Source organism: Mesorhizobium sp. LHD-90, assembly GCF_030929505.1.
GTDB lineage: Bacteria > Pseudomonadota > Alphaproteobacteria > Rhizobiales > Rhizobiaceae > Kumtagia.
The window spans coordinates 172,327-287,046 of record NZ_JAVFVV010000006.1; the positions used below are offsets into that span (position 1 = coordinate 172,327).

At 64.5% G+C, this 114,720-nt stretch carries 103 protein-coding genes, 2 tRNA genes, 1 pseudogene and 1 riboswitch (2 of these 107 cut by a window edge); of the genes and pseudogenes, 70 read left to right on the top strand and 36 right to left on the bottom strand.

All coding sequences use genetic code 11. The annotated features are described in order from the left end of the window. From RB623_RS10255 to RB623_RS10285, 7 genes are all read right to left on the bottom strand, one after another. Nucleotides 1-543 carry the 5' portion of a precorrin-2 C(20)-methyltransferase gene (locus tag RB623_RS10255; RefSeq protein ID WP_308056695.1) on the bottom strand. Its footprint begins 225 nt before the window's first position, so only the first 543 of its 768 coding nucleotides appear in the window; its start codon is at nt 541-543; the stop codon falls past the left edge of the window. Continuing rightward, the gene (locus RB623_RS10260; RefSeq protein WP_308056696.1) at nt 540-1,172 is read right to left on the bottom strand and encodes a precorrin-8X methylmutase; all 633 of its coding nucleotides are present in this window, start codon (nt 1,170-1,172) and stop codon (nt 540-542) included. Before RB623_RS10260 ends, RB623_RS10255 begins: the two co-directional genes overlap by 4 nt. Further along, nucleotides 1,169-2,614, bottom strand: a complete 1,446-nt coding sequence (gene cobG / locus RB623_RS10265; protein ID WP_308056697.1) for a precorrin-3B synthase — start codon at nt 2,612-2,614, stop codon at nt 1,169-1,171. Before cobG ends, RB623_RS10260 begins: the two co-directional genes overlap by 4 nt. 44 nt (nt 2,615-2,658) lie before the next feature. After that, on the bottom strand, nt 2,659-6,270 hold the full coding sequence (locus tag RB623_RS10270) for a cobaltochelatase subunit CobN (protein ID WP_308056698.1): 3,612 nt from the start codon (nt 6,268-6,270) through the stop codon (nt 2,659-2,661). 68 nt (nt 6,271-6,338) lie between these two features. Next, nucleotides 6,339-7,376, bottom strand: coding sequence for a cobalamin biosynthesis protein CobW (gene cobW / locus RB623_RS10275; RefSeq protein WP_308056699.1), 1,038 nt, complete (start codon nt 7,374-7,376; stop codon nt 6,339-6,341). Continuing rightward, complete coding sequence (locus RB623_RS10280; protein WP_308056700.1) at nt 7,373-7,792, bottom strand: DUF1636 family protein; 420 nt, start codon at nt 7,790-7,792, stop codon at nt 7,373-7,375. The genes cobW and RB623_RS10280 overlap by 4 nt, the downstream gene beginning before the upstream one ends. Nucleotides 7,793-7,826: 34 nt before the next feature. Then, nucleotides 7,827-8,031: riboswitch (cobalamin riboswitch) on the bottom strand. Beyond that, nucleotides 8,026-9,267 carry a winged helix-turn-helix domain-containing protein gene (locus tag RB623_RS10285; protein ID WP_308056701.1) on the bottom strand — a complete coding sequence of 414 codons (1,242 nt, stop codon included), beginning with the start codon at nt 9,265-9,267 and terminating at the stop codon, nt 8,026-8,028. Its footprint overlaps the riboswitch before it by 6 nt. Nucleotides 9,268-9,541: 274 nt before the next feature. Between RB623_RS10285 and RB623_RS10290 the strand changes: the two genes are divergently transcribed. The 27 genes from RB623_RS10290 to RB623_RS10420 all read left to right on the top strand — a co-directional run bounded on the left by RB623_RS10290 (nt 9,542) and on the right by RB623_RS10420 (nt 36,094). Beyond that, complete coding sequence (locus tag RB623_RS10290) at nt 9,542-9,907, top strand: NADH-quinone oxidoreductase subunit A (RefSeq protein WP_308056702.1); 366 nt, start codon at nt 9,542-9,544, stop codon at nt 9,905-9,907. Further along, on the top strand, nt 9,898-10,479 hold the full coding sequence (locus RB623_RS10295) for an NADH-quinone oxidoreductase subunit B (protein WP_308056703.1): 582 nt from the start codon (nt 9,898-9,900) through the stop codon (nt 10,477-10,479). Before RB623_RS10290 ends, RB623_RS10295 begins: the two co-directional genes overlap by 10 nt. Nucleotides 10,480-10,484: 5 nt before the next feature. Beyond that, on the top strand, nt 10,485-11,090 hold the full coding sequence (locus tag RB623_RS10300) for an NADH-quinone oxidoreductase subunit C (protein ID WP_308056704.1): 606 nt from the start codon (nt 10,485-10,487) through the stop codon (nt 11,088-11,090). An 8-nt stretch (nt 11,091-11,098) separates the two neighbouring features. Beyond that, the gene (locus RB623_RS10305; protein WP_308056705.1) at nt 11,099-12,289 is read left to right on the top strand and encodes an NADH-quinone oxidoreductase subunit D; all 1,191 of its coding nucleotides are present in this window, start codon (nt 11,099-11,101) and stop codon (nt 12,287-12,289) included. Between the two features lie 19 nt (nt 12,290-12,308). Next, nucleotides 12,309-12,884 carry a Uma2 family endonuclease gene (locus tag RB623_RS10310; protein WP_308056706.1) on the top strand — a complete coding sequence of 192 codons (576 nt, stop codon included), beginning with the start codon at nt 12,309-12,311 and terminating at the stop codon, nt 12,882-12,884. Between the two features lie 305 nt (nt 12,885-13,189). Next, entirely contained in the window at nt 13,190-14,170 is a 981-nt protein-coding gene (locus RB623_RS10315; protein WP_308056707.1) for an FkbM family methyltransferase, read from the top strand. A 310-nt stretch (nt 14,171-14,480) separates the two neighbouring features. Next, nucleotides 14,481-15,737 carry an NADH-quinone oxidoreductase subunit E gene (locus tag RB623_RS10320; RefSeq protein ID WP_308056708.1) on the top strand — a complete coding sequence of 419 codons (1,257 nt, stop codon included), beginning with the start codon at nt 14,481-14,483 and terminating at the stop codon, nt 15,735-15,737. Nucleotides 15,738-15,747: 10 nt separating this feature from the next. Then, nucleotides 15,748-17,052 carry an NADH-quinone oxidoreductase subunit NuoF gene (nuoF, locus tag RB623_RS10325; protein ID WP_308056709.1) on the top strand — a complete coding sequence of 435 codons (1,305 nt, stop codon included), beginning with the start codon at nt 15,748-15,750 and terminating at the stop codon, nt 17,050-17,052. 117 nt (nt 17,053-17,169) lie between these two features. Beyond that, nucleotides 17,170-17,790, top strand: a complete 621-nt coding sequence (locus RB623_RS10330) for an NADH-ubiquinone dehydrogenase (RefSeq protein WP_308056710.1) — start codon at nt 17,170-17,172, stop codon at nt 17,788-17,790. Between the two features lie 14 nt (nt 17,791-17,804). Beyond that, nucleotides 17,805-18,116, top strand: a complete 312-nt coding sequence (locus RB623_RS10335; protein WP_308056711.1) for a pentapeptide repeat-containing protein — start codon at nt 17,805-17,807, stop codon at nt 18,114-18,116. Then, nucleotides 18,116-20,200 carry an NADH-quinone oxidoreductase subunit NuoG gene (gene nuoG, locus RB623_RS10340; RefSeq protein WP_308056712.1) on the top strand — a complete coding sequence of 695 codons (2,085 nt, stop codon included), beginning with the start codon at nt 18,116-18,118 and terminating at the stop codon, nt 20,198-20,200. Before RB623_RS10335 ends, nuoG begins: the two co-directional genes overlap by 1 nt. Nucleotides 20,201-20,209: 9 nt before the next feature. Continuing rightward, nucleotides 20,210-21,253 carry an NADH-quinone oxidoreductase subunit NuoH gene (nuoH, locus tag RB623_RS10345; RefSeq protein ID WP_308056713.1) on the top strand — a complete coding sequence of 348 codons (1,044 nt, stop codon included), beginning with the start codon at nt 20,210-20,212 and terminating at the stop codon, nt 21,251-21,253. After that, nucleotides 21,253-21,444: a hypothetical protein gene (locus tag RB623_RS10350; protein ID WP_308056714.1), complete on the top strand. Its 192-nt coding sequence runs from the start codon at nt 21,253-21,255 to the stop codon at nt 21,442-21,444. Before nuoH ends, RB623_RS10350 begins: the two co-directional genes overlap by 1 nt. A 4-nt stretch (nt 21,445-21,448) precedes the next feature. Beyond that, the gene (gene nuoI, locus RB623_RS10355; protein ID WP_308056715.1) at nt 21,449-21,940 is read left to right on the top strand and encodes an NADH-quinone oxidoreductase subunit NuoI; all 492 of its coding nucleotides are present in this window, start codon (nt 21,449-21,451) and stop codon (nt 21,938-21,940) included. A gap of 235 nt (nt 21,941-22,175) precedes the next feature. Further along, nucleotides 22,176-22,796, top strand: a complete 621-nt coding sequence (locus RB623_RS10360) for an NADH-quinone oxidoreductase subunit J (protein ID WP_308056716.1) — start codon at nt 22,176-22,178, stop codon at nt 22,794-22,796. 2 nt (nt 22,797-22,798) lie between these two features. Beyond that, entirely contained in the window at nt 22,799-23,062 is a 264-nt protein-coding gene (locus RB623_RS10365) for a hypothetical protein (protein ID WP_308056717.1), read from the top strand. A 2-nt stretch (nt 23,063-23,064) separates the two neighbouring features. After that, nucleotides 23,065-23,373 carry an NADH-quinone oxidoreductase subunit NuoK gene (nuoK, locus tag RB623_RS10370; RefSeq protein WP_308056718.1) on the top strand — a complete coding sequence of 103 codons (309 nt, stop codon included), beginning with the start codon at nt 23,065-23,067 and terminating at the stop codon, nt 23,371-23,373. A 10-nt stretch (nt 23,374-23,383) separates the two neighbouring features. After that, nucleotides 23,384-25,570 carry an NADH-quinone oxidoreductase subunit L gene (nuoL, locus tag RB623_RS10375; protein WP_308056864.1) on the top strand — a complete coding sequence of 729 codons (2,187 nt, stop codon included), beginning with the start codon at nt 23,384-23,386 and terminating at the stop codon, nt 25,568-25,570. Beyond that, nucleotides 25,570-27,105 carry an NADH-quinone oxidoreductase subunit M gene (locus RB623_RS10380; RefSeq protein ID WP_308056719.1) on the top strand — a complete coding sequence of 512 codons (1,536 nt, stop codon included), beginning with the start codon at nt 25,570-25,572 and terminating at the stop codon, nt 27,103-27,105. The genes nuoL and RB623_RS10380 overlap by 1 nt, the downstream gene beginning before the upstream one ends. Nucleotides 27,106-27,118: 13 nt before the next feature. Further along, the gene (gene nuoN, locus RB623_RS10385) at nt 27,119-28,555 is read left to right on the top strand and encodes an NADH-quinone oxidoreductase subunit NuoN (protein ID WP_308056720.1); all 1,437 of its coding nucleotides are present in this window, start codon (nt 27,119-27,121) and stop codon (nt 28,553-28,555) included. A gap of 4 nt (nt 28,556-28,559) precedes the next feature. Further along, entirely contained in the window at nt 28,560-29,387 is an 828-nt protein-coding gene (locus RB623_RS10390; RefSeq protein ID WP_308056721.1) for a biotin--[acetyl-CoA-carboxylase] ligase, read from the top strand. A gap of 226 nt (nt 29,388-29,613) precedes the next feature. Continuing rightward, nucleotides 29,614-31,284 carry a ribonuclease J gene (locus tag RB623_RS10395; RefSeq protein ID WP_308056722.1) on the top strand — a complete coding sequence of 557 codons (1,671 nt, stop codon included), beginning with the start codon at nt 29,614-29,616 and terminating at the stop codon, nt 31,282-31,284. 117 nt (nt 31,285-31,401) lie between these two features. Next, nucleotides 31,402-31,806 carry a methylmalonyl-CoA epimerase gene (gene mce, locus RB623_RS10400; protein ID WP_308056723.1) on the top strand — a complete coding sequence of 135 codons (405 nt, stop codon included), beginning with the start codon at nt 31,402-31,404 and terminating at the stop codon, nt 31,804-31,806. Between the two features lie 22 nt (nt 31,807-31,828). Beyond that, nucleotides 31,829-32,098, top strand: coding sequence for a DUF1467 family protein (locus tag RB623_RS10405; protein WP_308056724.1), 270 nt, complete (start codon nt 31,829-31,831; stop codon nt 32,096-32,098). 700 nt (nt 32,099-32,798) lie between these two features. Continuing rightward, nucleotides 32,799-34,130 carry a proline--tRNA ligase gene (gene proS / locus RB623_RS10410; RefSeq protein ID WP_308056725.1) on the top strand — a complete coding sequence of 444 codons (1,332 nt, stop codon included), beginning with the start codon at nt 32,799-32,801 and terminating at the stop codon, nt 34,128-34,130. Further along, nucleotides 34,127-35,413 carry a lipoprotein-releasing ABC transporter permease subunit gene (locus RB623_RS10415; RefSeq protein WP_308056726.1) on the top strand — a complete coding sequence of 429 codons (1,287 nt, stop codon included), beginning with the start codon at nt 34,127-34,129 and terminating at the stop codon, nt 35,411-35,413. The genes proS and RB623_RS10415 overlap by 4 nt, the downstream gene beginning before the upstream one ends. Further along, entirely contained in the window at nt 35,414-36,094 is a 681-nt protein-coding gene (locus tag RB623_RS10420; RefSeq protein ID WP_308056727.1) for an ABC transporter ATP-binding protein, read from the top strand. It begins immediately after the preceding gene. A gap of 177 nt (nt 36,095-36,271) precedes the next feature. Here RB623_RS10420 and RB623_RS10425 read toward each other — a convergent pair whose 3' ends face one another. Together RB623_RS10425 and RB623_RS10430 are read right to left on the bottom strand one after the other, a co-directional pair. Beyond that, nucleotides 36,272-36,544: a CopG family antitoxin gene (locus tag RB623_RS10425; protein WP_308056728.1), complete on the bottom strand. Its 273-nt coding sequence runs from the start codon at nt 36,542-36,544 to the stop codon at nt 36,272-36,274. A 2-nt stretch (nt 36,545-36,546) separates the two neighbouring features. Then, on the bottom strand, nt 36,547-36,816 hold the full coding sequence (locus RB623_RS10430; RefSeq protein ID WP_308056729.1) for a toxin: 270 nt from the start codon (nt 36,814-36,816) through the stop codon (nt 36,547-36,549). 526 nt (nt 36,817-37,342) lie between these two features. Here RB623_RS10430 and RB623_RS10435 point away from each other — a divergent pair. Both RB623_RS10435 and RB623_RS10440 read left to right on the top strand, forming a co-directional pair. Next, a complete protein-coding gene (locus tag RB623_RS10435; protein WP_308056730.1) occupies nt 37,343-38,179 on the top strand; it encodes a hypothetical protein in 837 nt (278 codons plus the stop codon). Nucleotides 38,180-38,593: 414 nt separating this feature from the next. Further along, the gene (locus RB623_RS10440) at nt 38,594-39,553 is read left to right on the top strand and encodes a phytochelatin synthase family protein (RefSeq protein WP_308056731.1); all 960 of its coding nucleotides are present in this window, start codon (nt 38,594-38,596) and stop codon (nt 39,551-39,553) included. A gap of 227 nt (nt 39,554-39,780) precedes the next feature. Here RB623_RS10440 and lipB read toward each other — a convergent pair whose 3' ends face one another. Both lipB and RB623_RS10450 read right to left on the bottom strand, forming a co-directional pair. Further along, nucleotides 39,781-40,518 carry a lipoyl(octanoyl) transferase LipB gene (gene lipB / locus RB623_RS10445; protein WP_308056732.1) on the bottom strand — a complete coding sequence of 246 codons (738 nt, stop codon included), beginning with the start codon at nt 40,516-40,518 and terminating at the stop codon, nt 39,781-39,783. Nucleotides 40,519-40,661: 143 nt separating this feature from the next. Beyond that, nucleotides 40,662-40,746: transfer RNA gene (locus tag RB623_RS10450), tRNA-Leu, on the bottom strand. Nucleotides 40,747-40,982: 236 nt separating this feature from the next. On the opposite strand from RB623_RS10450, the gene mgtE reads away from it, so the two are divergent. The 3 genes from mgtE (at nt 40,983) to RB623_RS10465 (ending at nt 44,031) form a co-directional block, all read left to right on the top strand. After that, on the top strand, nt 40,983-42,401 hold the full coding sequence (mgtE, locus tag RB623_RS10455) for a magnesium transporter (protein ID WP_308056865.1): 1,419 nt from the start codon (nt 40,983-40,985) through the stop codon (nt 42,399-42,401). Nucleotides 42,402-42,453: 52 nt separating this feature from the next. Then, the gene (locus RB623_RS10460) at nt 42,454-43,521 is read left to right on the top strand and encodes a hypothetical protein (protein ID WP_308056733.1); all 1,068 of its coding nucleotides are present in this window, start codon (nt 42,454-42,456) and stop codon (nt 43,519-43,521) included. 123 nt (nt 43,522-43,644) lie between these two features. Beyond that, a complete protein-coding gene (locus RB623_RS10465; protein ID WP_308056734.1) occupies nt 43,645-44,031 on the top strand; it encodes a MerR family DNA-binding transcriptional regulator in 387 nt (128 codons plus the stop codon). A 99-nt stretch (nt 44,032-44,130) separates the two neighbouring features. Here RB623_RS10465 and RB623_RS10470 read toward each other — a convergent pair whose 3' ends face one another. The 3 genes from RB623_RS10470 to RB623_RS10480 all read right to left on the bottom strand — a co-directional run bounded on the left by RB623_RS10470 (nt 44,131) and on the right by RB623_RS10480 (nt 46,480). Further along, nucleotides 44,131-44,835: a transporter substrate-binding domain-containing protein gene (locus tag RB623_RS10470; RefSeq protein WP_308056735.1), complete on the bottom strand. Its 705-nt coding sequence runs from the start codon at nt 44,833-44,835 to the stop codon at nt 44,131-44,133. Nucleotides 44,836-44,996: 161 nt separating this feature from the next. Further along, nucleotides 44,997-46,244, bottom strand: a complete 1,248-nt coding sequence (locus RB623_RS10475) for a cytochrome P450 (protein ID WP_308056736.1) — start codon at nt 46,242-46,244, stop codon at nt 44,997-44,999. 8 nt (nt 46,245-46,252) lie between these two features. After that, the gene (locus RB623_RS10480; protein ID WP_308056737.1) at nt 46,253-46,480 is read right to left on the bottom strand and encodes a hypothetical protein; all 228 of its coding nucleotides are present in this window, start codon (nt 46,478-46,480) and stop codon (nt 46,253-46,255) included. On the opposite strand from RB623_RS10480, the gene RB623_RS10485 reads away from it, so the two are divergent. Further along, the gene (locus tag RB623_RS10485; RefSeq protein WP_308056738.1) at nt 46,470-47,573 is read left to right on the top strand and encodes an FAD-dependent oxidoreductase; all 1,104 of its coding nucleotides are present in this window, start codon (nt 46,470-46,472) and stop codon (nt 47,571-47,573) included. The genes RB623_RS10480 and RB623_RS10485 overlap by 11 nt on opposite strands. Before the next feature lie 201 nt (nt 47,574-47,774). After that, complete coding sequence (locus RB623_RS10490; RefSeq protein ID WP_308056739.1) at nt 47,775-47,948, top strand: hypothetical protein; 174 nt, start codon at nt 47,775-47,777, stop codon at nt 47,946-47,948. Between the two features lie 106 nt (nt 47,949-48,054). Here the strand turns inward: RB623_RS10490 and RB623_RS10495 are convergent, their stop codons facing one another. Beyond that, a complete protein-coding gene (locus RB623_RS10495) occupies nt 48,055-48,642 on the bottom strand; it encodes a hypothetical protein (RefSeq protein WP_308056740.1) in 588 nt (195 codons plus the stop codon). Nucleotides 48,643-48,860: 218 nt separating this feature from the next. On the opposite strand from RB623_RS10495, the gene clpP reads away from it, so the two are divergent. Next, nucleotides 48,861-49,493 (top strand): ATP-dependent Clp endopeptidase proteolytic subunit ClpP, encoded by a 633-nt coding sequence (gene clpP, locus RB623_RS10500; RefSeq protein WP_308056741.1) that lies wholly within the window; start codon nt 48,861-48,863, stop codon nt 49,491-49,493. Nucleotides 49,494-49,789: 296 nt separating this feature from the next. After that, nucleotides 49,790-51,061: an ATP-dependent Clp protease ATP-binding subunit ClpX gene (gene clpX, locus RB623_RS10505; protein ID WP_308056742.1), complete on the top strand. Its 1,272-nt coding sequence runs from the start codon at nt 49,790-49,792 to the stop codon at nt 51,059-51,061. A 94-nt stretch (nt 51,062-51,155) separates the two neighbouring features. Here clpX and RB623_RS10510 read toward each other — a convergent pair whose 3' ends face one another. Together RB623_RS10510 and RB623_RS10515 are read right to left on the bottom strand one after the other, a co-directional pair. Further along, on the bottom strand, nt 51,156-52,607 hold the full coding sequence (locus tag RB623_RS10510) for an NAD(P)/FAD-dependent oxidoreductase (RefSeq protein WP_308056743.1): 1,452 nt from the start codon (nt 52,605-52,607) through the stop codon (nt 51,156-51,158). A 49-nt stretch (nt 52,608-52,656) separates the two neighbouring features. After that, nucleotides 52,657-53,031: a hypothetical protein gene (locus tag RB623_RS10515; protein ID WP_308056744.1), complete on the bottom strand. Its 375-nt coding sequence runs from the start codon at nt 53,029-53,031 to the stop codon at nt 52,657-52,659. Between the two features lie 187 nt (nt 53,032-53,218). On the opposite strand from RB623_RS10515, the gene RB623_RS10520 reads away from it, so the two are divergent. Continuing rightward, nucleotides 53,219-54,685 (top strand): calcium-binding protein, encoded by a 1,467-nt coding sequence (locus RB623_RS10520; protein ID WP_308056745.1) that lies wholly within the window; start codon nt 53,219-53,221, stop codon nt 54,683-54,685. A gap of 26 nt (nt 54,686-54,711) precedes the next feature. On the opposite strand, the gene RB623_RS10525 is transcribed toward RB623_RS10520, so the two are convergent. Next, nucleotides 54,712-56,025, bottom strand: a complete 1,314-nt coding sequence (locus RB623_RS10525) for a DUF1513 domain-containing protein (protein WP_308056746.1) — start codon at nt 56,023-56,025, stop codon at nt 54,712-54,714. Between the two features lie 326 nt (nt 56,026-56,351). On the opposite strand from RB623_RS10525, the gene lon reads away from it, so the two are divergent. From lon to RB623_RS10545, 4 genes are all read left to right on the top strand, one after another. Next, complete coding sequence (lon, locus tag RB623_RS10530) at nt 56,352-58,766, top strand: endopeptidase La (protein WP_308056747.1); 2,415 nt, start codon at nt 56,352-56,354, stop codon at nt 58,764-58,766. A 202-nt stretch (nt 58,767-58,968) separates the two neighbouring features. Continuing rightward, the gene (gene hupB, locus RB623_RS10535; protein WP_308056748.1) at nt 58,969-59,241 is read left to right on the top strand and encodes a DNA-binding protein HupB; all 273 of its coding nucleotides are present in this window, start codon (nt 58,969-58,971) and stop codon (nt 59,239-59,241) included. A gap of 258 nt (nt 59,242-59,499) precedes the next feature. Beyond that, on the top strand, nt 59,500-59,994 hold the full coding sequence (locus tag RB623_RS10540) for a hypothetical protein (RefSeq protein WP_308056749.1): 495 nt from the start codon (nt 59,500-59,502) through the stop codon (nt 59,992-59,994). 11 nt (nt 59,995-60,005) lie between these two features. Further along, the gene (locus tag RB623_RS10545; protein ID WP_308056750.1) at nt 60,006-60,818 is read left to right on the top strand and encodes a tetratricopeptide repeat protein; all 813 of its coding nucleotides are present in this window, start codon (nt 60,006-60,008) and stop codon (nt 60,816-60,818) included. Nucleotides 60,819-60,825: 7 nt separating this feature from the next. On the opposite strand, the gene xth is transcribed toward RB623_RS10545, so the two are convergent. After that, a complete protein-coding gene (gene xth, locus RB623_RS10550; RefSeq protein WP_308056751.1) occupies nt 60,826-61,608 on the bottom strand; it encodes an exodeoxyribonuclease III in 783 nt (260 codons plus the stop codon). A 222-nt stretch (nt 61,609-61,830) separates the two neighbouring features. After that, nucleotides 61,831-62,739, bottom strand: coding sequence for an EamA family transporter (locus RB623_RS10555; RefSeq protein ID WP_308056752.1), 909 nt, complete (start codon nt 62,737-62,739; stop codon nt 61,831-61,833). A 272-nt stretch (nt 62,740-63,011) separates the two neighbouring features. On the opposite strand from RB623_RS10555, the gene parC reads away from it, so the two are divergent. From parC to RB623_RS10585, 6 genes are all read left to right on the top strand, one after another. Next, a complete protein-coding gene (gene parC, locus RB623_RS10560; RefSeq protein WP_308056753.1) occupies nt 63,012-65,267 on the top strand; it encodes a DNA topoisomerase IV subunit A in 2,256 nt (751 codons plus the stop codon). A gap of 16 nt (nt 65,268-65,283) precedes the next feature. Then, nucleotides 65,284-65,553, top strand: coding sequence for a hypothetical protein (locus tag RB623_RS10565; protein ID WP_308056754.1), 270 nt, complete (start codon nt 65,284-65,286; stop codon nt 65,551-65,553). 248 nt (nt 65,554-65,801) lie between these two features. Further along, nucleotides 65,802-66,467, top strand: a complete 666-nt coding sequence (locus RB623_RS10570; protein WP_308056755.1) for a TetR/AcrR family transcriptional regulator — start codon at nt 65,802-65,804, stop codon at nt 66,465-66,467. A 35-nt stretch (nt 66,468-66,502) separates the two neighbouring features. Then, complete coding sequence (locus tag RB623_RS10575; RefSeq protein ID WP_308056756.1) at nt 66,503-67,711, top strand: efflux RND transporter periplasmic adaptor subunit; 1,209 nt, start codon at nt 66,503-66,505, stop codon at nt 67,709-67,711. Further along, nucleotides 67,708-70,851, top strand: a complete 3,144-nt coding sequence (locus RB623_RS10580) for an efflux RND transporter permease subunit (RefSeq protein WP_308056757.1) — start codon at nt 67,708-67,710, stop codon at nt 70,849-70,851. The genes RB623_RS10575 and RB623_RS10580 overlap by 4 nt, the downstream gene beginning before the upstream one ends. Before the next feature lie 378 nt (nt 70,852-71,229). Beyond that, on the top strand, nt 71,230-72,396 hold the full coding sequence (locus tag RB623_RS10585; protein ID WP_308056866.1) for an AI-2E family transporter: 1,167 nt from the start codon (nt 71,230-71,232) through the stop codon (nt 72,394-72,396). Between the two features lie 4 nt (nt 72,397-72,400). Here the strand turns inward: RB623_RS10585 and RB623_RS10590 are convergent, their stop codons facing one another. Continuing rightward, nucleotides 72,401-72,859 (bottom strand): Lrp/AsnC family transcriptional regulator, encoded by a 459-nt coding sequence (locus tag RB623_RS10590; RefSeq protein WP_308056758.1) that lies wholly within the window; start codon nt 72,857-72,859, stop codon nt 72,401-72,403. Between the two features lie 166 nt (nt 72,860-73,025). Here RB623_RS10590 and phhA point away from each other — a divergent pair, with 166 nt between their 5' ends. Both phhA and RB623_RS10600 read left to right on the top strand, forming a co-directional pair. After that, nucleotides 73,026-73,931, top strand: coding sequence for a phenylalanine 4-monooxygenase (gene phhA, locus RB623_RS10595; RefSeq protein WP_308056759.1), 906 nt, complete (start codon nt 73,026-73,028; stop codon nt 73,929-73,931). Then, nucleotides 73,924-74,622, top strand: a complete 699-nt coding sequence (locus tag RB623_RS10600) for an SDR family NAD(P)-dependent oxidoreductase (protein ID WP_308056760.1) — start codon at nt 73,924-73,926, stop codon at nt 74,620-74,622. The genes phhA and RB623_RS10600 overlap by 8 nt, the downstream gene beginning before the upstream one ends. Before the next feature lie 184 nt (nt 74,623-74,806). Here RB623_RS10600 and RB623_RS10605 read toward each other — a convergent pair whose 3' ends face one another. From RB623_RS10605 to RB623_RS10615, 3 genes are all read right to left on the bottom strand, one after another. After that, the gene (locus RB623_RS10605; protein WP_308056761.1) at nt 74,807-75,706 is read right to left on the bottom strand and encodes a DMT family transporter; all 900 of its coding nucleotides are present in this window, start codon (nt 75,704-75,706) and stop codon (nt 74,807-74,809) included. Nucleotides 75,707-75,753: 47 nt separating this feature from the next. Continuing rightward, nucleotides 75,754-76,509 (bottom strand): arginyltransferase, encoded by a 756-nt coding sequence (locus RB623_RS10610; protein WP_308056762.1) that lies wholly within the window; start codon nt 76,507-76,509, stop codon nt 75,754-75,756. A gap of 205 nt (nt 76,510-76,714) precedes the next feature. Then, on the bottom strand, nt 76,715-77,185 hold the full coding sequence (locus tag RB623_RS10615) for an RDD family protein (RefSeq protein ID WP_308056763.1): 471 nt from the start codon (nt 77,183-77,185) through the stop codon (nt 76,715-76,717). A 259-nt stretch (nt 77,186-77,444) separates the two neighbouring features. Between RB623_RS10615 and sthA the strand changes: the two genes are divergently transcribed. Then, a complete protein-coding gene (gene sthA, locus RB623_RS10620) occupies nt 77,445-78,839 on the top strand; it encodes a Si-specific NAD(P)(+) transhydrogenase (protein WP_308056764.1) in 1,395 nt (464 codons plus the stop codon). 72 nt (nt 78,840-78,911) lie between these two features. Next, nucleotides 78,912-79,748 carry an N-acetylmuramoyl-L-alanine amidase gene (locus RB623_RS10625; protein ID WP_308056765.1) on the top strand — a complete coding sequence of 279 codons (837 nt, stop codon included), beginning with the start codon at nt 78,912-78,914 and terminating at the stop codon, nt 79,746-79,748. Between the two features lie 32 nt (nt 79,749-79,780). Here the strand turns inward: RB623_RS10625 and RB623_RS10630 are convergent, their stop codons facing one another. The 3 genes from RB623_RS10630 to RB623_RS10640 form a co-directional block, all read right to left on the bottom strand. Further along, nucleotides 79,781-81,640, bottom strand: a complete 1,860-nt coding sequence (locus RB623_RS10630) for an adenylate/guanylate cyclase domain-containing protein (RefSeq protein WP_308056766.1) — start codon at nt 81,638-81,640, stop codon at nt 79,781-79,783. A gap of 7 nt (nt 81,641-81,647) precedes the next feature. Further along, nucleotides 81,648-82,178, bottom strand: a complete 531-nt coding sequence (locus tag RB623_RS10635) for a FecR domain-containing protein (RefSeq protein WP_308056767.1) — start codon at nt 82,176-82,178, stop codon at nt 81,648-81,650. Nucleotides 82,179-82,274: 96 nt separating this feature from the next. Beyond that, entirely contained in the window at nt 82,275-83,336 is a 1,062-nt protein-coding gene (locus tag RB623_RS10640) for a LacI family DNA-binding transcriptional regulator (protein WP_308056768.1), read from the bottom strand. Between the two features lie 338 nt (nt 83,337-83,674). On the opposite strand from RB623_RS10640, the gene RB623_RS10645 reads away from it, so the two are divergent. From RB623_RS10645 to glpK, 12 genes are all read left to right on the top strand, one after another. Then, entirely contained in the window at nt 83,675-83,821 is a 147-nt protein-coding gene (locus RB623_RS10645; protein WP_308056769.1) for a hypothetical protein, read from the top strand. 663 nt (nt 83,822-84,484) lie between these two features. Continuing rightward, nucleotides 84,485-86,398: an ABC transporter ATP-binding protein/permease gene (locus RB623_RS10650; RefSeq protein WP_308056770.1), complete on the top strand. Its 1,914-nt coding sequence runs from the start codon at nt 84,485-84,487 to the stop codon at nt 86,396-86,398. Between the two features lie 535 nt (nt 86,399-86,933). After that, on the top strand, nt 86,934-87,713 hold the full coding sequence (locus RB623_RS10655; RefSeq protein WP_308056771.1) for a DeoR/GlpR family DNA-binding transcription regulator: 780 nt from the start codon (nt 86,934-86,936) through the stop codon (nt 87,711-87,713). A 117-nt stretch (nt 87,714-87,830) separates the two neighbouring features. Beyond that, entirely contained in the window at nt 87,831-89,354 is a 1,524-nt protein-coding gene (glpD, locus tag RB623_RS10660; RefSeq protein ID WP_308056772.1) for a glycerol-3-phosphate dehydrogenase, read from the top strand. Nucleotides 89,355-89,379: 25 nt separating this feature from the next. Beyond that, nucleotides 89,380-90,459, top strand: a complete 1,080-nt coding sequence (locus tag RB623_RS10665; RefSeq protein WP_308056773.1) for an ABC transporter ATP-binding protein — start codon at nt 89,380-89,382, stop codon at nt 90,457-90,459. 10 nt (nt 90,460-90,469) lie between these two features. Then, complete coding sequence (locus tag RB623_RS10670; RefSeq protein ID WP_308056774.1) at nt 90,470-91,540, top strand: ABC transporter ATP-binding protein; 1,071 nt, start codon at nt 90,470-90,472, stop codon at nt 91,538-91,540. Continuing rightward, nucleotides 91,540-92,406 (top strand): sugar ABC transporter permease, encoded by an 867-nt coding sequence (locus RB623_RS10675; protein ID WP_308056775.1) that lies wholly within the window; start codon nt 91,540-91,542, stop codon nt 92,404-92,406. The genes RB623_RS10670 and RB623_RS10675 overlap by 1 nt, the downstream gene beginning before the upstream one ends. Nucleotides 92,407-92,509: 103 nt before the next feature. After that, nucleotides 92,510-93,328 carry a carbohydrate ABC transporter permease gene (locus tag RB623_RS10680; RefSeq protein ID WP_308056867.1) on the top strand — a complete coding sequence of 273 codons (819 nt, stop codon included), beginning with the start codon at nt 92,510-92,512 and terminating at the stop codon, nt 93,326-93,328. Nucleotides 93,329-93,506: 178 nt separating this feature from the next. Continuing rightward, complete coding sequence (locus tag RB623_RS10685; RefSeq protein WP_308056776.1) at nt 93,507-93,914, top strand: DUF2160 domain-containing protein; 408 nt, start codon at nt 93,507-93,509, stop codon at nt 93,912-93,914. 75 nt (nt 93,915-93,989) lie between these two features. Then, a complete protein-coding gene (locus RB623_RS10690; protein ID WP_308056777.1) occupies nt 93,990-95,714 on the top strand; it encodes an ABC transporter substrate-binding protein in 1,725 nt (574 codons plus the stop codon). 90 nt (nt 95,715-95,804) lie between these two features. Beyond that, nucleotides 95,805-96,233: a hypothetical protein gene (locus tag RB623_RS10695; RefSeq protein ID WP_308056778.1), complete on the top strand. Its 429-nt coding sequence runs from the start codon at nt 95,805-95,807 to the stop codon at nt 96,231-96,233. A gap of 78 nt (nt 96,234-96,311) precedes the next feature. Beyond that, nucleotides 96,312-97,805: a glycerol kinase GlpK gene (glpK, locus tag RB623_RS10700; RefSeq protein WP_308056779.1), complete on the top strand. Its 1,494-nt coding sequence runs from the start codon at nt 96,312-96,314 to the stop codon at nt 97,803-97,805. 74 nt (nt 97,806-97,879) lie between these two features. Here the strand turns inward: glpK and RB623_RS10705 are convergent, their stop codons facing one another. Continuing rightward, entirely contained in the window at nt 97,880-98,425 is a 546-nt protein-coding gene (locus RB623_RS10705; protein ID WP_308056780.1) for a BA14K family protein, read from the bottom strand. Between the two features lie 208 nt (nt 98,426-98,633). Next, nucleotides 98,634-98,906: pseudogene (locus RB623_RS10710) on the bottom strand (BA14K family protein); the annotation flags it as partial. A gap of 648 nt (nt 98,907-99,554) precedes the next feature. On the opposite strand from RB623_RS10710, the gene RB623_RS10715 reads away from it, so the two are divergent. Then, on the top strand, nt 99,555-100,136 hold the full coding sequence (locus RB623_RS10715; RefSeq protein ID WP_308056781.1) for an NUDIX domain-containing protein: 582 nt from the start codon (nt 99,555-99,557) through the stop codon (nt 100,134-100,136). 21 nt (nt 100,137-100,157) lie between these two features. Next, nucleotides 100,158-101,630 carry an SGNH/GDSL hydrolase family protein gene (locus RB623_RS10720; protein ID WP_308056782.1) on the top strand — a complete coding sequence of 491 codons (1,473 nt, stop codon included), beginning with the start codon at nt 100,158-100,160 and terminating at the stop codon, nt 101,628-101,630. Nucleotides 101,631-101,927: 297 nt separating this feature from the next. Here RB623_RS10720 and RB623_RS10725 read toward each other — a convergent pair whose 3' ends face one another. The 6 genes from RB623_RS10725 to RB623_RS10750 form a co-directional block, all read right to left on the bottom strand. Then, on the bottom strand, nt 101,928-102,779 hold the full coding sequence (locus tag RB623_RS10725; RefSeq protein WP_308056783.1) for a MaoC family dehydratase N-terminal domain-containing protein: 852 nt from the start codon (nt 102,777-102,779) through the stop codon (nt 101,928-101,930). Between the two features lie 377 nt (nt 102,780-103,156). Then, nucleotides 103,157-104,317 carry an acyl-CoA dehydrogenase family protein gene (locus tag RB623_RS10730; RefSeq protein WP_308056784.1) on the bottom strand — a complete coding sequence of 387 codons (1,161 nt, stop codon included), beginning with the start codon at nt 104,315-104,317 and terminating at the stop codon, nt 103,157-103,159. Next, nucleotides 104,314-105,471, bottom strand: coding sequence for a CaiB/BaiF CoA-transferase family protein (locus tag RB623_RS10735; protein WP_308056785.1), 1,158 nt, complete (start codon nt 105,469-105,471; stop codon nt 104,314-104,316). Before RB623_RS10735 ends, RB623_RS10730 begins: the two co-directional genes overlap by 4 nt. Nucleotides 105,472-105,920: 449 nt before the next feature. After that, nucleotides 105,921-106,877, bottom strand: coding sequence for a LysR substrate-binding domain-containing protein (locus RB623_RS10740; protein ID WP_308056868.1), 957 nt, complete (start codon nt 106,875-106,877; stop codon nt 105,921-105,923). A gap of 252 nt (nt 106,878-107,129) precedes the next feature. Then, nucleotides 107,130-107,315, bottom strand: a complete 186-nt coding sequence (locus RB623_RS10745) for a hypothetical protein (RefSeq protein WP_308056786.1) — start codon at nt 107,313-107,315, stop codon at nt 107,130-107,132. A gap of 197 nt (nt 107,316-107,512) precedes the next feature. Then, nucleotides 107,513-107,588, bottom strand: a tRNA-Lys gene (locus tag RB623_RS10750). Nucleotides 107,589-107,782: 194 nt separating this feature from the next. Here RB623_RS10750 and RB623_RS10755 point away from each other — a divergent pair. From RB623_RS10755 to RB623_RS10775, 5 genes are all read left to right on the top strand, one after another. Next, nucleotides 107,783-108,526 (top strand): cytochrome c biogenesis CcdA family protein, encoded by a 744-nt coding sequence (locus RB623_RS10755; RefSeq protein WP_308056787.1) that lies wholly within the window; start codon nt 107,783-107,785, stop codon nt 108,524-108,526. A gap of 182 nt (nt 108,527-108,708) precedes the next feature. After that, nucleotides 108,709-110,064, top strand: coding sequence for a bifunctional UDP-N-acetylglucosamine diphosphorylase/glucosamine-1-phosphate N-acetyltransferase GlmU (glmU, locus tag RB623_RS10760; protein WP_308056788.1), 1,356 nt, complete (start codon nt 108,709-108,711; stop codon nt 110,062-110,064). A gap of 147 nt (nt 110,065-110,211) precedes the next feature. Then, complete coding sequence (gene glmS, locus RB623_RS10765) at nt 110,212-112,035, top strand: glutamine--fructose-6-phosphate transaminase (isomerizing) (protein WP_308056789.1); 1,824 nt, start codon at nt 110,212-110,214, stop codon at nt 112,033-112,035. A 104-nt stretch (nt 112,036-112,139) separates the two neighbouring features. Continuing rightward, nucleotides 112,140-112,868: a DUF502 domain-containing protein gene (locus RB623_RS10770; protein ID WP_308056790.1), complete on the top strand. Its 729-nt coding sequence runs from the start codon at nt 112,140-112,142 to the stop codon at nt 112,866-112,868. Between the two features lie 13 nt (nt 112,869-112,881). Next, the gene (locus RB623_RS10775) at nt 112,882-113,823 is read left to right on the top strand and encodes a CatB-related O-acetyltransferase (RefSeq protein WP_308056791.1); all 942 of its coding nucleotides are present in this window, start codon (nt 112,882-112,884) and stop codon (nt 113,821-113,823) included. Between the two features lie 401 nt (nt 113,824-114,224). Here the strand turns inward: RB623_RS10775 and recG are convergent, their stop codons facing one another. Then, nucleotides 114,225-114,720, bottom strand: the 3' end of a protein-coding gene (gene recG / locus RB623_RS10780; RefSeq protein WP_308056792.1) for an ATP-dependent DNA helicase RecG. It continues 1,613 nt past the right edge of the window; 496 of the gene's 2,109 nt are visible here — the last part of the coding sequence; its start codon lies beyond the right edge, outside the window; its stop codon occupies nt 114,225-114,227.

Sequence of the window (114,720 nt, forward strand, 5' to 3'; positions counted from 1 at the left end):
CGCAGCGTCGGTGTCGTTGAGCCGGCGCGCCAGCTCGAACTCGCTCATAGTGCCCGGAAGCACGGTGAGCACGTCGTCGCCCTGGACGATAGGCTGGCCGGTGGCCGACCAGCAGCCGGACATGGCGGTGACGCCTGGCACGACCTCGGTGGGATAAAGATGCGCCAGGCGCACATGCAGGTGCATGTAGGAGCCGTAGAACAGCGGGTCGCCCTCGGAGAGCACCGCCACTGTGCGGCCGGCGTCGAGGTGGCCGGCGACGGCCGCCGCCGACTGCTCGTAGAAGGCCAAAATCCGCGCCTTGTAGTCGTCGTGGTCCTTGGCCATCTCGGTGGTGACCGGGTAATGCAGCGGGAGTTCGATGACACCGGGCTTCAGCCGGCCCTCGACGATGGCGCGCGCATTGCCGTTAGAGCCGCGCTTGGCGAAATGCGCCAGCACATCGGCCTCGCCCAGCGCCCGCACCGCCTTCAGCGTCAGCAATTCGGGATCGCCCGGCCCGGTGCCGACGCCGATCAGTCGGCCTGTTTGCTGCGCGCTCACAGGCCGGCCCTCGCCAGTGCGTTGAGGCAGGCGGCAGTCATGGCGCTGCCGCCCAGCCGCCCGCGCACGATGGCGTAGGGCACGCCGTAGGAATTTTCGGCCAGTGCGTCCTTCGATTCCGCCGCGCCGACAAAGCCGACCGGCATGCCGAGGATCGCGGCCGGCTTCGGCGCGCCGTCGCGCAGCAATTCCAGCAGGTAGAACAAGGCGGTAGGCGCGTTGCCGATTGCCACGACCGAGCCGGCCATGCGCTCGCCCCACAGTTTTATTGCGGCGGCGGAACGGGTGTTGCCGATTTCCTTCGCCAAAGCCGGTGTGCGCGGGTCGCGCAATGTGCAGATCACCTCGTTGCCGGCCGGCAGCCGGGCGCGAGTGACGCCGTGCGCCACCATCTGGGCGTCGCAGAAGATCGGCGCGCCGGCGGCAAGCGCGGCGCGTGCCGCCGGGACGAAATTTTCGCCGAACACGAACTGCCGCGCCGCCTCTACCTGGCCGCAGGCATGGATCATGCGGATGGCGATGTCCGCCTCGGCCCCGGAAAAGCGCGACAGGTCGGCTTCCGCCCGGATGATGGCGAAGGAGCGTTCGTAGATGGCGTCGCCGTCGCGGATGTAGTCGTAGGCCGTCATGGTCTGTCCTGTTCGAATGCGGCCTTCAAGCATGCCGATTGCGCGGGCGAAAGGGCTGCCGTCGTCCCGTCGACGACCTTTGCACTGCCCGTCCGCCGTTCCGCATGAAGTTTCGTGGCCGCCGCCGCGATCGCTTCGGCCAATCCGGCTGCCGACCTGTAGGCGAGTGGCCGTGCCCTGGTTGTTCCGTGGACGACAAGCCCCGCGCCGTTTTCGCCACCGACGATGGTGATATCGGCCGCGGCCTGCCGCGCGCAGCCCTTTTCGCAGCCGGAGATGTGGATGGAGAGGTTTTGTGCGCCGGGGGGGAGCGACCGGGCTACCTCCTCGGCAATGGCGCGCGCTGCGATTTTTCCCGATGCGCAGGCCGGCGCACCGGGGCAGGCGGCGATCGACCGGCGCGGATCGACCGCATCGGTGACGAAGCCGAGTTTTGCGGCGTGTTTGCGCAGCGCCTGCGCGGCTTCGAGGGAGGGGCAGATCGGCAGCAGGGTGCGTGCGGGGGCAGGGCGGATGTCGGCGATGCCGAGTGCCTCGGCATGGCGGGCGAGGTTGATGAGGCGGGCGGCGTCGATGTGGCCGAAGGGGAGGGAAATGGGGAGGGTGTAGCCACCCTCTCGCAAACGATAGAAATCAGGCAACGGCGGTTTGCGATGCTTGTGCTCTATGTTGCCCCCCTCTGTCCTGCCGGACATCTCCCCCACAAGGGGGGAGATCGAGCCGGCCGCTCGGCTTTCGCAAACCTTCGGTGCAGGAGAAGCGACTTGGGCAAAGCTGCCAATCTCCCCCCTTGTGGAGGAGATGTCCGGCAGGACAGAGGGGGGCAACGTAGAGCGCAATTGGTTCAGTGCGCGGTCATCCGCAACATCTCTCGCCCTCGCGCCTTGGCCTTGCATCGCGATCTTCGTCAGCACCGTCAGTGCGGCTTCGATTGCACCATCTTCCTGGTACGATCCCAGCAGCTTCGCAGTTCCCGAATCACCAGCGAGCGCCACACGCCACAGCATGTGACCATCGCACTTACCGGCCGTCAGCCGAACATCCGCCACGATGTCATCCCGCGAAACCTGGCCTCGGCCATCGACCACGACCGACACTTTCGGTCCGAGCCTGTCGGTCAACCCCAATGCGTCGATACCCTCGCCGATGCGCCGCGCCAGCGCCACGGAGTCGCCGATCTCCTCCGGATCCATACCCGCCAGCGGGCTGATCTCGACCGGCGCGCCGGTGCGGACGTCTATCGCCAGCGCGTCGACGTCCTCGGCGAAGCGGCTGGCCGACATGGTGGAAAATCCGCGGAACTGGCAACTGCCGCGCGCCGTCACCTCGACGATGCCGTTACCGTGGCGCGCCGCCGATTCGCAGAGTCCGATCAATTGCTTCGGCGAAAATCCTCCGGAAACGGGCGAGAGCCGGATCAGCAGCCCGTCGCCGGTGGACATCGGGGCTGACAGCGCCGGGCAGGCGCCGCGTCTGAGGGAGGCGCTCATTCGGCGGCCTGCGGGGCGGACGCTTCCGCGATGAGGGTGGCGAGATCGTCGTCGACCGAGTTACGCAGCGGATGCCACAGTCCGCGTCGCCGCGCGGCGGCAAAGCGCTCGGCAATGAAACGGGCGGCGGCCGGATTCTCGCGCAGCAAAAAATCGCGGACACGCGGGTCGCCGACATAGGCGTCGTGAATGGCCTCGATCAGAGTGCCGGGAATGGCATTGGTGGTTTCGGCGAAGCCCACCAGCCGGTCCACGGTCTCGGCGAATTCGGAGGCGCCGCGCGGACCGTGGCGCATCTGGCCTTCGATGAAGCGCGGATTGGTGGCGCGCGCCCGCACCACGCGGGTCACCGCCTCGGTCACCGAGCGCGGACGCGGTCTTGCCGGATCGCTGGTGTCCAGCACGATCACGTCGGCATTCTTTCCGAGCGCCGCAAGCGCCGCCGAAAAACCGCCGATGAAGGCCACGTCGGCGGAGCCCTCGAGAATGTCGCGGGTCGGGTCGTCGCCGGTATGGACCAGAAGATCGGCTTCGGCGATGCGGCCGGCGAAATCGCCGGGCGCGGCCACCGCCTCGCCCTCGGCGCCGCCATAGGCATGGGATGCGTTTTCCAGATACGCCTTTCCAATCTCCTCCCTGGTGCTCCATTCGCCGCGGGCCAGAAGATCCTCGACGCCGGCGCCATAGGTGCCCGGCGACGAACCGAAAATGCGCGGCGGCGTCTTGCCGCCCAAGCGCGTCTCGGCTGCCAGTGGATTGTCGGCAAAATCCTCGTCGCAGGCCGCGACGGCGCGGGCGGCGGCGTCCATCAAAGCGATCTGCGTAGGGAACATGTCGCGGAACAGGCCGGAGATGTGCCAGGTGACGTCGATGCGCGGGCGGCCGAGCAGGGCCTGCGGCAAGACCTCGATGCCGGTGACGCGGCCGGTGGCGGGGTCCCATTGCGGGCGGCAGCCCATCAGCGCCAGGCCTTGGGCGATCTCCTCGCCGCCGGTGCGCAGCGAGGCGCTGCCCCACAGGTCGATGACCAGCGCGCGCGGCCAGTCGCCGTGGTCCTGCAGGTAGCGGCGCAGCACCTCCTCGGCGGCGGCCTTGCCGAGGTCGAAGGCGGTCGGCGTCGGCATTGTGCGCGGATCGGCGGTGAACAGGTTGCGGCCTGTCGGCAGCACGTCGGTGCGGCCACGCGCCGGGGCGCCGGCAGGCCCGGCGCGGACGTGGCGTCCGTCGAGTGCGGCGAGCAGGTTTTTGCGCTCGGCATCGGCGCTGGCGATGCGCAGCGGGTCCGCCTCGTCCAGCGCGGAGCGGCCATAGATGTGCAGCCCGTCCTTGACGGCAAAATCCTTGAGGTCGCACAGCCAGGCGTCGATGCGGCGCAGCGCTTCGTCCGGTGCGTCGGTTCTCGCCACGCCGGCCTCGGCGGCGAGGCCGGATTTCGCCGCCGTCTCGACGATCAGCTTTGCCAGCCGGTCGCGGCGACGGCGGTCGAGGCCGTCGGCCTGCGCATATTCGTCGACCAGCCGCTCCAGCTTCTGCTTGTCCGCGTCGAGGCCGGCGGCGCTCATGGGCGGCGGCAGATGGCCGAGCGTGACCGCCGCGATACGGCGCTTCGCCTGCGCGGCCTCGCCGGGATTGCTGACGATGAACGGATAGACGACCGGCAGGGGACCGGTGACGACTTCCGGAAAGCAGTTTTTGCCCAGCGCCACCGTCTTGCCCGGCAGCCATTCCAGCGTGCCATGGGCGCCGACATGGACGAGCGCATGGGCGCCGAGCGTTTGGCGTAGCCACAGGCCAAAGGCGATCAGCGCATGGCGCGGCGGCAGGGCGGCGTCATGATAGTCGGCGCGGCGGTCGGCGGAGCGCCCGCGGTCGGGCGCAAGGGCGACGGTGACGTTGCCGAAGGTGGCTGCGCGGAAGGGGTAGTGCGCTCCCTCACTCTCCCCCTTGTGGGGAGGGTCGGGAAGCACGTCGAGCTTTGCGAGACGCGCGAGCCGGGGTGGGGGGTTCGGAGGTTGGTTCTTTTCAGCACCCCCACCCCGCCTCACGATCTCCGCTTCGCTCCCATCGCTCGTCGACCCTCCCCACAAGGGGGAGGGTGAGGGCGCAGTATCTTCCACCGCATCGCCCCACGCGGCCTCGACGGCATTCGTCGCCTCGACCGGCAAACCGGCCGCCATCCGCCGATAGTCTTCCAACGCCAGCCCATGGCCGCTGTTTTCCAGTAGATTCAGCAATTCGCGGGGCGATTCGGGAATCGAATCAACAAAATAGCCGGCAGACTTCAGGTCGTGCAGCAGGGCGAGCACGCTGGCCGGCACGTCGAGGCCGACCGCATAGCCGGTGCGACCCGGAGCCGAGGGATAGTCGGGAATGAGGATCGCCAGCCGCTTTTCGTCGCGCGGCGTCGCGGCCAGCCGCAGGAACGCTGCGATCCGTGCGGCCACCTGCTCGATGCGGTCAGGCTCCGGCGTGTTCGCCTGCGCGGTAAAGCCGAGCGCCTGGTCCGCGATACTTTGCGCCTTGAAGGAGATCGCGCCGGCAAGCACGCGGCCGTCGAGCTCTGGCATGACGACATGCATGGCGAGGTCGGCCGGCGCCAGCCCGCGCGCATTTTTTTCCCATGCATCGCGGCGGGTGGTGGCGACGATCACCTGGAACACCGGCACGCCGGCGCGGTCGAACAAGGTCTCCGCACCCGGCTCCGCGCCCGTCGCGAAGGCGGTGGCGGTGACGATCGCGGCGGGCTTGAGGTCGGCTATTGCCGATTCGACAAAAGCGACCGACTCCTTGTCCTTGAGACTCGAGACGAAGATCGGCACCGGGCGGATGCCCCTTGCGGCCAGCGCCTCGCACAGCGCATCGATCGGCGCGACGTCGTCGGCGAGCAGCATCGAGCGATAGAAGAGGATGGGGACGACGGGTGCAGTTGTTCCTTCTCCCCGTTTACGGGGAGAAGGTGGCCCGAAGGGCCGGATGAGGGGCGGCGCGACCTTGTCGGATGTGGACTCCCGCCCCTCATCCCCCTGCCGGGACCTTCTCCCCGTGAACGGGAAGAAGGGAACTCGTTCATAAAACCCCGCCTTCGGCACGACCACCGGCACCGCGCCGCCGTTTTCGCCCCGCGCCAGTCCCGCGAGCCGGCGGACCAGCAAATCCATGTTGCCGGGTCCGCCTTCGCGGAAAAACGCGAGCAGTTCATCAAGCTCGGGCCGCGAGAGGGTCGAGCACTCCACTAGCCGCTCGTCCTGCTCTCGGCATTCGCCGGGAAGCAAGGCTAGCCGGATGCTTTTGGCACGGGCAAGGGCGGCGAGCTGGTCGCAGCCATAGCGCCACCAGTCGTAGCCACCGAGGATGCGGACGAGGATCACCTTGGCGTGTGCCGCGACCTTGTCCAACCAGAGGTCGACCGACATCGGATGGCGCAGGTCGCGCAGAGCTGCCAGCCGCATCGAGGGCAGCGCGTCGCCGCCGCGCCGCCAGGCGGAGGCGATTGCGGCAAGATCGCTGTCGGTGAAGGACAGGCCCACGATATCCGCGGACGACTGGGCAAGGTCGACCGGCTCAACCAGATCGTCGAGCGAGGCGGATGTCGTGGGCAGGATGTGCATGGCGCGAACCTACCAGATCGCCACGGCGGAGTTCACTGCCTTGCGGATGGAGCGCGACATTGCGGTCGCTATCCCAGCAGAATCCGCTCGACCTTCGCCCGGTCGAGGCCGCGCAGACCGATCACCACCAGCCGCGAGCGGCGGTCGTCGGCGCTCGTCCAGGCGCGGTCGTAATAGTGGTTGACGCGCGGGCCGACCGCCTGAACCAGCAGCCGCATCGGCTTACCTTCGATCTGGATGAAACCCTTCATGCGCAGCACGTTCTCGCTTTCGGCGGCGGCCGAGATGCGGCCGGCGAGTTGATCCGCGTCGGTCACGTTCGGCAGTTCGACGATGAAGGAATCGAAATCGTCGTGCTCGTGGTCGAGTTCGTCGTCATGGTGGGTTTTTCTGTTCTCGATATCGTCCTCGACCGCGAGGCCAAGCCCGAGCAGCACCGACGGATCGACGCGGCCCTGCGCCGTCGGAACCACCTTCACGGCGCGTGAAAGATGCTCGTCGATCAGGCTTTTGGCCTTGCCGGCCGCGTCGGCGTTCATCAGGTCGCTCTTGGAAAGAATCACCAGATCGGCGCAAGCTACCTGGTCCTCAAAAACTTCCTCGACCGGGTCGTCATGATCGAGCGTGCTATCGGCGGCGCGCTGGGCGGCGAGTGCGTCCATGTCGGAGGCGACTTTTCCGGCGGCGAGGGCGGGACCGTCCACCACCGCGACGACGCCGTCGACGGTGACGCGGCTCTTGACGCTAGGCCACTGGAAAGCCTGCACCAGCGGTTTTGGCAGCGCCAGCCCGGAGGTCTCGATGATGATGTGGTCGACCTTCGGCTCCATGGCGAGAATCTTGTCCAGCGCCGGTACGAAATCGTCGGCCACGGTGCAGCACAGGCAGCCATTGGCCAGTTCGATGATGTTTTCCTCCGGGCAGGCCTCGACGCCGCAGCCTTTTAGAATCTCGCCGTCGATGCCGACGTCGCCGAACTCGTTGACGATCAACGCGAGCCGCCGCCCGCCGGCGTTTTCGAGGATGTGGCGGATCATCGTGGTCTTGCCGGCGCCGAGGAAGCCGGTGACGACTGTGCAGGGGGTTCTGGCAAGCGAGGCGGTCATGAAAAATCCTTGAGCAGGGAAGCGGGCGGGATGCGGGCGATAAGCCCGCGTTTCAGGCAGTCGGGGCGGCCGCGCCATGGCAGCAGGCCGTCCTGCGACGTGGCAAACAATTTCGCGCCGGCGACGAACTCGACAGCGTTGTCGACGGTAAGGTCGCCGAAGACATAGCTCCAGCAGTTTTCGCGCAGCATGGCGGCGCTGAGGCGGCGCTTGCAGTTGCCGAGGCATTCGATCTGGCGGACGGCAATGCCCTCGCCATGAGCGATTTCGCGAACGCGGTCGCCGAGGATCTCGCCCGCGCGTGGCCGGGCGTCGGAGCCGGTTTCGTCGCGGCAGGACGAGCAGACGACCAGCGTCACGCCGGTATCGGCGGTTTGCGCGGCAGTGGTCGCCGGGGAGAAGGCGGTGTGGTCCAAACAAAACTCCTCGTCCGGGTCACCCGCCGGACAATGGGATTTCTAGGCTGACGGCAGGTCTCCTGGCTCGCGGCTCCTTCGCCTCGCGCCGCCTTCCCGGATTTTTCGTCCAGTGGCATTCGGCGCGGGCTGGCCGCCTACAGTTGCGGGGACAGCCGCGGAGTTGGGCGAAAACCCGCACCGCGTTCCCTCTTAGCCCTTCCCGTTGCGGGGAAGGGACCGTCGGCCACGATTTAGGCCCCGGCGGCGGAGCCTGTCAACGCGGCGGAGCGACCATGGATGTCGCACAGCGCCGGGCCGAGGTCGCCGGCGGGCGTGATTTCGATCCGCTCCAGCCCGAGCCAGCCGCGCATCAGCTCGATTTCGGCCGCCAGTTCCTCGGCCGTGTTGGCGGGGGCGCCGGGCTCGGAATAGGCGGCGAGCACGCGCAGCACGCCGGCAGGCCTGTCGGCCTTCATGTCGACGCGCCCGACAACGGTGTCGCCGAGCAGGAAGGGCAGCACGTAATAACCGAACTGCCTCTTCTCGGCCGGCGTATATATCTCGATGCGGTAGTGGAAGTCGAACAGCCGCTCGGAGCGGGCGCGTTCCCACACCAGCGGATCGAAGGGGGCGAGCAGGGCGCGCGCCTCGACCTTTCGGGGCAGCCGCGCGCCCGAATAGAGGTAAGCCTGGTTCTTCCAGCCCTCGACCGAGACCGGCAGCAGGTCGCCCGATTCGACCAGTTCCTCCAGACGGCCCTTCACGTCGCCGGGCGACAGCCGAAAGTAGTCGCGCAGGTCGCCATAAGTGGCGATGCCGAGCGCTCGGGCGGACCTGAGCAGCAGTTCACGATGCGCATCGGCAGGCGCGACGTCGGGACGCTCGAAAATTTCCTTCGGCAGCACGCGCTCGGGCAGGTCGTAGAGCCGCTGGAAGCCGCGGCGCGAGGCGGTTGTGATCCTGCCGGCCCAGAACAGCCATTCGAAGGCGTGCTTTTCGTCGCTCCAGCCCCACCAGCCGCCCTTGCCCTTGGCGCCGTCAATGTCCGAGGCGGCGATCGGGCCGCGCGCCTTGACCTCTTGGAATACCTCTTCGATGAGCGGCATCTTGTCGTCGGCCCAACGGGCAAGGCCCTTGTAGATTTCCTGGTCGTCATTGGCGTGCGCCCGCTCCATGCGCCAGCGCATCAGCGGCCAGGTTTCCAACGGCAGCAGCGAGGCCTCATGCGCCCAGTATTCGAACAGCATGCGTTTCCTGCCCGGCGCGGCGGCCTCGTCGAGCAGCGCCATCGGGTAGGGACCGAGGCGAGAGAACAGCGGCATATAGTGAGCGCGCACCACGGCGCTCACGGAATCGATCTGCAGCAGGCCCAGCCGGTCGAGTGTTTTCGTGAGATGCCGCCGCGTGATCGGGCCTTCCGGGCGCGGCTCGGCAAGGCCTTGCGCGGCGATGGCGATGCGGCGGGCGAGGGCGGAAGAGATTTTTTCCTTCATGCGGGATTCGGCTTTTCGTTTCTGCAGAATCATATGGGCAGGCTTGTGGGGCCGCGTCCATCCGCCCAACGCACCATCCTGACAGCGTCCATGTCCCAACTACGCTGCGAAATCACCGAGGTGCGGCTTGCTTCCCCCAAGCGGCTGCGCTAACCGTCGCCGCATCGCAGCAAGGTTTTCGGGCGCTGGCCGGACGGGTCAGACTGTCGCGGTCCCAGCCTCCCGTTCCGTGCTAAGATCGGATCAGTCAGGATCGCCAACGGAAGGCCGGATCATGGACGGGCTACTCAATTCCTATCTTCCCGTCGTCATATTTCTCGCCGTGTCGATCGCCATTCCGGTCGCGCTGGTGGCGGCGCCCTATCTTGTGGCCTACCGCAACCCCGACCCGGAAAAGCTGTCGGCCTATGAGTGCGGCTTCAACTCCTTCGACGACGCCCGCATGAAGTTCGACATCCGCTTCTATCTGGTGTCGATCCTGTTCATCATCTTCGACCTGGAAGTGGCCTTTCTCTTCCCATGGGCGGTGTCGTTCGGCCAGATCGGCATGCTCGGTTTCTGGTCGATGATGATCTTTCTCGCCGTGCTGACCATCGGCTTCATCTATGAGTGGAAAAAGGGCGCGCTGGAATGGGATTGAACGACGCTTCCGCCACGCTCGTCGCGCCGCGGCCGAAGGGCATCATCGATCCGAATACCGGAAAGCCGGTCGGGTCGGACGACGTGTTCTTCGGCGAGTTGAACAACGAGTTGTCCGACAAGGGTTTTATCGTCACCTCATCCGAGGCGCTGATCACCTGGGCGCGCACGGGCTCGCTGATGTGGATGACGTTCGGGCTGGCCTGCTGCGCCGTCGAGATGATGCACATCTCGATGCCGCGCTACGACGCCGAGCGTTTTGGCATCGCGCCGCGCGCATCGCCGCGCCAATCGGACGTGATGATCGTCGCCGGCACGCTGACAAACAAGATGGCGCCGGCGCTGCGCAAGGTCTACGACCAGATGCCGGAGCCTCGCTACGTCATCTCCATGGGCTCCTGCGCCAATGGCGGCGGCTACTATCATTATTCCTATTCGGTGGTGCGCGGCTGCGACCGCGTGGTGCCGGTCGACATCTATGTGCCCGGCTGCCCGCCGACGGCGGAAGCGCTGCTCTACGGCATTTTGCTGCTGCAGAAAAAGATCCGCCGCACCGGCACGATCGAACGGTGATCTGAATGAGCGAAGCGCTTAACGATCTCTCGGCCTATCTGTCCGAGAAGCTTGGCGGGCGGCTGGACAAGGCCGTCGCCGCCTATGGCGAACTGACGCTGTCGGTCGAGGCGGCAAACATCGTCGAGGTGCTGTCCTTCCTGAAAAATGATGTGCAGTGCCAGTTCGTGTCGTTCATCGACATCTGCGGCGCCGACTACCCGTCGCGCGCAAAACGGTTCGACGTGGTCTATCATCTGCTGTCGCCGCGCCAGAACCTGCGCATCCGCGTCAAGGTGCAGGCCGACGAGGATACGATGGTGCCGTCCGTCACCAGTGTCTATCCGGGCGCGGACTGGTTCGAGCGAGAGGCCTACGATCTCTACGGCATCCTGTTCTCCGATCATCCGGACCTGCGCCGCATCCTCACCGACTACGGTTTCGAGGGGCATCCGCTGCGCAAGGATTTCCCGCTGACCGGTTTCGTAGAGGTGCGCTACGACGACGAGGCCAAGCGCGTGGTCTACGAGCCGGTGGAGCTCAAGCAGGAATTCCGCAATTTCGATTTCATGTCGCCATGGGAAGGCACGGACTACGTGCTGCCGGGCGACGAAAAAGCCAAGACGAACTGAGGCGCATTATGGCCGAAACCTCGGTACGCAACTTCAACATCAATTTTGGCCCGCAGCATCCGGCGGCGCATGGCGTTTTGCGCCTCGTGCTGGAACTGGACGGGGAGGTGGTCGATCGCGTCGATCCGCATATCGGACTGCTGCATCGTGGCACCGAAAAGCTGATCGAGGCAAAGACCTATCTCCAGGCCGTGCCGTATTTCGACCGGCTCGACTATGTCGCGCCGATGAACCAGGAGCATGCCTTCGCGCTTGCCGTCGAGCGGCTGCTGGGCGTCGAGGTGCCGATCCGCGGCCAACTGATCCGCGTGCTCTATTCCGAGATCGGCCGCATCCTGTCGCATCTGCTCAACGTCACCACGCAGGCGATGGACGTCGGCGCGCTCACCCCGCCGCTGTGGGGCTTCGAGGAACGCGAAAAACTGATGGTGTTCTACGAGCGGGCCTGCGGCGCGCGCATGCACGCGGCCTATTTCCGGCCGGGTGGCGTCCATCAGGACCTGCCGCAGAAGCTGGTCGAGGACATCGGCAAGTGGATCGATCCGTTCCTCCAGACGGTCAAGAATCTCGACGACCTGCTTACCGGCAACCGCATCTTCAAGCAGCGTAACGTCGATATCGGTGTGGTGTCGCTCGACGACGCCTGGGCCTGGGGCTTTTCGGGTGTCATGGTGCGCGGCTCCGGTGCTGCCTGGGACTTGCGCAAGAGCCAACCCTACGAATGTTATCCTGAGATGGAATTCGACATTCCGATCGGCAAGAACGGCGATTGCTACGACCGTTACCTGATCCGTATGGAGGAGATGCGGCAGTCGGCGAAGATCATGCGCCAGTGCGTGGACCGGCTGCTCGGCAAGGAAAGCAGCGGGCCGGTCTCCAACATGGACGGCAAGATCGTGCCGCCGAAGCGGCCGGCAATGAAGCGCTCGATGGAAGCGCTGATCCACCACTTCAAGCTCTATACCGAGGGCTACCACGTGCCGGCCGGCGAGGTTTATGCTGCGGTGGAAGCGCCCAAGGGCGAGTTCGGCGTGTATCTTGTTTCCGACGGCACCAACAAGCCGTACCGCTGCAAGCTGCGCGCGCCTGGCTTCGCGCATCTGCAGGCCATGGACTTCCTCTGCCGCGGCCACATGCTGGCCGACGTCTCGGCCATTCTGGGCTCGCTCGACATCGTGTTCGGAGAGGTGGATCGGTAGGTTCGGGAGGTGGCCGCCGATGGTGGCTTTGCCGAAGACAAAATTGGCGGTTCAAGACTATCTTCGCTGGTCCCAGTCCCAACCTGATGGCCGGTTCGAACTGGTGGGCGGCCATGTCGTCATGATGTCGCCCGAAACGGTTCGCCACGTTCACGTAAAAAACGAAGCCTGGCTTGCCTTACGGAACGCAATCAAGCGGGCCGGACTGAAGTGTGCCGCCTTCGGCGATGGGGTTGGTGTCCAAATCGACGATGAAACTGTGCGCGAGCCCGACGTTTCGGTGCAGTGCAAGGTTGCCGAGGATAACTCGCTGCTGCTCGATGAGCCTGTTGTCGTGCTGGAGGTCGTTTCGCTTTCCAGCGTTCGCAGCGACACCGGCGCAAAGGTGGCCGAATATTTTCGCGTGCCGAGCATCCTTCACTATCTGATTGTCGATCCATTCAGCCGCTCCGTCATTCATCACAGCCGCGCCGGCGACAGGCATTCGATTTCGACTCGGATCGTTACCTCGGGTGAAATCGAACTGTCTCCGCCCGGCTTTGTCGTCCCGGTGGCCGATCTTTTGGGCGGAGAGGCCTCCGACGCCGCAGGTTGACCCCACATTCAGCCGGATGGTTCGTTGAAGACACTGCAGTTTGCTGCTGCCCTTTCACTACCTGCCGCGCCGCCTTGGCGCAGGACAAGCCGACCGTCGAGTCGTTGCTCAAGCAAGTGATGGGCGTTTTCCCGTCCAATGCCGGATCCGGGCATCCAGCTCGAGAACGCGATAACGACTCCGTAAGCGCTTCCCTCTAGGTTCTGCGTCCTGGCCGCACCTGGCGGGGCGCTGAAGCTTCCTTGCGTGGGCCGGGTTCGGCCAAGGCATGGGACACCGTCCGCATGCGCAGCGGAGGACGTTCGATGCAGACTGCGGTCCCTGGCGCCATCGTCGTCGATGCCCGGACGGGCCGCATCGAGGGCGCGAACATCCTTGAACGGACGGCGCTTGTTGCCATGCGCGCCACGCTTGCCATCCTGATCCCCTTCGACAATTTCGGCTTCTCCTATATCGCCCGCACGCTGCGGGCCGTGCTGCCCAGCAAGAAGCGCGTCATCTTCCGGCTTGACGACGACAGTCTTATGCAGGTGCGCTATGGCGACCCGTACTGGTCGACGCTTGTCTCGCCCAACTATGGCTACGAGCCATCGATCCAGGCGCTGCTGGCAGATTCGCGCGACGTCGCCTACGGCTTCATCGATGGCGGCGCCAATCACGGCTACTGGTCGATCCTGGTCAGCGGGCAGGCGGCGGGGTCGAAACCTTGCGTGGCGATCGAGGCCGCCTCCGATACGTTCCGCCTGCTCGACGAGAACAGCCGCTTGAACGGCAGGCGGTTCACCGCGCTCGACCGGGCGATCGGCGCCACCAGCGGCGAGCGCGTGCGCATCTACGGCGCCAAGCACGAGGCACGCTCCGCCATCGCACCGTCGGCGGATGCGGTGCCGATTCTCGACGTCGACACGATCACGGTGGACGACGTCGCCGCCATGCCAGAATTCGCCGGAGTGGAGAAGTTCGTCGTCAAGCTCGACGTCGAAGGCGTCGAGATACCGGCATTTTCCGGCGCTTCGCGGCTGCTCGAAACCGACACTGCCTTCGTCTACGAGGAGCACGGCTCCGACCGCACGCACCAGGTGACGCGCCACGTGCTGGAGATACTGAAGCTGCGGGTCTTCTGGATGGGCGAGGGCACTGCCAAGGAGATCGCATCGATCGACGAGTTGGATAGGATCAAGGTGTTCCGCCGCACCGGCTACGACATGGTCGCCAGCCGCAGCCCGTTCTGGATTGGGAGGTTCGAACGCTTCGTCGCAGGCAGGGCGGAGCGCGGTCCCCACTGAGCCGCCTCCCGAGATGCCAACGGACATCCCACGTCACGCCCTATTCCATGACTGGCCATGATCCAGCGCACGACTCGGGCCGGCGCAGGACAGAGGCCGATTGGCACAATACGCCGTGACTTCCCGGGCAGGCGGCTGTCCGGGCGGGCGGATGTCGCCACGGGCAAATTCCGCACATTTGCAAGCCTTGGGGCGGCATTTGCAGGCGCCATAAATCTGGGCCAGACTGTGTCAATCCGCTACTGGCCTTTTGCGGCGCGTGTGTTAGAACGCACCGCAACATAGCAGTCCAAAATAGGTACGGAGGCCTATGTCCGTCCGCCGTCTTGCCGAGCCAGCCCTTCAGCCAGCGACCTTCGCCTTCAATGCGGCGATGTCTTCCGAGGCGAGGACCTGGATCAACAAATATCCCGAAGGCCGGCAGCAGTCGGCGATCATCCCGCTGCTCATGCTGGCGCAGGACCAGGAAGGCTGGGTCACCAAGGCGGCGATCGAGCATGTCGCCGACATGCTGCGCATGCCCTATATCCGCGCGCTCGAGGTCGCGACCTTCTATACGCAGTTCCAGTTGAAGCCGGTCGGCCGCCAAGCCCACATCCAGGTGTGCGGCACCACGCCCTGCATGCTGCGCGGCTCGGAAGCGCTGATGGATGTCTGCCGCTCGAAAATCCATCACGACCAGTTCCATCTGAACGACAGCGGCACGCTGTCGTGGGAAGAGGTCGAGTGCCTCGGCGCCTGCGTGAACGCGCCCATGGTCATGGTCTTCAAGGACACCTACGAGGATCTGACGCCTGAACGGCTGGCCGAGATCATCGACGCCTTCGAGGCGGGCAAGGGCGACAGCGTAAAGCCGGGCCCGCAGATCGATCGCATCTATTCGGCGCCGATCGCCGGTCCCACCAGCCTGAAGGACGAGGCCGGTGTGCTGAAATCGACGCGCGACCGCGAGGCGCGGGAGGCCGCGGCGCCTGCCGAACCGGCCGCCGAAGTACCTCCGTCGCGGGCTGCCAGGCCGAAAACGGATGCGCCCGAGACCAGCCCGGCGCTTAAGACGCCGTCGCCCGAAAAGGCGAGCGTCAATGGGGAGAAGGCGGCGAGCGTCAGCGCGCCCGCGCATTCGGCCGCCAATGCCAACAAGGCGTCGCCGGCGGTCGAAAAAACCGAAAAGCAGCGCACCGCGCGCGCCTCGCGCAGTGAGCCGGCCGCGGCGTTCAAAGCTCCGGAAACGAAGCAGGGAACTGCCGCGACGAAGACCAAGGCAGTTTCGGACAAGCCGTCGCTCGACGACAAGAACCGTCCGGCGGGGATCGAGAAGCCGGCTGCGGTCGATGACCTCAAGTTGATCTCCGGCGTCGGGCCGAAGATCGAGGGCATCCTGCATTCGCTTGGCATCTACACCTTCGCGCAGGTCGCCTCGTGGAAGAAGGCGGAGCGCGAGTGGGTCGACGGCTACCTATCTTTCCACGGCCGGATCGAGCGCGAGGACTGGGTGAAGCAGGCCAAGACGCTGGCCAAGGGCGGCGTCGCCGAATACATCCGCGTCTTCGGCAAGAAACCTGTCTGAGGGACGAAGAATGCTTCAGGACAAGGACCGCATCTTCACCAATATCTACGGCCGCTTCGACCGGTCGCTGAAAGGCGCGATGGCGCGCGGCGCCTGGGACGGCACCAAAACGATCATCGACAAGGGCCGCGACTGGATCATCAACGAGATGAAGGCGTCGGGCCTGCGCGGCCGCGGCGGCGCCGGTTTTCCCACTGGCCTGAAATGGTCGTTCATGCCGAAACAGAGCGACGGCCGTCCGTCCTATCTGGTCGTCAACGCCGACGAGTCGGAGCCCGGAACCTGCAAGGACCGCGACATTCTTCGCCACGACCCGCACACGCTGGTGGAAGGCTGCCTGCTGGCCGGTTTCGCCATGGGCGCGGTCGCCGCCTATATCTATGTGCGCGGCGAGTTCATCCGCGAGCGCGAGGCGCTGCAGCGGGCGATCGACGAGGCCTTTGACGCGAAACTGATCGGCAAGAACAACAAGAACGGCTACGATTTCGAGATCTACGTCCACCACGGCGCCGGCGCCTATATCTGCGGCGAGGAGACGGCGCTGCTCGAGAGCCTCGAAGGCAAGAAGGGCCAGCCGCGGCTGAAGCCGCCTTTCCCCGCCAATATGGGCCTCTACGGCTGCCCGACGACGGTCAACAACGTCGAGTCAATCGCGGTGGCGCCTACCATTTTGCGGCGCGGTGCTGCCTGGTTCTCGTCGATCGGCCGGCCGAACAATGTCGGCACGAAACTGTTCATGCTGGTCGGGCACGTCAACACGCCGTGCACGGTCGAGGAGGCGATGGGCATCACCTTCCGCGAACTGGTGGAAAAGCATGGCGGCGGTGTGCGCGGCGGCTGGGACAATCTGCTGGCGGTCATTCCCGGCGGCGCGTCGTGCCCGGTGATCAAGGGCGAGGACATGGCTGACGCCATCATGGATTTCGACGGCATGCGCGATAAGAAGTCGTCCTTCGGCACGGCGGCTGTCATCGTCATGGACAAGTCGACGGATATCGTGAAGGCGATCGCGCGGCTCGCCTATTTCTTCAAGCATGAGAGCTGCGGCCAGTGCACGCCTTGCCGCGAGGGCACCGGCTGGATGTGGCGGGTGATGGAGCGGCTGGTGCGCGGCGAGGCGCAGAAGCGCGAGATCGACATGCTGCTCGACGTCACCAAGCAGATCGAGGGCCATACGATCTGCGCGCTGGGCGACGCGGCGGCATGGCCGATCCAGGGCCTGATCCGCAACTTCCGGCCCGAGATCGAGCGGCGCATCGATGAGTTCACCCGCAACGCGCACCGCGCCGAGCCGGTGCTGGTGGCGGCCGAGTGAGAAAGTCAACGAGCAAACAAATCGAAATATCGCATTGATTTGACGAGAAAAAGACGGCCAGGGCGGAAACACTGAAGGACGACGAGACGGGCGAAATCCAAGGATAGGAGAAAGCCGATGTCGATGTTTTCCATTTCTGACGAACTGATGCCGGACGGAACGACGCTGGACGAGATGATGAAGCAAACGGGAGTGCTGATGCCGGCGGAATTCGCCGGCGCCGTCAATCTCATGGCCCATCCGTTCGCCGGGGTGGCGGTGATGTCGGCGATCGGGCTGGGTTTCGCCAGCCACGCGGCCGGCGTGTGGCTGGGCGCGCTGTCGGGTGCGACGGTTGCCTCGCAGCGCATGTTCTCCGCCTTCGAGGACCATGCCGACGATGTGGAAGAATTCCGCGACACGACACGTACACCGCAGACGCGTGCCGGGACTGCGGCAAAGGCGTTGATCGCCGAGGCCGGCGCCGCGCCGGCCGTCGCGGAACCCGCGCTTGCGTCGCCGAGCAAACCTGCATCGATCGAAAAGCCCGATGCCCCGGACGACCTGAAAGCCATTTCCGGCGTCGGCCCCAAGCTGGAGCAGGTTCTGAACGGTCTCGGCGTGTGGACCTATGCGCAGGTCGCGGCTTGGGGCAGGGACGAGATCGCCTGGGTCGACGATACGCTCGGTTTCAAGGGCCGCATCGAGCGCGACGGCTGGATCGAGCAGGCTGCGAAGCTGGCGGCGGCGAAAGGCTGAAGGGAGCGCTGGGAATGGAGGTCCACGACAAACGCGACGTGCTCGACGTGAAGAACGCCACGGTGGCGAATTCGCGCTTCGACGACGTCAATTTGTCGAACAGCCACTTCCACAATACCAACCTTTCCGCGGCGGGTTTCGAGAAGGTTCTGCTCAGCAATGCACGGGTCGCCGACGCCAACCTGTCGGGCGCGCATTTCAGCAACGTGAACATGAGCAATGTGAAGATCGAGAAAGCGCTGCTCGTGGGCATGACGATCGACGGCGTCGAGGTCAGCGATCTCTTCAAGGCATATGAAGCGGCGAACACCGCCGGGGACAGATAATGGCAAAACTCAAGGTCGACGGGAAAGAGATCGAGGTACCCGACCACTACACGCTGCTGCAGGCGGCGGAGGAGGCGGGCGCGGAAGTGCCGCGCTTCTGTTTCCACGAGCGGCTGTCGATCGCGGGCAACTGCCGCATGTGCCTTGTCGAGGTGAAGGGCGGGCCGCCGAAGCCGGCCGCTTCCTGCGCCATGGGCGTGCGCGACCTGCGTCCCGGCCCGAACGGCGAGACGCCGGAGATATTCACGACCACGCCGATGGTCAAGAAGGCGCGCGAAGGCGTGATGGAGTTCTTGCTGATCAACCATCCGCTCGACTGCCCGATCTGCGACCAGGGCGGCGAATGCGACCTGCAGGACCAGGCGATGGCCTTCGGCGTCGATTCCTCGCGCTATCAAGAGAACAAGCGCGCGGTCGAGGACAAATATATCGGCCCGCTGGTCAAGACGATCATGAACCGCTGCATCCACTGCACGCGGTGCGTCCGCTTCACCACCGAGGTTGCCGGCATCTCCGAACTCGGCCTGATTGGCCGCGGCGAGGATGCCGAGATCACCACCTATCTCGAACAGGCGATGACCTCCGAGTTGCAGGGCAATGTCGTCGATCTCTGCCCGGTCGGCGCGCTGACCTCGAAACCCTTCGCCTTCACGGCGCGGCCGTGGGAGCTGACCAAGACCGAATCGATCGACGTGATGGACGCGGTGGGCTCGGCCATCCGCGTCGACAGCCGAGGCCGCGAAGTGATGCGCATCATGCCGCGCGTCAACGAGCAGGTGAACGAGGAGTGGATCTCCGACAAGACGCGCTTCATCTGGGACGGCTTGCGCACCCAGCGCCTCGACCGCCCCTATGTTCGCAGGAACGGCAAGCTTGCCGCAGCGACCTGGCCGGAGGCTTTTGCCGCCATCAAGGACGCGGTGGCGAAGACCGGCGGCGACAGGATCGGCGCGATAGCCGGCGATCTCGCGGCGGTCGAGGAGATGTTTGCGCTGAAACTGCTCGCCGAATCGCTTGGCTCGCAGAACATCGACTGCCGGCAGGACGGCGCGGCGCTCGATCCGTCGCTGGGCCGCGGCAGCTATATCTTCAACCCGACCATCGAAGGCATCGAGCAGGCCGATGCCCTGCTGATCATCGGCGCCAATCCGCGCTACGAGGCGTCGGTGCTGAACGCCCGCATTCGCAAGCGCTCGCGCATGGCCGGTCCGTTCCCGGTGGCTGTCATCGGCGAGGCGGCCGACCTGCGCTATCCGCATGAGGTGCTCGGCGCCGGACCGGATACGCTGAAGGATCTGGCAGCCGGCAACGGAAAGTTCTTCGAAGTGCTGAAGAACGCAAAACACCCGCTGATCATCGTCGGGCAGGGCGCGCTGTCGCGGGCCGACGGCGCGGCGGTTCTTGCCCTCGCGGCGCAACTGGCCACTTCCGTCGACGCGATCGTCGAGGGCTGGAACGGCTTTGCCGTGCTGCACAACGCGGCGGCGCGCGTCGGCGGTCTCGACATCGGCTTCGTTCCGGGCGAGGGCGGCAAGGATGTGGCCGGCATGCTCGGCGGCACCGACGTGTTGTTCCTGCTCGGCGCCGATGAACTCGACCTGACGAAGGCGGGCGACGCCTTCGTCGTCTATATCGGCACGCATGGCGACAAGGGCGCGCACCGCGCCGACGTCATCCTGCCAGGGGCGGCCTACACGGAAAAGTCGGGCACCTACGTCAACACCGAGGGCCGCGTGCAGCAGACCAGCCGCGCCGGTTTCGCGCCGGGCGACGCCCGCGAGGACTGGGCGATCCTGCGCGCCCTGTCGGATGTGCTCGGCAAAAAACTGCCGTTCGATTCGCTGGCGCAGCTCAGGGCAAAACTTCACACGGAGTATCCGCATCTGGCCGGGATCGACGAGATTTTGGCGGGCGGCGCCGACGACCTGGCGAATGCGGCGAAACTCGGCGGCTCGCTTGGCAAGGCCGGTTTCGTCTCGCCGGTCGAGGATTTTTACCTGACCAACCCGATCGCCCGGGCCTCGGCGGTGATGGCGGAATGCTCGGCGCTCGCCAAGGGCGGCTTCAAGCAGGCAGCGGAATAGGCAAGCCCGATGGAATCCTTCTTCACAATCTACGTGCTGCCCGCGCTGATCATCCTGATCAAGTCGGTGGTGCTGCTGGTCGTCCTGCTGATCTTCGTGGCCTATCTGCTCTACGCCGACCGCAAGATTTGGGCGGCGGTGCAGCTCCGCCGCGGCCCGAACGTCGTCGGGCCCTGGGGCCTGCTGCAATCCTTCGCCGATCTGCTGAAGTTTGTGTTCAAGGAGCCGGTGATCCCGTCCGGCGCCAACAAGGGCATTTTTCTGCTGGCGCCGGTGGTGTCGGCCGCACTTGCGCTGGCGACCTGGGCGGTTATCCCGATCAGCGACGGTTGGGCGATCGCCAACATCAATGTCGGCATCCTGTACGTCTTCGCCATCTCGTCGCTGGAAGTCTACGGCGTCATCATGGGCGGCTGGGCGTCGAACTCGAAATATCCGTTCCTCGGCGCGCTGCGCTCCGCCGCGCAGATGGTGTCCTACGAGGTCTCCATCGGTTTCGTCATCGTCACCGTGCTGCTCTGCGTCGGCTCACTTAACCTCTCCGACATCGTGCTGTCGCAGAAGGACGGCATCGGCACGATGGTCGGCCTGCCCAACACCTTCCTCGACTGGCACTGGCTGGCGCTGTTCCCGATGTTCGTCGTGTTCTTCATATCGGCGCTGGCCGAGACGAACCGGCCGCCCTTCGACCTGGTCGAGGCCGAATCGGAACTCGTCGCCGGCCACATGATCGAATATTCGTCGACGCCGTTCCTACTGTTCTTCCTCGGCGAATATGTCGCCATCGTCTTGATGTGCGCGCTGACCACGGTGCTGTTCCTTGGCGGATGGCTGCCGCCCTTCGACTTCGTGCCGTTCACCTGGGTGCCGGGCGTCATCTGGTTCGTGCTGAAGGTCTGCCTGGTGTTCTTCATGTTCGCCATGGTGAAGGCTTTCGTCCCGCGCTATCGCTATGACCAGTTGATGCGCCTCGGCTGGAAGGTGTTTTTGCCGATCTCGCTGGCAATGGTCGTCATCGTCGCCGCCTTCCTGAAGATTACGGGGCTGGCGTGATGTCGGCTTCGCTGATCGGCGCGCTGGTTGGGCTTGTGATCGCGGCGGCGGATTTTTACCTGCTGCGTCTTCTCGCCACGCGGGTCGATCTGCCGGAGACGAAAAAAGTTCTGAATGTTACCGGCCTCAGCCAGTTTGTGCTGATGCCGCTGGTGGGCTGGTTCGTCGGCCCGCTGTTTGCTGGAGAATGAGAAAATGTCAGCGCTAGCCCAGGCCGCCAAGTCGCTGTTGCTGAAGGAGTTCGTCGGCGCCTTCTTTCTGTCGATGCGCCAGTTCTTCGCGCCGAAGCCGACGCTGAACTATCCCTTCGAGAAAGGGCCGGTCAGCCCGCGCTTCCGTGGCGAGCATGCGCTGCGCCGCTATCCCAACGGCGAGGAACGCTGCATCGCCTGCAAGCTGTGCGAGGCGATCTGCCCGGCGCAGGCCATCACCATCGAGGCCGGCCCGCGCCGCAACGACGGCACGCGGCGCACAGTGCGCTACGACATCGACATGGTGAAGTGCATCTATTGCGGCTTCTGCCAGGAGGCCTGCCCGGTCGACGCCATCGTCGAGGGGCCGAACTTCGAGTTCGCGACGGAAACGCGTGAGGAACTCTACTACGACAAGGACAAGCTGCTCGCCAACGGCGACCGGTGGGAGCGCGAGATCGCGCGCAACATCGATCTGGATTCGCCGTACCGGTAGCGTTCTTCTCCCCGTTTACGGGGAGAAGATGCCGGCAGGCAGATGAGGGGCGGCGCGGACTTATCCAAATTGGGCGCTGCCCCTCATCCGGCCCTTCGGGCCACCTTCTCCCCGTGAACGGGGAGAAGGAAGAGAAGGAAAGACGCATGGACGGGCCGCAACGGCTCGTCTAAGGAACACGCGATTTCGCGGCCGGAGGCGGGGCGGAATCGAAAAATGAACCCGGGGGAACCCCATGCTCAACGGACTAGAGGCGATCTTTTTCTACCTCTTCGCCTTCGTCGCGATCGCGGCGGCGTTCATGGTCATTTCCGCGCGCAATCCCGTGCATTCGGTCCTCTATCTCATCCTCACCTTCTTTAATGCCGCGGCACTCTTCCTGCTCACTGGCGCCGAGTTCCTGGCGATGATTTTGCTCGTCGTCTATGTCGGCGCGGTGGCGGTGCTGTTCCTGTTCGTCGTCATGATGCTCGACGTCGACTTCGTGGAACTCAAGCAGGGGGCGCTGCACTATGCGCCGATCGGTGCGCTGGTCGGCCTCATCCTCGCGGCGGAGCTGATCGTCGTGCTCGGCGGCTACGCCTTCGCGCCGGATCTGGCCTCCACGGTGGCGCACCCGACGCCCGACGTGCTGACCCGGCATAACACGGCGGCGCTCGGCGACATCCTCTACACGGACTACATCTATTTCTTCCAGATCGCGGGCCTGATCCTGCTGGTGGCGATGATCGGCGCGATCGTGCTGACGCTGCGCCACAAGGTCGGCGTCAAGCGCCAGAACGTCAGCGTCCAGGTGGCGCGCACGCCGGCGACGGCCATCGAGATCAAGAAGGTCGAGACGGGGAAGGGCATCTGACCATGTTCGGCCGTCTGAAGAAGAAATATTGGGGCGAAAAAATCTATTCGACCTCCGTTGATTCAGCCAAGGCGTCTTCCGTCTACGTGTGGCGCCGAGACGGAGAGCTATCGCTCAACATCAAGAGCGAAAATTTTTCGTACGTCCAGGCAGGCAGTCGGTATGACGCCACCGTAACATTTGAAGCGGATGCGATAGAGAGCTTGCTGGGTGCCATCATGTCGGCAAGGACAGTAATCCAACAGACATCGGCTGGGGTATCCTGACCATGCAAGTCGGCATCGCGCATTTTCTGACCGTTTCGGCGATCCTGTTCACGCTCGGCGTGTTCGGCATTTTTCTCAACCGCAAGAACGTCATCGTCATCCTGATGTCGATCGAGCTCATCCTGCTCGCCGTCAACATCAACTTCGTCGCTTTCTCGGCCGCACTCGGCGATCTGGTCGGCCAGGTGTTCGCGCTGTTCGTGCTGACGGTGGCGGCGGCCGAGGCCGCGATCGGCCTGGCTATCCTCGTCGTCTTCTTCCGCAACCGCGGCTCGATCGCGGTCGAAGACGTCAACATGATGAAGGGCTGACGCGGCCATGATGTATCAGGTCATCGTTTTCGCGCCGCTGCTGGGCTTCCTGATCGTCGGGCTGTTCGGCAATTCGATGGGCGCCAAGGCGTCGGAATACACCACTTCCGGCCTGCTGGTGCTGTCGGCGGTGCTGTCCTGGGTCGCCTTCTTCGACGTGGCGCTGGGCGACGGCCAGGCCTTCACCGTGCCGGTGCTGCGCTTCATCGATTCTGGCAGCCTGCAGGCCGACTGGGCGCTGCGCATCGACTCGCTGACGGCGGTGATGCTGGTGGTCGTCAACACCGTGTCGGCGCTGGTCCATATCTACTCGATCGGCTACATGCACCACGACCCGCACCGGCCGCGCTTCTTCGCCTATCTCAGCCTGTTCACCTTCGCCATGCTGATGCTGGTGACCTCCGACAATCTGGTGCAGATGTTCTTCGGCTGGGAGGGCGTCGGTCTCGCCTCCTACCTGCTGATCGGCTTCTGGTACAAGAAGCCGTCGGCCAATGCCGCGGCGATCAAGGCCTTCGTCGTCAATCGCGTCGGCGATTTCGGTTTCGCGCTCGGCATTTTTGGCGTGTTCCTGCTGTTCGGCTCGGTGTCGTTCGACACCATTTTCGCCAACGCCGCCGCCAACTACGCGCCGGCTGCCGTGCATGGCGAGGCGACGACCGGCGAAGGCCACGGCGCCGCAACCACCGAAGCCGGCCATGACGCTGCTCCTGCCGCCACCGAGGCTGCACCGGCGGCCGAGACTGCTGCGCCGGCTCAGAGCGAAGCGGCTCCCGCCGCCTCCGGCGAGCATGGTGCCGCTCCTGCGCCCGCCGGAGAACACGGCGCGGACGTCGCCGCCGCGCCCGCCGGCGAGACGGTGATGACCTTCCTCGGCTACAGCCTCGACAAATATGCCGCGCTCACCGTCATCTGCCTGCTGCTCTTCATGGGCGCCATGGGCAAGTCGGCGCAGGTTCCGCTGCACACCTGGCTGCCGGACGCCATGGAAGGCCCGACCCCGGTGTCGGCGCTCATCCACGCCGCCACCATGGTGACCGCCGGCGTGTTCATGCTGGCCAGGCTATCGCCGCTGTTCGAGCATTCGCAGACGGCGCTGCTCGTCGTGACGATCATCGGCGCCATCACCGCCTTCTTCGCGGCGACCGTGGGCCTCGTGCAGAACGACATCAAGCGCGTCATCGCCTATTCGACCTGCTCGCAGCTCGGCTACATGTTCGTCGCGCTCGGCATGGGCTTCTACTCGGCGGCGATCTTCCACCTGTTCACCCACGCCTTCTTCAAGGCGCTGCTGTTCCTCGGCTCGGGATCGGTCATCCACGCCGTCTCTGACGAGCAGGACATGCGCAGGATGGGCGGGTTGCGAAAACTGATCCCGAAGACCTACTGGATGATGATCATCGGCACGCTGGCGCTGACCGGCGTCGGCATCCCCGCCACCATCATCGGCACTGCCGGCTTCTTCTCCAAGGACGCCATCATCGAGGGCGCCTTCGCCGGCCACAACGCCTTTGCCGCCATCGCCTTCACGCTGCTGGTCGTGGCGGCTGCCTTCACCAGCTTCTATTCGTGGCGGCTTATCTTCATGACCTTCCACGGCACGCCGCGCGCCACCGCCGACGTCATGCACCACGTGCATGAATCGCCGAACGTCATGCTGGTGCCGCTCTATCTGCTGGCGGTCGGCGCGCTGTTCGCCGGCGTGGTCTTCCACGACTGGTTCATCGGCGAGCATTACGAGGCGTTCTGGAAGACGGCGCTTTACACGCTGCCCGACAACCACATCCTGCACGACATCCACGAGGTGCCGCTGTGGGTGAAGCTCGCACCGTTCGTGGCGATGGTCGGCGGTTTCCTCGTCGCGTATCAGTTCTACATCCGTAGCCCCGAGACGCCGCGGCAGGTGGCCGGGCGCCACCGGCTGCTCTACACGTTCCTGCTCAACAAGTGGTATTTCGACGAGCTTTACGACTTCCTGTTCGTCAATCCCGCAAAGCGCCTGGGCACCTTCCTGTGGAAGAAGGGCGACGGCGCCATCATCGATGGGCTTGGGCCTGACGGCGTGTCGGCGCGGGTCATCGACCTCACCAACCGGGCCGTCAAACTGCAGACCGGTTATCTCTATCACTACGCCTTCGTGATGCTGATCGGCGTCGCGGCGCTTGTCACTTGGATGATGCTGGGGAGCAGTTTCTAATGTCCAGCATGCCTATCCTGACGCTGGTCACCGGCCTGCCGCTCGTCGGCGCGTTGATCGTGCTGTTCATCCGCGACGAAGGCGAGGCGGCGCGCCGCAACATCCGCAACGTGACGCTGTGGACGACCGTTTTCACCTTCATCGTCTCGCTGTTCATCTGGACCGGTTTCGACAATTCGAACCCCGGCTTCCAGTTTGTCGAGAAGTTGGACTGGCTTGGCGGCGGCATCTCCTACCACATGGGCGTCGACGGCATCTCGATGCTGTTCGTCATCCTGACGACCTTCCTGCTGCCGCTCTGCATCCTCGCCTCGTGGCAGGTGGAGAAGCGCGTCAAGGAATACATGATCGCCTTCCTGCTGCTCGAAACGCTGATGATCGGCGTCTTCTGCGCGCTCGACCTCGTGCTGTTCTATGTGTTCTTCGAGGCCGGCCTGATCCCGATGTTTCTCATCATCGGCGTCTGGGGCGGCAAGCGGCGCGTCTATGCCAGCTTCAAGTTTTTCCTCTACACGCTGCTCGGCTCGGTGCTGATGCTGCTCGCCGTCATGGCAATGTACTGGCAGGCCGGCACCACCGATATCCCGACGCTGCTGGCGCACGACTTCCCTGCCAACATGCAGCCATGGCTGTGGCTGGCCTTCTTCGCGTCGTTCGCGGTCAAGATGCCGATGTGGCCGGTGCACACCTGGCTGCCCGACGCCCACGTCGAGGCGCCGACGGCGGGTTCGGTCATCCTGGCCGCCATCCTTCTGAAGATGGGCGGCTACGGATTCCTGCGCTTCTCGTTGCCGATGTTCCCGCTGGCCTCGGCCGACTTCGCGCCCTTCATCTTCACGCTCTCGGTGGTCGCGATCATCTACACCTCGCTGGTCGCGCTGATGCAGGAGGACATGAAGAAGCTGATCGCCTATTCGTCTGTCGCCCATATGGGCTACGTGACGATGGGCATCTTCGCGATGAACCAGGAAGGCATCCAGGGCTCGCTGTTCCAGATGCTGTCGCACGGCCTGGTGTCGGGCGCGCTGTTCCTCTGCGTCGGCGTCGTCTACGACCGCATGCACACCCGCGAGATCGCCGCCTATGGCGGGCTGGTCAACAACATGCCGAAATACGCGGTGGTGTTCATGATCTTCACCATGGCCAATGTCGGCCTGCCGGGCACCTCGGGTTTCATCGGCGAATTCCTGACGCTGGTGGGCGTGTTCAAGGTCAACACCTGGGTGGCCTTCTTCGCCACCACCGGCGTCGTGCTTTCGGCCGCCTACGCGCTCTGGCTCTACCGCCGGGTGATCTACGGCGTGCTCTCCAAGGAAAGCCTGAAGGGCCTGCTGGACCTGTCGCCGCGCGAGAAGACGGTGATCTACCCGCTGGCGGTGCTGACAATCTTCTTCGGCGTCTATCCGGCGCCGGTGTTCGACGCGACCGCCGCCTCTGTGAAGGCGCTGGTCAGCCAGGTTTCAGCCTCCATCGAGGCGGGCGCGCAGACCGCGGCCGCCGAGCCGGCCGCCGCGGCGGAACCGGCTGCGCACTGACAGGGACAGGCAGATGACGCCAGATCTTTCGCTTAGTCTCTCGCTCGCCGCGCCGGAACTCATCATCGCGCTCGGCGCGCTGGCGCTGCTCATGGTCGGCGTCTATTCCGGCGAGCGCGCCAACACCACGGTCACCGGGCTTGCGGTCGCAATCCTGATCGCCGCCGGCGCCTGGATGCTGCTGTTCACCGGCGACGGCACGGCCTTCGGCGGCAGCTTCGTCAACGACGCCTTTGGCCGCTTCATGAAGGTGCTGACGCTGATCGGCTCGATCGTCACGCTGATCATGTCGGTCGGTTTCGCCAAGGCGGAAAAATTCGACAAGTTCGAGTATCCGGTGCTCATCATGCTGGCGACGCTCGGCATGCTGCTGATGGTTTCCGCCAACAACATGATCGCGCTCTATCTCGGGCTCGAACTGCAGTCGCTGTCGCTTTATGTGCTTGCCGCGATCAACCGCGACAGCGTGCGCTCGACCGAAGCGGGCCTGAAATATTTCGTGCTCGGCGCACTGTCGTCCGGCATGCTGCTCTATGGCATCAGCCTCGTCTACGGCTACACCGGCAACACCGACTTCGAGGCCATCGCCGCCGCGCTCGGCGAGGGCGAGCGCCAGCTCGGCCTGGTCTTCGGCCTGGTCTTCGTGCTCGCGGGCCTCGCCTTCAAGATCTCCGCCGTGCCGTTCCATATGTGGACGCCCGACGTCTATGAGGGCGCCCCGACGCCGGTCACCGCCTTCTTCGCCGCCGCGCCGAAGATGGCGGCCATGGCTCTGCTCACCCGCGTGACCATGGGCGCCTTCGAGCCGATCGCGCCCGACTGGCAGCAGATCATCGTGTTCATCGCCATCGCTTCCATGGTGCTGGGCTCCGTGGCTGCGATCGGCCAGAGCAACATCAAGCGCCTGATGGCCTATTCGTCGATCGGCCATATGGGTTTCGCGCTGGTCGGGCTCGCCGCCAACAGCGAGGCCGGCGCGCAGGGCGTGGCGCTCTACATGCTGATCTACCTGATGATGACGCTCGGCACCTTTGCCTTCATCCTCGCCATGCGCCGCAAGGACGGCAATGTCGAACAGATCGGCGATCTTGCCGGCCTGTCGTCGACCAATCCGGGCATGGCGACGATCATGACCATCTTGATGTTCTCGTTGGCCGGCATTCCGCCGCTCGCGGGGTTCTGGGCGAAATGGTACGTCTTCCTCGCCGCCATCAACGCCGAGCTCTATGCGCTCGCCATCATCGGCGTGCTGGCCTCGGTCGTGGGCGCCTACTACTATTTGCGTATCATCAAGATCATGTGGTTCGACGAGCCGGTCGGCGGTTTCCTGCCGATGGCTGGCGAACTGCGTCTGGTGCTTGGTGTCTCCGGCGCGTTCGTGCTGTTTTATGTCTTGATCGGCGGGCCGATCGGCAGCATGGCGCAAGCCGCCGCAAGATCGTTCTTTTAGAGGAATGGGATTCCAGCTTCCCCCGACCGCGATTGCCGACGGCTACCGGCTGGATGCGCATGAAACCGTAGGTTCTACCAACGCGCTGGCGATCGAGCATGCGCGCGCAGGCGACCCCGGCAAGCTTTGGGTCGTCGCCAGCCGGCAGGAAAGCGGCCGCGGCCGCCGTGGCCGCGCCTGGGCGACACCGGAGGGCAATCTCGCCGCGACCCTGATGATGGTCTCGGTCCGTGACCTGCAGCGCGCCGCGACGCTCGGCTTCGTGGCCGGCCTTGCGCTGTCAGATGCGCTCGATGCCGTTGCGCCCGGCGTCAGCGTTGCCGTGGCGCCGGACGGCGCCTCAGGCGTGCGTGGCGCCCGCTTCGAGTTGAAATGGCCGAACGACGTGCTTGCCGGCGGTGCCAAGATGGCCGGCATCCTTCTGGAATCGGCGATGATCTCCGACGACAAGGCGGCGATCGCGGTCGGCATCGGCGTCAATGTCGTGGCCTTTCCGCAGGACGTGCCTTATCCTGCCACATCGTTGCGGGCGCTCGGTGCTAGATGCGACGCGGCGACGCTGTTTCTTGCGCTCGCCGATGCCTGGAGCGAGACGATGCGGCAATGGGACGAGGGCAGGGGGCTTGCACAGATCCGCAAGCGCTGGCTGTCGCGCGCGGCCGGTCTCGGCGGCGAGGTCGCTGTTCGCGCCGACGGCAGGATCGTGCGCGGCGTGTTCGAAACCATTGACGAAGAGTGCCGGTTTGTCATTCGCGAGGACGGCGGCGGCAGGATTGTGATCACGGCCGGCGACGTGCATTTCGGTGCGGTGGCGTCGGCTGGCGCGGTATAGAATCCATGGTGGCGGCGGTGCTTCTTCCCACCCCCCTCTGTCCTGCCGGACATCTCCCCCGCAAGGGAGGAGATTGGCTGACCTCTTCGGTTTCGCCAATCGCCGGCGTTGATGGTTGGGCGGGAAGGTTGAAACTGCCAATCTCCCCCCTTGCGGGGGAGATGTCCGGCAGGACAGAGGGGGGTGCAACTGGGCGCACTCATCGACGGAACGGGGCGAGGTAGCGATGGCAAAATATTCAGGTCCCGAACTCGTCTTCGCGCCGCTTGGCGGCGTCGGCGAGATCGGCATGAACTTCGCGCTCTATGGTTTCGGCCCGGCGGAGGCGCGGGAGTGGCTGGTGGTCGACGTCGGCGTGACCTTTCCCGATGCGACGCTGCCGGGCGTCGACCTCGTCCTGCCCGACATCCGCTACATCGAGGAGCGGGCGGAAAACCTGCGTGGCATCGTGATCACCCATGCGCATGAGGACCACTACGGTGCGCTGCTCGATCTTTGGCCGCGGCTGAAGGCGCCGGTGTGGATGACGCCGTTCACCGCCGGCCTGCTGGAAGCCAAGCGCCAGCAGGAGGCGGCCAGCCTGAAACTGCCCATCAATATCTTTCGCGCCGGCGAAAAGTTTTCGGTCGGACCGTTCGGCATCGAGGCGGTGGCCGTCACCCATTCGATCCCGGAGCCGGTGTCGCTCGCCATCACCACGCCGCTCGGCACCGTGATCCACACCGCCGACTGGAAGATCGATCCGGCGCCGGAGATCGGCCCGCTCACCAACGAGGCGCGCTTCCGCGAACTTGGCGCCGCCGGCGTGCTAGCGCTGGTCTGCGATTCCACCAATGCGCTGCGCGAGGGCGAGTCCCCGTCGGAACAGGCGGTGGGGCAGGGGCTGCGCGGCGTCATCGAGGCAGCACCCGGCCGCGTCGCCGTCACCACCTTCTCCTCGAATGTCGGGCGCATCCGCTCCATCGCCGAGGCGGCGCGCGACACAGGCCGGCAATGCCTGCTGCTCGGCCGCTCATTGAAGCGCGTCGTCAATGTCGCCGGCGAACTCGGCTACATGGACGGCCTGCCCGACTTCATCCACGAGGAGGATTACGGCTTCATTCCACGCGAGAACCTTGTCGTCATCTGCACCGGCAGCCAGGGTGAGGCGCGCGCCGCGTTGGCAAAACTGGCGCGAGACGAGATGAAGACGGTAGCGCTGACGCCGGGCGACGTTGTGGTATTTTCGTCCCGCACCATTCCCGGCAACGAGAAGGCGATCCTGGAGATCAAGAACCTCTTGATCGACCAGGGCGTCAAGATCGTCGAGGACGGCGATGCGTTGGTGCATGTTTCCGGCCACCCGCGCCGCGCCGAGCTCAGGCGCATGTACGAATGGACAAAACCGAGGATCGGCATTCCCGTCCACGGCGAGGCGGCGCATCTGGTGGCGCAGGGCGCGCTGATGGCGGAGTCCGGCATTCCCGAGGTGGCGCAGGTGCGCGACGGCGACATGATCCGGCTGGCGCCGGGGGCTGCCGAGATTGTCGACCAGGTGCCTTACGGCCGCTTCTACAAGGACGGCAAGCTGGTCGGCGACGACGAGGCGATGGGTATCCGCGAGCGGCGAAAACTGTCCTTCGCCGGCCATGTCGCGGTCAATGTCGTGCTCGACGACAAATACCAACTCGCCGGCGATCCCGACATCGTATCCATCGGCGTGGCGAAACTCGACGCCTCGGGCGAGGAGGTCGAGGAGCTGATGCTCGATGCGGCGATCGGCGCGGTGGACTCGATCCCCCGCCAGCGCCGAAAAGACCTCGACCTCGTGCAGGAGGCGGTGCGCCGCGCCGTGCGCGCCTCCGCCAACGAGGTGTGGGGCAAGAAGCCGCTGGTGACGGTGTTTGTGACGAAGTGAGAAAAGAGCGAATAGGGAGTAGCGAATAGCGAATAGCGAATAGTTCTCGCTTTGACGATCCTTCTATTGCCTGCCTTCTATTCGCTATTCGCTATTCGCTATTCGCTTGGAGTCCCCATGCTCGGCCGCCTGAACCACGTCGCCATCGCCGTCCCGGACCTCGCTGCCGCGACCGCCACCTATCGCGACACGCTCGGCGCCAAGGTGACCGAGCCGCAGGCGCTGCCGGAGCATGGCGTCACGGTGGTCTTCATCGACACCGGCAACACCAAGATCGAACTTTTGGAGCCGCTCGGCGAAAATTCGCCGATCGCCGCGTTCCTCGACAAGAATCCGTCCGGCGGCATGCATCACGTCTGCTACGAGGTCGACGACATTCTTGCCGCCCGCGACCGGCTGAAGGCTGCCGGCGCGCGTGTGCTCGGCGACGGCAATCCGAAGATCGGAGCCCACGGCAAGCCGGTGCTGTTCCTGCATCCCAAGGACTTTTGCGGCACGCTGGTCGAACTGGAACAAGCCTGAAAGCGGAGCAGGAAGCCGGCTAATGACCTATATTTCCGCCTTCGCGGTCTTCCTCATCATCTGGTGGGTGGTGCTGTTCGCCGTTCTGCCCTTCGGCCTCAAAACCCAGGACGACGACGGCGAGGTTCTGCCCGGCACCCATTCCAGCGCGCCGCGCGGGCCGCATATGCTGCGCGCGGTGATCTGGACGACCGTCGTGTCGCTGCTGATCTTCGGTTTTCTGGTGCTGCTGACCCGTTATTTCGGACTCAGCTTCGACGATATTCCGCGCGTCATCCCGGATTTCAATTAGAGCGTGTCGCGCCCAATCGGGTTCATTCTGTTTCTCGTTTGGCGAGGCGATCCACAAGGAAGGTCGCGAAGGTCGATGTGGTTCATCGGCCGAGCGGCCTGACGAAGTGGGCGCCCGCCAAACGGGAAACCCGGAGGGCCGGGCCAGTTTGGGCCAAATCCATCGGGCTTCGTCTTGTCCGGGCCACCAGCCCGACCCGCGACGAAGCCCTCGACCTTGGCCCAAACCGTCGCCGGCAGAATGTATCAGATTGGGTGCGACACGCTCTAATACTGCTTACGCAGCGGAAGCCCAAAAATCTGCACAAAAAAAATGCAAGGCACGAGGCCTTGCAATTTTAACGCGTCCGATCTGCTTTCCGGTGTCCGGCGGCAGCAATTTCTCGCGCCTAGATCGCATCCTCCCAAGACTTGACCGCGTAGGAGAGCGAATTGCATGTCGCTCTCTCGTTATAGGGCTGCACCTTAGACCAAGGCCGGACAAAATGTCACGGAAAATTTTGTCGGGAAACAGCGTTTGATGTGCTGCACTGCACAACGGAACGGCAGGGCATGCCTCAAAAACCGACAGCGCCGATACTGTTCCCCCGGCGCCCGGCCCGCGGGTTTCCATCCCGTCATGAAATCGCTATGAAGCGCGTGCAGGAGCCTCCTTTCCCGCCACCGATTCCGGCGTAGTTTCCCTTGTCCAGGACCCCTTCATGCGGCTGTCGCGCTATTTCCTGCCGATCCTCAAAGAGACGCCCCGCGAGGCCGAGATCGTGTCGCACCGGCTGATGCTGCGCGCCGGCATGATCCGCCAGCAGGGGCAGGGCTCGTTCACCATGCTGCCGCTCGGAAAACGCGTGCTCGACAAGGTGTGCAAGATCATCCGCGAGGAGCAGGACCGCGCCGGCGCGCTGGAGATCCTGATGCCAACCATCCAGTCGGCCGAACTCTGGCGCGAGAGCGGCCGTTATGACGACTACGGCAAGGAGATGCTGCGCATCAAGGACCGGCAGGACCGCGACCTGCTCTACGGTCCCACCAACGAGGAGATGGTGACGGAGATCTTCCGCTCCTATGTGAAATCCTACCGCGACCTGCCGCTCAACCTCTATCACATCCAGTGGAAATTCCGCGACGAGGTGCGGCCGCGCTTCGGCGTCATGCGCGGGCGCGAATTCCTGATGAAGGACGCCTATTCTTTCGACCTCGATTACGAGGGTGCCCGGGCCGCCTACAACCGCATGTTCGTGTCCTACCTCAGAACCTTCACCCGCATAGGCCTGAAGGCGATCCCGATGCGCGCCGACACCGGTCCGATCGGCGGCGACCTTTCCCATGAATTCATCATCCTGGCGGATACCGGCGAGAGCCAGGTTTTCTGCCACAAGGATTTTCTGGACCTGCCGGTGCCCACGGAAAGCGTCGACTTCCGCGACAACGCCGAGATCGGCGGCATCGTCAGGCAGTGGACGACGCCCTATGCCGCCACCGACGAGATGCATGACGAGGCGGCGTGGGACAAGATCCCGGAAGCCGACCGGCTTTCGGCGCGCGGCATCGAGGTCGGCCATATTTTCCATTTCGGCGAGAAATATTCGAAGCCGATGAACGCAAAAGTGCAGGGTCCCGACGGCAAGGAACATTTCGTGTCGATGGGCTCCTACGGCATCGGCCCGACGCGCCTGATCGCGGCCATCATCGAGGCCAGCCATGACGAGAACGGCATCGTCTGGCCGGCTTCCGTCGCTCCCTTCGACGTCGCGCTGATCAACATGAAGGCCGGCGACGGCGATTGCGACCGCGCCTGCGAGACCCTCTACGCGGCGCTGACCGCCGCCGGGCTGGACGTGCTCTACGACGACACCGACCAGCGCGCGGGCGGGAAATTCGCCACCGCCGACCTGATCGGCCTGCCGTGGCAGGTGATCGTCGGGCCGCGAGGTGTGGCCGCCGGCGAGGCCGAAATCAAGAACCGCGCCACAGGCGAGCGCTTCACCCTCCCGCTCGCCGATGTCGCCGGCCGGCTCACGGGTGCTTCCGCATGACGGCGAAGGTGGCCGCCGGGCCGGCGGGCGCAGGCCCGTTCTCGATGTTCGAGCGCATGATCGCCTGGCGCTATCTGCGCCCCCGCCGCAAGGAGGCGGTGGTCTCGGTCATCGCGCTGATCTCCTTCTTCGGCATCATGCTGGGCGTGGCGGCCCTCATCATCGTCATGGCGGTGATGAACGGATTCCGCGCCGAGCTGCTGACGCGCATCCTCGGCATCAACGGCCATCTGGTGATGTCGCCGGTCGACCTGCCGCTCGACGACTACGACGCCATCGCCAAGCGCATCGAAGGCGTGGCCGGAGTCCGATACGCCATCCCGATGATCGACGGCCAGGTGCTGTCGACGGGTCTGGCCGGACCCGGTGCCGGCGCGCTGGTGCGCGGCGTCCGCGGCGATGATCTCGGCAAGGTGTCGCTGGTCGCCAACAACATCCGCCAGGGTTCGCTGGTCGGCTTCGACACCAGCGAAGGGGTCGCCATCGGCGCCCGCATGGCCGAGAATCTCGGCCTGGTGCTGGGCGACACCATCACGCTGGTGTCGCCGGAAGGCGACGCCACGCCCTTCGGGACGACACCGCGCGTAAAAACCTATCCGGTCGCGGCGATCTTCGAGGTCGGCATGTCGGAATACGATTCCTCGATCGTGTTCATGCCGCTGTCGGAAGCGCAGCTCTATTTCAACATGGAGAAGCAGGCGCAAACCATCGAGATCTTCGTCGACAATCCTGATCGCGTCGACGCGCTCAGGCCGGCGATCGAAGAGGCGGCGCAACGGCCGGTCTACCTGGCCGACTGGCGGCAGCGCAACCAGACCTTCTTCTCGGCGCTGCAGGTCGAGCGCAACGTCATGTTCATGATCCTGACGCTGATCGTGCTGGTGGCGGCGCTGAACATCATCTCCGGCCTGATCATGCTGGTGAAGGACAAGGGCCACGACATCGCCATCTTGCGCACCATGGGGGCGACGCAGGGGGCCATCCTGCGCATCTTCCTGATGACGGGCGCGGCGATCGGGGTGGCCGGCACCATCGCCGGCGTGGTTTTGGGCGTGGTCGTCTGCCTCAACGTCGAATCGATTCGCCGGTTCTTCTCCTGGCTCTCCGGCACGGTGCTGTTCAATCCGGAGCTCTATTTCCTCAGCCAGTTGCCGGCGCGCATGGATTTCAGCGAGACCGCCTCGGTCGTCGCCATGGCGCTGGTGCTGTCGTTCCTCGCCACCATCTTTCCGGCATGGCGCGCCGCGCGGCTCGATCCGGTCGAAGCGCTGCGGTACGAATAGATGAACGAGACGATCATCGAACTGAAGGCGGTCGAGCGCCACTACGTGCAGGGCCAGCGCAAGCTGACCATTCTGAACGGCGCCGATTTTTCGCTGAGCCGGGGCGAGATGGTGGCGCTGGTGGCGCCTTCAGGCACCGGCAAATCCACTCTGCTGCACACCGCCGGCCTGCTGGAGCGGCCGGACGCCGGCGACGTCATCCTTGCCGGGCGCGCCTGCGGACGCCTTTCCGACCAGGAGCGCACCGCGATCCGCCGCAACGACATCGGCTTCGTCTACCAGTTCCATCACCTGCTGCCGGAATTCTCGGCGGTGGAAAACATCATGATGCCGCAACTGGTGAAGGGCCTGCCGCCGGCGGAGGCGCGGACCCGCGCCATGCAGTTGCTCGACTACATGCAGATCGCCAAGCGCGGCGAGCACCGGCCCGCGGAACTTTCGGGCGGCGAGCAGCAGCGCGTGGCGATCGCCCGTGCGGTCGCCAACGCGCCGCTGGTGCTGCTTGCCGACGAGCCGACCGGCAACCTCGACCCGACGACGGCCAGCTATGTGTTCGACGCGCTGGCCGCACTGGTGCGCCAGTCCGGCCTGGCGGCGCTGATCGCCACGCACAATCACGATCTCGCCCAGCGCATGGACCGCCGCGTGACGCTTTCGGAAGGCCATATTGTGCCGCTGTGAGGATGGCGGATGCCGTTGTGTCCGAAGTTGCCCTGCGGGACATGGCGGCGGATATCTTGAAGAATCTCGATCGCGGATAGTCGCCTCGCGACAAGCAGTGACTGGATGCAAATGCCAGGCTGGACAGAACGGTTTCGTTCCTTTCCGGAGGGGCGGGATTGGACTGTCGCCGGCCTCTCACCCCTCCACATATTTATGCAGAATTGAATTGATCAGCGTCTGATACGGCATTCCTTCCTCCGCCGCGCGGGCTTTCAGCCGGGCAAGATCCCGCTCGGGAATGGAGATCGAAATGCGCTGCCTTTTGCCGTCGAGCGCGCGCCTGGCGGCATCCTGCCAGAACGCCCGCTGCGCCTCGATGTTGCCGACCGACACCCATTCGCCGCGTTCTGAGCTTTCGATCAGATCACGCTCCTCGGTCTCGGTAATTCCTGCTTTGCCCTTTTCCATGGTCAGCCTCCGAGATAGTCCTTTGTCGCGTTTCGGCTCGGGAACATCGTCTTCAGGAAAATTGTCTCGCCGTCGGTCACGAACGGCACGATCCACGCATATCCTTCAATGGCCACGACAAGTTGCCGTTGGTGCGCGTATCGTTCGACGTTCGGATGAGCCCGCTCATCCAGAAGTGCACCCTCCGAAAGAGCGATCAGAACGCGCTCGAAGCCGAAGCCGTGCCGCTCCTTCAGTTCGGCGTTCTTGACCGGGCTCCATTCGATCTGCATCGCACTGGAGTATATATTCTATACATATCCAGGTCGCAAGCGCGGCGGGCATCGCCTGACCGACCGCCTCGGCGGAACTGCTCCGCCGCCGATGGCCCGCATCAGCGATTGGCGGGACGGCCTTTCCTTGGCGATCCTGGGGTGGAGTAGGCCATCGCGGCGCCCCAGGGTCCAAGCGGCGGCGAAGCGCGATGGCGGCCCCTAGCAGGCTGATGAAAAAGTCCCGAGGATACCCGTTTTGATTCGTGTTCGTGCACGGTTCGATTCTGATACGTTCCGTGAACAAAACAGTTTTTCAACAGCCTGCTAGATGGGGGCATGACATCCCGAAAGCGGGAATGAGAATCACCGCCGCACCGAAAATTTTCTTGGACGCCCCCCGGTTGAAGCCGCCAAGCCGTTGTTTTTGCTGATCCCGCCTTCGTCCACCCGGCGCGCCAAACGCCGCCGGGTACGATTTTTATCCCCCTCCCCAAAACCTGCCTCACACTTGTCGGGCCGGTCGTGGTGACCGGAGGAGGCGGCGATGGACGGACCGATCGAGAAGAACTGGGAGGCGCTGAAGCGCATCCTCGTGATGCTCGTGTCTATGGCCGGGTTTGCCGACGGCGGGTCCACCCTGCCGCGCCAGCTCCATCGCGCCATCCTGCGGCTGCTGCGCCCGGCCGAATCCGCGGCGCGGCGCCTGATCATCGCGGCGGCGCGCGGGATCGTTGTGACCTTGCCGCCTCTGCGCCCGCGAAAACCGAAGCCCAAAAGCATCGAGCCCATCCTGCGCAGCCTCGGCATCGCCGTCACCATGTCGAATGCCGATTTCACCCGCGCCGAAGCAGCCCGGAAAGCCGCAGCGCTGCGTGCCGCCCGTCCGCGTGTCCAAAACCTGTCGCTGCTCGATCCCCTCAAAAATGCGTTCCGCTTCCGCCGTCGTTACGTGCCGGCGCACACCGTGCCGCGCATCAGGTCGTTCGATGACAACTCATCGTACCGCCCCCTGCCTGCGCCGCCGTCGCCGGACGATCCGGTTGACGCATCGCGGTTGGTATTGCGGCTGGAGGCGTTGGGCCGCGCGCTGGATGACCTGGCGGGCCAGGCCAAACGCTTTGCCCGCTGGAAGGCGCGCCGCGACGCAACACTTGCCCAGAGGAAGCAAGGTGGCGGCGCGGGCGCGCAAAACAGGCAAAGTGGCAGCACGGTCCGGTTCCGCCGCATCTCGCCGCTGCGTCGCGGGCGTCCGCCCGGCGGCCGGCTGTCGCGCTACGACCCGACAGCCATCCATCCCCGCAACATCCGCGAGATCGACGAGATTCTGGCGCACGCCCATGCGCTGGCCGTCTACGCGCTGGAGTCTCCCGACACGTCATGACCGCGCGGCCCTGCAGGACGCGAAAAGCCAAGCATCAAGGGCCGGCGCGGAGTTTTTCCACCGCGCGGAAGCGACGGCGCTTGTCCCCAACGGAATTTGCCCGCTCCGGGGGCTTCGTAAACCTTCCGTTAACCACCGAATCGCCGCACGGCAAGATTTCTGGTTTCCGTCCTGTTCTCTCGTTGACGAACGAACAAAATTAGAACAAACTGTAAACAAATTCGAAACAGGAGAGAGTGATGACCGATTTCGTCCAGGACGTCGTTTCGCTGGTCTCGATGAGCACTTTTTTGATCACCGTGTCGCTTTGGATCGGCGCGCTCTGACAAGCCGCAGCGCTCAATCCCCGACCGCGACGCCTTCCCGGCGCGGGTCGGCGCCGCCGACGAGGCCGCCCGGCGTCCAGGTGATGCCGTGCAGGCCGGAATTCAGGTCTTTTGCCGCGACCTTGAAGCCCGGCGCGGTCAGGTCGTCGGCAAGCTCTTCCGCCTTCGTCCCGCCCTCCAGACCAGCCTTGTCCTGGGGCCGTTGTTACTGGGATTGATCACATCATCCGGTTTCACGCCCGCCCCAGCAAGGATCGTCTGGACAGTTCCGAAACATGCGAGCAAGCTTGTCAGGCTGAAGAGTGACCTACCAAGGAGTACAACGATGTTGATGAAGAACATCCTGCTGCTTGCACTGTTCGCTTGCTCACTGGCCTCAACGGAGGTCAGGGCCGAGACATTGCCACTGCCGGCAAATCTCATCGGGGCGGCTTCCGACGCTGGTGAATCGCTCCTAGTCGAGGCGGATGCTAGGGAAGCCTATTTTCCGCTGGCGATCAATTTCGTCACCCAGAAGAACCAGGCCTTTTGTGGAGTGGCCAGCAGTGTCATGGTCCTGAATGCCATCGGCGTGCCGGCCCCAACAGTGCCGGAGTATGACCCGTACACCACCTTTACCCAAGACAATCTTTTGGACGCACGCAGCGAACAGGTCATTCCGGTCGAGACGATCAAAAAACAGGGAATGACCTTAGATGAATTGGGTGGCCTTCTTGCGTTGCAGCCCTTGCAGATTGAAATTCGACATGCCGAAGACAGTAATCTCGAAAAATTTCGTAAGGAAGCCAGAGACTACCTCGCATCTGAAGGGCGATTTGTAATCGTCAATTACTTGCGCAAAGCTATGGGTCAGGAAAAAGGAGGTCATATATCACCCTTGGCCGCTTACGATGTCGAGAGCGACCGTTTTCTAATCCTCGATGTTGCCCGGTACAAGTATCCACCTGTCTGGGTGACGGCGGCAGACCTGTTCAACGCCATGAACACGCAAGACTCGGACAATAACAACCGCACGCGGGGTTATGTTCTGATCGCTGCCAGGCCCTGAAGTTTGCCCCGGAACAGCTCTCTGGGTTGCTAACATGGACACAACGATAGCCCGATGTTTGGCAGGCGGTTCTAGGCTTAATGCCTACATCCATACTTCGTACCAATAGGCCGAACTTCCTCGATCTGCCGACGCGCCTGTGCGACCTCCCAACGTATGGTCTTCCGGCGTCACCGTGTCCGACGCCTGCTGTGCGAAGGCGAACCCGCAAGTTACGAGAATTCGCATCAGCCCGCCTTGCGGTTCTCGTCCCAGATCTCTTCAGCCGCGCCGAACACCTGGCCGAAGGCTGCCTTCAGCGCCACGTCGAAATCCGCCATGGTGACCGGCAGGCCAAGGTCAACGAGGCTGGTGACATCGTGGTCGCTCACCCCGCAGGGTACGATGCCGGAAAAATGTGACAGGTCCGGCTCGACATTGACGGCGATGCCGTGAAAGCTCACCCAGCGGCGCAGGCGGATGCCGATGGCCGCGATCTTGTCCTCGGCCGCCGAACCGTTGGGCTGCGGCGGCCGGTCCGGCCTCACCACCCAGACGCCGACCCGGTCCTCGCGGCGCTCGCCGCGCACGTTGAAAGCAGCCAGCGAGGCGATGATCCATTCCTCCAGAGCCGCCACGAAGGCTCGGACATCCTCGCGCCGGCGCTTCAGGTCAAGCATGACGTAAGCGACACGCTGACCCGGCCCGTGATAGGTGTACTCGCCGCCGCGTCCGGCGTCGAACACAGGAAAGCGGCTGGGGTCGACCAGATCCTCGATTCTTGCGCTGGTGCCGGCAGTGTAGAGCGGCGGGTGCTCGACCAGCCACACCAGTTCGCCAGCACGGCCCTCGCGGATGGCGGCAACGCGTTCCTCCATGAACGCAAGCGCGTGACCGTAGGGCGTAAGCCCGGGCTCGATCAGCCACTCGACGGGCGCCGAGCCGGGCATGGGCAAGAATGACGTGGCGATTTCGCTGCGCTGCATGGAAGTATCCGATCGGCGTCAATATGGACGCTCGCGGCGTGCGCGTCCAGTTCGCGGGCAGGTCGCCTGCAGCCTGACACGCGGCCGAGCGGGCGCTCCGGAACGGGACGCCGCGAAAAGCAAAAAATGTCTTGGAGAGTGACTGGTGCGGTCGAGAAGACTCGAACTTCCACGGGTTGCCCCACAGCGACCTCAACGCTGCGCGTCTACCAATTCCGCCACGACCGCACGTCACGAAAGAGCCGATCGGAACCGGCTCGCGGCCTTTAGCAAATCGGTTCCGGCGAAACAAGTGCGACGCAAAGTATTTCACCGCTCGCCGGCGCACATTGCCGGCGACGCCGGCCTGGTGGCAGACATATCGTCCCGTCGTCTGCGTCCGGACGCATTTTGTTTGAAGTTCCGGGTGCTTGCGCGCTAAACCTGCGGCACGAACCAATCCGGACATTGCGGGACACGAGCAGTTGGAAGGCCAGGAGGAAACGACGCCGGGCGGCGCCGGCCATGAGGCCGGACATGCCGACATCTATGGCGAGGACGGGGTGATCCGCCCGTCCTTCGTCGCGCATATCGGCGCGGCGATCGCCGACCGCGATACGCTCGCCCTGCGCAAGGACGTCGGCGACCTGCACCAGTCCGAGCTCGGCGACCTGCTCGAAGCGCTGCTGCCGGAGCAGCGGCGAACGCTGGTCGACCTGCTCGGCACGGATTTCGATTTTTCGGCGCTGACCGAGGTCGACGAGGCGATCCGCCTGGAGATCGTCGACAGCCTGCCCAATGCGCAGATCGCCAAGGCGGTGCAGGAACTCGATTCCGACGACGCGGTCTACATCCTGGAAGACCTCGACCAGGCGGACCAGGACGAGATCCTGGCGCAGCTTCCGTTCACCGAGCGGATCCGGCTGCGCCGCTCGCTCGACTATCCGGAAGAATCGGCCGGCCGGCGCATGCAGACGGAATTCGTCGCCGCACCGCCGTTCTGGACGGTCGGTCAGACGATCGACTACATGCGCGAGGACAACAACCTTCCCGACCGCTTCAGCCAGATTTTTGTTATCGACCCGTCGTTCAAGCTGCTCGGCGCCATCGACCTCGACCAGATCCTGCGCACCAAGCGCACGGTGAAGATCGAAGAGATCATGCACGAGACGCGCCACGCTATCCCGGCCACGATGGACCAGGAAGAGGCGGCGCGCGAATTCGAACAGTACGACCTTCTGTCGGCCGCCGTCGTCGACGAGAACGAGCGGCTGGTCGGCGTGCTCACCATCGACGACGTGGTCGATGTGATCCAGCAGGAGGCCGAGGAAGATCTTCTGCGCATGGGCGGCGTCGGCGACGAGGAGTTGTCCGACACGGTGGTCGCCACCTCGCGCTCGCGCGTGCCGTGGCTGCTGGTCAACCTGGCCACGGCCTTCATCTCGGCCACCGTCATCAGCCAGTTCGGGGCGACCATCGAGGAGATGGTGGCGCTGGCAGCGCTGATGCCGATCGTCGCGTCGCTCGGCGGCAATGCCGGCACCCAGACCATGACCGTCACCGTGCGCGCGCTGGCCACGAAAGACCTCGACATCTACAATGCCGGCCGCGTCATCCGCCGCGAGGTGCTGGTCGGCCTGCTCAACGGTTCGGTCATCGCCGCCATCATCGGCGTCGTTGCCGCGCTGTGGTTCCACAATCCCGATCTCGGCTACGTGATAGCCGCCGCGATGATCATCAACATGCTGGCGGCGGCGCTCGGCGGCATCCTGATCCCGCTGCTGCTCGATCGGCTGGGCGCCGACCCGGCGATTTCGTCCTCCATCTTCACCACCATGATCACCGACGTCATCGGATTTCTGGCGTTCCTCGGCCTCGCCACCTGGTGGCTGCATCTCGGCTGATCACTCCGCATATTTATGACGAGACGCGAAGTTATTGCGTGGCGGTGGTCATGTGGCCGGACAACGCTATTTTCGTCCGATATGTCTGGAGGATTCGGCGATGAAACGCGCAAGGACCATTCTCGCTACTGTTTCCATCGTGGCGCTGAGCGCACTACCGTTCGGATTGGATTTTGGCAGCCTAGGCTCGATCGGTCCGTCGTCCGCCTATGCCAAAGACAATGGCGGCGGCAAAGGTGGCGGCGGCGGAAACGGCAATGGCAATGGCCGCGGCAAGAGCGATTCGGCCAAGCCGGACAAGGGAAGGTCAGCCTCGGCACGCGGGTCATCCGGATCGCTTTTCGGCAAGGATCGGAACCGGACCATCAGCCGCCTGGATGACAAGGGCCGTTCCAAGGCCAAGTCCACCAAGGCGATCGGCCGGGCGCGGGTCCAGCAGGTCGCTACCGTTCCGGCGTTCGCGCCGGTGCCCGGCCCCAAGCCGGCAGCCAAGGAGAAGAATTTCCGCGCCAAGCTGGCCGGTCTCAATTCGCTGAACCGCAACTATCGTGCCTATCTGAATTCGCAATCGCCACGCATGGCAGCCATGCGGGCCTACGTGATGGCCTCGGCCGAATTGGACATCGCCCGCGAGAAAGTTGAGACGGCGAACGCCCAACTGGCGACGGCTCGCGAGGATTTCGAAACGATAGTCGAGCGCGTCGATCCCGTGCCTTATGATGACGCCGTCGGAATTTATGACGATCCCAGCCTGGCGGAATTGAAGGATCGACTGGACCACCTGAATTCCGTTGAGGTCGCGCCTGAGGATGAAACCGCGTTGGACGCAGAGATTGCCGATCTGGAGTCGATCCTGGGTAGTCCAGAAGCGGACTCTCTCGCGGATGCGTCGGCAGATGCCATCGATGCGCGGGCGGCGGCGGCGGCAGCTTCGGTGGGTACGGACGACGAGACGCTTCGCGAGGCACTGTTGGCTGCCGCCAACAAGAACCGCGTCGCGCAATATGGTGAAGACTATGTCGACGACGAGATGATGGACTGGGCAAAGGACTTGCTCGGCGTCGGCGACGATTTTGGCAAGATCGATGAGGTGCGCGAAAGCCTGGAGGCGAGCAGATAGGAGGTTTGATCGAACCGCCCTCGGCTGACCCGAGTTTGGAACGCTGGTTGGTACTGCTTGAATTGACTTTTACGTAAACGCCGTGCGATGCTTCCGCCTTGGAAACCTGCGGCAGGGCAGCGCATGCGCGAATACTATTCGATCACCGAACTCACCAGGGAGTTCGACATATCGACGCGCACCTTGCGCTTCTACGAGGACGAGGGGCTGATCCAGCCCGTCCGCCGTGGCCGCACCCGGCTGTTCCGCCCGTCCGACCGCCATCTCGTGCGCCAGATTCTCAGGGGCAAGCGGCTCGGCTTCTCGATCAACGAGATCCGCGAGATCATCCAGATGTATCGCGAGCCGCCGGGCGAGGTGGGCCAGCTCAAGCTCCTGATCCGGCGTATCACCGAGAAGAAGGACGATCTGCGCCAGAAGCGGCGCGACCTCGAGGAGACGCTGGCCGAACTCGACCAGGCGGAAGAATCCTGCGTCGAGCGGCTGGTGGAGCTCGGCGTCAACACCTGAAGCGCTTGAGCTCAGCCAAAGGCGGATCGGCGCGCTCTCGCGCCTCCCGTGCATAGAAGGCGACGGGGCGAGCCGTCCCCGGCCCGTAAGAACTCTTCCTCAAATGACCCGCTGGATGTCGGTTTCGGTGAAGCCGTGGAGCGTCATCACCTCGCGATGCCACGGGCTTCCAAGCAGATCGCCGAGAATGGCATCGATCCGGTCGCGCAGCCCGGCATCTGCTTTGGCGAGCGCGAAGGCGCCGGCGGCTGGTTGCTGTTCCATGTCCGGAATGCCGACAACGAAGAGCGGCGCCATGGAATGTTCTGACAGATAGCCGCGATGCGCCATGGCGACACTGGCATAGGCGTCGACCTTGCCGGCAGCGACGGCTTCGGCCGCCTCCACCTGCGTGGCGAACAGCCTGATCCGTTCGGGCGGGACACTATTGGCCAGCGCGGTCTCGCCCTGCACCTGGCCGGCGATAACGCCGAGCGTCGCGCCTTCGTCCGCCGCCAGCGAGCGATAGCCGGAAAGGTTTCGCGGATTTTTACTGGCGACCAGCAGACCGTCCGGCAGCGACCAGACCGGCCGGGTGAAGTCGACCAGCTTCTTGCGCTCGTCCGAGACGAACAGGCCGGTTGTCATCGTCCAGCGCCCCTCGGCCAGCCCCGGAAGGAGCTCGACGAACTCCGCCTCGACCGGCTCGAACGGCAGGCCAAGGTGCCCGCAGATCACTTGAGCGAGTTCCACGTCGCAGCCGCGTACCCTGCCTGCCGCGTCGGTGAAGCAGAAAGGCGGCTCCTGGAGGAAGGCGAACTTCATGCCGATACAACCCGGACTAGGGTCTGTTGGTATTCAGGCCAAGGTGGGCTGCAAATGGCGCCTTTCTGCGCTTCCGGTGCTCAAGTACCAGAACGTACATTCCGCTCCGGTTCTCGAAACTCGCCATTTTCGCCTCACCCTGACCTGAATCTCAACAGACCCTAAAACGCCACGTCCAGCCGCCGAAGCCCGTGAAAATGATAAATGTCGCTGTAGGCGGGCGTCTCGGCGAGCCGCAGACCGGGCAGGCGGTCGAACAGGGTCTTGAGCGCGACCTGCAACTCCAGCCGCGCCAGCGGCGCGCCGATGCAGAAATGGATGCCGGCGCCGAACGAGACGTTTTTCTGATCCGGGCGGCCGGGCCGGAACGCATCCGGCTCCGAAAAGGCTAGAGGATCGCGGTTGGCCGCTCCCAGCAACAGCCCGACCTGGTCGCCAGGCTTCAGCACGACGCCTTCGGCGATCTCGGCTTCCTGATAGACGTAGCGCGTGAACATGTGCAGCGGCGCGTCGTAGCGCAGGCATTCCTCGACGGTCGCCACGGCCAACTCCGGCGTTTCGAAGAAGCGGCGCGGGTCGCCGCCTTGCGCAAGAATGGTGCGGACCGCGTTGCCGGCCTGATGCACGGTCGCCTCGTGGCCGGCATTGAGCAGCAGGATCGCCGAGGAGACGAGTTCGTCCTCGGTCAGCTTCTGGCCGTCCTCGGCTGCTGCCGTCAGCAGGCTGAGCAAGTCGTCGCCCGGGTGTTTCCGCTTCTCGGCAGCATGGCGGCGGATGAAGTCAGCGAAGGCCCGCGCCGAGGCATTAGCCTGGGTCTCCTCGGCCGGGCCCGGCTTGTGCATATACATGCGCACCATGTCGTTCGACCAGGCGACGAGCTGCAGCCCGCTTTCGGCCGGCAGTCCCATCATCTCGGCGATGACGGCAGCGGGCAGCGGGGTGGCGAAGTCGCGGATCAGTTCGGCGCGGCCGGTCGCCTCGAAGCCGTCGATAAGCCGATGCGCCAAAACCTCGATCCGCGGCCGCAGCCGTTCGACCTGCCGGGAGACGAAGGCGCGGTTGACCAACGTGCGCAGGCGGGTATGCGCAGGCGGTTCGAGCTCCAGAAGCGATCCCGCCTCGACCGCGTCGAAATCGGCGAGATGGGCGCGCTCGCCGGTCGCCGCGACGGCCGCCCGGTAGCCGCCGGGCCGCTCGCGCCCGAACCGCTTGTCGCGAAACAGCCGGTTGACCTCGTCGAATCCGGCAAGGCACCAGAGGCCAAAATCCTCCCAGAACACGCAGCGCGCATTCTCATGCATCCAGCGATAGGCGGGGTAGGGATCCTGCACGAATGCCGGCTCGTGCGGGTCGAGGCGCATCCGGCGTGTGGCGGGGTCGAAGGCGAGGTAGGGAGGTGCGGAGTTCATACGGGAACTTAATTCTTGTCGTGCAAGTTTGCGGAATGGCGGGAGATAACGTCCATCCTTTCCGGCGCGTCAAGTGGGGCGATCCGAAAGATCGGCTGAAGGTGCTGGCGGAAGATATCAAGCCGCGGCGCAAACGATCGCTCTTTCCACTTTTGGTCGTCGCCGTTTTCCTCGCGACCTTCGCGGCAGTTGCGCTTGGCTGAGCCGCTGTTTAGACCTCGGGTCATGAACATCATCGTCGTCGGCGCCGGCATTGCCGGTCTTTCCACCGCCTGGTCGCTGGTCAAGGCCGGCCACACGGTGACCCTGGTCGAACAGGGGCCGATCCCCAATCCGCTTGCCGCGTCAGGAGACCATCACCGCATCATCCGCCGCGCCTATGGCAACGCCACGGGCTACGGAAGGCTGATCACGGAAGCCTATGACGCCTGGGACGAGATGTGGGCCGATCTCGGCGAGAACCACCTCGACCCGCGCGGCTTCCTGTGCATTTCGCGCGAACCGGGCGACGAGGCCGAAATCCATCGCGAAGGGCTGGAGACCGGCGGTTATCCGTTCGAACTGTTCGAGCCGGATCAGGCGGTGGCAAGATGGCCGTTCCTGGAGCCGGACAGCTTCCGCTACGCCTTTTTCTCGACCGAGGGCGGTGCGCTGCATTGCCGGAAGATCGGCGCAGGGCTGCTGAAATGGCTGCGAGAAAACGGCGCGAACGTCTATGAAAACAGCAGGGTCGTTTCGGTCGAGGACGAGCGCGGCTCGGTCGGCCTCGAAGGCGGCAGCGAGATTGTCGGTGACCGCGTCATCGTGACGGCCGGCGCATGGGTGCCGAAACTGTTTCCCGAGCTTGGCGGCACGCTGAAGACCTATCGAACGGCGCTGGCCTATGTCGAGCCGCCCGCCGACCTGCTCGCGGCGTGGGAAGCGGCGCCGGTCATTCTCGATGTCGGCGGGGCGACCGACGGCTACATGATCCCGCTGACACGCGGCGCCGGCATGAAGTTCGGTTCCGGCCTGCACAAGGTGCCGACCAGCGATGCCGACTGGAACCGCGAGCCGGTTGAAGGCGAGGGCGAAGCTATCCGCAACCTGTTCTCGCCGCCGATCGCCCGCATCTCGGAATACCGGGTGACCGAGGTGGTGACCTGTGCCTACACCTTTACCGACGACGAGCGATTTTATGCGACCGAGCGGGGCAAGTGCCTGGTCGTCTCCGCCTGCTCCGGCCATGGCTACAAGTTCGGCGCGGCGGTCGGGCGGCGGGTCGCCGCGGCGGCCGGCGACGGCGATGTCGAGGGGCTAAAACGCTGGTTGCGGGCGGAAGCTGTCTGAGCGCTTCTTTTGTCCTGTCCCTTGTGAGGAGGGCCGATCCGCGGGCGGGGACGCACCCAAGTGCGCCCCATGTCCGTGAAGATGCCAGAACGAGCATCATTTACCTGCCGCACGTCGCTCCTATTTTCGGCGTATCCGCAGGCCCCGGCTCGACGGCCATACTTGGGCGCCACCTCCAATCCTCGCCTTGAGGAGGCAGAAATGCTTCTTAAATCCATGCACCTGGTCGTTGTAGCAGCCATGCTGTCCGGTTTGGCCGGCTGCCAGACGGTTTCCTTCGCCGATGGTTACAAGGCGAACAACTGCGGCATGACCGGCGCCTCCTGCTCGAAGCAAGGCCGGAGCGGAACGGTGGTCATGAACGGCCGTCGCTGAGTATCGGCGATGGTGTTGCGGCCGGATCTCAAGCCGGTAGGATCGGTCACCGCCGGGGCGTCAGGCCGCAAATATCCGCTATCGAGGTAGTCGCACCCGTCGGAGATCAGCCGCAATGCCGGCGGATCTTCACCCGCCGCCAGCCGGTCTCGCCCTCGCTGACCACGACTTGCCGTGCGACCGTGCGGTATGTCGGAGGCACGTCGACGACGCGGCGCTGCTCGGGCTGGATGATGACCTGCTCGACCTCGTAGTCGTAGACGGCCGGGATGACGACGCGGCGCTGGTATTCCGGCTGCACCACGACGGTTTCCGCCACCTGCTCGTAGCGCGCCTTGCGCTTGATCTTGCACAGTACTTTCCGGCCGTTGATCCACCGCCATTCCCAGGAATAGCCGCCGTCGGCGACCTTCACCGTGCGGTAGCGCGTCTGCACCACGGCCGGCACGATCTGGTAGCTGATCTGTTCGGGCTGCATGAGCACCGCGCGCTTGCGCGTGCCGTAGATCGCCGGCGTGGTTTCGACATACTGGCTGGCCGGATTGACCTGGACGTTTTCATAGACCGTGTCGTAGACCGGCGCCGTCCGATACTGTTCGTAGCACTCGACCGGCTTGCCGCCGGCGAATGCCTGAGAAACGGCGGCGAGCATCACCGAGCCCGCGGCCGCGACGGAAATTGTTTTCAGAACCATGGTTACCCCCGATACGCCATGCCGCAACCGGGGATGTACAATACTGAACGGTTCACGCGGGGGAAGCGAAATTCTAAGATTTCGTTAACGTGGCCGCTGTCGCATGATCCAAAACGGCCGGCCTTGCGCAAGACGGAGCCGGCATCCTATTTACGGGGCAACGAAACACCGCACGATTCCGCCGTGCAAGCCGGATCCCGCCAACCAACGGACGCCCGATGAAGAACCCGATCGAAACCTACATGAACCTCGTGCCGATGGTGGTCGAGCAGACCAATCGCGGCGAGCGCGCCTACGACATCTTCTCGCGCCTGCTGAAGGAGCGCATCATCTTCATCACCGGTCCGGTCGAGGACGGCATGGCGACGCTGGTCTGCGCGCAATTGCTGTTCCTGGAAGCCGAGAACCCGAAGAAGGAGATCAACCTCTACATCAACTCGCCAGGCGGCGTGGTGACCTCCGGCATGGCGATCTACGACACCATGCAGTTCATCAAGCCGGCGGTGTCGACGCTGTGCATCGGCCAGGCCGCCTCGATGGGGTCGCTGTTGCTGACGGCCGGTCACAAGGACATGCGCTTCGCCACGCCGAATGCGCGCATTATGGTGCATCAGCCTTCCGGCGGCTTCCAGGGCCAGGCTTCGGACATCGAGCGCCACGCCCAGGACATCATCAAGTTGAAGCGGCGCCTCAACGAGGTCTATGTCAAGCACACCGGCAAAAGCTACGAGGAGATCGAGCGCACGCTGGACCGCGACCACTTCATGACCTCCGATGAGGCCAGGGATTTCGGCCTGATCGACAAGGTCATCTCGAGCCGCGAGGCTACGGAGACCGTCGCACAGGGATAAGGCCGACGAATCCGCGGCTTGCGGGCGATGACACTTTTTTGACGCGAGCTGCGGCATTTCGGACACAATTTGCTGTTCCCTCGACGGGAGGCCCGGCCTACGTTAAGCCTATGTTGAGTTTCGACGGCTTAGCTTCGCAGGGGCTTGTGGGAAACGTCGCCGCTTCCTCCGTCGCGCGTTTCGTGTGTGAATAGGGCGTGGCAAAGCGCTGGCATCGCCGCGCTTTCGCGGCTAATACTCAATGCCGACGCCTCGCCGCTCCGCCGGCAGGGCGGCACTGAAAGGACTTGGATACTATGAGCAAGGTCAGTTCCGGCGGCGGCGACTCCAAGAACACGCTGTACTGCTCGTTCTGCGGCAAAAGCCAGCACGAGGTGCGCAAGCTGATCGCCGGCCCGACGGTGTTCATCTGCGACGAATGCGTCGAACTGTGCATGGACATCATCCGCGAGGAGAACAAGACCTCGATGGTGAAGTCGCGCGAGGGCGTGCCGACACCGCAGGAGATACTCAAAGTTCTTGACGATTATGTGATCGGCCAGCCCTACGCCAAGCGCGTGCTGTCGGTCGCCGTGCATAACCACTATAAGCGGCTCGCCCACGCCACCAAGAACAACGACGTCGAACTGGCGAAGTCGAACATCCTTTTGATCGGCCCGACCGGCTGCGGCAAGACGCTGCTCGCCCAGACGCTGGCGCGCATCATCGACGTGCCCTTCACCATGGCCGACGCCACGACGCTGACCGAAGCCGGTTATGTCGGCGAGGATGTCGAGAACATCATCCTGAAGCTGCTGCAGTCGGCCGACTACAATGTCGAGCGGGCGCAACGCGGCATCGTCTACATCGACGAGATCGACAAGATCAGCCGCAAGTCCGACAACCCCTCGATCACCCGCGACGTGTCGGGCGAAGGCGTGCAGCAGGCGCTGCTGAAGATCATGGAAGGCACCACCGCCTCCGTGCCGCCGCAGGGCGGCAGAAAGCATCCGCAGCAGGAGTTCCTGCAGGTCGACACCACCAACATCCTGTTCATCTGCGGCGGCGCCTTCGCCGGGCTGGACAAGATCATCTCGGATCGTGGCCGGAAGACCTCGATTGGTTTCGGCGCCACCGTCGCCTCGCCGGAGGACCGCCGCACCGGCGACCTGTTCCGGCAGGTCGAACCGGAAGACCTGCTGAAATTCGGGCTGATCCCGGAATTCGTCGGCCGCCTGCCGGTGCTGGCGACGCTGGAGGACCTCGATGAGCCGGCGCTGATCCAGATTCTTACCGAACCGAAGAACGCGCTGGTGAAGCAGTATCAGCGGCTGTTCGAGATGGAGAATGTCGACCTTACGTTCCACGAGAACGCGCTGTCGGCCATTGCCAAACGCGCCATCGAGCGCAAGACCGGCGCGCGCGGCCTGCGCTCGATCATGGAGGCGATCCTGCTCGACACCATGTTCGAACTGCCGGCGCTCGAAGGTGTCCAGGAAGTGGTGATCTCGGAAGAGGTCGTGTCCGGCAATGCCCGGCCGCTCTACATCTATTCCGAACAGAAGGAAAAGAAGGGCGCGACCGCCTGATTTTCGGGTCAGCGAACGGTCCGCAACGGCGCCTTCGGGCGCCGTTTTGGTGGTTTTCCACTTCTAAATATCTCGGCTCTAACTTGCATCCGGGTCAAGGCGCTAGGTGATCAATGTGATCGGCTAGATAGGAAGCGTCCCGGCCGACGAAGGAAAAAATAGCCGACCGGAACGTGTGCATCCAGTGCAGTCCGAGGAAATAGATCCCAGGACAGGCGGTAACGCCACGCTGCTGGACCGGAGTGCCCTTCGCATCGACAATTGGCAGCTTCACCCAGTCGAAGCTAAAGCCGTGTCCGTTCGCCCAGATGATGGTACCGATGTTCTGTTCGCGAAGATTCAGCGTGCGGATGTCGTCGACACTGAGCAGGGGCTGCGGCGCTGGAGGTTCTGTTTGTTCGACCTCGGACCGCATCGCCGGAGTGGCGGCCAAGATATCTGCCGCCTCAATGAAGGCCGCGTAACTGTGGTCGGCGGCTGCGAGCAGTTTTTCGGCGTCGTCAGCAAGCGCCAGTGATCCATCTTTTATGCCCACCACGCGCCCTAACAACGTGACGCCCGCGCTGCCCAGGCGACCGGGATCGAGATCATAGCCGCCATCGACTCCCGTCATGATCGTTGTCGGCGGGTATCTTCTACCCGGAAAGGTGTCGATATTCACATCGAAGCGGCCCAGATGTTCGTACCACCATATGACATCCTTGCCGCGGTAGCGCCGGGGCACGCGGCTGTGACGGCTGACCGCGAGAAATACGCGCCGGCCACTGTGCAGCAGTTCATCGGCAATCTGGCAGCCTGAATTGCCGCTACCAATGATCAGCACCGCGCCGGGCGGCAGTTCTGCTGGGTTGCGGTAATGAGTGGCGTCCGTTTGATAAACATAGGAAGTAATGGCCCGACTGAAGTCTGGGATCATTGGGCGCTGAAATGGGCCAGTGGCGATGACAACATGCCGTGCGTTGATTTGGCCATCGGTGGTTTCTAGTGAGTAGCCGCTGCTGCCTTCGCCCGGGCTGAGGCTCGTTACTTCAACACCGGTGCGGACCGGAGCCGCAATCTCTGCCGCATAGTCGACGATGAAGCGCACGACGTCCGAATGGTGCGTAAACCCGTTCGGGTCGCTTCCCGCATATGGCTTCCCAGGCAACTCAAGCCAACTGTTTGGCAACTGGAATCGTAACGAATCCCAGCGCTCGGTACGCCAGCGTTCGGCCACCCGCCGTCGCTCAAGGATGATGTGCTCGCGGCCGCGCTGGCGCAGGTGATGGCTCATGGCCAATCCCGCCTGGCCACCGCCAATGATCACCGTATCGTGCTTCTCCCTCAAACTGCCGCCCCAAGGAAGTGCAATTGGCGCACCGTAAACTACATTGATCTGCCCTCGCAACACAGGGGCATAGTGGCCGCGATCGTATTTGATCGCGCTTTCAGATGCCGATGGCCCGATCCGGCATAAGCAAAGGCGTTCCCACGAATATCCGGTCATGGCCTTCGCGCCGTTTTCATTGCGCTGCGGAATTCGGTGCTTTCGAGGTGCACCAGACATCGAGCAAGCCGCACGAAGAGAGTTCGATTTATGAGCACCGAGTTTGTACTCACGCCGCCGTTATGTGGCTGCGGCCGAAGAACAGCGGGTAGAGGCAGAGCTCACGTACCAGCCGGTGCGAGCCGCGCTCGTACACGAACATGTTCTCCCAGTGGCCGGTCACGGGGCAATGCGCGCCGTCCGGCAGCAGGATGATGCCGCAGGGACAACGCATGCCGAAGCTGCGCGTATCGTGCCGCTGGAAGATCGTGCCGTGGCTCCGTCGAAGATCATGAGCTGGTGGGTGCCAGGGTAGCTGGCGAGCACCTGGTCGTGCCGCGTAGCGGATCGACAGTCCGTGGCGCATCAGCCTGTTGGCGGTGCAGCCGCCTATCTTGGCGAGCGTCGTGGCCAAGCCGTGGCGATGGTTTTCAGCCCTCGACATGCATCCCGTCATGGAAACCTGTGTCGGGCGGTGCCGCCATCATCTCGAAACAATCAACGTGCAGACTCGCAACATTCGTTGACTGACTTCCAACATATCGCGGTTGGAGGGGCGAATTCTGTTGCAGGGAACCACGCGTCGATTCGCGACGGCGTGAGCCCGTCCGATCAAAGCTGGAGAAGAAATCATGCCGACCGTCAACCAGATCGCCGATTCCGATGTGCTCGGATTGGGCGGCATGTTGAGCTTCCAACTTACCCAGGCCGCACAGAAGGAGGCGGGCAGCAACATCCTGTTCAAGACCGCGACAGGCTTCGTCTGGGGTCGCGCCGACCCGGTCGCCGGCTCACCGGGCGAGTCCGACATCCGCGCGGGCGGCATCGTCGTCAAGGGCAGCAACATCACCTACGGCGCCGACGGGCTGCCGAGCGGCGGCACGATCACCTCGATCAGCGTCATCCTGGACGGGACGGCCCAGGGGAATGTCGTCACCTCTTCGCCGCTGTTCGAGATCACCGGTCTCGCCATCGATGGGGTGACCTTCCGCAATTCGTTCATCACCGCCTTCCAGACCGGCAATTCGGTGCCGATCGAGAACATCTTCTTCTTCCTGCCCTGGACATACAACGGCAGCGCCGACAGCGATTTTTTCCATGGCAAGAACCAGGCCGACATCATCTTCGGCAATGACGGTAACGACGAACTGTTCGGCGCGGGCGGCAACAACAAGCTGTTCGGCGGCGCGGGTGACGATTTTCTGCGGGCCGGTGGCGCGGGGGCCGACTACATCAGCGGCGGAACCGGAAAAGACCAGGTCGACTATTCGGATTCCGGAACCGGCGTCACCGTCAGCCTGACCGATCCGACGCTCAACACCGGCAACGCCGCCGGCGACACCTACAATTCGATCGAGAACCTGCGCGGCTCGACCCTGAACGATACCCTCCACGGCAATGCCGGCGCCAATAGGCTGGACGGCAATCTGGGCGCCGACACCTTGAAAGGCCTCGCCGGCAGCGACCGGCTGGCCGGCAGCAGCGGCGACGACGTTCTCATCGGCGGACTTGGCGCCGACGAGCTTGAAGGAGCCGACGGGATCGACACTGCATCTTATGCCGAGGCGGCCGCCGGCGTAACCGCCAGCCTGGCCAATCCATCGATCAACGCGGGAGAAGCGGCGGGCGACACCTATGCCGGCATCGAGAATCTGACTGGCAGCGGATTTGCCGACAAGCTCTTCGGTGACAATGCCGCGAACGCCATTGCTGGAGGTGCCGGCGACGACATCATCAAGGGATATCGCGGCAAGGACACGCTCTCGGGCGGTGCCGGCGAGGACGTCTTCGTCTTCAACTCGCAGCTCAACGCCACGACCAACGTCGACGCCATCACGGACTACAATGTCGCCGCAGATACGATCGACCTCGACAACCTGTTCTTCACGGCGCTGACCACGCTCGGCACGCTGTCGGCGTCGGCCTTCAAGAACATGGATCTGGCGGCGATCGATGCCAGCGACCGCATCATCTACAAACAGAGCACCGGCAATCTTTATTACGACGCCGACGGCTCCGGCACGGCTTTTGCCGCGATAAAGTTCGCGACCATCACCAATAACGCGGTCCTGACCAACCTCGACTTCGTGGTGATCTGAGCCTCGGGAGAATCTTTTTCGCGAGGCTATGCCGAGGTGATGTGGCTATGGCCGAAGAACAGCGGATAGCGGCAGAGCTCTCGCACCAGCCGGTGCGAGCCGCGCTCAAACACGAACAGATTCTCCCAGTGGCCGGTGACGGCGTAGTGCTTGCCGTCCGGCAGCAAGGTGATGCCGCAGGGAAAGCGCATGCCGAAGGTGCGCGTGTCGTGGCGATCGACGACGGCGCCGGTGGCACCGTCGAAGATCATCAACTGGTGCGAACTCGGATAGCTGGCGAGCACCTGGTCGTGCCGCTCGTCGTAGCGGATGGAGAGCCCGTGGCGCATCAGCCTGTTGGCGGCGCGGTCGCCCATCTTGCCGAGCGACTTGGCACGCGCGTCGTACTTCAGCGTCGCCACCGGCATGTAGTTCTGTCCGGCTTCCGTGGTGAGGTCGGCCTCGTAGGCGACGTCGTCGCCCACATGGTTGCGCGCTTCCTCCCTGTCGCTGCCGTAGAGCGCCTGGATGGCGAAGATGCGGTCGAGGTTGCCGGCCGCGACATGGCGCAGTTCGATCCTGCCGCGCCCGGTCTTGCGCTTGTCGACCAGTTTTCCGCTCGACAGTTCGACGACCGTGATCGATGCCTCCACGACTGTGCGCGGCACCGTGTGTGCGCCGGTTTTGGCCGAAACCGTCGAGCCGTAATTGGCTGCGACGATGTATTTTCCGTCCGACGTCAGCCTTATGTCGTGCGGGTCGATGCCGTAGGTCGAATGGCTGTCAACGATCTTCAGTGTCCCGGGGTCGCGGATGGTGAGGCGGCCGTAATGCGCCTCCGGCTTGCCGTGGTAGACGGCGGTCGGCGCCCGTTCCGACATCACCACCGTCCTGCCGCCGTCGAGGAAGACGGCATGGCCGCCGCCATTCCAGCCTTCCGAGAAGGAGGGCGCCAGCGCCACCATCTCCAGCGTGTCCGGGTCGAAGGCGGTATGGTTGCGGCCGTCCATCGAGCACAGCACGCCGATCGACCGGTCGGGCGCGACCTCCACGTCATGCGCCGCGACCGGCAGCAGCGTCTGGCGGATGGAGCCGTCGAAGCCGATGCGCGTCAGCATCTTCTGGAGGCCGTTCGTATCGGCAAGGTTGCGGTTGAAGCGTCGGTTGTTCGCTACCGGCTTCCCATTGGCGAGCGCATGTTCCGGATAATAACCTGGCACATAAACGGCGACGTTCTTGAGCGCCACGCCGGGCGACGCGGGCCGGGCAGCGGCGGCCGGCTTCGCCGCTTCGGCCGGCGCTGCAGCGGCAAGCCCGAGCAGCGCGCCCCCGGTCAGCAGTCCACGGCGGTCGATTTTCATGAGGAAACCGCTTCGGCGCGAATGAAGCTGCGCTCAACACGGGAAGAAAGCATGTTCTTGAAGCTCTGGGTTGCCGATCGTGATGCTTTGGAGTGTCGCGGAAGACACGACCGCGATCAAGCCGAAAGCATGTGCGCCAGGAGCAAGCCATGACGGCGTGAGCGCCCTTGATCTTTGGTCGGCGCAACGCCAACTAAGACCCTGAGGTCAGGGGCATCCTTCCCGTGCTAACCAAGCCGCACCTTTCGGCAATAGGCGGAGAGGCTTGTGCCCGCTAAGATGAGATTCGCGGTTGGCTGACGCGGCCGCGGAAGAAAGGTACTGAAATGGCTAAAGTTCCACGCACATCCGGCAACGGCGTCTACGCGGTCCTCCCGTTGCGCGACATTGTCGTGTTCCCGCACATGATCGTGCCGCTCTTCGTCGGGCGCGAAAAGTCGATCAAGGCGCTGGAAGAGGTGATGGGCGCCGAGAAGCAGATTCTGCTTGCCACCCAGATGAATGCCGCAGACGACGATCCGGAGGCCGGCGCGATCTATGACGTCGGCACGCTCGCCAACGTGCTGCAGTTGCTGAAACTGCCCGACGGCACTGTCAAGGTGCTGGTCGAGGGCACCGCGCGTGCCCGCATCGCTAGCTTCACCGAACGCACCGATTTCCATGAGGCGCGTGCCGCGATGCTGGAAGAGCCGGCTGAGGAGGAGATCGAGGTCGAGGCGCTGGCCCGTTCGGTCATCTCCGACTTCGAGAATTATGTGAAGCTGAACAAGAAGATCTCGCCCGAAGTGGTTGGCGCCGCCAGCCAGATCGACGATTTCTCGAAACTCGCCGACACCGTCGCCTCGCATCTCGCCATCAAGATCCCCGAGAAGCAGGAAATGCTCGCCACGCTATCCGTCAAAGAGCGGCTGGAGAAGGCGATGGGCTTCATGGAAGCCGAGATCTCCGTCCTGCAGGTCGAGAAGCGCATCCGCTCGCGTGTAAAGCGCCAGATGGAGAAGACCCAGCGCGAGTACTACCTCAACGAGCAGATGAAGGCGATCCAGAAGGAGCTCGGCGAGGGCGAGGACGGCCGCGACGAGGCAGCCGAGATCGAGGCTCGCATCAAGAAGACCAAGCTTTCCAAGGAGGCCCGCGAGAAGGCGGAAGCCGAGCTGAAGAAGCTGCGCTCGATGTCGCCGATGTCGGCCGAGTCGACGGTGGTGCGCAACTACCTCGACTGGCTGCTGTCGATCCCGTGGCAGAAGAACTCCAAGGTCAAGCAGGACCTGAACTACGCTCAGGAAGTGCTTGATGCCGATCACTTCGGCCTCGACAAGGTCAAGGACCGCATCGTCGAATACCTCGCTGTGCAGAGCCGCCAGAAGAAGCTGAAGGGACCGATCCTGTGCCTCGTCGGTCCTCCCGGCGTGGGCAAGACCTCGCTCGGCAAGTCGATCGCCAAGGCGACCGGCCGCGAGTTCGTGCGCATGGCGCTGGGCGGCGTGCGCGACGAGGCCGAGATCCGTGGTCACCGCCGCACCTATATCGGCTCGATGCCCGGCAAGGTCATCCAGTCGATGAAGAAGGCGAAAAAATCCAATCCGCTCTTCCTGCTCGATGAGATCGACAAGATGGGCCAGGATTTCCGCGGCGACCCGTCTTCGGCCCTGCTGGAGGTCTTGGATCCCGAGCAGAACGCAACGTTCATGGATCACTATCTCGAGGTCGAATACGACCTGTCGAGCGTGATGTTCGTGACGACGGCCAATACGCTGAACATCCCTGCGCCCTTGATGGACCGCATGGAGATCATCCGTATCGCCGGCTACACCGAGGACGAGAAGGTCGAGATCGCCAAGCGGCACCTGATGCCGAAGGTGGTGCGCGACCATGCTCTCCAGCCGAAGGAGTTTTCGGTCGCCGACGAGGCCATCCGCGGCATCATCCAGACCTACACAAGGGAAGCCGGCGTGCGCAGCCTGGAGCGCGAGCTGATGAAGCTCGGGCGCAAGGCCGTCACCGAGATCATCAAGACCAAGAAGAAGTCGGTGAAGATCACGGCGAAGAACCTCGAGGACTATCTCGGCGTCCCGCGCTTCCGCTTCGGCTCGGCCGAGACGGACGACCAGGTCGGCGTCGTGACTGGCCTTGCCTGGACCGAAGTCGGCGGCGAGCTGCTGACGATCGAGGGCGTCATGATGCCCGGCAAGGGCAAGATGACGGTGACCGGCAATCTGCGAGACGTGATGAAGGAATCGATCTCGGCGGCGGCGTCCTACGTCCGCTCGCGGGCGATTGATTTCGGTATCGAGCCTCCGGTGTTCGACAAGAAGGACATCCACGTCCACCTGCCGGAAGGCGCCACGCCCAAGGACGGCCCGTCGGCGGGCGTTGCGATGGCAACGGCAATCGTCTCGGTGCTCACCGGCATACCGGTGCGCGCCGACGTGGCGATGACCGGCGAGATCACGCTGAGGGGCCGGGTGTTGCCCATCGGCGGCCTCAAGGAGAAGCTGCTCGCGGCGCTGAGGGGCGGCATCAAGAAGGTGCTGATCCCGGAGGAGAACGTCAAGGATCTGGCCGAGATCCCCGACAATGTGAAGAGCGGCATGGAAATCGTGCCGGTCTCCAGAGTCGGCGAGGCGCTGAGGCACGCGCTGGTTCGCATGCCGGAGCCGATCGACTGGACGGAGCCGGCGGAGTCGGTTTCGGCCAAGCCGGACGCGACCGACGAGGGTGGCAAGGCACTTGCCCACTGATATTTGCGGACGAACGCACCACTATCGACAAGCCGGGCCTTGCGCCCGGCTTTTTCATGTGACAAACGGCGGAACTCCGGGGTTTCTGCCGCGTTTGACGCGGCACCCCCGGCAGGGAAAGTTGGAAAGTAAATTCCGATAAAAGTCCGTTATCCGGCGGTTCGTATCCCTGGTCCCGGATTTCTCATGGAAGGAAATATTGATGAACAAGAACGAACTGGTCTCTGCGGTTGCAGATTCTGCGAAGCTTTCCAAGACCGACGCTCAGTCCGCGGTCGAGGCGGTTTTTTCGGTGATCACCGGCGAACTGAAGAACGGCGGCGACGTTCGGCTCGTCGGCTTCGGCAATTTCAGCGTTAGCAAGCGTGCGGCGTCGACAGGCCGCAACCCGCAGACCGGTGCCGAGGTCAAGATCCCGGCTCGCACCGTGCCGAAGTTTACGGCCGGCAAGGGCCTCAAGGACGCAGTCAACTGATCCTGCCCAGAGTTCTGTCCGGAGCCGGGCTACGGTTCCGGAAATCTGCCAACCCCGCCGTCACCGGCGGGGTTTTCTTTTGCGGGCCAGCCGCGATCGATGCACATCGCGAATACTGCCGGCATCACTATCAATCGCCCGGTTTGTGACGATTCGGCAACAGTTTCTCAAGAAGGATTGGAGTAGGAATGGGCCGGTCGGAGTTGCCCATTTCCCGCCATAAACCCGGCGCACCGGGTTAGGGGTCCGAGGTGGGCGATGACGACCATAGCCGCGGGAAGCGCGGCCAGGAAGAGAATGCGCGGTTTTGTACCCTTCAAGTTCAGTCGGATCGGCAGCGCACTAAGCGCTTTGCGGCAGGTCCTGACGATTCCGAACGGTATGGATTACGCTTCGACGACGTCTTCTTCAGCGATGCTCGCGCGGACCTTTCGCCGCCCCACTTTAGCCGAATTGAATTTGCATCCTGAATCGATCGATCGGCTGCCTTGCAACCTTTTTTCTGTTGCAGCGATCGGCAGGCGTGCCTCGGGTGACGGGTACGGGATTTCAGGGGACCGTGGAGTGAAGACGGCGGCGGTTGCGCGCGATGGCGCTTGGCTGCAAGGTCTTTTGCGCGGTCCGTTGCGCGTTTTCGCATCGCGGAGACGGAAAGGTCTTGCGGCGCGGCCTACCCCGGCTGTGCGCGATTGGAACGAAATGCGGGCGATGGACGCTATGGCCATGACGGCCGGTTCCATCGCTCGGAGTTAGAAAAGACTGCAATGCGTGGTTCGTCGGTTGTGAGATCGGTAGTGATGACGGCGCTGGTGTCGACGGCGGTGATGGCGGCCGCGCCGGCGCGCGCCTTCGACGAGCACATTTTCGACGACAAGGGCGAGGTGAAGGCGCAATCCAACCCCTGGGCGGTCTTCCAGTTCGGCTTCAGTGCCTACAAGAGTGGCCACAAGGAGCAGGCGGTGGAGGCCTACCGCTACGCAGCCGAGAAAGGCCAACTCGGCGCCACCTGGAAGCTGGCGCGCATGTATGCCGAGGGAGACGGCGTTACCCGCGACGACTACGAGGCGTTCAAGTTCTTCAGCGAGATCGCCGATCAGGACGTGGAGGCGGGCAGCCCCGAGGAAAGCTACATGTCCGATGCGCTGGTGGCGCTGGGCAGCTACTGGCAGACGGGCATTCCGGGCAGCCCGGTAGAGGCGAACCCGGCAACGGCACAGCAATATTACATGCGCGCGGCGGCCAACTACCGCAATCCCAACGCCCAGTTCGAGATGGGCAAGATGTTCCTCAAGGGCGACGGCGTGAAGAAGAATCTGCGGCAGGCCGGCCGTTGGCTGCAACTCGCGGCGGAAAAGGGCCATGCCGGCGCTCAGGCGACTCTGGGCAACCTGCTTTTCCAGAGCGGCAAGGTGGTTCGCGGTCTGGCGATGATGACGGCCGCGCTCGAGCGCGCCGCGCCGACGGACAAGAGCTGGATCCGTGGCATGCAGGAGGAAGCCTTCGCGCTGGCTCCCGAAGCCGACCGCCGCACCGCGATCGCCCTGGCCGAGGATTACCTGACCAAGGGCACGCAGTAAGCCCGTCTCACGCAGCCAGTTCGATCGCCACCGGCACGTGGTCCGACGGTTTTTCCCACGAGCGCACATGCTTCTCGACCGAGGCTGACATGAGCAGGTTCGCCGCCTCCGGCGACAGCATCTGGAAATCGATGCGGATGCCGTTGTTCTTCTGCCAGGCGCCTGCCTGGTAGTCCCAGAAGGTGTAGACCTCGCTCGAATCGGTGACGGCGCGGGTGGCTTCGGTGAAACCCAGCCCTTCTATCCGCCGCAGCGCCTGCCGGCTTTCCGGCTGGAACAGCGCGTCGTTGATCCAGGCCGCCGGATTTTTCGCGTCGGCGGGCTGCGGGATCACATTGTAGTCGCCGCCCATCACCAGCGGCTCCTCCAGCGCCAGCCGCTCGGCTGCCCAGCGCTCCAGACGCGCCATCCATCTGAGCTTGTAGGCGAATTTTTCGGTGCCGATCGGATTGCCGTTGGGAAGGTAGAGCGAGACGACGCGCAGCGCCCCATTTTCGGTCGAGAACACGCCTTCGATGAAGCGCGCATGGTCGTCGGCATCCTCGCCGGGAAGGCCGCGCGACACCTCGTCGAACTTCAGCTTCGACAATAGCGCGACGCCGTTGAAACCCTTCTGGCCGTTCGTCTCGACATGGTAGCCGAGGGCCTCGATCTCCATGCGCGGGAACTGGTCGTCGGCGCATTTGATCTCCTGCAGGCAGACGATGTCCGGCTGGCTCTCGTTCAGCCATGCGATCAGGTTGCCGATGCGGGCGCGCACGCCGTTGATGTTCCACGTCGCGATTTTCATGAATCCCTCACGAGACGTTCCGGCATTGTGTGGTCGCCGCACTGCGACAACCGAAGAAGGGCAGCGCAATCGGACTCCACGCCGACCTTGATACCGGGGAAGGTAGGTCCTGTCATCCGCAACCCGCCGGTCGGCGCGACACTCCCGCCAGTTCCGGCCGAAATCCGGGCGGTCGAGGGTAGGGCGGCTCGCCTTCCGCCGCTTATCCCGGCGCTTGAAGACTCAGGCGGCAGCCTGAACGCTCCGCCTGCGGCCGGGAAGCGTCATGGCGACGACGCCGGCGATGACGCAGACCAGCCCGATTCCGGCGGTGGAGGTGACGGATTCTCCGAGGAAAATCACCCCGATGGCGACGCCGATCGGCACGCGCAGATAGGCTTGCGCCGTCGTGCCAACGGATCCGAGCGTCTGGATCAGCCGGAAGTAGATGGCGAAGGCGAGTGCGGTGGAAAACACCGACAGGCCGAGCAGCGCCAGCAGCGATCCGGTCGAGGGGGTGAGCGTCCAGGGCCGGTCGACGACCAGGCTGAGGGGGAGGAGGATGAGGGCGCCGCATATCAACGAGCCAGCCGCCGGCATCATCGGATCGAGCTCTTTGAATTTCTTGCCGAAAATTACAGCCGCGCCATAGCAGATGCTGGCGGCCACGACGGCAAGTTGTGCCCAGAGTTCGTCGCCCAGGCCGTTCAGCGCTTGCACGCCGATGATCAGGCAGATGCCAGCCATGCCGGCAACGACGCCGAACAGTTTTCGCGCGGTGACCGGCTCGTGCCGGGTGATGGCGGCGGTGAGCACGAAGGCGAAGATCGGCGTCGTCGAATTGAGGATGGCGGCAAGCCCGGCGTCAACGGTGCGCTCCGCCCAAGCGATCAGCGTGAACGGTATCGCGCTGTTGAGGCAAGCCTGGACGAGGAAACGCAGCCAGGTCGCCGCATCGGATGGTAAACGCAAGCCCCGTAGCCTCAGAACCCAGAGCAGGATCAGCCCGGCAATCAGCGTGCGCGCCGCGATCAGCGTGATCGGCGGTATGGTCTCAACGCCGACCTTGATGAAAGTGTAGGAGGCGCCCCACAGGCTGGCGAGCAGCATCAGCAGGGAAAGTTCGATCGCGTTGGGTCTCGCAGAAGGCATCGTGCTGGTTCCGGATTTGCTTTTTCGCGGTGCTCTTCTACGCCAGTCGGCAGCGACAACATTTCGGTCCCGGCCGAACTGTGCTGGCTGCGTCGTGCCGCCCGAAAACGGACCCGCGATGCCCATGCGGCGTTGTCCATAGCCGGCAAGGGCGCGTCCAGCCAGCGGCTTCGAGAGCCGCGTCCTGCCCAACTGCGGCAAATTCAAGCGGCGGACCTGCCAAAAGCCTCGCGGCACTTGCCGCGAATCACCCGATTCGCTAACCCGGCGCCATGGGCAAGGAGCTTCCGCCGCAAGATCCAGGCGGCGATTCGATAGAACCGGTCGACCTGAAGAAGGCGCTCGAGGAGCGCTACCTCGCCTATGCGCTGTCGACCATCATGCACCGCGCGCTGCCGGATGTTCGCGACGGGCTGAAGCCGGTCCATCGCCGCATCATGCATGCGATGCGGTTGCTGCGCCTGAATCCCGACCAGGGCTTTGCCAAATGCGCCCGCATCGTCGGCGAGGTGATGGGAAAATTCCATCCGCATGGCGACCAGTCGATCTACGACGCGCTGGTGCGTCTGGCGCAGGAATTTTCCGTCCGCTACCCGCTGGTCGACGGCCAAGGCAATTTCGGCAACATCGACGGGGATAACCCGGCGGCCATGCGCTACACCGAGGCGCGCATGACCGAGGTGGCGACCGCGCTGCTCGAAGGCATCACCGAGGACGCCGTCGATTTCCGCCCGACCTACAACGAGGAAGACGAGGAACCGGTCGTCCTGCCGGGAGCGTTCCCGAACCTTCTCGCCAACGGATCGAGCGGCATCGCCGTCGGCATGGCCACCTCGATCCCGCCGCACAATGCGGCAGAACTCTGCGACGCTGCACTCCATCTCATTGAAAAGCCTGACGCTTCCGTCGCCGATCTGATGCGGTTCGTGCAGGGGCCGGATTTCCCGACCGGCGGCGTCATCGTCGACAGCCGCGACCTGATCCGCGACGCCTACGAGACCGGCCGCGGCGGCTTTCGCCTGCGTGCCCGCTACATGGTCGAGGACCAGGGCAGGGGCACCTGGCAGATCGTCGTCACCGAGATTCCGTATCAGGTCCAGAAAGCAAAACTGGTCGAGAAGATCGCGGAATTGCTCGTGGCGCGCAAACTGCCGCTGCTGGAGGACGTGCGCGACGAAAGCGCCGAGGACATCCGCCTCGTGCTGATGCCGAAGAGCCGCACGGTCGACCCCAGCCTGCTCATGGAATCGCTGTTCAAGCTCTCCGATCTCGAAATCCGTTTTCCGCTCAATATGAACGTGTTGTCGCGCGGAAAAGTGCCGAACGTTCTGTCGCTGAAGACGGTGCTGCGGGAGTGGCTGGAACACCGCAAGGAAGTGCTGGTCCGCCGGTCTCGACACCGGCTTGCGGAGATCGAGCGGCGGCTGGAGATTCTTGCCGGCTACCTCATCGCCTATCTGAACATCGATGAGGTGATCAGGATCATCCGCGAGGAGGACGAGCCGAAGCAGGTCATGATGGCCCGCTGGTCGCTCACCGACAACCAGGCCGAAGCCATCCTCAACATGCGGCTGCGCGCCCTGCGAAAACTCGAGGAGATCGAGATTCGCAAGGAATTCGACGGGCTTAGCGCCGAGAAGGCCTCGATCGAGGCGCTGCTGGCCTCAGACGCGAAGCAGTGGCAGACGGTGTCCTGGCAGATCCAGAAGGCGCGCCGCGACTTCGGCCCGGAGGACAATCCGGAGCTTGGCAAACGCCGCACGACTTTCGCGGAAGCGCCGGACCACGACGACGCCGACATCCACCATGCGATGATCGAGAAGGAGCCGATCACGGTGGTGGTTTCGGCCAAAGGCTGGCTGCGGGCGCTCAAAGGCCATCTGACGGACCTGTCGCTGTTGACCTTCAAGGAGGGCGACAGCCTGAAACTGGCCTTCCCGGCGCAGACTACCGACAAGATCCTGGTGTTCACGACCGGCGGAAAATTCTACACGATCGGCGCCGACCGGCTGCCGGGCGGGCGCGGCCATGGCGAGCCGATCCGCATCATCGTCGACATGGAAAACGACCAGGACATCGTCACTGCCTTTGTCCACGATCCCAAGCGCAAGCTCATGCTGGTTTCGCGCGACGGAAACGGATTTATCGTTCCGGAACAAGAGGTTGCAGCCAATACCCGCAAGGGCAAGCAGGTCATGAACGTCAAGGCTCCGGATGAGGCTGTACGGTGCATTCCGGTGTCGGGAGACCATGTCGCGATCGTCGGCGAGAACCGCAAGCTGCTTGTCTTCGCGCTGTCGGAAGTGGTTGAAATGACACGCGGAAAAGGCGTTCGCCTGCAGCGCTACAAGGACGGTGGCGTGCTCGACATAAAGATGTTCTCAATGGAGGAGGGCCTGACCTGGCAGGACTCTTCCGGCCGCACCTTTACCCGCCAGAAGGCGGAATTGGCGGAATGGCTGGGCAACCGCGCCGCCGCCGGACGCATGGTTCCAAAGGGTTTTCCGCGTACCGGCAAGTTCGGCTGAGGGTTTTCGGCCGGGGATGGATTTTCCCGCCGAAAAGTCACGTGAAGTCAGGAATATCGCGGGATATCAAAAGCTTGGGCGGAAGACACCGCAGCGTCACGCTCCGCGCGCTTCGCGCGAGGGTGATTTTTGGCGGTTTGCGCTTCGCGAAGGCGCCTTTGGCATTCGCGGCGAGGCTAATCGGCTTCATTTGTTTCCTGACCTGCCGTCGCGCCTCGCAACAATCGTGTTCGCGCCGACCCTCATCGACCCGCCGGGCACTTCTCTCCCCGTAAAGAACCTCTGAGCAGAGAGGGTCGGGAATCCATGCCTCAGTGGTGGTGATAGCAAAGTCCCCGCAGAATTTGTCGCCTGCTGATCCCTACCTGTTTCGATCGCAATGGCGAGGAGGTGACCTCGCCGCGAAGCGTGATTTGACAGCTTCCGTCAGGAGCGTACATGTACAGCATGTTTTTTGCACTGCAGCATCTTGACTGCGAACGATCATTCGCATAAAGTGAGAATGAACGTTCACTCTTTCTGCTGGCTGAGCGCATGGACGATCTCATCGAAAACAGCTACGGCCCGATCGAAGCCGGCGACGGCGTCGCGCTGACGCGCGCCGGGCGGCGCGAGCAGCAGACCCAGCGCATCCTCGAAGCGGCGAAGGCCTGTTTCATCCGCTCCGGCTTCAAGGGCGCGTCGATGCACGACATCTGCGCCGAGGCCGGCATGAGCCCCGGTGCGCTCTACCGCTATTTCCCGTCGAAAGAGGCGATCGTCGAGGCGATCTGCGAGGCCGACCGCCGCGAGGACGCGGTGCTGTTCGCCAAGGTTCTGCAGGAGCCGGATGTCATTGAAGGGCTGGTGATGGGGGCGATGGCCCATATCCGCCACATGCATGAGAACGACAACGCCGCGCTGTTCGCCGAAATCTGTGCGGAGGCCATGCGCAACGACGCCGTCGAGACCACCTGCATGAAGAACATGGTCGAGGTGCAGGCGATGTTCGCGAACTACATTGGCGGCGCCCGGGAGAGGGGCGAGATCGACCCGCCCGTCGAGCTGGACGTGCTCTTACCGACGCTGATGTCGATCGCCCACGGCATGGCGTTGAACGATCTGCCGGCGATGGGCGTGCCCTACGAAAAGCTGGAAGTGCTGCTCAGGGCGATGGTGGTGGGCATGCTGAGGCCGACCGAACGCCCCGAAAACGCCTGAACCCTGCAAATTTGTCTCCTCTCGCGAGAGAAGAAATGGTCCGTAACACGTTGCATTCCGCGTTCGCCGCAATCCTGTTTGCCGCAACCATGCTGGCGGGCGTGCCGGCGAAGAGTCTTGCCGCAGGCGAGGAGCCTGCGCCGGCCGCCACCCAGGCGCCGCCGGCGATCCGGGTGATCACCGCCGAACGGCGCGAACTGGTCGAGACGCTTGCCGTCAACGGCACGATCGTGGCGCGCGACGAGGCCGCCGCCGGCACCGACCTCAACGGCATGATCGTCACCGCGCTCAATTTCGACATCGGCGACGTGGTGAAGAAGGGTGATGTGCTGGCGGTACTCGACCGCTCGATGCTCGACACCCAGCTTCAGCAGATGCGGGCGACTCGCGCGCAGGGCGAGGCGAGCGTCGCGCAGATGGAGGCGCAGATCGCCGACGCAAAGGTTTCGGTGAAGCAGGCCAACGAAGCCTATGGGCGGGCCGAGGCGCTGCGCAAGAAGGCGGTCGCCACGCAGGCCGAACTCGACAATGCCGACAACGCCGCCGCCAGTGCCCGGGCAAAACTCGATTCCGCGGTGAAGGCGATGGCCGCCACGCAGGCGCAGCTCGCCGTTACCGACGCCCAGATCAGGGGCATAGAGGTGCAGATCGACAAGACCGAGGTGCGCGCGCCGGCCGACGGGCTGGTGCTCGCCCGCGCCGCCACCGTCGGCGGCGTCGTGTCACCGTCGAGCGGGCCGCTGTTCCGGCTGGCGATCGGCGGCGAGTTCGAACTGGAGGCAAGTGTTGCCGAAACGTCGCTGCCGCGGCTCGCTGTCGGCATGAAAAGCGAGGTGGCGCTGCCCGGCATCGAACAGAAGATCGCAGGCACGATCCGCCGCATCGCGCCGGAGGTCGACCAGAAGTCGCGGCTCGGCCTGATCCGCATAGCCCTGCCAAAGGATGCGCCGGCGCGTGCCGGCTCGTACGCACGTGGCGAGATCGAACTGGCGCGGCGCGAGGGCGTCGCTGTTCCGGTCTCCGCCGTGCTCTACCAGGGCGAGACGCCGCTGCTGCAGGTGGTGATCGACGGCCGCGTCGCCACCACGCCGGTAAAACTCGGGGCGCGGGCCCGTGGCAATGTCGAGGTCGTGTCGGGCGTGAAGGAAGGTGAGGAAGTGGTTGCGCGTGCAGGCACTTTTGTCGCCGACGGCGACCTGGTCACGCCGGTGCGCGCCGATACAACCGGAGCCATCGCCAAATGAACTGGAATTTTTCAGCCTGGTCGATCCGCAACCCGGTTCCGCCGATCCTGCTGTTCATCGTGCTTACCATTCTGGGGCTGATGAGCTTCGAAAAACTGCCGATCACGCGGTTCCCCAATATCGATGTGCCGCTGGTCGACGTCACCGTCACCGATCCGGGCGTGGCGCCGAGCGAGCTCGAAACGCAGGTGACCAAGCGCGTCGAGGACGCGGTCGCCAATATTTCGGGCGTCAAGAACGTCACCTCGACCATCACAGAGGGCAATTCGCAGACGGTGATCGAATTCCGGCTGGAGGTCGACACCCAGACCGCCGTCAACGACGTCAAGGACGCGGTGGAGCGCATCCGCAGCGACCTGCCGGCGACCGCCGACGAGCCCGTCGTCAAGCGCATCGACGTCGAAGGCCAGGCGATCCTGACCTATGCCGTCTCCGCCCCGGCGATGACGCTGGAGGAACTGTCGTGGTTCGTCGACGACACCGTCATCCGCAAGCTGCAGGGGCTGAAGGGCGTGGCGCGCGTCGACCGCTATGGCGGGGTGACGCGCGAGATCAAGGTCGATCTCGACCCTGACCGGCTGAACGCGCTGGGCGTGACCGCCGGCGACGTGAACCGTGCGCTCAAGGCCGCCAATGTCGATCTCACCGGCGGCAGCGGAAAATTCTCCAACCGCGACCAGGCGATCCGCGCGCTGGGCGGCGCCAAGACCGTCGCCGACCTGGAGGCGCTGGAAATCCCGCTGTCGGGCGGCCGCATGGTAAAACTCTCCGACATCGCCACGGTGACCGACGCCTGGGCCGAGCCGAAGAGTTTCGCCCGCGTCAACAACCAGACGGTGGTATCCTTCGGCATCTTCCGCGCCAAGGGCGAGAGCGACGTCGAGGTCAACGAGCGCGCCACCGCCGCGATCGCCGATCTGGAGAAGAACAATCCGGACGTAAAAATCACCAAGGTCGACAATTCGGTCGACTACACCGTCGGCAACTACGATTCTGCCATGGAGATGCTGCTGGAGGGCGCAGCGCTCTCGGTCATCGTCGTGCTTTTGTTCCTGCGCGACATCCGCGCCACGATCGTGGCGGCGACGGCGCTGCCGCTCTCCATCATCCCGACCTTCTGGGCGCTGGACATGATGGGCTTCTCGCTCAACCTGGTCAGCCTGCTCGGCGTGACGCTGGTGGTCGGAATCCTGGTCGACGACGCTATCGTCGAGATCGAGAACATCGTGCGCCACGTCAAGATGGGCAAGTCGCCCTATCGCGCCTCGCTGGAGGCGGCCGACGAGATCGGTCTCGCGGTCATCGCGATTTCGGCGACCATCATGGCGGTGTTCGCGCCGGTGTCGTTCATGGGTGGCATCGCCGGCCAGTATTTCAAGCAGTTCGGCCTGACGGTCGCGGTGGCCGTGTTCTTCTCGCTGCTGGTGGCGCGCCTGCTGACGCCGATGATGGCGGCCTATTTCCTGCGCGGCCACGGCCATGCTGAGCCGAAGCCCGGCATGTTCCTGCGCGGCTATGTGGCGCTGCTCAAGGGCACGCTGCGCTTCCGCTGGCTGACGCTGCTCGCCGGCATCGCCTTCTTCGCCGGCTCGATCTACGCGACGGGTTTTCTGCCGTCGGGTTTCATCCCGCGCGAGGACGCCAGCCGCATCGTCTTTTCGCTGGAGCTGCCGCCGGGCAGCCTGCTGGAGGACACGCGCCAGACCACCGACGAGGTGACGAAACTGATGCGCGAGCTGCCGGAGGTCGAGAACGTCTATGTGATCGGCGGCGCCAGCCCGACCGGCACGCTTGAGACGCGCCGCGCCACCGTGGTGGCCGACCTGAAGCACAAATCCGAGCGCGCCGTGCCGCAGTACCAGATCGAGGAGATCTTGCTGCAAAAACTCGCGACGCTGCCGGACCTGCGCGCCTATTTCGTCAACGACCGCGGCGAGCGGGCGCTGGCCTTCGGCGTGATGGGCACGGACGGGGCAGCACTCGACGCGGCGGCGCGAAAAATCCAGAGCGAGATGGCGGAAACCGGAAAGTTCCGGGCCGTGACCTCCAACGCCGCGCTCGACCGGCCCGAAGTCATCATCGTGCCGGACCTTGTGCGCATGGCCGAACTCGGAATCTCGACGGCGGCGCTGTCGGAGACGTTGCGCGTCGCCACCATCGGCGACATCGACGAGAATCTGGCGAAGTTCACGGTAGGCGACCGGCAGATCCCGATCCGCGTGCAGTTGAACGAGAAGGCCAAGGACGACCTTTCGGTGGTGAGCACGCTTCCCGTTCCGACGCCGGGCGGCGCAACCGTGCCGCTATCGTCGGTCGTCGATGTTCGCTTCGGGCAGGGGCCATCCTCGATCAACCGCTTCAACCGCGAGCGCCGCGTCGTCATCGGCGCCGACATGGCGCAGGGCGCGGAGCTCTCCGAGGGGCTCGGCATCGTCTGGTCGCTGCCGGCAGTCAAAAACATGCCGGCCGGCGTACGCATCCAGGAGACCGGCGACGCCGAGATCATGGGCGAGGTGTTTTCGGGCTTCGCCACCGCCATGACCACCGGCCTTATGCTGGTGCTGGTGGTGCTGATCCTGCTGTTCGGTTCGGTGTTCCACTCCTTCACCATCCTCGGCTCGCTGCCGCTGGCGATCGGCGGTGTCGTGGCTGCACTTTGGCTGACCAATTCGGCGGTGTCGATGCCGGTGGTGATCGGCATCCTGATGCTGATGGGCATCGTGACAAAGAACGCCATCATGCTGGTCGATTTCGCGGTCGAGGAGGTCAAGCACGGTATCCCGCGCGCCGAGGCGATCATCGATGCGGGCCGCAAGCGGGCGCGGCCGATCGTCATGACCACCATCGCGATGTCGGCGGGCATGGTGCCTGCGGCAATGGGGCTGGGCGACGGCGGCGAGTTCCGCGCGCCGATGGCGATCGCTGTGATCGGCGGCCTCTTGGTGTCGACGCTGTTGTCGCTGGTGTTCGTGCCGTCCTTCTACACGATCATGGACGACGCCGCGATCTTCACGGCGAAGGCGTTCCGCTGGATCGTGCGGCCGAATTCGGCCGACGAGCCGGATGCCCATGGCGGGCATGGCGCGGCGCTGCATGTGGTGCCGAAGCCGCAGGAGCGGTATCCGGTGGCGGCGGAGTGATGCGCCCTTTACCCTCCCCCTTGAGGGGAGGGTCGCTGAGCAACCTGCTCGGTACGAGCGGGATTGCGACGCGGGGGTGGGGTCGCCGATGAAGTGCTCCATCCTGAACCGACTGTGCCGCGAGGCGTTTTCCGCGTTTCATTCTGATGCGACCCCACCCCGGCTCGCTCAACTTCACTTCGTTGCGTTGGCTCGCCGACCCTCCCCTCAAGGGGGAGGGTAAAGGAGGCGCAAACAAATTTGCCGTCCCGCAACATTTCTGCGCTATAGGAACCGCTGGGCAGCGCGGCCGGCCGGCCGGCGCACCCGTTGACGCTGCGGAGACGGTGCGGCTTGACCAGGCACGAATCGCGAAAAATACCGGCAGAGCCGCGCCTAATGGGCCCGGCGACGCCGACGCGCATCGCCGTGGTGCCGCCGCTGTCGGCGGCGCGCTGGCTGCTGCTCGCGGTGATCGCCGCCGGCGTCTATTTCTTCCACGGTTTCGTCGTGCCGGTGCTGGCCGCGCTGGTGATCGCCTTCGCCAGTTGGCCGCTCTACCGTCGCCTGCTGGTGGCCGTCGATGGCAGCCGCACCGTCGCGGCGGCGATCGCGCTCTTGGCCATCCTGGCCTTTCTGGTGGTGCCGATCGCGGTGGCCGGCTCCTATGCGGTGGACGAGGTCCGCCAGTGGATAGGCTGGGCCTTCGAGACCAACCGCGCCGGCGCGCCGACGCCCGACTGGATCGCCGCCATGCCGATGGTAGGCGAGTGGCTTTCCGAGCAGTGGATGCGCCATATCGGCCATCCCGGCGCCATCGGCGAGCTCATCCAACTGGTCAGCGGCGCCAATATCGGCAACATCTACCGCGCCGTGCTGGCGGCGGGCGGCGGGGCGTTCAGCCTGCTTCTGACGCTTCTGTTCATGCTGATCGCGCTGTTCTTCGTCTATCGCGACGGCGAGCATTTCGCCGCGCAGGTCGACCGGGTGGGCGAAAGAATCCTGCCGACGCGCTGGGGCCGCATTTCCCGCGTCGTGCCGGCGACCATCAGCTCCACCGTGACCGGCATGACGCTTATCGCCATCGGCGAGGGCGTGGTGCTGGGCATCGCCTACTGGATCGCCGGGGTGCCGTCGCCGGTGACGCTGGGCGTCATCACCGGCATCATGGCGCTGATCCCGGGCGGCGCGCCGCTCTCCTTCACGCTGGTGTCGATCTACCTGGTCTCCAGCGGCTCGCCGGTGGCGGGGCTGGCGCTGTTCGTCTGGGGTTCTGTCGAACTCTTCATCGTCGACAAGACGCTCAGGCCGAAACTGGTCGGCGGGCCGATAAAACTGCCGTTCCTGCCGACCTTCTTCGGGCTGATCGGCGGCGTGAAGACGATGGGGTTTCTGGGCCTGTTCATCGGCCCGGTGCTGATGGCGCTGCTGGTCGCCATCTGGCGCGAATGGCTGCGCGAGGTCGAACTCACCGACGAGGCGGCCAACGCCGTGGCGGCGGAGCCCGCGCCGATCCCGCTGGTGCTGGACCAGGACGCGGCCGAGAAGAAGCGCCAGGCGGGGTAAAACCTCAGATCGGCAGCACGGCGCTGCGCTTGTGCTGGCGCAGCGCGAGGTTCGACGAGGCGGTGGCGACGCCCGGATGCCCCAGCACCTCGCGCATCAGGAAACTCTCGAATTCCTCCACCGAGCGGGTGCGCACGATCAGCGTGTAGTCGTGCGCGCCGGTGACCGAATAGCAGTCGACGATCTCCGGCGCGTCGCGCGCGAAGGCCTCGAAGCGGCCGCGGATCTCGGTGCTGTGGGCGACCATGTTGACATGCACGAACACGCAGACCGACAGGCCGACGGCGAGCGGATCGACCAGGGTGGCGCGGCCAAGGATGACGCCCGCCTTCTCCATCTCCTGGACGCGCCGCCAGATGGTCGACTGCGACATGGCGAGCCGCTCCGATAGCTGCTTCAGCGTCAGCGTGGCGTCGCGCTGCAATTCGCGCAGGATCTTGCGGTCGTCTTCCTCGGTGCGCATTTGGAAGATCCTTTCAAAGCAGGTAAATTTCTGAAAGGTATCACCACATATGGCCTCTCGTCATGCAAGATAGGCAAGATTTTTCAGGCGTGCTGCGGGATAATCCTGACACGAAACATGGCGGGCCGGCGCCCGGCGCGCGGCCCTCCGCCGACAGGAGGAAGACATGGCCACGCAAGCCGCCCGGCGGGTCGAGGAACCCGCGAAGAACCGCTACGAAAACGCCCCGAAAAATCCCGACTTCACCATCGACCAGGACTGGAATTCCTATTCGGCCGACGAGCACGGCCGCTGGGACCGGCTGTTCGCACGCTCGCGCAAAGTGCTGCAGGGGCGCGCCTGCGCCGATTTTCTTGCAGCCGTGAAGGCGCTGAAACTGTCGGAGAGCGGCGTGCCGGATATGGAGCGCCTCAGCGACCGGCTGGAGAAGATCTCCGGCTGGCGCGTCGTGCCGGTGGCCGGGCTGGTGCCCGACGACGTGTTCTTCGACCATCTCGCCAACAAGCGGTTTCCGGCCGGCGCCTTCATCCGCTCCGAGAAGGAGATGGAGTATCTGGAGGAGCCCGACATCTTTCACGACATTTTCGGCCATGTGCCGCTGCTCGCCAATCCGGTCTATTCGGATTTCATCCAGGCCTACGGCCAGGGCGGCCAGCGGGCGCTGAGACTCGGGCGGCTGGCCAACCTGGCGCGGCTCTACTGGTACACGGTGGAGTTCGGGCTGATCCGCGAGAAGGGCGAACTGCGCATCTTCGGCGCCGGCATCATGTCGTCGACCGCCGAAAGCGTGTTCGCTCTCGACGACCCGTCGCCGCACCGCGTCGCCTTCGACCTCGAGCGGGTTATGCGCACCAGCTACATCATCGACGACTTCCAGAAAATCTATTTCGTCATCGACAGTTTCGAGCAATTGCTGAAGGATTGCTACGCGGATTTCGGGCCGCTGTATGCTCGGCTGGAAAACGCCTCGACGATCGAGCCGCATGAACTCGTTCCGGGCGACCGGGTGCTCAGCCGCGGCACGCTGAACTATTTCAAGGGCAAAGAGCACAAGGCGGCGGGCAATGGCTGACAGGACGGTTCTGATCACCGGCGCGACCGGAAATCTCGGCAGGGCGGTCGCCGAAGCCTTTTCGAAGGAAGGCGCCCGGCTGGCGCTGGTCGGCTCGCGCAAGGAAAGTATCGAGCGCGCCTATGGCGGGCTGGCGGCGGAACACCTGGCGCTGGCCGCAGATTTGAGCGATGCGAACGCTGCCGCCGGCGTGGTCGCCGAGGTGGAGGGTGCGTTCGGCCGCATCGATGCCGTCTGCGCGATCGCCGGCGCCTTCGACATGGGCGGGCCGGTGCATGTGGCGCCGCCGGAGCTTGCCGCGCGCATGATGACAGTCAATGTCGCCACCATGGTCAACGTCGTGCGGGCGGCGGTGCCCGGCATGATCGCGCGAAAATCCGGGAAGATCGTCACGGTCGGCTCCACCGCCGCGCTGAAGGGCGCTGCCGGCATGGGCGCCTATACAGCGTCGAAAAGCGCGGTGATGCGGCTGACCGAAACCATGGCGGCCGAACTGCGTGGCGATGGCATCAACGTCAACTGCGTGTTGCCCTCGACCATCGACACGCCGGAAAACCGCGCCGCGATGCCCAAGGCCGACTTTTCGAAATGGGTGAAGCCGGCCGAACTCGCCGCCGTCGTCGCATTCCTCTGCTCGGACGGCGCAAAGGCCATGCACGGCGCGCTGGTGCCGGTGGTCGGGTTGGTGTGAAGCTCTTGCGCTGAGCGGCGGACTGTAGAGTAAGCCGTTCTAGGGTCTGTTGATATTCAGGCCATGGCGGTCTGCAAATGGCGGCCTTCTGCGCTTCCGGTACTCATGTACCAGAACGTACACTCCGTTCCGGTTCTCGAAATCCGCCATTTTCGGCTCGCCCTGACCTGAATCTCAACAGACCCTAAGCCGGCTGCTGCAGCGCCCTGATCGCGGCGCGGCGGCGGCCGTGGGTAAGCTGCCAGAGCGAATGCGCCACCAGCGCGACGATCAGGATGGTGCCGCCGATCAGGCTGTTGCGCGACGGTGCCTCGGAAAAGATCAGCCACACCCAGACTGGCGCCAGCACCGTTTCCAGCAGGTAGAACATCGCGACTTCCGGCGCTGAGAGGAAACGCGGGCCTGTCGCCAGGCAGTAGAAGGAGATCGGCCAGACGATCGCGCCGTTGAGAACGATCCACCACGGCGCCTCGATGCGGTAGCCGGTCTTGGCAACCATCGCGGCGGCGACCAGCAGCGGAAACAGGACCCCGATCAGGGCGGTAAAACCCATGTTCCGGCCGCTGTGGCGGCTCACGGTGATCGCCGAAGCGATGATGAAGGCCGAGCCCAGCGCGACGAGGTCGCCGAACAGGTTGCCGCTGCCGATCGAATCCCGGACGATGATCAGCACGCCGATTATCATCACCGCCATGGCGAGCAAGGTTGCGTTGGCCGGCCGGTGTTTCAGGAAGACCCAGGACAGCAAGGCTGAAAACATCGTGGTGAAGGCCAGGATGAAAACCAGGTTGGCCGTCGACGTGTTGTAGACCGCGACGATGAAGGTGATCGATCCGAGCCCGTAGAGGGCGGCGACCAGAACGCCCAGCCCGCCGGGCAGCAGGGGCGGGGCCTTTGGCGAGAGCCAGCGCCAGACCGACCAGAAGATCACGCCGGCAATGAACGTCGCCGCGCAGCGCGCCAGCAGGATCGACCAGGCTTCGCCGTCGGCCAGCCGGATCAGCGGGATGTCGGCCGTTAGCGTCAGCCCGCCGATGAAGGTGAGCAGCAGTCCCTTGCGATGGTCGGTACTGTGGGTAGACAAGATTTTGGCCGGCTCCATCCCTCGACGGGCGGCGCGGCCGGTCGGCGTTATTCCTGCCTAGCAAATCGCTCCCAGCCACGTGGGCCGAGGTGCTCCTGCGGCGTGAAGCGCACCTTATAGTTCATCTTGCGCGAGCCGTTGACCCAATAGCCGAGATAGACATGGGGCAGGCCCTCGGCGCGGGCGCGGGCGATGTGGTCGAGGATCATGTAGGTGCCGAGCGAGCGGTCCTCATGCGCCGGGTTGAAATAGGAATAGACCATGGACAGGCCGTCGGCCATCTTGTCGGACAGCGCCACGGCGATCAGTTCGCCTTCGCCGCGGCCGGTGATGAAGGAGTCCGGGCCGCGCTTGCGATATTCGATGATCTTCGTGTCGACATGCGTGTCCTCGACCATCATGGCATAGTCGAGCACCGTCATTTCCGACATGCCGCCCTTGCGGTGGCGGGCGTCGAGATAGGTGCGGAACAGCGAATATTGCTCGGTGGAGGGTTCGGCGTCGTGCATGGCGCCGATCAGGTCGGCGTTGCGGGCCGCCACGCGGCGCATGTTGCGGGTAGGCTGGAACTCGCCGGCCAGGATGCGCACCGACACGCAGGAGCGGCAGGATTCGCAGGCAGGGCGGTAGGCTATGTTTTGTGAGCGCCGAAAGCCGCCCTGGGTGAGCAGGTCGTTCATCTCCGGCGCCTTGTCGCCCACCAGGTGAGTAAAAACCTTCCGCTCGAACTGGCCGTCTATGTAGGGACAAGGGGAGGGTGCGGTCAGGAAAAACTGCGGCGACTGGGTCGGGTGGTGAGTCATCAGAGTCCGGCGGAGTCCATGAATCGCTCTACCTTGGCTTTACCGGCGAAAATTTCAACAGGAGAATGATGGTGCACCTTGTCGCGCGCCATCACAAGCGCGCGCGAGCCCTGCTCGTGAAGCCGTTGCAGGGCATCACGACCGTAGCCGCGGCCGGCGACGATTGCCGGCTGCGTTGCGGCAGGGCCGGGGATTCGGGGCGCCGTTACCGGTCCGAGCGCGTCACCACCGTGCCCAGGAGAAGATCGTGTAGCGTGCGCTTGCGGTCGGCGAACAGGCTGACCAGCAGGATGAGCGGCGTCAGGATGACGTTGCCAGCCCAGAACAGCACCGAATGCACGACCGCCAGCAGCCCGTCGACCGGTTTTCCGTCGAGGCGGTCGAGGCGGATACCGAAGGCCCGCATGCCGAGCGTCGCCTGACTTGCGCCGCCCAGTGTGGTCCAGACGTAGATGATCGCCACCAGCGGCGCGAGGATGCCGAACAGCCCCCAGCCGATGCCGAAGGTGAGCAGGCCGAGCAGGAAGACGACGATGCCGAAGGGGATGAGCAGAAGGAACACGATCACGTAGTCGAGCAGGAACGCAAGGATGCGCCGCGTGCGTACGCCGTCATAGGCGCGCGCTTCGTCCAGTCGAGTCGCAATGATCTCGCCGTCAAGCACCTGTCCGTTCATAACACTTCGCCTCGTCGGGCCGGTTTCGACCGGCGGCCCCTCGTGGGAAATGGGGTATGCCGGCGCAGATTCAAGCGGAGGGAAGTATACGGCACCGATATGTTGAAACCACCAGCCAGACGAACCGGGTTGTGACCGATAGGCCGGATATGCAGTCCGGCGTCCGCTTTAAAACGATTTGAACTGCATCCGAAATTGTCGTCTATTTGCAGTGCAGCAATGCTATCCGGCGCCGCCAATCACCTCGCGGGGACTTTCGATGGAGACCTACGACCTGATCGTCATCGGCAGCGGGCCGTCGGGCCGGCGCGCGGCGGTGCAGGCGGCAAAGCTCGGCCGCTCGGTGATGGTGATCGACAAGGGCAGGCGGCTGGGCGGCGTGTCCGTCCACACCGGCACCATTCCGTCGAAGACCTTGCGCGAGACGGTGCTCAACCTGTCCGGCTGGCGCGAGCGTGGCTTTTACGGCCGCGGCTACCGCGTCAAGCAGGACATCGTCATGGCCGACCTGATCGCCCGGCTGCACAAGACGCTCGACCACGAGGTCGAGGTCTTGCAGCACCAGTTCATGCGCAACGCGGTGCGCTCGATGAAGGCGGTCGCCAAATTCGTCGACGCCAACCGCGTCAGCCTGACCACCGATGCCGGCGTCCACAGCGAGGTCGGCTTCACCAATGCGCTGGTTTCGGTCGGCACGCGGCCGTTCCGTCCCAACACCGTGCCGTTCGACGGCAAGAGGGTGTTCGACAGCGATGACATCCTCGAGCTAACGACGCTGCCGCGCACGCTGACCGTGGTGGGCGGCGGCGTGATCGGGGTCGAATACGCCACCATCTTCTCCGCCCTCGACGTTCCGGTGACGCTGATCGAGTCGCGCCAGACCATTTTGGATTTCGTCGACCGTGAGCTGGTCGACGATTTCATGCACCAGTTGCGCGACCGCGGCGTCACGCTGCGGCTCGGCGCGGCGGTGAAGGAGGTGAAAGTCGGGCCGACCGGCGTGGAGACGCTGCTGGCCGACGGGCGCGTGGTGCGTACCGACATATTGCTCTACGCGGCGGGCCGCAGCGGCAATGTCGGCAGCCTCGGGCTCGACGCCATCGGCATCAAGGCGGATTCGCGCGGCCGCATCGAGGTCGACCCGCAGACGTTCCAGACCTCGGTGCCCAACATCTACGCCACCGGCGATGTCATCGGCTTTCCCAGCCTCGCCTCCACCTCGATGGAACAGGGCAGGGTGGCCGCCTGCCACGCCTTCGGTGTGCCGCTCCCGCCGCCACCCGCCACCTTCCCGTATGGCATCTACGCTGTGCCGGAGATCTCCACCGTCGGCCAGTCGGAGGAGGAGGTGCGCAGAAGCGGCGAGCCCTACGAATGCGGCGTGGCGCGGTTCCGGGAGACGTCGCGCGGCCACATCATGGGTGTCGATTCCGGCTTTCTGAAACTGGTCTTCTCGCTGGCCACGCGCCGCCTGCTCGGCGCGCATATCGTCGGCGAGGGCGCCACCGAGCTGATCCATATCGGCCAGGCGGTGATCAACCTCGGTGGTACGGTCGATTTCTTCGTCAACAACACCTTCAACTATCCGACGCTGGCGGAGGCCTACAAGATCGCCGGCCTCGACGCCTGGAACCGCATGGGCGTGGGGCAGTAGACGGCGCAGCTTGCTTTTGTCCCCCCTGTCGGGACCGGCCGTATCCTTCTCCTGTTCAGTCAGGAGACGGATATGAAGGTCAATGCAAATCACAGGCTGGTCGGCAACAAGAACAGGCAGGTGCCAAACGACGAGAGCCCGAACGGCGGCACCCTCCTGTCGGGCGGCGCGCCAAGATTCCTGATCCTCCACTATACGGCCGGCGCCTCTGGCTCCGGCGCGATAGGCTGGTTCAACAATCCGGCCGCCAAGGCGTCGGCGCATCTGGTGATCGACCGCAACGGCGCCATCACCCAGATGATGCCCTTCAACAGGGTCGCCTGGCACGCCGGCAGGTCGAGTTGGAAAGGCATAAACGGGCTCAACAGCCATTCGGTCGGCATCGAGATCGTCAACTGGGGATTGCTGCATGGTTCGGCCGGCGCGTGGCGCAGTTGGACGGGGGCCAGCGTGCCGGACGCGCGCGCTGTGCTGAAGCGGCACAAGAATTTCGAGCCGACCAGGATCAACGCCTGGGAAGTGTTTGACGAGGATCAACTGGACGCCACAGTCGCCGCCGCTGCCGCGATCGTTACAAAATACGGCATACCCGAGGAGAACGTGCTCGGCCATGACGACATCTCGCCGCTGCGCAAGCAGGATCCTGGCCCGGCTTTCGACATGGATGCCTTTCGGGCCAAGGTGTTCGGCGGGTCGAACGATTCCGGCACGACGATGCGGGTGGAATCGCCGACAGGCCTTCGCCTGCGCTCCGGACCAGGAACGACTTTCCCCTCCATCGCCACGCTGCCCGACGGCACGCCGGTGGCGCCGATGGGCAGTGACGGCGCCTGGGTCGAGGTGACGACGCTGAACGCCGCCGGTAAGCAGGACAAGACCGGCTGGGTGCATGGCAACTGGCTGGCGTAAGCGCGGGGCCGGGCTTGAGCGGGCGGAGCCGGCTATCCGACCTGTTCGGCCGATCCGTCCCGCCATACCCACGCCGCAAGCGGCTCGGCGCGGCCGCGCAGCGCCGCCTGCGTCGGTCCGTCGAGGCGGCCGGCGGAAAACGCCTCGCGGCCGGCGGCCTTCAGCAGCGCGTCGCTGACGGCGACCGGCATCTTCTGACGGGCGGCCACCTCCATCAGCCGGTTGGCGACGTTGACGGTGTCGCCGGTCACCGTGATCTGCTGGTTGTCGCCGTGCCCCAGTCGCGAGGCGACGACCTCGCCGAAATGCGCGCCGATCTTGAAGTCGAGCCGCGGGACGACGGCGCGCGGCAGCGAGGCGATCCATGCGCCGACGCGCTCCGACAATCGCGCGCAGCAGCGCGCGGCATTGGCGGCGTCCTGCGGCGCAGGCTGCGGCAGGCCGAACAGGATCATCGCGCCGTCGCCGGTGAAGGCCGTCACCGCGCCTCCATGGGCCGACGCCTCGTCGGCGACAAGTCCGTAGAAGGCGTCGAGCAGTTCTCGCGTGGCGGTGGGACCGAGCGTCTCGCTCAGGCCGGTGAAACCGGACAGGTCGATGAACACCACCGCCGCGTCCTGGCGCACCGGCTCGGCCAGGAAATCCGGGTTGTGGGCGAGCCACTGGCCGAGGCCGGGCGCCTGGATGCGTTGCAGCAGCTCGCTCTGGCGGGCGAACAGGCTGGCGCTGCGCCGGCCGAGCCAGAGCTGGGCGGCGCCGAACAGCAGCGCCGGCGGCGCGGCCGCCGCCATGGGAAGTGCGGCGCTGAGCCAAAAACCCTGCCCGAAGGCAAGCACGTTGGCGGCGAGCGCCAGCACCAGCAGCGCCGCGGCGGAAATCAGTCCGGCGGCGTTGCGCCGCCACGCCAGCAGCCCGACCACGGCGACCGGCAGCACGAAGGCGAGCGCCGCGTCGGCCAGGCGGGTCGCATGGTCGCGCACCAGGCCGTCGCCGGCCGTCAGGTGCAGGATCGCGGTCGAAATCACCTCGACGCCGGGCAGGACGGGATCGAACGGCGTCGGAAACACATCGCCGCCGCCGGTGACGGTCGCGCCGATGACCACGATCCGGCCGGCGAGCTGGTCGGCGCCGCCGCCGGACAGCACCTCGGCGGCGCTGACCGTGCGGATCGTGCCTTGCGGACCGTAGAAGGCGAGCGGCAGCGTGCGGCCGACATCGGTGCGGATCGTGTTACCGCCGACCACGATCGATCCGGGCTCGAGCGCCGGCTCGCTGCCGGTGGCGATCGCGGCGGTGCGCAGCGGCAGCGACATCTCGATGCGATCGCCGGTGCGGAACAGCAGCGGGATGGCGCGCGGCGTGCCGGCCTGGTCGGTGGCGACGTTGACGACGCCGATCGCCGCGCTTTCGGCGAAGACCGGCAGCGGCAGCAGCAGCCGTTGCGCCACCGGCACGTTGGCCAGCGGCCCGCCGCCCGGCGCCGCCTGCGTCTTGTCGGGGAAGACAGCGGCGGCCGCCAGCACAGTGGGCGCGGTGCGCAGCGCCTGCGCCAGTTGCGCGTCGCCGTCGCCGGGCCCTGGGTCGACGAGCAGCACGTCGATGGCGATGGCTTTCGGCTTGTGGCGCGCGATCTCGCCGACGAGGCGGGCAAGGGCGGCGCGCGGCAGCGGATAGCCGCCGGCGACCTGCGCCGTGTCGTCGTCGATCGCCACGATGGTGAGAAGGTCGGGCGCCGGTTTGGGCCCGCGCATCGTCAGCCTGATATCGGCCATCGTCGCCTCGACCCGGTCGAGGAACCACAGGCCGCCATTGAGATGCGTGAAGGCCAGTACCGCCCCCCACAGGCCGGCCAGCAGCAGCGCGATCACGACCGGCGGAAAGCGTGGGCGCATGCGACGCCTATTGGCCGAAGCGCGCCATCATCGCCGCGACACGCGCCGCCGGCCATTGCCGCACCGTCAGCGGTTCGGCGCCAGTCTCGACGTCGACGCCGTCGCCCGGCGCCAGCGTGACGCCCTGATCGCCGGACACGCGGGTGACGGCGACGCTGCCGCGCCGCACGAACACCGAGGTCTTGCCGGCGTCGGCAGCCACGATCCATCTGGTGCCGCGCACGGCGGCGATCGCCTGCGGGGTGATCACCTCGAAGCCGGCGGGCGCGCCGCCGTCCGGAAATTCCAGCAGCAGCGCCTTGCCGTCGAGCTTGATGCCGTCGGTCTCGCCGTTGCCGTCGCGGTCGAGCAGCGTGTAGGCGGCGCCCGCCTCGGCGATCGCGGTCAGCCCGCTGGCGCAGCGTATGGAATGGCGCTCCGTGCCGCCTACCTGCTCCAGCGTGCAGCCGCCGTTCGATTGCGCCACCGCGGAGGCCATCGCCATCCAGCCTCCGGCCGCCAGCACTGCGGCCAGCGCGGTCCTCGACATCATGCCCATCTCACCCACTCCGTCTTGTGCCGGCGCAACCGGCACGTCTTGCTTTCTAGCATGAAGCCGGGAGGAAAGGGGGCGATTTCGACGAATGTGCGCCGGTCAGCTTCCACGCGGCGGCGCGGTCGAGCCGCGCACCGCCAGTTCGACGTCCAGCAGCTCGCGGCGGATCGCGCCATCGAAGCCCAGAATGGTCTGCACCGCGCGCCGGCCGATCTCGCGCATCGGCTGGATAATCGTGGTCAGCGGCGGATCGGACGCCTCGCCCTCCGGCACGCCGTCGAAGCCGACGACGGAGACGTCGCCGGGAACGGTCATGCCGCGGGCGCGCAACCAGTCGAGCGCGTGCAGCGCCACCTTGTCGGACATCGCAAGGATCGCCGTCGGCGGCTCGGCCGTGGCAAAGATGCGCTCGAGGCCGGCATGCGTGGTCCTTTCGTCATTGTCGGTCTCGTAGATCGGCACCGTGGCGAGATCGACGCCGTATTCGGCCAGCACCTCGGCGTAACCGCGCAGCCGGTCGCGCGTGCCCGAATAGATGGCGGCCGCGCCCTGCGCCCAGGTGACGGGACCGGCCGCGACGTCGGCGAGCGCCAGCGACAGCACCGCGAAGCGCCGGTGGCCGAGTTCGGCCAGGTGCCTTGCGGCGCGCCGCGCGCCATCCACATCGTCGACGCCGATGGTGGCGATGGTCCCGTCGTCGAAGCCGTAGTCCAGCGCCACGAAGGGCAGTTTCCGCTCGCGGGTCAGCTCGATCAGGCGCGAGCCGCCCTCGATGCAGAAAACGATGAAACCGTCGACCACCGCGCTCTGGATGTTCCAGGCGAGCTGTTCCTGGTTGGCCGCCGAAACCAGCGATATGCCGGCGCCGGTGGCGTCGCAGGCCTGACTGATCCCCGACATGACGACGCGCGAGAACGGGTCGTCGAAGAAATAGGCGAGGGGCTCGGCGGTGGCGACGCCGATGGCGTTGACCTTTCCGGCGCGCAACAGCCGGCCGCGCGGGTCGGGCCCGGAATATCCCAGCTTCTGCGCGGCGGCGAAGACCCGCTCCTTGACCTCGTCGCGGACGACTTCAGGCCGGCTGAACGCATTGGACGCGGTGCCGTGCGATACGCCGGCTTCCCGTGCCACATCCGCCAGTCTGATCGGCTTTGCTGACAATGTTCGCTTCCTTTCGGCTGCGCCAAATTGTCAGGAGACATAACATGGACCTTGGATCGATTCAAATTCTGCTTGACATGACGCGTGGATCGCCTATTTTTGAATCGATCCAATACCCGACGTGATCATGTGTTGGATCGATCCAACCGAGGAGGCTGTTATGCATCCGCTGAGCTACGTGTTCGATGACATCTATCGCAATCACTGGGGCATCCCGCGTTCCGATCGCGGCGCCGGACGCCGCGTCGATGGGGGCTGGCGGCGGAGGTCTGCTTCGCGCGCTGGCGGCGTTTTGACGGATTTGTCTTTGGATCGATTCAAGAATTAGGAGAAGGACCATGGTTCATCCGGTCACTTTGCTGTTCGAGGAAATCTATCGCGATCATTGGGGAATTCCGGTGGAGCGCAAGGAGCGCGTCCGCAGGACGGCGAAAGCCCCTTCATGGCTGCGCTCCCGCAAGCGGGCTGTCAGCAAGGACGGCTGATCCGCTTGCGCCTTTTTCGCGGCGACGATCCGGCCCCGCCACGGGTGGTGCAGGCTTGCCGTAACGCAAGGCCTCGATCGAGGACCCGGCTGGGCACGCATCGCTTGGGCACAAACGCCGTTCACGAAGGGCGCGAGAATCGCGCTGGCGCTGTCCGGGGTCGCACAATTTGGCTCGGGCATGGTCCTGCTTCGGCACAGGGGGGTGATTTTCCGCCCACCTTGATTCGGGTCCCGAACAGGGCGCCTCCCCTGCAAAAATGCCCGTTCTTGCCTGTATACGGTCGTGGATCTGGCAGTCGCCGTTCCGCGGGATTCAAAAATTCGTGATGTAGAATCGGCCATGCCGCGGTCGCAGGAATGACTACGTCATTTGGCCGTAAAGCTTGGATTGCGCTATACTTTAGGTCGTTGTGGCACGGCGTGGACAGACGCTGTGCTTACCTGCCGCTGACGGCGCTCGCAACTTAAAGTGACCGGCTTTGCTTAGGCGGCTTTGCACATTTCGGTTTGCAAACCGGCAAAGCGTGTTACGATTCCCACAAAAAAGGGCATGGGGGTGGAATCGTTGATTCGGTCGTGGGTCGCAGGACCCGCGCCACGTCTGTTTCGCGCGTGGCGTGAGCAAAAAACGCAGTCGCCGCCTTCGACGCCGGTGTCGTCGATGCGCAGCTTCTGGGGCCTCATGCGGGCCTACTGGTTCTCCGAGCGGTGGCGGGAGGCCTGGGCCCTGACGGCGGCGATCGCCCTTCTCACCGCGCTCACCAGCAAGGTCGGTGTCTGGATTGCCCAGGCAAGCGGCGATCTTGCCAGCGCCATCGCGTTGTTCCATTGGCCCGACAATGAAGCGCCGCTGTCGTCTATCCTGAGTGCGGCGGGTTTCCTGGTTTCCCTGGTCATCGCCAAGGAGATCGCGCTGACCGGCTTCCGCCATCTCCTTTCGACGACCCTGCACCGCAAATGGCGTGCCTGGCTGACCGGCCGCTTCAACGACGCGCTGCTGGACGCCAACCACACGCATCTCCACGTCCAGAACGCGGCCCGTGCCGCCGACGGCACGGAATTGCCGCCGCCCGACAATATCGACCAGCGCATCCATGAATCGATCAAGGACATGGCCGGCGGCGCCATCGGCCTTGCCATGGGCGTGATCGCGGTCACCACCTCGGCGTTCTTCGTCGGACAGGCGCTGATTGAGAGTTCGACGGCGATCGACGGCCTCGAATTCCTCGGCCACTATGGCGCCGCCGTGCTGGCCTTCGCCGCGGTTGCCGCCTATGTGCCGCTCAACACCTGGTTCGCGCTGTGGCTCGGCCGCGCGCTGGAGCGCCTGGCTGTCGCCAGCCAGCGGGCGGAAGGCAGTTTCCGCGGAGAACTGACGACCTTCCTGCGCCGCAGTTTCCATGTGGCCGCCTCGCGCGGCGAGGCGGTTCAGAAGCGGATGAACGCCAGTCTCTATGCCGGCATCGACCGTGTCTGGGCGCGGCTCAACTGGTTCGATTCGGGCTTCAGGTCTTTCCAGCTCATCTACGACTTCGTCGCTTTCCGCGTCGTCTCGTATGGTCCGGGCCTGCTCCCTTACATAAACAACAACATCAGCCTGAAGGGCTACGTCACCGGCGCCGAACTGGTGAATACGTTGATACGCGAATGCTCGTGGTTCATTCACGTCATGCCGGCGATCGCCTCGCTGAAGGCCAATTCCCGCCGCGTCATCGAACTGGCGGACGCCATCGAGCGGGTGATCGATCCGGACGACTTTTACCGCACCACCGGGCGCAGCGACTTCCAGTTCGCACGCCAGCACGCGGTATTCGGGCTCACCGTGCGCAACCTCGATCTGATGCATGTCGGCGAGGAAACGGTGCCTTTCGTCACCGCGCCGCTGCTGCGTTTCCGCCGTGGCGAATGGACCTTTATCCGGGGCGCCTCGGGCGCCGGCAAGTCGAGCCTGATCAAGGCGATCAATGGGCTGTGGCCGCATGGCGGCGGCTCGGTGATTTTCCCCGAAGGGGTCTCCACTTTCTACGCGGCGCAGGACGTGCGCCTGCCGCCGCTCTCGCTGAAGCAACTCGTCTGCCTGCCGGCGGACGAGGCCGATCATGCCGACACGGCGGTCGCGGCTGCGCTGCATCGGGCAGGGCTCGGCGAGTTCATCGAATATCTTCCCGACAGCGCACGCGACGGCAGGCTGTGGGAGGAGACGCTGTCGGGCGGCCAGAAGCAGAAACTGGTGCTTGCCCGCATCCTGCTGCATAAGCCCGGCCTGCTGTTCCTCGACGAGGCCACCAGCGCGCTCGATCCTGAGGCCAAGGTGGCTTTCCACCAGGCGATCCGCGACAATTGCCCCGGCGTCATCGTCGTCAGCGTCATGCATGAAGCGGAGCCGCCGAAATCGTCGACCGGCGCGGAGTTCTACGACAGTGTGCTGACCATCGCCGACGGACTGGCCGTCAAGGCGCCGCTGCGCGCGGAGCCGCTTCAGCCGCTTCCCGACCTCGCCACGATGCTTGCAAGACCCGGCCGCCAGGCGCCGGCCAAGCCGGCATTGGCGCGCCAGACCCAGAACAACAACTAGCCCCCGCCGCGGATCTCACCGGCATCGCCGACGGCGACATCGGCAGACTCTGTGTCTGTCCCGCCGTTCTTTCCGGCGAAGCATCGGGCAGGGTGGTGACAGCGGTGCGGGTGATCAAAGCCAGTGCTCACCTGCGAGACTTCCCCGAGATTTCCCGGGGTGTCTTCGTACGCCGTTTGGGGGCTCGGCGAGCAAGCTCACGGCGCTATCCGCATCGCCGAAACCTGCTTCGGACAAGCGAGTCGCCGGCTTTTTCGGCGGTTTTTGAAGGCCGGCGAGGCTGACCCGAGGCAGGTGTCACCTATCCAATTGATATGATTTGGCATTATGGACTTCACACGTTATGCATGTGTATGCATTGAGTTGCAATCCGACGCCATAAGCCTTTGATTCTGCTCTGCTTTGCGCTTTAGCCGATCTAGCCGGCATCGGGCCATGTCAGAATCTCGGCATTTCGGCGCTTGTCGCGATGTGAGGCTTCCAGACGCTTTCGTTTTCCTCTAATGATTGGGAAAACGAAACCGAGGGAAGAGACATGTACCTATCGCCGCGCCATTCCGAAATCATACAGATGGCGAAGGATCAGGGCCGTGTCCTTGTCGATGACCTCGCCACCCATTTCGGCGTGACGCCGCAGACAATCCGCAAGGATCTCAACGACTTGTGCGACCAGCGGTTGCTGTCGCGCATCCATGGCGGCGCGCTCTTTCCCTCCGGCATCGCCAATGTCGAATATGAGGCGCGGCGCAAGATCGCCGCCTCCGAGAAGGAGGCGATCGGCCGCGCAGCGGCGCGCATCATTCCCGACAACGCCTCGCTGTTCATCAATATCGGCACCACCACCGAAGAGGTCAGCAAGGCGCTTCTGGATCATTCCGGACTTATGGTCATCACCAATAACATCAATGTTGCCAACAGGATGCGTGTTTATCCCGGGATCGAGGTGGTTATCGCCGGCGGCGTGGTGCGCGGCTCCGATGGAGGAGTCGTCGGCGAGGCAGCGGTGGACTTCATAAAGCAGTTCAAGGTCGACTATGCGGTCATCGGCGCCTCGGCGATCGACCATGACGGCGCGTTGCTCGACTACGACTTTCGCGAGGTCAAGGTCGCGCAAGCCATCATCGCCAATGCCCGCCACGTGATCCTGGTTTCGGACGCAACCAAGTTCGAACGTACCGCCCCCGTTCGCATCGGCCATCTGTCGCAGGTCAACACCTTCATCACCGACACCTGTGAGTTGCCGGCGATCCGACGCATCTGCCAGGAAAACGAGGTGGAACTGGTCGAGACCGACCGGTTGACGCAGGGTATGTGAGCGTCGGTGAGGAAAGTACGGATTTTCGTTTGACATTCGTTAGTATTTCGAAATAATCCCGCTAGACTTTCGAAAAGGCAGAAATGTTGCACTGCGAAAGCGAGCGGGGAGGCATTTTTGGGCGCAAGCGCGATCCATGACGTGTTCGTCATCGGCGGCGGCATCAACGGATGCGGCATCGCGCGCGACGCCGTCGGCCGCGGCTTTTCGGTTTTCCTCTGCGAGATGAACGACTTGGCAAGCGGGACCTCGTCCGGCTCGACCAAACTGATTCATGGCGGCCTGCGCTACCTCGAGCATTACGAGTTCCGCCTTGTCCGCGAGGCGCTGATGGAACGCGAGGTGCTGTGGAAGATGGCGCCGCACATCATCTGGCCGATGCGTTTCGTGCTCCCCTATGCCGAGGGCCTGCGGCCGGCCTGGCTGCTGCGGCTTGGGCTTTTCCTCTACGATCATATCGGCGGGCGCAAGCTGTTGCCGGCGACGAAGACGCTCGACATGGTCAGCGATAAAGCCGGCAAGCCATTGAAACCGCTGTTCAAAAAGGCGTTCGAATATTCCGACGGCTGGGTCAATGACGCGCGGCTGGTGGTGCTCAACGCCCGCGACGCCGCCGACCGCGGCGCGGTGATCCGCACCCGTACCCGCGTGGTCGAGGCGCGGCGGGAAGGCGATTTCTGGTCGGTCACAATCGAGGACATGGTGAGCCACGCGACTGAAACGGTCAGGGCAAAACTGATCGTCAATGCCGCCGGACCCTGGGTCGACCGGGTGCTGGCCGGCGCGGTCGGCCAGAACGACGTGCACAATGTCCGCCTCGTCGGCGGCAGCCACATCGTCGTGCGCAAGAAGTTCGACGACCCGCGCGCCTACTTCTTCCAGAACCGTGACGGCCGCATCATTTTCGCGATCCCCTACGAGGAAGATTTCACGCTCATCGGAACCACCGACCAGGATTTCGTCGGCGATCCGAAGGACGCGCGCATCAGCGAAACCGAAACCGATTATCTGTGCGCCGCCGCAAGCGAATATTTCGCCGAACCGGTCCGCCGCTCCGACATCGTCTGGACCTATTCGGCCGTCCGCCCCCTCTATGACGACGGCGCGTCGAAGGCGCAGGAGGCGACGCGCGACTATGTTCTGAAGGCCGAAGGCGGTCATGGCCGGGCGGCGATCGTCAATGTTTTCGGTGGGAAAATAACGACTTACCGGCGGCTGGCTGAGTCGATGCTTGAGAAGATCGAGGAGCATGTCGGCAAGCGCGGAAAACCCTGGACGGCGGGTGCGACGCTGCCGGGCGGCGATTTTCCGGTCAACGGCTTCGACGCCGAGGCGGCGAAGCTGAAGGCGTCCTATCCGTTCCTCGACCTGGCGCATGCCCGCCGCCTGACCCGGCTCTACGGCACGCGGGCCCGCACGCTGCTGGGGCTGGCGCGTTCGCAGGCCGACCTCGGCAAGAATTTTGGGGCCGACCTGTTCGAGGCCGAAGTGCGCTATCTCATGCAGCACGAATGGGCGCTGACCGCCGAGGATGTCTTGTGGCGCAGGACCAAGCGGGGCTTGAGGCTTACCAAAGAACAGGCGGCGGCGCTCGACCAGTATATGAGCGCGACCCTTGGGGATCGCGCGGCGGCGGAATAGGCTGCCGGGCTCGGGAGGAGGCGGAATGCTCGAACTGAAAAACGTGACGAAGACGGTGGCGGGCGCGGATCACATTCGCGACGTTTCGCTGACGCTTCGCCACGGCTCGCTAAACGTGCTGCTCGGGCCGACCCTGTCCGGCAAGACCAGCCTGATGCGGCTGATGGCCGGGCTGGACGCGCCGACTTCCGGCTCGGTCTGGTTCGACGGCAAGGATGTCACTGGCGTCGCGGTGCAAAAGCGAAACGTCGCAATGGTTTACCAGCAGTTCATCAACTATCCGGCGATGACCGTCTACGAAAACATCGCCTCGCCGCTGCGCGTCGCCGGCACCGACCAGGCTAGGATCGACCGCGAGGTGAAGCGCGCGGCGGAACTGATGAAGCTGACGCCCTACCTGCAGCGGACGCCTTTGAATCTATCCGGCGGCCAGCAGCAGCGCACCGCGCTGGCGCGAGCCATCGTCAAGAACGCCAGCCTCGTGCTGCTCGACGAACCGCTCGCCAATCTCGACTACAAGCTGCGCGAGGAACTGCGCGCCGAGCTGCCGAAACTGTTCGCCGAGGCCGGCACCATCTTCGTCTACGCCACGACGGAGCCGCATGAGGCGCTGCTGCTCGGCGGCAACACGGCGACGCTGTCGGAAGGTCGGGTGACGCAGTTCGGGCCGACCATCGACGTCTTCCGCCAACCTGTTGATCTGATTACCGCCAGAACCTTCTCCGATCCGCCGCTGAACACCCTCGTCATGCGCAAGGACGGCGCGCGCTTCCTGCTCGACGGTGGCGTCGGCCTGCCGGTGCCTACAGAACTTTCCGCCATCGCCGACGGCGCCTACACGATCGGCTTCCAGCCGCACCACCTGTCGCTCGCGCGGCCGACGGCGAACGCCGTCTCCGTGCCGGCCAAGGTGACGGTGACCGAAATCACCGGGTCTGAGAGTTTTGTCCACCTGCAATTCGCCGACGCGAAATGGGTGATGCTGACGCCGGGCATAAAGGTGTTCGAGGCGGACGAGACGGTCGAGGTGTTCATCGACCCTCGCCACATCCTGGTGTTCGACGCGGCCGGCCGCTCGGCCGCCTCGCGCAAACTGGCGGCTTGAGGAGGACGGGATGGCACGCATCGATCTCGACCATATCCGCCACGCCTACACGGCGAACCCGACCTCGCCCAAGGATTATGCGCTGAAGGAAGTCGACCACACCTTCGAGGACGGCGGCGCCTATGCGCTCCTCGGCCCGTCCGGCTGCGGCAAGACCACGCTGCTCAACATCATCTCCGGCCTGCTGCACGCCTCGCATGGAAGGCTGCTGTTCGACGGCCGCGACGTGAGCCACGCATCGACGCAGGAGCGCAACATCGCCCAGGTGTTCCAGTTCCCGGTCATCTACGACACCATGACGGTCTACGACAATCTCGCCTTCCCGCTGCGCAATCGCGGCGTGCCCGAGGCCGAGGTCGACCGCAAGGTGCGCGAGACGCTCGACATGATCGACCTCGCGGACTGGGCGAAACGCCGGGCGAGGGGGCTGACCGCCGACCAGAAGCAGAAGATCTCGCTCGGCCGCGGGCTGGTTCGTTCCGACGTCAACGCCATCCTGTTCGATGAGCCGCTGACCGTCATCGACCCGCACATGAAATGGGTGCTGCGCTCGCAATTGAAGCTGCTGCACAAGCGCTTCGGCTACACCATGGTCTACGTGACCCACGACCAGACCGAGGCGCTGACCTTCGCCGAGAAGGTGGTGGTCATGTATGACGGCGAGATCGTGCAGATCGGCACGCCGGCCGAACTGTTCGAGCGGCCGAAGCACACCTTCGTCGGCTATTTCATCGGCTCTCCGGGCATGAACGTCCTGCCAGTCGAGGTCGACGGCAACAGCGCCCGGCTCGGCGGCCACACGGTCGAATTGCCCGGCGCGGCGGCAGGCGCGAGCGGAACGATCGAACTCGGCATCCGCCCCGAATATGTGCGGCTCGGCCGCTCCGGCATGCCGGTGGCGATCACCAAGGTCGAGGACATCGGCCGTCATAAGGTGGTGCGCGCCACGCTGGAAGGACGCGAGATTGCCGCCATCCTGGGTGAGGACGAGGAGGTGCCGGCCGAGCCGCGCATGGCCTTCGATCCGGCCGGAATCAACCTTTACGCCGACTCCTGGCGCGTCGAGATGGGGGGGCGGTGATGAACAAGACCTGGAACAACCGGGCCTGGTTCATGGTCCTGCCGGTGCTGCTGCTGGTCGCGTTTTCGGCGGTCATCCCGCTGATGACCGTGGTCAATTACTCGGTGCAGGATACGTTCGGCAACAACGAGTTCTTCTGGGCTGGAACCGAATGGTTCCAGGAGATGCTGCATTCCGATCGCTTCTGGGAGGCGATGGGCCGCAACCTGATCTTCTCCTTCATCATTCTCGCCATCGAAATCCCGCTCGGCATCTTCATCGCGCTGAACATGCCGAAGAGCGGCTGGGGCGTGCCTGTCTGTCTGGTGCTGATGGCGCTGCCGCTGCTGATCCCTTGGAACGTCGTCGGCACGATCTGGCAGGTGTTCGGCCGCGTCGACATCGGCCTGCTCGGCTATACGCTGTCGGCGGTCGGCATCGACTACAACTACGTCAACGACCCGTTCGACGCCTGGGTAACGGTAATCGTGATGGACGTCTGGCACTGGACCAGCCTGGTGGTGCTGCTCTGCTATGCCGGCCTGGTGTCGATCCCCGACGCCTACTACCAGGCCGCCAAGATCGACGGGGCATCGCGCTGGTCGATCTTCCGCTACATCCAGTTGCCGAAGATGAACCGCGTGCTGCTGATCGCCGTGCTTCTGCGCTTCATGGACAGTTTCATGATCTATACCGAGCCCTTCGTGGTGACCGGCGGCGGGCCGGGCAATTCCACGACCTTCCTGTCGATAGACCTGGTCAAGATGGCGGTCGGGCAGTTCGACCTCGGCCCGGCGGCGGCGATGTCGATAATCTACTTCCTGATCATCCTGCTCCTGTCATGGGTGTTCTACACCGTCATGACCAACTACGACGCGGAGCGTTGAGATGGCCGACGTGAAGACCACGGCAGCAACCGCCCGCGCCGGCGATCTCGGCGCCGCGCCCGCCGGCGCGGTGGCGGCCGGGCAGGACGCGGTTGCCCGCGCCATGCGCCGGCGCGGCGACGAAAGCCGGTTCTGGTGGCTGGTGCCGACGCTTTACATCATCTTTCTGATGCTGCCGATCTACTGGCTCATGAATATGAGCTTCAAAACCAACCAGGAGATTCTTGGCTCGTTCTCGCTGTGGCCGCAGAATCCGACGATCGCCAACTACATGGTGATCTTCACCGACCCGTCCTGGTACAAGGGCTACATCAACTCGATCATCTATGTGGTCATGAACACGGTGATTTCGGTCACCGTGGCGCTGCCCGCCGCCTATGCCTTCTCGCGCTACCGGTTCCTGGGCGACAAGCACCTGTTCTTCTGGCTGCTCACCAACCGCATGGCGCCACCGGCGGTGTTCGCGCTGCCCTTCTTCCAGCTCTATTCGGCCTTCGGGCTGATCGACACCCACATCGCCGTCGCGCTGGCGCACTGCCTGTTCAATGTGCCGCTGGCGGTGTGGATCCTGGAAGGCTTCATGTCCGGCGTGCCGAAGGAGATCGACGAGACCGCCTATATCGACGGCTATTCGTTCCCGAAATTCTTCGTGAAGATTTTCATGCCGCTGATCGCGTCGGGCATCGGCGTCGCCGCCTTCTTCTGCTTCATGTTCTCCTGGGTGGAACTCTTGATCGCCCGCACGCTGACGACGACGGACGCAAAACCGATCGCCGCGATCATGACCCGCACCGTCTCGGCTTCCGGCCTCGACTGGGGCGTGCTGGCGGCGGCCGGCGTGCTCACCATCATCCCCGGCGCGCTGGTGATCTGGTTCGTGCGCAACTACATCGCCAAGGGCTTTGCCCTGGGGAGGGTGTGATGGTGGTCGCAGCGCGGTTACCCTCCCCCTTGTGGGGAGGGTCGACGAGAAAGCCGAGCGTAGCGAAGCTTTTGAGGCGGGGTGGGGGTGTTTATGCCTTTGACCCCCACCCGGCCCTCCGGGCCACCCTCCCCACAAGGGGGAGGGTAGAGGCTGCCGCGACCCAGGAGATCCGCCCATGACCGCATCCCGCCGTTGGGTTCTGCCGCTGGGCGCGGTGCTTGCCGCCTATCTGGCCGCCATCGCGCTGCTGGTCGCCATGCTGCCGAGGAAGGACGGCGCGGTCGACTGGTTCGCGCCGCTGGTGCGCGGCGGCTGGATGGCCTGGTCGTTCCCCAGCGCCATGTTCTTCCTGACCATCCTTTTGCTGCTCTGCCTGATGGCGGTGTGGGAATACGCCTCGCCGGGCGGCAATCCGCGTGTCGGCATCCTGCGCTTCGAGACGACGCGCGGCGACCGCCTTTTCATTTCGCTGCTTGGCAGCGCCTTTATCCATCTCGCTTGGCTGGGTCTGATCGGACCCAACCTGTGGTGGGCTCTCGCTCTCTCCGTGGTCTACGCCGTCGGCGTATTCCGCACCGTGTAGAGGGAGAAACTGTTGAGGCGGCCGCGTGCCGGCGACCGCCTCGATCGCACTTGAAACCTTAAGGGAGGAAATCTCATGCGACGGCATATTTTAGCATCAACCAGCGTCATTGCACTCATTCTGGGCTCCGGCCAGGCCTTTGCCGGCATGGACGAGGCCAAGGCGTTCCTGGACGCCGAGATCGGCGACCTGTCGACGCTCGATCGCGCCGCCCAGGAAGCTGAGATGCAGTGGTTCATCGACGCGGCGAAACCCTTCGCCGGCATGGATATCAAGGTCGTTTCGGAGACGATCACCACGCATGAATACGAGTCCAAGACGCTGGCCAAGGCGTTTTCGGACATCACCGGGATCAAGATCACCCACGATCTTATCGGCGAAGGCGACGTGATCGAGAAGCTGCAGACGCAGATGCAGTCGGGCGAGAACGTCTATGACGCCTATGTCAACGACTCCGATCTGATCGGCACGCATTGGCGCTACCAGCAGGCGCGGAGCCTGACCGACTGGATGGCCAACGAGGGCAAGGACGTCACCAATCCCGGCCTCGATCTGGCCGACTTCATCGGCACGTCGTTCACCACCGCCCCGGACGGCAAGCTCTATCAGTTGCCCGACCAGCAGTTCGCGAACCTTTATTGGTTCCGCTACGACTGGTTCAACGACGAGAAGAACAAGGCCGACTTCAAGGCGAAGTACGGCTACGACCTCGGCGTGCCGGTCAATTGGTCGGCCTATGAGGACATCGCCCAGTTCTTCACCGGCCGAGAGATCGACGGCAAGAAGGTCTACGGCCATATGGACTACGGCAAGAAGGACCCGTCGCTGGGCTGGCGCTTCACCGACGCCTGGCTGTCGATGGCCGGCAACGGTGACAAGGGCATCCCGAACGGCAAGCCGGTCGACGAGTGGGGCATCAAGGTCGACGAGAACTCCCGTCCGGTCGGCTCGTGCGTCGCCCGCGGCGGCGACACCAATGGCCCGGCCGCTGTGTACTCGATCGAAAAGTACCTGGAATGGCTGAAGGCCTACGCGCCTGCCGCCGCTCAGGGCATGACCTTCTCCGAGTCCGGCCCGGTGCCCTCGCAGGGCGAAGTCGCCCAGCAGATGTTCACCTACACCGCCTTCACCGCCGACTTCGTGAAGCCGGGTCTGCCGGTGGTGAACGAGGACGGCACGCCGAAGTGGCGTTTCGCTCCGTCGCCGCACGGCGTCTACTGGAAGGACGGCATGAAGCTCGGCTACCAGGACGTGGGTTCCTGGACGATCCTGAAGTCGACGCCGGACGATCGCGCCAAGGCCGCCTGGCTCTACGCGCAGTTCGTCACCTCCAAGACCGTTGACGTCAAGAAGAGCCATGTCGGCCTGACGCTCATCCGCGAAAGCTCCATCCAGCACAAATCGTTCACCGAGCGTGCGCCCAAGCTCGGCGGCCTGATCGAGTTCTACCGCTCGCCGGCCCGCGTGCAGTGGTCGCCGACCGGCACGAACATTCCTGACTATCCGAAGCTGGCGCAGCTTTGGTGGCAGGCGATCGGCGACGCCTCGTCGGGCGCCAAGACCGCGCAGGAGGCGATGGACTCGCTCTGCGCCGAGCAGGAGAAGGTGCTGGAGCGTCTGGAGCGCGCCGGCGTCATGGGCGATATGGGGCCGAAGCTGGCCGAAGAGCACGACCTCGAATACTGGAACAAGGACGCCGTGGCGAAGGGTAACCTCGCGCCGCAGCTCAAGGTCGAGAACGAGAAGGAAAAGCCGATCACCGTCAACTATGACGAACTGGTGAAGAGCTGGCAGAAGTAATCTCGTGATGGGAACGGGGGGCTTCGGCCCCCCGGCTTCCTTGCCGCCGGAACGGTTTGCACCCATAATGTCGTCGGCGGAGGTGCCGACATGCCGGCTGAAAAGCGGACACCTGAGGGTATGTACAACGCGCTGGTCGAGGCGCTGCCCAACGGGCAGCGGCGGACAGTTGCGCATCTCGAGACATTGGCGACTCGTGTCGACGAGTTGACTCGCGAAATGGTCAAATTCTCCCGCAACCAGATACAGTTGCGGAGCGACGTTGCAGAGTTGCGCGCGGAAGTAGACGTAAAGTTGGTCACAATTGACCGCCGCTTCGAGGCAATCCTGGCGCGTCTGGATGAGTTGGATGCGGTAGTCGACAAGAATGCGGACGATATCCGGAAAATGCGCATCGAGATCGTCGGCCAGTACAACGACATTCTCAATGCCCTTCAGTCCGGGCATCAGGCGAAGCTCGATATTGATGAGATCAACGCGCGCCTTGATGAACTGGAACGGCGTGCCGGTCTCAGATAGCGGTTCTGCCTCCTTATTCACAATGATTTTGACGTCTGGCGGGCTCTCGTCGTCCCGGATATTCTCGACAGGTATTTGATGTCCAACTTCATCCTCGCCATCGACCAGGGCACCACCTCCACCCGCTCCATCGTCTTCGACGGCGCCATGAAGCCGGTGGGAAGCAGCCAGAAGGAATTTTCGCAGCACTATCCGGCGTCCGGCTGGGTCGAGCACGATCCCGACGAGATCTGGGAAACAGTGCTGTCCTCGATCAGGGGCGCGCTGCATCACGCGAAAATCGAAGCGCGCCAGCTTGCCGGCATCGGCATCACCAACCAGCGCGAGACGGTGGTGATCTGGGACAAGGCGACGGGAAAGCCGATTCACAACGCCATCGTCTGGCAGGACCGCCGCACCGCGCCGCTCTGCCACAGGCTGAAGGAAGAGGGATTTGAGCCGAGCTTCACGGCCAGGACCGGGCTGCTGCTCGACCCGTATTTTTCCGGAACCAAGATCGCCTGGCTGCTCGACAATGTCGAGGGCGCACGCCGGCGGGCCGAGAATGGCGAACTGCTTGCCGGCACCATCGACACGTTCCTGATCTGGCGGCTGACAAAGGGCAAGGCGCACGCCACCGACGCCACCAATGCCTCGCGCACCCTGGTCTACAACATCGAGACCAATGCCTGGGACGCGGAACTGCTGAAGATCCTCGACATCCCGGCCGCGCTGCTGCCCGAGGTGAAGGACTGCGCCGACGATTTTGGAACAATTGACGAAAAGCTGTTCGGGGCGGCGATAAGAATCCTCGGCGTCGCCGGCGATCAGCATGCAGCCACCATCGGCCAGGCCTGCTTCGAGCCCGGCATGATGAAGTCGACCTACGGCACCGGCTGCTTCGCCGTGCTCAACACCGGCCGCGACCTCGTGCGGTCGAAGAACCGGCTGCTCTCCACCATCGCCTACCGGCTGGACGGGCGGACGACCTATGCGCTGGAAGGGTCGATCTTCATCGCGGGCGCCGCCGTGCAGTGGCTGCGCGACGGCGCGAAGATGATCGCCAAGGCCGCCGACAGCGGCGAACTCGCCGCAAGGGCCGATCCGGCGCAGGAGGTCTATCTGGTGCCGGCCTTCGTCGGGCTGGGCGCGCCGCATTGGGATGCCGAGGCACGCGGCGCCATCTTCGGCCTGACCCGCAATTCCGGCCCGGCCGAGTTCGCGCGCGCAGCGCTGGAATCGGTCGCCTACCAGACCCGCGACCTGCTCGACGCGATGAAGAAGGACTGGAGAACCGGCAACGGCAAGACCGTGCTTCGCGTCGACGGCGGCATGGTGGCGTCCGACTGGACCATGCAGCGCCTGGCCGACATTCTGGACGCGCCGGTCGACCGGCCGACGGTGCTGGAAACCACGGCGCTCGGCGCGGCGTGGCTGGCGGGATCGCGGGCAGGGGTGTGGCCGGATGCGGCGGCCTTCGCGAAATCCTGGGCGCTCGACCGCCGCTTCGAGCCCGAAATGGACGAGCCTACTCGCAGCCGTAAGCTTGCCGGGTGGCGCGACGCCGTGCGCCGTACGCTGAGCACCACGTAAAACTCGCAGGATGCAAAGAAAAACCCGCGCCGGAGGCCGGCGCGGGTTCGCTGTTCAGATGCTTCCCGGCACCATCAATAATCGTAGGGCGAGACGCACTGCTGGCGCGGGCCGTTATAGGGCTGGAACGTGTTGTCGTAGGCTCGGTACGAGCGATAGCGGTTGTAGCACCACTGCGTGTGCGATCCGCCTTCACGCACAACGACGCGTGGCTCGCTGGCGATCGCGCCGCCGAGGATCGCGCCGGCCGCGAAGGCCGCTGCCGGATACCAGAAGCCGTCGTCGTAGCGACGGTATCCAGGACGATAGTAGTCGTAGCCCCGATGGCCACGATAATAGCCGCGCCTCCCGTCGCGTCGCCAGTCGCGTCTCGCTTCACGGCGGTCCCGGCGCCATTCCCGCCGGTCCCGACGGTTGTCTCGACGCCATTCGCGCCGGTCACGACGTGCCTCACGGCGCCACTTGCGGCGCTCGCTGTTCTGGACCTGGATGACGTCGCCCTGGGCCTTCACGGCGGTTTGCGGGACGTAAACCGGCGCTGCCTGGACCGGCGCGAGGCCGACCAGGGTAACCGAAAAGGCCAGCGCCGTGGCGCAAAGGCCAGATAGGAATTTCCTCATATCATGTTCCTCGCGGTGGATTGCGTCCCTATGCAGCGGCAAACGGGCGGAAAGATGATTTCGTTCCCGTATTACAGAAGTTTAACATCGTAGTGCAAGCCGGTGGCCGCTAATCCGCCAGCTTCGACTCCGCGTTGTGCCAGGCAGTCGCGCCGAAACCGCGCCGGCGGACCGGCGCGGCAATCGCGGCAATTTCGCGCTTCAATCGTCAACCATAAGGCGAGATGCACGCCCGGCGCGGTCCGTTGTAGGGCTGGAAGGTGTTGTCGTAGGCGCGATAAGACCGGTAGCGGTTCGCGCACCACTCCTCATGCGAGCCGCCCTCCACGATCACTTCACGCGGCTGCGAATTGGCGATGGCACCGGTGATCAGGGCGCCGGCCACGAAGGCGGCAGCCGGATACCAGAAACCGTCGTCGTAGCGGCGATAGCCCGGCCGATAGTCCCGATACCCGCGATAGCCCCGGTAGTAGCCGTAGCGTTCGTCCCTGTCCCTGCGGGCTTCGCGGCGGTCCCGGCGATCCTCCCGCCATTCCTCACGGCGCTCTTCCCTTGCCTCGAGCCATTCCTCGCGGCGCTCACGCCTCGCCTCGCGCCAGTCTTCCTGGCGGTCGCGGCGCGCTTCACGGCGATCCTCGCGGTTGCGCTCGCGGCGGACCTCCCTGCGGTCATCGCTGCGGTCGCGGCGCGCGTCCTGCCGTTCCTCTTGCGCCTTCTTGCGGCGGAACTCCTTGTTGATCTTGTCGCGGCGCCTTTTGAGGACGTCGTCATCGTTGTCCTGGACCTTGATGATGCCCGGGCCGGGCACCGCCGCCGGCGCGTTCGGGGCGATCGGCGCCGCGAAGACCGGCGCCATGCCGGTGGCGGCGAGCGCGACCGCAAGGCTGCTCGTACAGAGGCCTGATAGAAGCGTTTTCATGACTGTCTCCTTCCGGGGCAGGGATTCTTGCTCCGCCAACGGCACCCGCTGCGGATGGTTCCAACATTTCCGGATGACGTCAGAGCGTGTCGCGCCCGATCGGGTGCGACACGCTCCCGGTTTTCGCTCCACCATCTTTGGACATGGACAGCCATTGAGCCGAAAGGCATTCCTGCGTTATGCCGCGTCTGAAAGGCCCAGGAGATCTCCGTGCAGGACCGCATTCGCATCGATAGCGTCGAGCTATTGTCCGACAACTGGGGTGTGTTGAAGAAAACCACCTTCGACTATCGCAATTCGAAGGGCGCATGGGAAAAGCATGTCCGAGAGACCTACGACCGCGGCCATGGCGCGACGGTGCTTCCCTTCGATCCCGGACGCAGCACGGTGCTGCTGGTCCGGCAGTTCCGCTTTCCGGCCTATGTCGAGGGTCATGCAGAGCCGCTGCTCGAGGCCTGCGCCGGCTTGCTCGACGCAGACGACCCGGAGACCTGCGCCCGCCGCGAGGCGGAAGAGGAGCTTGGCTACCGGCTGAGCGACCTGAGGCTGGTGATGATGCCGTTCATGAGCCCCGGCAGCGTCACCGAGAGGCTTGCCTTCTTCACCGCTCACTATTCCGTTGCCGACAAGGTGTCCGACGGTGGCGGCCATGCCGGCGAGGGCGAGGACATCGAGGTGGTCGAAATGCCGCTGGAAGAGGCTTATCGCGCCTGTCTCGACGGTCGCATCGTCGATGCCAAGACAATCATCCTGGTCCAGCATCTGATGCTCACCGAGCAGCGGACGGCATAGCCACGATTTCGTCGGGATCAGATGCCAGTCCGCGTCGCGGGACCGAACGGCGTGAAGGACTGGATCGTGAAATTCGGCGCGGACACCGGCCTCCTTGCCCGCATCCTGTTTTCCGGATTGGGCCTGTTCGCGTTCAGCGAACCAGCCAACGCCGACCTGTCCGAACGCACCGAATGGAATCGCCCGTCCAGCGTCGCCATGGGCGACATTCCTGCCGAGTTGGCGTTGCCGCGCGTCTATCTCGACGGAGACAGCCGCGCCGACCTGGCTTCCAACGACGGCCGGACGACGACCCAGGGCTGGCTGTGGTGGCTGCAGCTCATGACCGGCGCGCGATTCGACTTCCAGCCCAGCTATAATTTCGCCTTGAGCGGATCGAGTAGCGAGAAGGTCCGCGACGGCGCGGTCGACCTGCGGGGCCAGCCGCCGGGTTATGTCGTGTCGATCGTCGACACCAACGACCGCACGGCGGGCTGGTCCGCCGCGCGCACCATCGCGGCGCTCGCGGACTATCAGGCAAAAATCCTCTCCTACGGCCACAGGCTGATCTGGATCGCCGGCACCCCGCGCGGCGACGGCACGCCGGACGGCGTCCGCCGCACCCTGTCGGGCGCCGAACTTGCCGACGCCCTGCAGGTCCGTGCGTGGTTCCTGGCGCAAGCCTCGGTAAAGAGCGTCCACGTCGCCGATCCCTGGCCGCTGATGCTCGACCACGACAGTGCGCAAGGCCGCGCCCGCGACGGCATCCTGCGCGACGGGCTGCATTGGGGGCCGGTCGGCGCCAGGCTGGTAGCGCAAGCGCTGACGCCGGTTTTCGACACTCTGCTCGAGCCGCGCGCGCGGCTCGTCATGTCCAATGACGACCTCTATTCGGTGGCCAATCCCGGCGGATCGCTTGTCGCCAATCCCATGTTTTCGGGAAGCGGCGGCATGCTTGGCGCGGGCTGTTCCGGCGACCTTGCGGACGGCTGGTCGGCCGAAGCCGGGCAGGGGATGTCGGCCGTCTTCAGCAAGGTGACGATCGACGGCGACGAGTGGCAGCAGGTGGTCGTGTCCGGTGCGCCGCTGGCGCCGAATGCCGGCGGCGATCCCCTCGATCCGACGCCGGTCTCGCTCGTCGTTTCGGCGGACATCGACCCTCTCGACCTTGCCCAAGGCGACCGTTTTGAAACATTGGGGGCGATCGAACTGGACCCGGGATCGTCGGGCCTGCGGGGCGTTGCGCTCTATTCGTCCTATACGACGGCCGAAGGGACCGTGACGCTGGCGGCGGGGGAGCCCACACTGGCGCGCTCGCAGGTCAATCTTGACCTGCCGCCGGAGGCGGTCTCGGGCGTCGCCGTCGTGCCGCGCACGGTACCGCTGCCGGAGGACGTGGAAGCGGCCTCGGTGAAAATCGTCATCAGCGGCGTGCCGCACAGCCCGCGTCTTAAAGACGTGCCGATCTCCGCGACGCTGCGTTTCCGCGCCGTCAGCGCCCACAAGGGTGGCTGACCCGGCCCGGCAGGCGACCAAATCGGGCGAGGGGGAGCCGCACGAATGCCGGTCGCACGGACGCGCCTTGCGCGATTCCGTGGAAATCTTGCCGGCCTCGGAAGAATTTTTCCTGGATCGACAGTTTTTGGGAACAGGATTATTGGCTTCGAAGCCGAATCATCCCCATATAGACAGCATCACCCGGCGGTTCTCCTCCCATTGTCGCCGGGTGGTGTTCCCCTCTGGAGGTTTTTTGACCTTCAATTTGGCCGGGCCGTTTTCGAGCCCGGCCTTTTTTTGGTTCGCAACCAGGAACTACGGTTTAGCGGTCGCTTCCATATGGATCGCACCGCTTTGGCCCTGCGTCCAATACGTGCCCGCCTCGGCGCCCGCGCCCTGCCGGACGAAAATGTCCGGCCCCGCGATCGCCGGCGACAGGCCGCGATAGTCGAATTTGCGTGGCGGCGCGCCGATCGCCGTCGCGGCCAAGTTGAACAGCAGCGTCGCCTGGATCGGCCCATGGACCACCAAGCCGGCATAACCTTCCACCTCGGTCGCGTAGGGCAGGTCGTAGTGGATGCGGTGCCCGTTGAAGGTGATGGCCGAATAGCGGAACAGCAGGACGGGCGAGGTCGGCGCCGAAAGCGACCGGCTGTGCGGCCTGGCCGCCGGCTGCACGCCAGCCGTCGCCGGCCGCCCCGGAGCCGGTTTTGCCGCTTCGCGATAGACGATGTCGTGCCTTTCGCGGATCGCCGCGCCGCGTTCGCTCGAATAGACGTGCTCGACAGCGACGAACCACAGTTCCCCGGATCTTCCGGTCTTGTGCGTCACGTCGGCGATGGTCGAGCGGCGGCGGATCCGGTCGCCGATCCGCAACGCGCCAAGCGTTTCGATCGAGCCGCCTGCCCACATGCGGCGTGGCTGCGGCACCGGCGGCAGGTCGCGGTTCTTTGCGGGGTGGCCGTCGGGCCCTAGCTCCGCCATGGTGGCGATCGCGGGGGAAAGGCACCAGTGGATGCCGAGCGGCGCGGCGCCTTCTGCTACAGGCGCGAGATGTTGTCCGAAAATGGCGCGAAAACTGGCTGCGAGCCGCTCCGTAAGAACGTCCTCGCTCTCGGACGCGCGGCCGATCCAGTCCGCAAAAGGCTTTTCGATGTCTTCAGGCAAGGTGCTGCTCCTCGGTCGTTCTTTTGCTCAGGGTGTGCCGAGATTCGCACGTCAGCGACCCCCTCTCTTGCGATTTCTAACACTTACCCTCACCGCGCCCTTCGGGCTTGCTCGGCTAAGATGTTGAAATCGCTTTCTCCCCCGCCGAGGGGGAGATAGAGCGCTGCCGTAACCTCGCCGCAAATCGCCAACGTTGGAGACTAGCGGAAATGGCGGAGCGCGATATCTCTCCCCTTGCGGGAGAGATAGCGATTTCAACATCTTAGCTGGAGCAGGGCGAAGCCCGTCAGCGCAAGCTAAGTGTTAGAAATCGCAAGTGAGGGGCTTTCCCGCCACCTGAATTTCAACGGACCCAAAACCTCCTCCTCGATAAGAGCTCAATACGAGCGCGGCATGCCCAGCACATGTTCGGAAAGGAAAGACAGGATCAGATTGGTGGAGATCGGCGCCACCTGGTAGAGGCGCGTCTCGCGGAATTTGCGCTCGACGTCGTATTCCTCGGCGAAGCCGAACCCGCCATGCGTCTGGATGGCGGCGTTGGCGGCTTCGTTGGAGGCGTCGGCGGCCAGCATCTTGGCCATGTTGGCTTCCGCGCCGCAGTCGCGCCCGGCCTCGTAGAGGCGGGCGGCCTCCTTCACCATCAGCTCGGCGGCACGCATGTTTGCGTAGGCACGCGCGATCGGGAACTGCACGCCCTGGTTGGCGCCGATCGGCCGGCCGAACACGGTACGCTCCCTGGCATAGGACGCGGCCTTTTCGATCAGCCACTTTGCGTCGCCGACGCATTCGGCGGCGATCAGGATGCGCTCGGCGTTCATTCCCGACAGGATGTAGCGAAACCCCTTGCCCTCCTCGCCGACAAGGTTTTCGCTGGGCACGCGGACGTTGTCGAAGAACACTTCGGTGGTGGAGTGGTTCATCATCGTGCGGATCGGCCGGATGCTCAGGCCGCTCTTCATCGCCTCACGCATGTCGAGGATGAAGACCGACAGCCCGTCGGTGCGCTTCACCACCTCTTCGCGCGGCGTGGTGCGGGCGAGCAGTAGCATCAGGTCGGAATGTTCCGCCCGGCTGGTCCAGATTTTTTGGCCGTTGACGATATAGTGGTCGCCGTCCCTGCGGGCGAAGGTGCGGATCGAACTGGTGTCGGTGCCGCTGGTCGGCTCGGTGACGCCGAAAGCCTGGAGGCGGAGTTCGCCGGAGGCGATGCCGGGGAGGTAGCGCGCCTTCTGGTCGGCGCTGCCGTGGCGCAGCACCGTACCCATGATGTACATCTGCGCGTGGCAGGCCGCGCCGTTGCAGCCGGCCCGCTGGATCTCCTCCAGCACGGCGGCTGCTGCCGACAGCGTCAGTCCCGCGCCGCCATATTCCTCAGGGATGAGCGTCGCCAGATAGCCGGCCTCGGTGAGCGCGGCGACGAACTCGGCGGGATAGGAACGGCTGGCATCGAGCCTGCGCCAGTATTCACCGGGAAACCGTTCGCAGAGCTTGCGGACGGCGTCGCGGATTTCGCGATGGTCTTCGGCCTCGAAGCTCACGGCGCCTGCTCCGTTTGCATGGTCTTTTGCCGCTCGCCGAACTCGGCGCGGATCGCCGCATCGTGCTGGCCGAGCGAGGGCACCGGCCGCAGGGCCGGCCTGCGGCCGTCGACAATGTTGGGCGGCGCGACAAGTTCGACCGTGCCCTGCGGCGTCTCCACCTCGGAAAACGCCGCGCTGCGGTGGCTGATCAGATCCTCGACCGTCGAAAGGCGGCCATAGGCGATGCGCGTCCGGTCGAGCAGCGCGCAGATGTCGTCGCTGGATGCGCCGCCGAACGTCTCCTGCACCCTGAGATCAAGGTTGGTCCGATTCTTCACCCGTTCGGTGTTGCGGATGTATCTCGGGTCGCTGGCGAGCGAAGGATCGCGCAGCACCTCCCCGCAGAAAACCTTCCACTCGCGCTCGTTCTGGATCGAGATCAGGATTTCGCCGTCGCGGGTCCTGAACACGCCGTAGGGGGCGATGGAAGGATGGGCAAGCCCCGGCCGGCGCGGCGTCCTGCCGCCATAGCGTTGCGCCAGATAGGGCACGTTCATGAATTCGGCGACAGTGTCGAACAGCGACACCTGCAGATGGCTGCCCTGGCCGGTGCGTTCGCGCTTGAACAGCGCCTCCAGGATCGCGGCATAGGCCGCCTGGCCGGTGGCGATGTCGCATATCGATATGCCGACGCGGCTCGGCCCGGACGCCTCCGTCCCGGTGACGCTGGCGAGGCCGCTCTCTGCCTGCACCAGCAGGTCGTAGGCCTTGCGGTCATGGTCGGGCGTGCCCTCGGCATAGCCGCCGATGTCGCAGACGATGAGTTTCGGAAACCGTTTTCGCAAGCCGGCGCTACCGATGCCGAGCCTTGACGTGGCGCCCGGCGCGAGATTCTGCACGAACACGTCCGCTGTCTCCAGCATCGTCAGCAGCAGCCGCAGGTCGGCTGGATCCTTCAGGTCGACTGTGCAGGATTGCTTGCCGCGATTGTTCCAGACGAAATAGCTCGACTGGCCGAGGACGTAGTCGTCGTAGCCCCGCGCGAAATCGCCTTCCGGCCGCTCCAGCTTGATGACGCGCGCGCCGGCGTCCGCCAGCCGCGCGGTGGCGAGGGGAGCCGCAACGGCCTGCTCCAATGCGACGACGGTCAATCCTTCCAGCGCGCCGGTCATGCATGGCCCTGTTGCTTGCGGACCGCAGACACCTCGTGCCGGAGCTACGCCAAGTCAAATAGGATTTTGCGATGACGGGTATAAGGAAATCCGTTACTCACGCATCGATGCTAGAGCTTTTTTGAATATGTTAAAGGCTGGCGGCGCCTGCTTGCGAAGGCGAGAAACGCGACGAGCTCGATACTCAGAAAAAACCCGCGCTGCGTGTCCAAAGGGTCGAAAAACACCGTGCGAGCCGCTCACAAAGGGGTCCGTGTGAAGCTCGCGATGCGATTTTTGCGCTGCAAACGAAGCAACCCGATGGAATGTTTCACTTTTCCGGACTTCACGCGATGCGGGAGCCCGACTGCCGGGACGTTCGCAATTATAAGGCGCGGCTTCCGGATGTCCGGATAAGCCATTGACAAAAAACAATATATGAGCGCGAGCGAGACGCTGGCGTCTCGCCCTCACGAAAACAGATCGGGCCGGTGGGCCTCGTCGGAAAGGCTGGCGGTCCAGACATTGTCGCGAACGAGCTGGCGCAGGATGTCCCAGGACAACTGGCCGATGGCGCGCGGCGCGTTGAGCAGCGGGCGCTCGGTCGAATAGGCCAGATACACCCGGCGGGTGATCGGCGGCTCCTCGATGCGCCAGACGCGGAAGATCCCGGCGTAGGCCTCGCGCTGGACGGCCATGCGCGGCAGAATGCCATAGCCCAGTCCGCGCTGCGCCAACTTCTTGATCTGGCTGTAGGAATCGATTTCGACGGCAGGGGCGATCGGGACGCGTATCGAAAGCGCCGCCGTCTCGATCAGTTCGCGCAGGCCGTGCCCCGGGCCGGGCACCAGCAGCGGCAATCGCGCGGCGTCGCTAAGCTTGATCGTCTCGCCCGCGATTGTGCCATCTCCCTCGAATTGCGTGCTGACGAACAGGCAGATTTCCTCGGAGAGGCCATGATGGAAGGCCAGGCCGCGCGGGTCGGAGGTGCCGTAGATCATGGCGAGATCGACGTCGCCGCGCTTCAGCCAGTCGAGGATGTAGCCGCTCATCGCCTCGACCACGCGGATGCGCACTTCCGGATAACGCTCTCGCGCCGCCTCGATCAGCGGCGCCGCCAGCAGTTCGCTCACCGTCCCTGGCAGGCCGAAGCGGACCTCGCCGCGCGGTGCGACCGCCTCGCCGCGCACGCTGTCGGGAATCTCGGCGAATTCCATGATGATGCGCTTGGCGTGGCGCAGGAGCCGGTCGCCAGCCTCCGTCGGCGACACGCCATGCGACCCGCGGTGAAGAAGCGAGACCCCAAGTTCTTCCTCCATGTGGCGCACGTGCTGGCTGAGCGCCGGCTGGGCGACGTGCAAATGCGTGGCGGCCTTGGAAAACGAACCGCTTTCCACCACCTGCGTGAAGTAGCGAAGTTGCCTCATATCCACGGTATTGCCTCCCGATAGGTGCCCCGTTGCCGGAAAGGCGTGTCGCCGGCACTCTACAACCTAGAATAAAGGTATCTGGGCAGTATAATTTAACCCATGCGGCGGCGGGTACATAGCGCGATTCAGGTCACACTGTGGGGGACTTTTCGATTGTTGCTGCTCGGGCGCGCCCGCAGAGCGCGCTGGGTCCCCAACCTGATTTCACAGTGCCATCGGGTAAGGGGCAGCGGGCCGGTGATCTGACGGTCAATCTCCCGCCTCCCGGTTCCGGGGGGCTGACAGCTTGAACAGCCTGGCTTCCCGGCGAAGCCGCTTCGGCTCGAAGCCGACCTTCTCGACAAGCTGGAGGGCGAGCGTTTCCGAAATATCGGCTTCCTCGGCTAGCCATTTGGCCTGCTGAAGCTTCAAATCGCGAAATGTTTCAGGGGTCACCGCGTCGACTCCGGTTCATCGCATGATGCTTACGTTCGGCGCGGCCTCCCGGATTGCATTGGTCAGCGCCTTGAGCGGAGACGCTCGCCGGAGGTCTCGAAGAGGCGAGCGTTGTCTTGGCGCATTTTTCGGACACGATGACGATCCGAAAGCCGACACGCCACGCCGGCCACAAGGCGTTGATCTTTTGAGGTTTTTGGTGAGCGCAGTGGGACTCGAACCCACGACCTACTGATTAAAAGTCAGTTGCTCTACCGGTTGAGCTATGCGCTCCGCGGAGCGGCGTCGCCGCCCCCGAATTGCGGCGGAACATAGGGACAGCGCCCCTGCCGGTCAATCGCAAAAATCTGTCAACGGCGCCGCGCCAGAACCGGCGGTCTCGCGGCGACGATCCGCCACGCCAAGGTGATTGGTGGCGGCGCGCCGCACAGTCTATATGCAGGCGGGTCGATAGGGATTTTTCGCTTATGGCGGTCGATGTCGGATATCTCACCGCGTTGGGGGCGGGGGCGCTCTCGTTCCTGTCGCCCTGCGTCCTGCCGCTGGTGCCGCCCTATCTCTGTTACATGGCCGGCGTGTCGGTCGACGATTTTCGCGGGCAGGCCGCCGCCGCCGTGGTGCCGGCGCGGCGCCTGCTGGCGGTGACGTCGCTTGCCTTCGTGCTCGGTTTTTCAACCGTCTTCGTGGCGCTGGGCGCCGGCGCCTCGACCATCGGCCGGTTGCTGAGGGCTTGGGAGGAGCCGCTCGGTTTTGCCGCCGGCATCGTCATCATCCTGATGGGGTTGAATTTTCTCGGTGTCGTCAAGATCCCTTTCCTGTCGCGCGAAGCGCGGTTCCAGACGCGCGGCGAGCCGGCAAGCCTGCTCGCCGCCTATGTCATGGGTCTCGCCTTCGCGTTCGGCTGGACTCCCTGCATCGGACCGGTGCTCGGTCCGATCCTGACGCTGGCTGGCGGCAGCGCGACAGTGGGCGAAGGTGCGCTGCTGCTCGCCGCCTATTCGCTCGGTCTGGGCATTCCGTTCCTCGTCGCGGCGCTGTTTTCGGGCGCCTTCATGCGTTTCCTGTCGCGCTTCAGAATTCATCTCGGCCGGGTCGAGAAGGCGATCGGCGCGCTGCTGGTCGCCGCCGGCGTGCTGTTCATGACCGGCGGGCTGCAGTCCAGCGCCTACTGGCTGCAGGAGGTCTTTCCGGTACTCACCCGCCTGGGCTGATTCAATTTTCCCCTATGCCTTTGCGCTGCGGTGCGGCGGCCGCGTCCCCGATGCCGAGGCCTGCCGCGTCCGACGACGCGCATTTGCCTTCCATCCCAAACCATCTGCGGTCGAATGCTTCAATGTGAGCGCGTCTTGCTCTAGAAAGGCTGCGACTGAGGACCGGTTTTCGGAAAGCGAACATGGCGTCGAGAAGTTGTCTGTCGATCATTCTTGCGGCCGGGGAGGGCACGCGCATGAAGAGCGCGCTGCCGAAGGTGCTGCATAAAATAGCCGGCCTGCCGATGGTGGCCCATGTCGCGCGCGCGGCCGAAGCCGCTGGCGGCGGCGATCTCGCGCTGGTCATTGGCCATGGCGCCGACGAGATGCGCAAGGCTGGGGCGAAATTCGCGCCACGTGCCGAATTCTTCGTTCAGGACAAGCGTCTCGGCACAGCCCATGCGGTGCTGGCCGCGCGCGCAGCCATTGCAAAGGGTTATGACGATGTCCTCGTCATGTTCGGCGACACGCCGCTGATCGAGGCACAGGCCCTGGTAGCTGCCCGCGAAAAGCTGTCGCAAGGCGCGGCGGTCGCCGTGCTCGGCTTCCGCACCCCGAATCCGACCGGCTATGGGCGGTTGATCGAGGCGAACGGCAGGCTGGTGGCGATTCGCGAGGAGAAGGACTGTTCGGAGACGGAACGGCAGATCGATTTCTGCAATTCCGGACTGATGGCGATCGACGGCAGGCATGCGCTGCGGCTGCTGGAGGCGGTCGGCAACAACAACGCCAAGGGCGAATTCTACCTGACCGACATCGTCGGCATCGCCGCCGCCGAAGGGCTCGAGGTCCTGGCCACCGAGGCCAGTTTCGACAATGCGCTGGGCATCAACAACCGCGCCGAACTCGCCGAAGGCGAGGCGATCTGGCAAACACGCCGCCGCCGGGAAGCAATGCTGGCGGGGGTGACGCTGGTGGCGCCGGAGACGGTGTTTTTCGCCTACGACACGCAGATCGCCCCGGACGCCTATGTCGAGCCGAACGTGTTCTTCGGTCCCGGGGTCACGATCGAGGCGGGGGCGGTCATCCACGCCTTCAGCCACATCGAGGGCGCCCATATCGGGCCGCGGGTCGAAATCGGACCGTTCGCGCGGCTGCGGCCCGGCGCCGATCTCGCGGAGCGCGCCAAGGTCGGCAATTTCTGCGAGGTCAAGAATGCCACGGTCGAGGCGGGCGCCAAGGTCAGCCACCTCGCCTATGTCGGCGACGCGCGCGTCGGGGCAAACGCCAATGTCGGGGCGGGCGTGATTACCTGCAACTACAACGGCTTCACCAAATCCCGCACCGATATCGGTCGCGGTGCCTTCATCGGCTCCAATTCGTCGCTGGTGGCGCCGGTGCGCATCGGCGACGGGGCGAATGTCGCAGCGGGCAGCGTCATCACCGAGGATGTGCCGGCCGACGCGCTGGCCTTCGGCCGCGCCCGCCAGAAAACCTTGCCGGAACGTGGCCGCATGCTGCGCGAGCGTCTTGCTTCCGCCAAAAAGGCCGCAGAATAAGCGCTACCGATTGGAAGCACTTGCCCGGTATAGTTTTCCGGGCAAGTGCCTGTCATTGACTGACACCGAAATTGATTATCGCCCGCCGGACGGCTTCTTCTAAATGGCTGCCGGTATCTTTCCAAGGCATGTAGCGGGGGTCGAAAAATGTGTGGCATTGTCGGGATCGTGGGGCAGTCGGCCGTTGCCCCGCTCATCGTCGACGCGCTGAAGCGCCTCGAGTATCGCGGTTATGATTCGGCTGGTGTCGCCACCATCGAGGCCGGGCAGTTGGCTCGCCGCCGCGCCGAGGGCAAGCTGGTCAACCTCGAGAAGCGGCTGAAGAGCGAGCCGCTGGACGGCACGATCGGCATCGGCCATACCCGCTGGGCAACCCATGGGGTGCCGAACGAGACCAACGCGCATCCGCATTTCTCCGGCGACGTGGCCATCGTCCACAACGGCATCATCGAAAATTTCGCCGAACTGCGCGAGGAGCTGAAGGCTGACGGCTACGAGTTCACCTCGCAGACCGACACCGAAGTGGTCGCGCATCTGGTGGCGCGCGAATTGAGGCGCGGCGCCCGGCCGGTCGATGCCGCGCACCGCGCGCTGCAGCGGCTGGACGGCGCCTTCGCGCTGGCCATCATGTTCCGCGGCGACGACGACCTGATCATCGGCGCCCGCAACGGCCCGCCGCTGGCTGTCGGCCATGGCGAGGGTGAGATGTTTCTGGGCTCGGATGCCATCGCACTGGCCCCCTTCACCAACTCGATCACCTATCTGGAGGACGGCGACTGGGCGGTCGTGCGCCGTAACCATGTCCAGATCTATGACATGAACGGCGAGCCGGTGGAGCGCCAGCGCCGGCAGTCGATCGGCACCAGCCTTCTGGTCGACAAGGGCAATCACCGGCATTTCATGGAAAAGGAGATCCATGAGCAGCCGGAAGTGATCTCCCACACGCTGGCGCACTATCTCGACTTCGTCTCCGGAAAGTCGAAGGCGGTCGAAATGCCCTTCGACTTCGCCAGGATCGACCGGCTGGCGATTTCCGCCTGCGGCACTGCGTTCCTGGCCGGCTCGATCGGCAAATACTGGTTCGAGCGTTTCGCCCGCCTGCCAGTCGACATCGATGTCGCCTCGGAGTTCCGCTATCGCGAGATGCCGATTTCGCCCGACAGCGCCGGGCTGTTCGTGTCGCAATCGGGCGAGACGGCCGACACGCTGGCCTCGCTGCGCTACTGCCGCAAGGCCGGAATCCCGATCAGCTCGATCGTCAATGTGCGCGAATCGACCATGGCGCGAGAATCCGACGGCATCTTTCCCACGCTTGCGGGGCCGGAGATCGGCGTCGCCTCGACGAAAGCCTTCACCTGCCAGCTCTCCGTACTGGCGGCGCTCGCCGTGCGCGCGGCGGCCGAACGCGGCAAGATCTCGGCCGACGAAGAGAAGGTCCTGGTGCGCCATCTTTCCGAGGCGCCGCGCTTCGCCAGCCAGGTGCTCAAACTCGACAAGCAGATCGAGCGCGTCGCCCACCATCTCGCCTCGGTGCGCCATGTGCTCTATCTCGGCCGCGACACCAACTATCCGCTGGCCATGGAAGGCGCGCTGAAGCTCAAGGAGATCAGCTACATCCACGCCGAAGGTTACGCGGCGGGCGAATTGAAGCATGGACCGATCGCCCTGATCGACGAGAACATGCCGGTGATCGTGATCGCCCCGCACGACCGCATCTTCGAGAAGACCGTGTCCAACATGCAGGAGGTTGCGGCGCGCGGCGGCAAGATCATCCTGATCACCGACAAGGCCGGCGCCGAAGCCGCCACCGTGCGCACGCTGGAGACGATCGTGCTGCCGGACGTGCCGGAGATCATCGCGCCGATCATCTATGCTCTGCCGATCCAGATGCTGGCCTACTTCACGGCCGTGTTCATGGGCACCGACGTCGACCAGCCGCGCAACCTGGCCAAGTCGGTGACGGTCGAGTAGGGCCGCAGGCGGCGGTCCGGAACGGGCCGCCACGTTTGTGGATTGTGTCCACGTGCGAGGAATGGTCTAGTCCGGCGCGCGGCGCACAATGAAGCGGACGGGTGATGAGCGACGTTCCCATCAAGATGTCAGGCATGACGCGGCTGAGGAACTATTTCCTCACCGGCGTCATCGTCATCGCGCCGCTGGCCATCACCGCCTACATCGCGTGGACCTTCGTCCACTGGGTGGATTCGTGGGTGAAGCCCTACATTCCCTACGTCTACAATCCCGACAACTATCTGCCTTTCGCCATCCCCGGTTTCGGCCTGTTGGTGGCGCTGATCATGATCACACTGATCGGCTTCCTGACCGCCAACTTCATCGGCCGCTCGATCGTCGGCTTCGGCGAACGCGTACTCGGCCGTATGCCGCTGGTGCGCGGCGTCTACAAGGCGCTGAAGCAGATTTTCGAGACGGTGCTTTCGCACAAGAGCGACATGTTCAGCACCGTCGGATTGGTAGAATATCCGCGCAAGGGCGTCTGGTCGCTGGTCTTCGTCGCCGGCGAGAAGGACACCGAGATCAATGCCAAGCTGGACAAGCCGGGCGACCCGCTGGTGGCGGTGTTCATGCCGTGCACGCCCAATCCGACCACCGGCTTCCTGATGTATGTCTACCGCTCTGAGATCGTCGTGCTCGACATGACGATCGAGGACGGCGCGAAACTGATCGTCTCGGCGGGACTGGTGGCGCCGCAATACAATCCGCCCGCGATCGCCGGCGAGGGCGGGCCGATCAACATCTCCACAGCCGAGAAACTGGCGACTGCCCGCAAGCGCGGAGCCATCTAAGGAGTTTGTGCCGTTGGCGGATTCCAAATGGACGAAAACAACGCTGAAATCCCTTGCCCAGACGACCGAGCATGGGCTGGTGTTCACCGGCGCCTGCAAGCTCAATGTCGGGCGCGTACTGCAGTTCGAGACGCCGGTCCGCTTCCAGGACTTGTGGTGCTATCAGGGCATGCGCATCGGCGCCTACTCGTTCATGCGACCGGCCTATGTCAGCGGCTTTCCGATCATCGGCCGCTATTGCAGCATCGGCGCGAACTTCAACATCGGCGAGCCGGACCATCCGTTGGATTGGCTCGGCACGACGTCGGTGCAGTATCAGAAGAGCAAGTTCGCGTATTTTCCGCCGATGGCGGATTTTGTGACCCGCGAACGCCCGGAAGAAGGCGGCGTGCAGAGAACCGTCGTCGGCAATGACGTGTGGATCGGCTCCAACGTGATGATCCTGAAAGGGGTCAAGATCGGCAATGGCGCGGTGATAGCCGCCGGCGCGGTGGTGACCCGCGACGTCGAGCCCTACACGGTGGTCGGCGGCGTTCCGGCAAAACTCATCCGCAACCGGTTTTCCGACCACGGGCTGGTCGACCGGCTGAAGAGGCTGAGATGGTGGGAGTTTCTGGCTCCCGGCCTGTCGGGTGTTCCGTTCGACGATCCCACGGCGGCGATCAAGGAGATCGCCCGGCGCGAGAGGGCCGGCGAGATCGTCCGAGCCAAGCCTAAATTCGCCTCGCTGAAGGCGCTGAAGGAGGGATTCGAACTGACCGTCGCGAAGTCCGGCGAAGATGCTGCCCTGGGCGCCCCCGAATCTGATGTGCCGAGCGCCGCAGAGGCTGATGCTGTGGGCATCGCCCAAGCCGAAATACCGAGCGCGGACGAGGCACCGCAAGCGGTCGAGGCCGATGCCTCGAAGACAAGCGAGCCGGCGGCTCCCGGAAGCGTTGAGGACGCCGCAGCGTAAGAGCGCCGAAGCCGGCTCTGCGCGGTTGGCACCGCCCTGCGACACGATGCCGGCAGCACGACCGATTCGAGACGCGACGGATTATCGGAGCTGGACCGGGGCCCGGTAGCCGGGATACGGACAATATCCCGCTTCATAGGCTCTGACACCGCAAGGCGGTTCATAGGCGACGCCGCCCTGCTCGGTCGCGCAGCCCGCCAGGGACGGAAGCGCGGTCAGCGCCGCAATCATCACCAATCGCCGCATGCAAAACTCCATTGCGTCCGCCACAGGCGTCGGCGGCATTCGATCATGCACGCCGTTCTTCTTCACTGGACCGGGTGTCGTCAGTTAGATGGCTTGTTGGCGACGCCGACGCAAGCCGCCGGATACCACTTGAGGTTTTCTGCTGCCAGGCAGAATCATCCGGCGCGCAGCAACCGCACCGCCTCGTCGCGGCCGAAAAGATAAAGCATCACGCGCACCGCCTCGCCGCGCTCCGACGTCAGGCCGGGGTCCCGCGCCAGAAGCAGCCTGGCGTCGTCGCGCGCGATCTCCAGGAGGTCGGCATGGAACTCCAGCCGCGCGATCTGGAAACCAGGCGTGCCGGACTGGCGCGTTCCCAGCAACTCGCCTTCGCCGCGCAGCTTCAGATCCTCCTCGGCTATGCGGAAACCGTCCTCGGTCTCGCGCATCACCGACAGCCGGCCGGTCGCGGTTTCGCCCAGCGGCGGCTTGTAGAGCAGCACGCAGGTCGACTGCTTCGAGCCGCGGCCGACGCGGCCGCGCAACTGGTGCAACTGCGCCAGGCCAAAGCGCTCGGCATGCTCGATGACGATGATGGTGGCGTCGGGCACGTCGACGCCGACCTCGACCACCGTGGTGGCGACCAGCACGCGCGTCTCGCCCTGCTTGAAG

Bases quoted from the DNA above. Each gene is read 5' to 3' on its own strand.
- proS (WP_308056725.1), top strand. From the start codon at position 32,799: ATGCGGCTGTCGCGCTATTTCCTGCCGATCCTCAAAGAGACGCCCCGC.
- RB623_RS10655 (WP_308056771.1), top strand. From the start codon at position 86,934: ATGTACCTATCGCCGCGCCATTCCGAAATCATACAGATGGCGAAGGAT.
- glmU (WP_308056788.1), top strand. From the start codon at position 108,709: ATGGCGTCGAGAAGTTGTCTGTCGATCATTCTTGCGGCCGGGGAGGGC.
- RB623_RS10260 (WP_308056696.1), bottom strand. From the start codon at position 1,172: ATGACGGCCTACGACTACATCCGCGACGGCGACGCCATCTACGAACGC.
- RB623_RS10630 (WP_308056766.1), bottom strand. From the start codon at position 81,640: ATGCGCCCACGCTTTCCGCCGGTCGTGATCGCGCTGCTGCTGGCCGGC.
- sthA (WP_308056764.1), top strand. From the start codon at position 77,445: ATGGAGACCTACGACCTGATCGTCATCGGCAGCGGGCCGTCGGGCCGG.
- RB623_RS10300 (WP_308056704.1), top strand. From the start codon at position 10,485: ATGAGCGAAGCGCTTAACGATCTCTCGGCCTATCTGTCCGAGAAGCTT.
- RB623_RS10645 (WP_308056769.1), top strand. From the start codon at position 83,675: ATGGTTCATCCGGTCACTTTGCTGTTCGAGGAAATCTATCGCGATCAT.
- RB623_RS10380 (WP_308056719.1), top strand. From the start codon at position 25,570: ATGTCCAGCATGCCTATCCTGACGCTGGTCACCGGCCTGCCGCTCGTC.
- RB623_RS10610 (WP_308056762.1), bottom strand. From the start codon at position 76,509: ATGACTCACCACCCGACCCAGTCGCCGCAGTTTTTCCTGACCGCACCC.
- RB623_RS10575 (WP_308056756.1), top strand. From the start codon at position 66,503: ATGGTCCGTAACACGTTGCATTCCGCGTTCGCCGCAATCCTGTTTGCC.
- RB623_RS10615 (WP_308056763.1), bottom strand. From the start codon at position 77,185: ATGAACGGACAGGTGCTTGACGGCGAGATCATTGCGACTCGACTGGAC.
- RB623_RS10490 (WP_308056739.1), top strand. From the start codon at position 47,775: ATGCTTCTTAAATCCATGCACCTGGTCGTTGTAGCAGCCATGCTGTCC.
- nuoH (WP_308056713.1), top strand. From the start codon at position 20,210: ATGGAATCCTTCTTCACAATCTACGTGCTGCCCGCGCTGATCATCCTG.
- clpP (WP_308056741.1), top strand. From the start codon at position 48,861: ATGAAGAACCCGATCGAAACCTACATGAACCTCGTGCCGATGGTGGTC.
- RB623_RS10480 (WP_308056737.1), bottom strand. From the start codon at position 46,480: ATGATGTTCATGACCCGAGGTCTAAACAGCGGCTCAGCCAAGCGCAAC.
- lon (WP_308056747.1), top strand. From the start codon at position 56,352: ATGGCTAAAGTTCCACGCACATCCGGCAACGGCGTCTACGCGGTCCTC.
- nuoN (WP_308056720.1), top strand. From the start codon at position 27,119: ATGACGCCAGATCTTTCGCTTAGTCTCTCGCTCGCCGCGCCGGAACTC.
- RB623_RS10675 (WP_308056775.1), top strand. From the start codon at position 91,540: ATGAACAAGACCTGGAACAACCGGGCCTGGTTCATGGTCCTGCCGGTG.
- RB623_RS10570 (WP_308056755.1), top strand. From the start codon at position 65,802: ATGGACGATCTCATCGAAAACAGCTACGGCCCGATCGAAGCCGGCGAC.
- nuoL (WP_308056864.1), top strand. From the start codon at position 23,384: ATGTATCAGGTCATCGTTTTCGCGCCGCTGCTGGGCTTCCTGATCGTC.
- cobG (WP_308056697.1), bottom strand. From the start codon at position 2,614: ATGTCCACCGGCGACGGGCTGCTGATCCGGCTCTCGCCCGTTTCCGGA.
- RB623_RS10680 (WP_308056867.1), top strand. From the start codon at position 92,510: ATGCGCCGGCGCGGCGACGAAAGCCGGTTCTGGTGGCTGGTGCCGACG.
- clpX (WP_308056742.1), top strand. From the start codon at position 49,790: ATGAGCAAGGTCAGTTCCGGCGGCGGCGACTCCAAGAACACGCTGTAC.
- nuoG (WP_308056712.1), top strand. From the start codon at position 18,116: ATGGCAAAACTCAAGGTCGACGGGAAAGAGATCGAGGTACCCGACCAC.
- RB623_RS10465 (WP_308056734.1), top strand. From the start codon at position 43,645: ATGCGCGAATACTATTCGATCACCGAACTCACCAGGGAGTTCGACATA.
- glpK (WP_308056779.1), top strand. From the start codon at position 96,312: ATGTCCAACTTCATCCTCGCCATCGACCAGGGCACCACCTCCACCCGC.
- RB623_RS10665 (WP_308056773.1), top strand. From the start codon at position 89,380: ATGCTCGAACTGAAAAACGTGACGAAGACGGTGGCGGGCGCGGATCAC.
- RB623_RS10335 (WP_308056711.1), top strand. From the start codon at position 17,805: ATGGAGGTCCACGACAAACGCGACGTGCTCGACGTGAAGAACGCCACG.
- RB623_RS10755 (WP_308056787.1), top strand. From the start codon at position 107,783: ATGGCGGTCGATGTCGGATATCTCACCGCGTTGGGGGCGGGGGCGCTC.
- RB623_RS10720 (WP_308056782.1), top strand. From the start codon at position 100,158: ATGCCAGTCCGCGTCGCGGGACCGAACGGCGTGAAGGACTGGATCGTG.
- RB623_RS10470 (WP_308056735.1), bottom strand. From the start codon at position 44,835: ATGAAGTTCGCCTTCCTCCAGGAGCCGCCTTTCTGCTTCACCGACGCG.
- RB623_RS10545 (WP_308056750.1), top strand. From the start codon at position 60,006: ATGCGTGGTTCGTCGGTTGTGAGATCGGTAGTGATGACGGCGCTGGTG.
- RB623_RS10305 (WP_308056705.1), top strand. From the start codon at position 11,099: ATGGCCGAAACCTCGGTACGCAACTTCAACATCAATTTTGGCCCGCAG.
- RB623_RS10735 (WP_308056785.1), bottom strand. From the start codon at position 105,471: ATGACCGGCGCGCTGGAAGGATTGACCGTCGTCGCATTGGAGCAGGCC.
- RB623_RS10590 (WP_308056758.1), bottom strand. From the start codon at position 72,859: ATGCGCACCGAGGAAGACGACCGCAAGATCCTGCGCGAATTGCAGCGC.
- lipB (WP_308056732.1), bottom strand. From the start codon at position 40,518: ATGCAGCGCAGCGAAATCGCCACGTCATTCTTGCCCATGCCCGGCTCG.
- RB623_RS10740 (WP_308056868.1), bottom strand. From the start codon at position 106,877: ATGAGGCAACTTCGCTACTTCACGCAGGTGGTGGAAAGCGGTTCGTTT.
- RB623_RS10770 (WP_308056790.1), top strand. From the start codon at position 112,140: ATGAGCGACGTTCCCATCAAGATGTCAGGCATGACGCGGCTGAGGAAC.
- nuoK (WP_308056718.1), top strand. From the start codon at position 23,065: ATGCAAGTCGGCATCGCGCATTTTCTGACCGTTTCGGCGATCCTGTTC.
- RB623_RS10290 (WP_308056702.1), top strand. From the start codon at position 9,542: ATGGACGGGCTACTCAATTCCTATCTTCCCGTCGTCATATTTCTCGCC.
- RB623_RS10685 (WP_308056776.1), top strand. From the start codon at position 93,507: ATGACCGCATCCCGCCGTTGGGTTCTGCCGCTGGGCGCGGTGCTTGCC.
- RB623_RS10555 (WP_308056752.1), bottom strand. From the start codon at position 62,739: ATGCCTTCTGCGAGACCCAACGCGATCGAACTTTCCCTGCTGATGCTG.
- RB623_RS10310 (WP_308056706.1), top strand. From the start codon at position 12,309: ATGGTGGCTTTGCCGAAGACAAAATTGGCGGTTCAAGACTATCTTCGC.
- RB623_RS10515 (WP_308056744.1), bottom strand. From the start codon at position 53,031: ATGTCGAGGGCTGAAAACCATCGCCACGGCTTGGCCACGACGCTCGCC.
- RB623_RS10525 (WP_308056746.1), bottom strand. From the start codon at position 56,025: ATGAAAATCGACCGCCGTGGACTGCTGACCGGGGGCGCGCTGCTCGGG.
- RB623_RS10520 (WP_308056745.1), top strand. From the start codon at position 53,219: ATGCCGACCGTCAACCAGATCGCCGATTCCGATGTGCTCGGATTGGGC.
- RB623_RS10540 (WP_308056749.1), top strand. From the start codon at position 59,500: ATGACGACCATAGCCGCGGGAAGCGCGGCCAGGAAGAGAATGCGCGGT.
- RB623_RS10585 (WP_308056866.1), top strand. From the start codon at position 71,230: ATGGGCCCGGCGACGCCGACGCGCATCGCCGTGGTGCCGCCGCTGTCG.
- RB623_RS10690 (WP_308056777.1), top strand. From the start codon at position 93,990: ATGCGACGGCATATTTTAGCATCAACCAGCGTCATTGCACTCATTCTG.
- RB623_RS10390 (WP_308056721.1), top strand. From the start codon at position 28,560: ATGGGATTCCAGCTTCCCCCGACCGCGATTGCCGACGGCTACCGGCTG.
- RB623_RS10415 (WP_308056726.1), top strand. From the start codon at position 34,127: ATGACGGCGAAGGTGGCCGCCGGGCCGGCGGGCGCAGGCCCGTTCTCG.
- RB623_RS10395 (WP_308056722.1), top strand. From the start codon at position 29,614: ATGGCAAAATATTCAGGTCCCGAACTCGTCTTCGCGCCGCTTGGCGGC.
- RB623_RS10295 (WP_308056703.1), top strand. From the start codon at position 9,898: ATGGGATTGAACGACGCTTCCGCCACGCTCGTCGCGCCGCGGCCGAAG.
- RB623_RS10580 (WP_308056757.1), top strand. From the start codon at position 67,708: ATGAACTGGAATTTTTCAGCCTGGTCGATCCGCAACCCGGTTCCGCCG.
- glmS (WP_308056789.1), top strand. From the start codon at position 110,212: ATGTGTGGCATTGTCGGGATCGTGGGGCAGTCGGCCGTTGCCCCGCTC.
- phhA (WP_308056759.1), top strand. From the start codon at position 73,026: ATGGCCACGCAAGCCGCCCGGCGGGTCGAGGAACCCGCGAAGAACCGC.
- RB623_RS10435 (WP_308056730.1), top strand. From the start codon at position 37,343: ATGGACGGACCGATCGAGAAGAACTGGGAGGCGCTGAAGCGCATCCTC.
- RB623_RS10495 (WP_308056740.1), bottom strand. From the start codon at position 48,642: ATGGTTCTGAAAACAATTTCCGTCGCGGCCGCGGGCTCGGTGATGCTC.
- mce (WP_308056723.1), top strand. From the start codon at position 31,402: ATGCTCGGCCGCCTGAACCACGTCGCCATCGCCGTCCCGGACCTCGCT.
- RB623_RS10270 (WP_308056698.1), bottom strand. From the start codon at position 6,270: ATGCACATCCTGCCCACGACATCCGCCTCGCTCGACGATCTGGTTGAG.
- nuoI (WP_308056715.1), top strand. From the start codon at position 21,449: ATGTCAGCGCTAGCCCAGGCCGCCAAGTCGCTGTTGCTGAAGGAGTTC.
- RB623_RS10360 (WP_308056716.1), top strand. From the start codon at position 22,176: ATGCTCAACGGACTAGAGGCGATCTTTTTCTACCTCTTCGCCTTCGTC.
- RB623_RS10670 (WP_308056774.1), top strand. From the start codon at position 90,470: ATGGCACGCATCGATCTCGACCATATCCGCCACGCCTACACGGCGAAC.
- RB623_RS10485 (WP_308056738.1), top strand. From the start codon at position 46,470: ATGAACATCATCGTCGTCGGCGCCGGCATTGCCGGTCTTTCCACCGCC.
- RB623_RS10600 (WP_308056760.1), top strand. From the start codon at position 73,924: ATGGCTGACAGGACGGTTCTGATCACCGGCGCGACCGGAAATCTCGGC.
- RB623_RS10285 (WP_308056701.1), bottom strand. From the start codon at position 9,267: ATGAAGGAAAAAATCTCTTCCGCCCTCGCCCGCCGCATCGCCATCGCC.
- RB623_RS10625 (WP_308056765.1), top strand. From the start codon at position 78,912: ATGAAGGTCAATGCAAATCACAGGCTGGTCGGCAACAAGAACAGGCAG.
- RB623_RS10320 (WP_308056708.1), top strand. From the start codon at position 14,481: ATGTCCGTCCGCCGTCTTGCCGAGCCAGCCCTTCAGCCAGCGACCTTC.
- parC (WP_308056753.1), top strand. From the start codon at position 63,012: ATGGGCAAGGAGCTTCCGCCGCAAGATCCAGGCGGCGATTCGATAGAA.
- RB623_RS10430 (WP_308056729.1), bottom strand. From the start codon at position 36,816: ATGCAGATCGAATGGAGCCCGGTCAAGAACGCCGAACTGAAGGAGCGG.
- RB623_RS10635 (WP_308056767.1), bottom strand. From the start codon at position 82,178: ATGGGCATGATGTCGAGGACCGCGCTGGCCGCAGTGCTGGCGGCCGGA.
- RB623_RS10350 (WP_308056714.1), top strand. From the start codon at position 21,253: ATGTCGGCTTCGCTGATCGGCGCGCTGGTTGGGCTTGTGATCGCGGCG.
- RB623_RS10705 (WP_308056780.1), bottom strand. From the start codon at position 98,425: ATGAGGAAATTCCTATCTGGCCTTTGCGCCACGGCGCTGGCCTTTTCG.
- RB623_RS10695 (WP_308056778.1), top strand. From the start codon at position 95,805: ATGCCGGCTGAAAAGCGGACACCTGAGGGTATGTACAACGCGCTGGTC.
- nuoF (WP_308056709.1), top strand. From the start codon at position 15,748: ATGCTTCAGGACAAGGACCGCATCTTCACCAATATCTACGGCCGCTTC.
- RB623_RS10365 (WP_308056717.1), top strand. From the start codon at position 22,799: ATGTTCGGCCGTCTGAAGAAGAAATATTGGGGCGAAAAAATCTATTCG.
- xth (WP_308056751.1), bottom strand. From the start codon at position 61,608: ATGAAAATCGCGACGTGGAACATCAACGGCGTGCGCGCCCGCATCGGC.
- hupB (WP_308056748.1), top strand. From the start codon at position 58,969: ATGAACAAGAACGAACTGGTCTCTGCGGTTGCAGATTCTGCGAAGCTT.
- RB623_RS10315 (WP_308056707.1), top strand. From the start codon at position 13,190: ATGCAGACTGCGGTCCCTGGCGCCATCGTCGTCGATGCCCGGACGGGC.
- RB623_RS10420 (WP_308056727.1), top strand. From the start codon at position 35,414: ATGAACGAGACGATCATCGAACTGAAGGCGGTCGAGCGCCACTACGTG.
- RB623_RS10425 (WP_308056728.1), bottom strand. From the start codon at position 36,544: ATGGAAAAGGGCAAAGCAGGAATTACCGAGACCGAGGAGCGTGATCTG.
- cobW (WP_308056699.1), bottom strand. From the start codon at position 7,376: ATGACCGCCTCGCTTGCCAGAACCCCCTGCACAGTCGTCACCGGCTTC.
- RB623_RS10650 (WP_308056770.1), top strand. From the start codon at position 84,485: ATGCGCAGCTTCTGGGGCCTCATGCGGGCCTACTGGTTCTCCGAGCGG.
- RB623_RS10565 (WP_308056754.1), top strand. From the start codon at position 65,284: ATGGATTTTCCCGCCGAAAAGTCACGTGAAGTCAGGAATATCGCGGGA.
- RB623_RS10405 (WP_308056724.1), top strand. From the start codon at position 31,829: ATGACCTATATTTCCGCCTTCGCGGTCTTCCTCATCATCTGGTGGGTG.
- RB623_RS10330 (WP_308056710.1), top strand. From the start codon at position 17,170: ATGTCGATGTTTTCCATTTCTGACGAACTGATGCCGGACGGAACGACG.
- RB623_RS10475 (WP_308056736.1), bottom strand. From the start codon at position 46,244: ATGAACTCCGCACCTCCCTACCTCGCCTTCGACCCCGCCACACGCCGG.
- RB623_RS10510 (WP_308056743.1), bottom strand. From the start codon at position 52,607: ATGTCTGGTGCACCTCGAAAGCACCGAATTCCGCAGCGCAATGAAAAC.